This window comes from Paraburkholderia antibiotica (genome assembly GCF_012927125.1).
Lineage (GTDB): Bacteria > Pseudomonadota > Gammaproteobacteria > Burkholderiales > Burkholderiaceae > Paraburkholderia > Paraburkholderia antibiotica.
In genome coordinates this window covers 1-93,051 of record NZ_JABBFZ010000024.1, presented here as the reverse complement: position 1 = coordinate 93,051, position 93,051 = coordinate 1, and the positions used below count along the sequence as shown (strand labels likewise).

Annotated in this window: 83 protein-coding genes and 3 pseudogenes; 38 read left to right on the top strand and 48 right to left on the bottom strand. The window is 62.8% G+C overall.

The window, feature by feature from the left end; genetic code table 11:
• Window positions 1–180: 180 nt before the first annotated feature.
• The 3 genes from HHL14_RS28400 to HHL14_RS28390 form a co-directional block, all read right to left on the bottom strand.
• Window positions 181–852, bottom strand: coding sequence for a hypothetical protein (locus tag HHL14_RS28400; RefSeq protein WP_169500925.1), 672 nt, complete (start codon window positions 850–852; stop codon window positions 181–183).
• Window positions 853–992: 140 nt separating this feature from the next.
• Window positions 993–2,477, bottom strand: a complete 1,485-nt coding sequence (locus HHL14_RS28395; RefSeq protein WP_169500919.1) for a cytochrome-c peroxidase — start codon at window positions 2,475–2,477, stop codon at window positions 993–995.
• 235 nt (window positions 2,478–2,712) lie between these two features.
• Window positions 2,713–5,067, bottom strand: a complete 2,355-nt coding sequence (locus tag HHL14_RS28390; protein WP_169500918.1) for an alkaline phosphatase family protein — start codon at window positions 5,065–5,067, stop codon at window positions 2,713–2,715.
• A 386-nt stretch (window positions 5,068–5,453) separates the two neighbouring features.
• Here HHL14_RS28390 and HHL14_RS28385 point away from each other — a divergent pair, with 386 nt between their 5' ends.
• On the top strand, window positions 5,454–5,861 hold the full coding sequence (locus HHL14_RS28385; protein ID WP_169500917.1) for a GFA family protein: 408 nt from the start codon (window positions 5,454–5,456) through the stop codon (window positions 5,859–5,861).
• A gap of 16 nt (window positions 5,862–5,877) precedes the next feature.
• Here the strand turns inward: HHL14_RS28385 and HHL14_RS28380 are convergent, their stop codons facing one another.
• Window positions 5,878–6,288, bottom strand: a complete 411-nt coding sequence (locus tag HHL14_RS28380) for a GFA family protein (protein ID WP_169500916.1) — start codon at window positions 6,286–6,288, stop codon at window positions 5,878–5,880.
• Between the two features lie 256 nt (window positions 6,289–6,544).
• On the opposite strand from HHL14_RS28380, the gene HHL14_RS28375 reads away from it, so the two are divergent.
• Window positions 6,545–7,537: a TRAP transporter substrate-binding protein gene (locus HHL14_RS28375; RefSeq protein ID WP_169500924.1), complete on the top strand. Its 993-nt coding sequence runs from the start codon at window positions 6,545–6,547 to the stop codon at window positions 7,535–7,537.
• A gap of 165 nt (window positions 7,538–7,702) precedes the next feature.
• On the opposite strand, the pseudogene HHL14_RS28370 reads toward HHL14_RS28375, so the two are convergent.
• The 6 genes and pseudogenes from HHL14_RS28370 to HHL14_RS28345 form a co-directional block, all read right to left on the bottom strand.
• Window positions 7,703–7,879: pseudogene (locus HHL14_RS28370) on the bottom strand (DUF2000 family protein); the annotation flags it as partial.
• A pseudogene (locus HHL14_RS28365) lies at window positions 7,857–7,994 on the bottom strand (AraC family transcriptional regulator); the annotation flags it as partial. The pseudogenes HHL14_RS28365 and HHL14_RS28370, both read right to left, overlap by 23 nt.
• A 220-nt stretch (window positions 7,995–8,214) precedes the next feature.
• Window positions 8,215–9,216, bottom strand: a complete 1,002-nt coding sequence (locus HHL14_RS28360) for a response regulator (RefSeq protein ID WP_169500915.1) — start codon at window positions 9,214–9,216, stop codon at window positions 8,215–8,217.
• Complete coding sequence (locus tag HHL14_RS28355) at window positions 9,216–10,337, bottom strand: hybrid sensor histidine kinase/response regulator (protein WP_169500914.1); 1,122 nt, start codon at window positions 10,335–10,337, stop codon at window positions 9,216–9,218. The genes HHL14_RS28360 and HHL14_RS28355 overlap by 1 nt, the downstream gene beginning before the upstream one ends.
• 7 nt (window positions 10,338–10,344) lie before the next feature.
• Complete coding sequence (locus HHL14_RS28350; protein ID WP_169500913.1) at window positions 10,345–11,700, bottom strand: sensor histidine kinase; 1,356 nt, start codon at window positions 11,698–11,700, stop codon at window positions 10,345–10,347.
• 22 nt (window positions 11,701–11,722) lie between these two features.
• On the bottom strand, window positions 11,723–13,111 hold the full coding sequence (locus HHL14_RS28345; protein ID WP_169500912.1) for a class I SAM-dependent methyltransferase: 1,389 nt from the start codon (window positions 13,109–13,111) through the stop codon (window positions 11,723–11,725).
• 1,106 nt (window positions 13,112–14,217) lie between these two features.
• On the opposite strand from HHL14_RS28345, the gene HHL14_RS28340 reads away from it, so the two are divergent.
• Entirely contained in the window at window positions 14,218–15,162 is a 945-nt protein-coding gene (locus tag HHL14_RS28340; RefSeq protein WP_407945315.1) for a DMT family transporter, read from the top strand.
• Window positions 15,163–15,275: 113 nt separating this feature from the next.
• Entirely contained in the window at window positions 15,276–16,046 is a 771-nt protein-coding gene (locus tag HHL14_RS28335; protein ID WP_169500910.1) for an AAA family ATPase, read from the top strand.
• Between the two features lie 99 nt (window positions 16,047–16,145).
• Here the strand turns inward: HHL14_RS28335 and HHL14_RS28330 are convergent, their stop codons facing one another.
• From HHL14_RS28330 to pobA, 3 genes are all read right to left on the bottom strand, one after another.
• Window positions 16,146–17,213, bottom strand: coding sequence for an MBL fold metallo-hydrolase (locus HHL14_RS28330; RefSeq protein ID WP_169500909.1), 1,068 nt, complete (start codon window positions 17,211–17,213; stop codon window positions 16,146–16,148).
• 74 nt (window positions 17,214–17,287) lie between these two features.
• Window positions 17,288–17,944, bottom strand: a complete 657-nt coding sequence (locus tag HHL14_RS28325; RefSeq protein ID WP_169500908.1) for a peroxiredoxin — start codon at window positions 17,942–17,944, stop codon at window positions 17,288–17,290.
• 490 nt (window positions 17,945–18,434) lie between these two features.
• A complete protein-coding gene (gene pobA, locus HHL14_RS28320) occupies window positions 18,435–19,619 on the bottom strand; it encodes a 4-hydroxybenzoate 3-monooxygenase (protein WP_169500907.1) in 1,185 nt (394 codons plus the stop codon).
• A gap of 183 nt (window positions 19,620–19,802) precedes the next feature.
• On the opposite strand from pobA, the gene HHL14_RS28315 reads away from it, so the two are divergent.
• Window positions 19,803–20,675, top strand: a complete 873-nt coding sequence (locus HHL14_RS28315; RefSeq protein WP_169500906.1) for a helix-turn-helix domain-containing protein — start codon at window positions 19,803–19,805, stop codon at window positions 20,673–20,675.
• 95 nt (window positions 20,676–20,770) lie between these two features.
• On the opposite strand, the gene HHL14_RS28310 is transcribed toward HHL14_RS28315, so the two are convergent.
• Entirely contained in the window at window positions 20,771–21,595 is an 825-nt protein-coding gene (locus tag HHL14_RS28310; protein WP_169500905.1) for a CPBP family intramembrane glutamic endopeptidase, read from the bottom strand.
• A gap of 466 nt (window positions 21,596–22,061) precedes the next feature.
• Between HHL14_RS28310 and HHL14_RS28305 the strand changes: the two genes are divergently transcribed.
• The 11 genes from HHL14_RS28305 to HHL14_RS28255 all read left to right on the top strand — a co-directional run bounded on the left by HHL14_RS28305 (window position 22,062) and on the right by HHL14_RS28255 (window position 34,099).
• Window positions 22,062–24,446 carry a bifunctional salicylyl-CoA 5-hydroxylase/oxidoreductase gene (locus HHL14_RS28305; protein WP_169500904.1) on the top strand — a complete coding sequence of 795 codons (2,385 nt, stop codon included), beginning with the start codon at window positions 22,062–22,064 and terminating at the stop codon, window positions 24,444–24,446.
• The gene (locus tag HHL14_RS28300; protein ID WP_169500903.1) at window positions 24,443–25,219 is read left to right on the top strand and encodes an SDR family NAD(P)-dependent oxidoreductase; all 777 of its coding nucleotides are present in this window, start codon (window positions 24,443–24,445) and stop codon (window positions 25,217–25,219) included. Before HHL14_RS28305 ends, HHL14_RS28300 begins: the two co-directional genes overlap by 4 nt.
• Window positions 25,220–25,233: 14 nt before the next feature.
• Window positions 25,234–25,776: a MarR family winged helix-turn-helix transcriptional regulator gene (locus tag HHL14_RS28295; RefSeq protein ID WP_329601744.1), complete on the top strand. Its 543-nt coding sequence runs from the start codon at window positions 25,234–25,236 to the stop codon at window positions 25,774–25,776.
• A gap of 48 nt (window positions 25,777–25,824) precedes the next feature.
• Complete coding sequence (locus HHL14_RS28290; protein ID WP_169500901.1) at window positions 25,825–26,676, top strand: enoyl-CoA hydratase family protein; 852 nt, start codon at window positions 25,825–25,827, stop codon at window positions 26,674–26,676.
• A 28-nt stretch (window positions 26,677–26,704) separates the two neighbouring features.
• Window positions 26,705–27,889 carry an acyl-CoA dehydrogenase family protein gene (locus tag HHL14_RS28285; RefSeq protein ID WP_407945316.1) on the top strand — a complete coding sequence of 395 codons (1,185 nt, stop codon included), beginning with the start codon at window positions 26,705–26,707 and terminating at the stop codon, window positions 27,887–27,889.
• Window positions 27,886–28,329: an acyl-CoA thioesterase gene (locus HHL14_RS28280; protein ID WP_169500899.1), complete on the top strand. Its 444-nt coding sequence runs from the start codon at window positions 27,886–27,888 to the stop codon at window positions 28,327–28,329. The genes HHL14_RS28285 and HHL14_RS28280 overlap by 4 nt, the downstream gene beginning before the upstream one ends.
• Window positions 28,326–28,721, top strand: a complete 396-nt coding sequence (locus tag HHL14_RS28275) for a RidA family protein (RefSeq protein ID WP_169500898.1) — start codon at window positions 28,326–28,328, stop codon at window positions 28,719–28,721. The genes HHL14_RS28280 and HHL14_RS28275 overlap by 4 nt, the downstream gene beginning before the upstream one ends.
• 118 nt (window positions 28,722–28,839) lie before the next feature.
• Complete coding sequence (locus HHL14_RS28270) at window positions 28,840–30,480, top strand: AMP-binding protein (RefSeq protein ID WP_169500923.1); 1,641 nt, start codon at window positions 28,840–28,842, stop codon at window positions 30,478–30,480.
• 38 nt (window positions 30,481–30,518) lie between these two features.
• Window positions 30,519–31,742, top strand: a complete 1,224-nt coding sequence (locus HHL14_RS28265; protein ID WP_169500897.1) for a dienelactone hydrolase family protein — start codon at window positions 30,519–30,521, stop codon at window positions 31,740–31,742.
• 2 nt (window positions 31,743–31,744) lie between these two features.
• Window positions 31,745–32,428: a glutathione S-transferase gene (locus tag HHL14_RS28260; RefSeq protein ID WP_169500896.1), complete on the top strand. Its 684-nt coding sequence runs from the start codon at window positions 31,745–31,747 to the stop codon at window positions 32,426–32,428.
• A 180-nt stretch (window positions 32,429–32,608) separates the two neighbouring features.
• On the top strand, window positions 32,609–34,099 hold the full coding sequence (locus HHL14_RS28255) for an MFS transporter (RefSeq protein ID WP_169500895.1): 1,491 nt from the start codon (window positions 32,609–32,611) through the stop codon (window positions 34,097–34,099).
• A gap of 80 nt (window positions 34,100–34,179) precedes the next feature.
• Here HHL14_RS28255 and HHL14_RS28250 read toward each other — a convergent pair whose 3' ends face one another.
• The 4 genes from HHL14_RS28250 to HHL14_RS28235 form a co-directional block, all read right to left on the bottom strand.
• On the bottom strand, window positions 34,180–35,088 hold the full coding sequence (locus HHL14_RS28250) for a hypothetical protein (RefSeq protein ID WP_169500894.1): 909 nt from the start codon (window positions 35,086–35,088) through the stop codon (window positions 34,180–34,182).
• An 18-nt stretch (window positions 35,089–35,106) separates the two neighbouring features.
• Window positions 35,107–35,523, bottom strand: a complete 417-nt coding sequence (locus HHL14_RS28245) for a hypothetical protein (protein WP_206002562.1) — start codon at window positions 35,521–35,523, stop codon at window positions 35,107–35,109.
• Between the two features lie 247 nt (window positions 35,524–35,770).
• Window positions 35,771–36,172 (bottom strand): hypothetical protein, encoded by a 402-nt coding sequence (locus HHL14_RS28240; RefSeq protein WP_169500893.1) that lies wholly within the window; start codon window positions 36,170–36,172, stop codon window positions 35,771–35,773.
• Window positions 36,173–36,374: 202 nt separating this feature from the next.
• Window positions 36,375–37,247: an AraC family transcriptional regulator gene (locus HHL14_RS28235; RefSeq protein WP_169500892.1), complete on the bottom strand. Its 873-nt coding sequence runs from the start codon at window positions 37,245–37,247 to the stop codon at window positions 36,375–36,377.
• Between the two features lie 153 nt (window positions 37,248–37,400).
• On the opposite strand from HHL14_RS28235, the gene HHL14_RS28230 reads away from it, so the two are divergent.
• Window positions 37,401–37,784, top strand: coding sequence for a hypothetical protein (locus HHL14_RS28230; protein WP_169500891.1), 384 nt, complete (start codon window positions 37,401–37,403; stop codon window positions 37,782–37,784).
• 109 nt (window positions 37,785–37,893) lie between these two features.
• On the opposite strand, the gene HHL14_RS28225 is transcribed toward HHL14_RS28230, so the two are convergent.
• Window positions 37,894–40,338: a glucose/quinate/shikimate family membrane-bound PQQ-dependent dehydrogenase gene (locus HHL14_RS28225; protein WP_169500890.1), complete on the bottom strand. Its 2,445-nt coding sequence runs from the start codon at window positions 40,336–40,338 to the stop codon at window positions 37,894–37,896.
• A gap of 608 nt (window positions 40,339–40,946) precedes the next feature.
• On the opposite strand from HHL14_RS28225, the gene HHL14_RS28220 reads away from it, so the two are divergent.
• The gene (locus HHL14_RS28220; protein WP_169500889.1) at window positions 40,947–42,197 is read left to right on the top strand and encodes an IS256 family transposase; all 1,251 of its coding nucleotides are present in this window, start codon (window positions 40,947–40,949) and stop codon (window positions 42,195–42,197) included.
• Between the two features lie 42 nt (window positions 42,198–42,239).
• On the opposite strand, the pseudogene HHL14_RS28215 reads toward HHL14_RS28220, so the two are convergent.
• From HHL14_RS28215 to HHL14_RS28195, 6 genes and pseudogenes are all read right to left on the bottom strand, one after another.
• Window positions 42,240–42,424: pseudogene (locus tag HHL14_RS28215) on the bottom strand (IS256 family transposase); the annotation flags it as partial.
• A gap of 92 nt (window positions 42,425–42,516) precedes the next feature.
• Window positions 42,517–43,719 (bottom strand): threonine--tRNA ligase, encoded by a 1,203-nt coding sequence (gene thrS / locus HHL14_RS28210; RefSeq protein WP_169500888.1) that lies wholly within the window; start codon window positions 43,717–43,719, stop codon window positions 42,517–42,519.
• Between the two features lie 310 nt (window positions 43,720–44,029).
• A complete protein-coding gene (locus HHL14_RS28205; protein WP_329601742.1) occupies window positions 44,030–44,533 on the bottom strand; it encodes an RcnB family protein in 504 nt (167 codons plus the stop codon).
• Window positions 44,534–44,950: 417 nt separating this feature from the next.
• A complete protein-coding gene (locus tag HHL14_RS28200; RefSeq protein ID WP_169500887.1) occupies window positions 44,951–45,253 on the bottom strand; it encodes a contact-dependent growth inhibition system immunity protein in 303 nt (100 codons plus the stop codon).
• Window positions 45,254–45,260: 7 nt separating this feature from the next.
• Window positions 45,261–45,608 carry an RNase A-like domain-containing protein gene (locus HHL14_RS33865; RefSeq protein WP_329601743.1) on the bottom strand — a complete coding sequence of 116 codons (348 nt, stop codon included), beginning with the start codon at window positions 45,606–45,608 and terminating at the stop codon, window positions 45,261–45,263.
• A complete protein-coding gene (locus tag HHL14_RS28195; RefSeq protein WP_329601745.1) occupies window positions 45,514–46,095 on the bottom strand; it encodes a hypothetical protein in 582 nt (193 codons plus the stop codon). The genes HHL14_RS33865 and HHL14_RS28195 overlap by 95 nt, the downstream gene beginning before the upstream one ends.
• 259 nt (window positions 46,096–46,354) lie before the next feature.
• On the opposite strand from HHL14_RS28195, the gene HHL14_RS28190 reads away from it, so the two are divergent.
• Both HHL14_RS28190 and HHL14_RS28185 read left to right on the top strand, forming a co-directional pair.
• Window positions 46,355–46,864 (top strand): GNAT family N-acetyltransferase, encoded by a 510-nt coding sequence (locus HHL14_RS28190; protein ID WP_169500886.1) that lies wholly within the window; start codon window positions 46,355–46,357, stop codon window positions 46,862–46,864.
• Between the two features lie 43 nt (window positions 46,865–46,907).
• On the top strand, window positions 46,908–47,234 hold the full coding sequence (locus tag HHL14_RS28185) for a low molecular weight protein tyrosine phosphatase family protein (protein WP_169500885.1): 327 nt from the start codon (window positions 46,908–46,910) through the stop codon (window positions 47,232–47,234).
• A gap of 61 nt (window positions 47,235–47,295) precedes the next feature.
• On the opposite strand, the gene HHL14_RS28180 is transcribed toward HHL14_RS28185, so the two are convergent.
• The 3 genes from HHL14_RS28180 to pdxR all read right to left on the bottom strand — a co-directional run bounded on the left by HHL14_RS28180 (window position 47,296) and on the right by pdxR (window position 50,233).
• Window positions 47,296–47,886, bottom strand: a complete 591-nt coding sequence (locus HHL14_RS28180) for a flavin reductase family protein (protein ID WP_169500884.1) — start codon at window positions 47,884–47,886, stop codon at window positions 47,296–47,298.
• A gap of 209 nt (window positions 47,887–48,095) precedes the next feature.
• On the bottom strand, window positions 48,096–48,428 hold the full coding sequence (locus HHL14_RS28175) for a hypothetical protein (protein WP_169500883.1): 333 nt from the start codon (window positions 48,426–48,428) through the stop codon (window positions 48,096–48,098).
• Between the two features lie 230 nt (window positions 48,429–48,658).
• Window positions 48,659–50,233: a MocR-like pyridoxine biosynthesis transcription factor PdxR gene (pdxR, locus tag HHL14_RS28170; RefSeq protein ID WP_169500882.1), complete on the bottom strand. Its 1,575-nt coding sequence runs from the start codon at window positions 50,231–50,233 to the stop codon at window positions 48,659–48,661.
• Window positions 50,234–50,350: 117 nt separating this feature from the next.
• On the opposite strand from pdxR, the gene HHL14_RS28165 reads away from it, so the two are divergent.
• The 3 genes from HHL14_RS28165 (at window position 50,351) to HHL14_RS28155 (ending at window position 54,320) form a co-directional block, all read left to right on the top strand.
• Complete coding sequence (locus HHL14_RS28165) at window positions 50,351–51,076, top strand: GNAT family N-acetyltransferase (RefSeq protein WP_169500881.1); 726 nt, start codon at window positions 50,351–50,353, stop codon at window positions 51,074–51,076.
• A 651-nt stretch (window positions 51,077–51,727) separates the two neighbouring features.
• The gene (locus HHL14_RS28160; RefSeq protein WP_169500880.1) at window positions 51,728–53,917 is read left to right on the top strand and encodes a GNAT family N-acetyltransferase; all 2,190 of its coding nucleotides are present in this window, start codon (window positions 51,728–51,730) and stop codon (window positions 53,915–53,917) included.
• Entirely contained in the window at window positions 53,883–54,320 is a 438-nt protein-coding gene (locus HHL14_RS28155; protein WP_169500879.1) for a transcriptional regulator, read from the top strand. The genes HHL14_RS28160 and HHL14_RS28155 overlap by 35 nt, the downstream gene beginning before the upstream one ends.
• 21 nt (window positions 54,321–54,341) lie before the next feature.
• Here HHL14_RS28155 and HHL14_RS28150 read toward each other — a convergent pair whose 3' ends face one another.
• Window positions 54,342–55,208 (bottom strand): LysR family transcriptional regulator, encoded by an 867-nt coding sequence (locus tag HHL14_RS28150; RefSeq protein ID WP_169500878.1) that lies wholly within the window; start codon window positions 55,206–55,208, stop codon window positions 54,342–54,344.
• 142 nt (window positions 55,209–55,350) lie between these two features.
• On the opposite strand from HHL14_RS28150, the gene HHL14_RS28145 reads away from it, so the two are divergent.
• From HHL14_RS28145 to HHL14_RS28130, 4 genes are all read left to right on the top strand, one after another.
• Entirely contained in the window at window positions 55,351–56,340 is a 990-nt protein-coding gene (locus HHL14_RS28145) for an AEC family transporter (protein ID WP_169500877.1), read from the top strand.
• Between the two features lie 88 nt (window positions 56,341–56,428).
• A complete protein-coding gene (locus HHL14_RS28140; RefSeq protein WP_169500876.1) occupies window positions 56,429–57,397 on the top strand; it encodes a quinone oxidoreductase family protein in 969 nt (322 codons plus the stop codon).
• 68 nt (window positions 57,398–57,465) lie between these two features.
• Complete coding sequence (locus tag HHL14_RS28135) at window positions 57,466–58,053, top strand: DUF4337 domain-containing protein (protein ID WP_169500875.1); 588 nt, start codon at window positions 57,466–57,468, stop codon at window positions 58,051–58,053.
• 79 nt (window positions 58,054–58,132) lie between these two features.
• Window positions 58,133–58,750, top strand: a complete 618-nt coding sequence (locus tag HHL14_RS28130) for a LysE family translocator (RefSeq protein WP_169500874.1) — start codon at window positions 58,133–58,135, stop codon at window positions 58,748–58,750.
• Window positions 58,751–58,782: 32 nt separating this feature from the next.
• Here the strand turns inward: HHL14_RS28130 and HHL14_RS28125 are convergent, their stop codons facing one another.
• The 4 genes from HHL14_RS28125 to HHL14_RS28110 form a co-directional block, all read right to left on the bottom strand.
• Entirely contained in the window at window positions 58,783–60,057 is a 1,275-nt protein-coding gene (locus tag HHL14_RS28125) for an RNA polymerase sigma factor (protein WP_169500873.1), read from the bottom strand.
• Window positions 60,058–60,061: 4 nt separating this feature from the next.
• Window positions 60,062–60,475: a VOC family protein gene (locus HHL14_RS28120; RefSeq protein WP_169500872.1), complete on the bottom strand. Its 414-nt coding sequence runs from the start codon at window positions 60,473–60,475 to the stop codon at window positions 60,062–60,064.
• Between the two features lie 52 nt (window positions 60,476–60,527).
• Window positions 60,528–60,941, bottom strand: a complete 414-nt coding sequence (locus HHL14_RS28115; protein ID WP_169500871.1) for a YciI family protein — start codon at window positions 60,939–60,941, stop codon at window positions 60,528–60,530.
• A gap of 216 nt (window positions 60,942–61,157) precedes the next feature.
• Complete coding sequence (locus HHL14_RS28110; RefSeq protein WP_169500870.1) at window positions 61,158–61,511, bottom strand: YciI family protein; 354 nt, start codon at window positions 61,509–61,511, stop codon at window positions 61,158–61,160.
• A 321-nt stretch (window positions 61,512–61,832) separates the two neighbouring features.
• On the opposite strand from HHL14_RS28110, the gene HHL14_RS28105 reads away from it, so the two are divergent.
• Window positions 61,833–63,803, top strand: coding sequence for a carboxypeptidase-like regulatory domain-containing protein (locus HHL14_RS28105; protein ID WP_169500869.1), 1,971 nt, complete (start codon window positions 61,833–61,835; stop codon window positions 63,801–63,803).
• Between the two features lie 158 nt (window positions 63,804–63,961).
• Here HHL14_RS28105 and HHL14_RS28100 read toward each other — a convergent pair whose 3' ends face one another.
• On the bottom strand, window positions 63,962–64,435 hold the full coding sequence (locus tag HHL14_RS28100) for a hypothetical protein (RefSeq protein WP_169500868.1): 474 nt from the start codon (window positions 64,433–64,435) through the stop codon (window positions 63,962–63,964).
• Window positions 64,436–65,547: 1,112 nt separating this feature from the next.
• A complete protein-coding gene (locus HHL14_RS28095) occupies window positions 65,548–65,820 on the bottom strand; it encodes a DUF1488 family protein (protein ID WP_169500867.1) in 273 nt (90 codons plus the stop codon).
• Between the two features lie 1,020 nt (window positions 65,821–66,840).
• Between HHL14_RS28095 and HHL14_RS28090 the strand changes: the two genes are divergently transcribed.
• Both HHL14_RS28090 and HHL14_RS28085 read left to right on the top strand, forming a co-directional pair.
• Complete coding sequence (locus tag HHL14_RS28090) at window positions 66,841–67,344, top strand: GNAT family N-acetyltransferase (RefSeq protein ID WP_169500866.1); 504 nt, start codon at window positions 66,841–66,843, stop codon at window positions 67,342–67,344.
• Between the two features lie 29 nt (window positions 67,345–67,373).
• Window positions 67,374–67,724, top strand: a complete 351-nt coding sequence (locus tag HHL14_RS28085; protein WP_169500921.1) for a DOPA 4,5-dioxygenase family protein — start codon at window positions 67,374–67,376, stop codon at window positions 67,722–67,724.
• 140 nt (window positions 67,725–67,864) lie between these two features.
• Here the strand turns inward: HHL14_RS28085 and HHL14_RS28080 are convergent, their stop codons facing one another.
• From HHL14_RS28080 to HHL14_RS28060, 5 genes are all read right to left on the bottom strand, one after another.
• Entirely contained in the window at window positions 67,865–68,179 is a 315-nt protein-coding gene (locus tag HHL14_RS28080; protein ID WP_169500865.1) for a high-potential iron-sulfur protein, read from the bottom strand.
• Between the two features lie 35 nt (window positions 68,180–68,214).
• Window positions 68,215–68,922, bottom strand: coding sequence for a nitroreductase (locus tag HHL14_RS28075; RefSeq protein ID WP_169500864.1), 708 nt, complete (start codon window positions 68,920–68,922; stop codon window positions 68,215–68,217).
• Between the two features lie 208 nt (window positions 68,923–69,130).
• Window positions 69,131–69,868 (bottom strand): PepSY-associated TM helix domain-containing protein, encoded by a 738-nt coding sequence (locus HHL14_RS28070; RefSeq protein ID WP_169500863.1) that lies wholly within the window; start codon window positions 69,866–69,868, stop codon window positions 69,131–69,133.
• Window positions 69,865–70,548 (bottom strand): Fe2+-dependent dioxygenase, encoded by a 684-nt coding sequence (locus HHL14_RS28065; protein WP_169500862.1) that lies wholly within the window; start codon window positions 70,546–70,548, stop codon window positions 69,865–69,867. Before HHL14_RS28065 ends, HHL14_RS28070 begins: the two co-directional genes overlap by 4 nt.
• An 80-nt stretch (window positions 70,549–70,628) precedes the next feature.
• A complete protein-coding gene (locus HHL14_RS28060) occupies window positions 70,629–72,890 on the bottom strand; it encodes a TonB-dependent receptor (RefSeq protein WP_169500861.1) in 2,262 nt (753 codons plus the stop codon).
• 469 nt (window positions 72,891–73,359) lie between these two features.
• On the opposite strand from HHL14_RS28060, the gene HHL14_RS28055 reads away from it, so the two are divergent.
• Window positions 73,360–74,355, top strand: a complete 996-nt coding sequence (locus tag HHL14_RS28055) for an aldo/keto reductase (RefSeq protein ID WP_169500860.1) — start codon at window positions 73,360–73,362, stop codon at window positions 74,353–74,355.
• Window positions 74,356–74,460: 105 nt separating this feature from the next.
• Here the strand turns inward: HHL14_RS28055 and HHL14_RS28050 are convergent, their stop codons facing one another.
• Entirely contained in the window at window positions 74,461–75,027 is a 567-nt protein-coding gene (locus tag HHL14_RS28050) for a YbhB/YbcL family Raf kinase inhibitor-like protein (RefSeq protein ID WP_169500859.1), read from the bottom strand.
• Window positions 75,028–75,297: 270 nt separating this feature from the next.
• Here HHL14_RS28050 and HHL14_RS34120 point away from each other — a divergent pair, with 270 nt between their 5' ends.
• Window positions 75,298–75,684 carry an aggregation-promoting factor C-terminal-like domain-containing protein gene (locus HHL14_RS34120; protein ID WP_456238715.1) on the top strand — a complete coding sequence of 129 codons (387 nt, stop codon included), beginning with the start codon at window positions 75,298–75,300 and terminating at the stop codon, window positions 75,682–75,684.
• Entirely contained in the window at window positions 75,584–76,168 is a 585-nt protein-coding gene (locus HHL14_RS28045) for a hypothetical protein (RefSeq protein ID WP_169500858.1), read from the top strand. The genes HHL14_RS34120 and HHL14_RS28045 overlap by 101 nt, the downstream gene beginning before the upstream one ends.
• Window positions 76,169–76,251: 83 nt before the next feature.
• Here HHL14_RS28045 and HHL14_RS28040 read toward each other — a convergent pair whose 3' ends face one another.
• The 4 genes from HHL14_RS28040 to HHL14_RS28025 all read right to left on the bottom strand — a co-directional run bounded on the left by HHL14_RS28040 (window position 76,252) and on the right by HHL14_RS28025 (window position 83,819).
• Window positions 76,252–77,016 carry an ROK family protein gene (locus HHL14_RS28040; protein WP_169500920.1) on the bottom strand — a complete coding sequence of 255 codons (765 nt, stop codon included), beginning with the start codon at window positions 77,014–77,016 and terminating at the stop codon, window positions 76,252–76,254.
• Between the two features lie 176 nt (window positions 77,017–77,192).
• Window positions 77,193–78,812 carry a glucose-6-phosphate dehydrogenase gene (zwf, locus tag HHL14_RS28035; RefSeq protein WP_169500857.1) on the bottom strand — a complete coding sequence of 540 codons (1,620 nt, stop codon included), beginning with the start codon at window positions 78,810–78,812 and terminating at the stop codon, window positions 77,193–77,195.
• Between the two features lie 123 nt (window positions 78,813–78,935).
• Entirely contained in the window at window positions 78,936–81,773 is a 2,838-nt protein-coding gene (locus tag HHL14_RS28030) for an MGH1-like glycoside hydrolase domain-containing protein (protein WP_169500856.1), read from the bottom strand.
• A gap of 51 nt (window positions 81,774–81,824) precedes the next feature.
• Window positions 81,825–83,819, bottom strand: a complete 1,995-nt coding sequence (locus tag HHL14_RS28025; RefSeq protein ID WP_169500855.1) for an amylo-alpha-1,6-glucosidase — start codon at window positions 83,817–83,819, stop codon at window positions 81,825–81,827.
• Between the two features lie 202 nt (window positions 83,820–84,021).
• On the opposite strand from HHL14_RS28025, the gene HHL14_RS28020 reads away from it, so the two are divergent.
• Together HHL14_RS28020 and HHL14_RS28015 are read left to right on the top strand one after the other, a co-directional pair.
• On the top strand, window positions 84,022–84,363 hold the full coding sequence (locus HHL14_RS28020; RefSeq protein ID WP_169500854.1) for a hypothetical protein: 342 nt from the start codon (window positions 84,022–84,024) through the stop codon (window positions 84,361–84,363).
• A gap of 79 nt (window positions 84,364–84,442) precedes the next feature.
• Window positions 84,443–86,611, top strand: a complete 2,169-nt coding sequence (locus tag HHL14_RS28015) for a phosphocholine-specific phospholipase C (RefSeq protein WP_169500853.1) — start codon at window positions 84,443–84,445, stop codon at window positions 86,609–86,611.
• 81 nt (window positions 86,612–86,692) lie between these two features.
• On the opposite strand, the gene HHL14_RS28010 is transcribed toward HHL14_RS28015, so the two are convergent.
• From HHL14_RS28010 to HHL14_RS28000, 3 genes are all read right to left on the bottom strand, one after another.
• Window positions 86,693–87,640, bottom strand: coding sequence for a dihydrodipicolinate synthase family protein (locus HHL14_RS28010; protein WP_169500852.1), 948 nt, complete (start codon window positions 87,638–87,640; stop codon window positions 86,693–86,695).
• A 298-nt stretch (window positions 87,641–87,938) separates the two neighbouring features.
• Complete coding sequence (locus HHL14_RS28005; protein WP_169500851.1) at window positions 87,939–89,063, bottom strand: succinylglutamate desuccinylase/aspartoacylase family protein; 1,125 nt, start codon at window positions 89,061–89,063, stop codon at window positions 87,939–87,941.
• A 62-nt stretch (window positions 89,064–89,125) separates the two neighbouring features.
• Entirely contained in the window at window positions 89,126–89,893 is a 768-nt protein-coding gene (locus HHL14_RS28000) for a transporter substrate-binding domain-containing protein (protein WP_169500850.1), read from the bottom strand.
• Between the two features lie 114 nt (window positions 89,894–90,007).
• Here HHL14_RS28000 and HHL14_RS27995 point away from each other — a divergent pair, with 114 nt between their 5' ends.
• The 3 genes from HHL14_RS27995 (at window position 90,008) to HHL14_RS27985 (ending at window position 92,880) form a co-directional block, all read left to right on the top strand.
• Window positions 90,008–90,928, top strand: a complete 921-nt coding sequence (locus tag HHL14_RS27995; RefSeq protein ID WP_169500849.1) for a LysR substrate-binding domain-containing protein — start codon at window positions 90,008–90,010, stop codon at window positions 90,926–90,928.
• Between the two features lie 225 nt (window positions 90,929–91,153).
• On the top strand, window positions 91,154–92,257 hold the full coding sequence (locus HHL14_RS27990) for an AI-2E family transporter (protein ID WP_169500848.1): 1,104 nt from the start codon (window positions 91,154–91,156) through the stop codon (window positions 92,255–92,257).
• Complete coding sequence (locus HHL14_RS27985) at window positions 92,254–92,880, top strand: hypothetical protein (protein ID WP_169500847.1); 627 nt, start codon at window positions 92,254–92,256, stop codon at window positions 92,878–92,880. The genes HHL14_RS27990 and HHL14_RS27985 overlap by 4 nt, the downstream gene beginning before the upstream one ends.
• Window positions 92,881–93,051: the final 171 nt, after the last annotated feature.

Here is a 93,051-nt window from a genome sequence, read left to right as displayed (position 1 = left end):
GCAGGCAGCGGCCCGCGGGCCGCTGCCTGAGACGCGATTGTGCGACGTTTCGGCTTCTTCTCCATCGGCATATCCATGGTGTTTTACCTCATGATATGCCTCGCCCACGAAATGACGGATAGGTTCGCAATGCCAGGCACAACGATAAAAAAGGCCCCCATCCAACGGGCCTTTCAAATATCACCGCTGAAAAACCTCATCCGCTACCCACCCCTCCGACGTCAGATGCACCCCCTCCCGCAACTGCATCGTCCCCTGCCCTTCGATCACCCGCTTGACCATCGGAAACACCCGCTGCGCGTCGGCATCCGTCGCCCACGGCGCCGGCTCGATCCTGTACGTATACACCACCGACGTCACCGTCTTGCCGTCCATCTGCATAGGTCGCTCCCACCCGACGACCTTATCGAGCTTCAGCGTCGCCGCACAAAAATCCGCCTGGTGCGTGACCCGCGACGTCGCAGTCGCCACCACTTCCGGAACGTGCAGGTAGTACTTCTTGCCTTCGTCGGTCAATTGATATTGCCGCGCCGACGCGACGATCTTCTTGCCCTCGCCGTCGACCCGCTCCACCATCATGTCCTTGCCCGTCACCAGACCCAGCTTCTCGAGCACCGGCATCTGGATCGCGTCGCGCGTGTGGTTCGCCTGGTCGTCGGTGGTCGTATAGATCGGCCAGTCGTATTTGGCGAGGCACAGATGGCCGCGCTTGTTCAGGTAGTCGTTGATGGTGGCCGTGAAGTTTTCCTGATTGGCGTCCTGGCTCTTGTCGTGGCAGCCGGCTGCCAGCGTCAGCGCAAACAGGGAAAGCGTGCCGCCTGCAAGGCGGGCGGCGGTGGAGCGTCGCATCATGGTGTTGTTGCTCTGGTTGAATGACTCGGTTTTCAAATGATCGTGTGTCCGGTGCCGCACCCAGGTGCGGCGAAACCGGGCGACGCGCGGTCCGTCGTGTTTGCGGCCGCGCATCGTCGCTTCAATAGCTTCAGCTCGACTCAGTTCACGCAGGCACCGCTCGTCGGTTGCGTCGCCGGCGGTTGATAGCCGTCCGTCAGCGTGTTCAGGAAGCAGACCAGATCCGCGATGTTCTGCTGCGTCAGCTGCGGCGTCGAATGGAACGCGCGCGGCTGTGCACCGTCCGCCGCGGTCGTGCCGCCCGCATCGGTTTGACCCTGACCCATCGGCAGTTCTTCGTCGATGTTGCCCTGGTACGCCGCCGGCAGATCGTTGAACGTCGTGACCGTCGCGCCCGATGCATACGTCGGGAACAACGCGTACGACGGGTTCTGCGTCGTCTGGCTGCTATTGCCACCGCTGCTCGGATACCAGTACTCCGGATTGGTATCGCGGGTGTTGTAGAAATTCAGCACCTGCGTAAGCGAGTGGAACACACCGTTGTGGAAGAACGCGGTACGCGTCGACACGTTGCGCAGCGTCGGCACCTTGAAGCGGCCGCAATACGGATCGGGCACGTTCACGCCGGTGAACGAATCCGGACCGCCGCCGCTCTTCGCGGTGCCCGGAGGGTGGATCGTGTTCAACGGACCGCACAGCCCCATGTCGTAGTACGCGGCATTCGTATTGCTCGGGATCGGGTCCGGGTTGTCCGGAATCGACGTGTCGTTGCGCGGCACGCCGATCGCCTGATACGTGAAGTCGGTCATCAGGCCCACCGAGCCGTTGAAGTTCGCACCCGCGTAGTGGCAGGCCACGCAGCCAGCGCCCTTGTCGGTGTCGTTGAAGAGTTCGAGACCGCGCAACTCCGCCGCCGTCAGCGTGCCGCCTACCTTGTTGGACTCGTACAGGTCGAACTTGCTCGAATACGGCGCGAAGCTCGGGTCTTCGGTCTGGTACGCCTGCAGCGCGAGGCCGATGTCGGTGAACACGGTGTCGCTATTCGAGAACACGCCCGAGCCGAACGCCTGCTGGAACAGCGACGCATACGACGCGCCCTGCACCACCTTCACGACGTCAGCCGCCGACGCGTTGTTCATTTCGAGCGGATTGAGCAGCGGCATCGACGCTTGCGTCGCGAGCGTGGTCGCGCGGCCGTCCCACATGAAGCCGCCGCCGGGCGCGTTCTGCGTGATGCCGTCGGGGTTATCGGCGATATCGTTGTACGCCGGCGTCATCGACTTGTAGCGCAGCGACGGCACCGCGCGCTGACCCGCCAGCGAAGGATCGGAGCCGAGCTGCACGGCGAGGCTGTTGGGCGGTCCGTAAGCGTATTGCGGGTTGTGGCAGGTCGCGCACGCCATGTTCTTGTTGCCCGACAGGTTCTGGTCGAAGAACAGCTGCTTGCCGACCTGCGCCGCCGCGCTCAGCGTGACTGTCGCGGGCGGCGCGACGCTGCTGGTCGTGCCGCTGCTGCCCGACGACGAGGTCTGGCTCGAACCGCTGCCGCCATCGCTGCCACCGCCGCCGCAGGCGGTCAATATCAGGGAGAGCGCGCACAGCACGCCGAGGGAAAGTGTTCGCATGTCGATCTGTGTTGCTGAGTCCGATTGCCGGGCGGTCCTGGCTGAGCCCTCGCGGGCCTGGCTAACGACGCATACGGCTAAGGCCGCGCGGCAATGGGACGAATGGAATGGAAAACTGCCAGACCACACGACAGGCGGTCCGGCAGCGAGCGCTCAAAGCTTCGGCACCCGTTAGCACCCGATCCGATCGTGGGCTACGCGGCGAACCGCGTGGCCCACATGTCGTTCGGCCTGCTTACTTCGCCGACTTCAGCGACCAGATGTTGGTCTGGGTCGCGTCCGGGCCAGCAGCACGCGAAGCCAGCGACGTACCCGTCACGTCGACCGTGTTCAGCTTCTGCGTGTAGGTTGCCGGCGTGATATACGCGTGGTTCATCGGACGCACCGAGTCGAAGTGCGTATCCGCGCTGCCCGCGAGTTCCGGCAGGTTCGCGATGTTGCTGGCGACGAACGACTCGCTGTACTTCGCACGCGCGAGGTAGGTGTACGGCTGGGCCGGATCGGCGACCTGGAACATGTCCTGCAGCGTGCGCACGAACGAGAAGTGGCTGTACTCGTCGCTATCCACGACGTTCGGGTTCGCCTGGTTCGTCGCGACGCCGAACACCGAGTTGCCGTGACCATGGTTGCCCTGGTTGTAGAGCACCGTCGTCGTCGGCGAGTACTTACCGCTCGCGTACGTCAGCGGAGCCTGGTTCACGTTCGACGTAACCGGGTTCCAGCCGCAGCACGAGGTCGAGCTGCCCTCGCCTTCGTCGAACATCACGACGATCGCGACCTTGCGGTTCGGGTTGGTCCAGATCGGCGATGCCTGGATCTTCGCCACCACCTGACGCACGTAGTCGTCGCCACGCTGCACGATGGCCGTGCTGCCGCCCGAGCACGACGGATCCGAGCCGGTGCCGTGCATGTCGTCGCACTGGTCGGGCATGATGAAGTTCAGGTTGCCCACGTCGCCGGTCGCGAGGTCGGTGCTGAACTGGTCGTAGTTGTAGTTCGTCGGGATCGTATAGTCCTTCGACTGCGCCAGTTGCGTCGCGCCGTACTGCGTGCCGAAGATCGTGCGGTTGTTGGCGAAGAACTCCGGCAGATTACGCGCCGTCTGATACGGCATCGCCGGGCTGTGCTTGGTCTTGTACAGCGCGCCCGGCAGCGGGTAGGCCGTGCCGTTCGAACCCGGACCCGTGTAGGCAGCCGAGATCGTCGTTTCCGCGATGCTGTCGGCACGCGGGTCCTGACCCGGGTTCATCGACTCGCTATAGGTCCGCCACGTCATGCCGGCTTGCGACAGCAGCGTGAACAGGTTCGGCGCCTGGATGTTGTGGTTCGCGATCGAGCCGGTCGACGAGCACGAGGCGCTGGTGTAACCGGTCAGGTGCGAGGTGTCCGTCGGCGGCAGTGCGCCGGTCGCGACGAGCGGCTGGCCGTCCGAAGCGGTGCCGCCGGCGAAGGCCTTGTCGGTCGGTGCGTTCGCGCCGGTCGTGCCCGCGCCGCAGCCCCACCAGTTGTCGTCGACGATACCCCAGTCGTCCGCGCCGCCGAGTGCCGTGTAGTTCGGCTCGCTCGGGTTGCCGGTCGAGTAGTAGGTCGTGAACTGCGCGTTGCTGGTCAGGAACGTGTTGATGTACGGCGCGTTCGTCGAGCCGAGAATACCCGGCGTGCCCGGAACCGGACCCACGCTGTGGTTCTCCAGCATGATGATGAACACGTTGTCGTAGCGCGGAATGCCTTCGACGTTGAACGCGGCCTGCTGCGCCTGTGCGTACGTGATCGGCGCCTGGGTCTGCGTCGACTTCACGGCCGTCAGCGCGGTCACGCCCGATGCGCCGACGATCGACGGATCGCCGCCCGTCATCGCGAGGTTGTCCGGGTACATGTCGCCGCGATCGAACTTGGTCGTCGCGTACGTGTAGCGGTTCGTCAGCTGGTTGTCTTCGAACAGCAGCGATTGCTGCTCGATGCCCGACAGCTTGTTCACGTCGCCGAGCGCGTCAGCCGCGCTGACCGTCACCGACGATGCGCCCAGCGCCGCGACGCTCATGCGCGAGGCGAGGTTGGCCTTTTCGGTTGCGTAGTCGGTGCCGTTCGCTTCGACGAGACGCTGCACTTCGCTCGACATCGGGCTGATCACGATGTTCGTCGCGCCCTGGTCGGCGATCTGTGCCGTCGAAGCGCGCAGGATCATGTGGTTTGCGACAGCCGCGCCGTTCGCGGTGTTGGTCGCCTTGGTGCTGACGTCGGCGATCAGTTGGCCGCTCGCGCTCGATTGCAGCGAGAAGTGACCCTTGCTGTCGGTCGTCGCGCTCGGCTCGCCCGAATCGCACTTGCCGTTGCCGTTGACGTCGAGGCAGACCGTCGCGCCCGAGTAGTAGCCGGCTGCGATCGTCGGATTGCCGGACGCGTTGCCTGCCGTGAACGCCGACGCGGTGACGACGCCCGAGTAGGTCGTCGGCTGCGTCGTGTTACCGCTACCGTTGCTGGCCGAAGAACTGGAGTTGTGATCGCTACCGCCACCGCACGCCGCGAGAACGCAGGCGGCCGCAATCGAGGTAAGAAGTAGAGTGGTGCGTGGTGCTGGACTGACCGACATTGTGGGACCCCTGTTGGTTTGGATGTACGACTTTTTTCCGCCCGAGTGGAAACAAATCCATGTTTTTTACGCAGCGGGATTATCGGGTCCCTATGTTCCTGTTTTGTGACATCAAACCTTTATTGAAAGGTTTTCTTGGCGTTTGTTTACAGAGTTTTACCGAATGCGCGTAAAAGCGCTTTATCCTGGAATTACGCGTCGCTTTAGCCCGAATTTCGGCGCGCATTTCATTGAATTGCAACGCTGATCGGTTATTCGCGCGAGCTGGAATGGGAGATAATGAGATTGATTCGCTATTTCGCGAATTATTACTTATTGCTTTCCATATTCTTTCATATATCGCACATCGACGTCGGGCAATTAATCAACTCAAATCGGAGAGTCCAATGCTGCGCACCTATCGTGGAAGCTGTCATTGCCAACTCGTGCAATTCGAAGCGCGAATTGATTTCAGCCGCGGCACGTCGAAATGCAATTGCAGTTTCTGTAGCCGGTTGCGCTTCTGGAACGTGAAGGTACGGCCGGAAGCATTCCGCCTTCTCTCCGACGCCGCCGCATTGAGCGACTATCAGGGCAACAATCCGGTCGCGCATCACCCGTTCTGCAAGCGCTGCGGCGTCCACGTATTCGATCGTATCGAGATGCCGAACGGCACCGGCTATCCGTATATCAACGTGAACATCCTGTGCCTCGAAGAACTCGATCTCGACGAAGCATTGAATGCGCCGATCAGCTATCACGACGGCTTGCACGACAATTGGGGCAATGCGCCGGCGCAAACCCGGCATCTTTGATCGACGATCGACGCGCTCAGGGCGCTCTGCCCGCATGTTGGGGAATGGCTGCGTCGTGCGCATCCAGTCGATGGCGCTCGCCGGTGAATTGAACGAACTCGGCCTCGAACCGCGCGGGGTCGTCGAGCGTGCCCGCATAAATGGTCACGATGTGCGGCGCGTGATGCGGCGTGCCGAATAGCAGACTGCCGCACTCGGGGCAGAAATGGCGCGTCGTGGGCATGCCGCTGCCGCCGGTCTTCGTATAGGCCTTGATGGCGCCGTCGAACGAAAAGTCCGCGGCATTCACCACCACGACCGGCACGCCTGCCGCCCCGGACGCACGCTGACAATCCCGGCAATGACAGACGAGTTGCGCGAGCACGGCGCCGCGTGCTGCGTAGTGCACCGCGCCGCACAGGCAGCGGCCTAGCCAGGCTTCCGACATGAAGTTTCTCCTGTTGAGTTTCGTTGTCTGAGCGTCTTCCTGCTGCTGTCTGAGCGCTTCAACTTATCAGACAACATTCATCTTCGACGCTCTCAGCCAAAGTTGCGCCGACCCTTTCGACACTTTTCACGGGTAAACACCGTATGTACAACGTCAGCCACGCTTTATAGAATCGTAAGTCATCGTACAACTTGTCGAGTCTTCGCGAGCGAGCGCGCTCCTCGCATCAGCCGATCCTATTGAAAAAGATCCCATGATGAAAATGAAATTTGCTTCCGTGCGTATTCCAGCGATTCTCGCGGCCTCCCTGCTCGCGTTCGGCGCCGGCTCGGCGCAAGCGCGCGTGTTCCGCGTCGCCGACGTGCACGGCGACACGTACCCGACCAACATGGCCGTGAAGTTCATGGGCGAGGAAATCAACAAGGCGACCAACGGCAAGGACTCCGTGAAGGTGTTCGGCAACAGCGCACTTGGTTCGGAGAACGATACGATCGACCAGGTCCGCATCGGCGCGCTCGACATGACGCGCGCAAACGGCGCGGCATTCAACGAGATCGTGCCGGAATCGATGATCCCGTCGCTGCCGTTCCTGTTCCGCGACATCGATCATTTCCGCAAGGTGATGTACGGCCCGGAAGGCCAGAAGATTCTCGACGCGTTCAGCGCGAAGGGCATGATCGCGCTGACGTTCTATGAAAGCGGCGCACGCTCGATGTACGCGAAGAAGGCGATCAAGTCGCCGGCCGACATGAAAGGCCTGAAGGTGCGCGTGCAGCCGTCGGACCTGATGGTCGACGAAATCCGCGCAATGGGCGGCATCCCGACGCCGATGCCGACCGCCGAGGTATATACGGGGCTGAAGACCGGCATCGTCGACGGTGCGGAAAACAATCTGCCGACCTATGAAGAAGGTAAGCACTTCGAAGTGGCGCAGGTCTACTCCGAAACCCAGCATTCAATGACGCCGGAAGTGCTGGTGTTCTCGAAGAAGGTGTGGGACACGCTGTCGCCGCAGGAACAGCAGATCATCAAGAAGGCCGCGGCCGACTCGGTGCCGTACTACCAGAAACTGTGGACCGCGCGCGAGGCCGATGCGCTGAAGACGGTGACGAAGGGCGGCGTGACGGTCGTCACGGCGACGCAGATCGATCGTCCGGCATTCGTGAAGGCGATGCAGCCGGTGTGGGCGAAGTACGAAAAGACCCCGCAAATGAAGCAGCTCGCCGACGAAATCCAGGCGGTCAAGTAAGTCTCGGCATCTTTGTCGCGGTGGCAGGTGTGGGGCGGGTAGAACGCGCCCGCGCCTGTCGCCGCCATCGCGGCTTTTAATCCAGTCGTCATTGCGACTGCCCACGCGGGCATGCGTTCGCTATCGCCCACTCACGCGCCGCGCCTCCCCGCCTCCCTCACTCACTCACTCGTGCAAAGCGATGCCTTTCACGGCCTTGTCGACGGCCTTTTTAGGCCCGTGCAACGCCAGTCCCACCAGATCGAGATTCGCCGCATCGTCGGCGCGGAACACCTCGCGATTGGCCGCATCGTGTCCGGTCGAAAACATCGCGTGCACATAAGGCACGATCGTGATCGTGCGGATCGTAGGCGTGACCGCTGAAATGCGCGCGCAGACTTTCGATGCCGGTTTCCGGGTCGCGTCGCGCGACGAGCCAGTGGTCGGGCTGGTCGCTGCGCGCGGGCGTGCTGGTCATGGGTTGGGGTGGCGGGTAAGCGCCGGGGATGGTGTGACTAGCGACTAGTGTACGGCAGCGCGGAACGGGTGGTGAGTGCGGTGACGGCAATGGGGCACGCTCATGACAAAGCGGCCACGGCCGACATGGGCACCGGGGCGGCACTCACCCGGAGATCCCACATCGGCCGTGGCCGCTTTGGTTTTTGCTGCTTTCGGTCCTCGCGGCTCGTGCCGCGCGCTCAGAACTGCTCGATCCAGGTCGCGAGACGATCGGCGGGGAAGTCGCCCTTTGGCTCGGCGGAGCGGAACGCAATCGCATTGCCTTCGCGCGTCGGCTCGAGCGCGACGCCGTTGCCGTCCAGCCAGAGCAGGCCCGCCAACCACAGCGCGTGCTGGCTCGACACCGCCTGAGTGCCGGCTTCCGCGAGGAACTCGGCGAGCGCCGCCGGCTCGTCCCAGAGAAAGCTCCCGCCTTCACGCCGCACCTTCAGGCCCGCTTCCGCGAGTGCTGCGGCCAGCGTCGCGACCGCGTCGCCCGCTGCAGCACCGACGTGCCGGCTACGCAGCGCCGCCAGGCTGCTCGCGACCGTATGGCCGAAGGTGCCGCTGCGCACGCTCTCGGCACCGACCAGATCGGAGTAGTCCTGCAGCAGCCAGTCCGGCTCGGAATTCTGCGCATCGGCGAGCACCGCCGCGGCCAGATAGGTTTCCACCGGCTGGAAGCGCTCGGGCCCAATCAGCGTCGCGGACAGCGTGCGCACCAGACCGATCCGCGTCGCGACCGTCTGCTTCTGCAGCACGCCGAGCTTTTCACGCAGCAGCTGGTCGCGCTCCTTGCGCAGGTCGGCCAGCTCGAGCGCCTGCTTCAGCTCCATGCGCAACGCGGTGATGTCCCACGGCTTCTTGATGTAGCGGTGGATATGACCGAGGTTGACGGCAGCGACCGTCTGGTCGATTTCCGAATAGGCGGTGGTCAGAATCCGCACGATGTGCGGATAGCGCTCGCTCGCGTAGCGCAGCAGCTCGTTGCCGAATTCGCCCGGCATGCGCTGGTCGGAGACAAGGACCCCCACCCTGTCGCCATGCGCGTCCAGCAGCGCCTTGCCTTCTTCCACCGAGCCGCCCGTCAGGACCGGCGCCAGGCTTCCGATGGCACGCTGGAAGTACTTAACGGCCGTGGCTTCGTCGTCGACGAAGATGATCGCCGGTGTCGAATCCTGGGTGGCATTTGCTTCGTTCATCAACAACTCCTGTGCGTTTGACCTTTGATAAGGGGGAATTCCAGCACGACGGTGGTGCCTCCCCCAGGCGTGGACTCGATCCTGAGCCCGCCGCCACAGGACTGCATGACGCGGTTACATAGAATCAGGCCCAAACCGTTACCACCGGATTTCGCGTGCGTTGTAATAGGGTCCGTCAACAGGCGGGCCTTGATCTCGGGCGGAATACCCGGGCCGTTGTCGCAGATGGCGATGCTGGGCGCCGGCCCCGCCGTCACGGTAAAGCGCACCGACGGCGCAGCCACCGCCGCGAGCGCGCGCAACGCATTCGACAGCAGCGACGACAGCACCAGCGCCACGCAATTGGGCTGCGTCACCACAGCAAAATCGCCGACCACCTCGACCTGCACCCACGAGCGTTGCGCCGGCGTCAGCGGATAGGTATCGAGCAACGCGGAGATCAGCCCGTGCGCGGTGGCCTCGCTGCGCGCGTCGTCGTCCTCCTGCTGCCGGCGGCCGTTGTGAACCGAGCGCCAGAACGACGACACCACCGCCATGCAGTACTGCGCGCTGTCGCGCATCGACTTCGCCGCGCCGAGAATTTCCCCTTCCGCGTCGAGCTGCACGTTGGTGCGATCTTCGATACTGTGCGCGTTCAACGCAATCGCCGCGAGCGGCGTGTTCAGTTCGTGCGCGATGAACGCCAGCGTCTCGTCGATCGCGATCAGGCGCTGGTTCTGCATTGCCCGTTCGTGGTGTCGCTCGAACGCCAGTTGCAGCGTGTCGCGCACGGCATCCGGGCGGAGCGGCTTTTCGAGGATGCGGAACACCTCGCCGGTGTTGACCGTCTGCAGCAGCATCTCGACGTCCGCGTAAGCAGTGACCAGAATGCGCACGATGTGCGGATACTCCTGCGCGACCTGGCGCAGCAGCTCGCCGCCATCGCGGCCCGGCATGCGGAAATCCGTGACCAGCACCGCAATGCGCGCATTGTCCTGACGCAGGATCGCGATAGCCTCGTCGCTGCTCTTCGCGAGCAGAACTTCGTAATCCGCACTAACCGTGCGGGCAAAATATTTGCATGCCAACTCTTCGTCGTCGACGTAGAGAAGAGTGAGCTGTGTCTGTCTGATGTCGTTCATGGTGTTCTCAGGGTGCCGGCGACAGATCGAAGCTGAACGACGCCCAGCTTCCCAACTCGCTCTCGGCGAACAGCAGGCCGCCATGACGTTCGATCACCGCATAGCTGATCGACAGCCCCAGGCCGAGGCCCTGTCCTACTTCACGGGTGGTAAAGAACGGCTCGAAGACCCGCGCGAGATTCTCCGGCGCGATGCCCGGGCCGTTGTCCTTCACCGTCACATGCAGGCGATCTTCGGTCCACCTCACGTTGATGTGAATCGACGGCCCCGGCGTGGCCGCCTTGCGCATCGCCAGCACCGCGTTGGACAGCAGGTTGATCAGCACGCCGATGATCGCCGCTTCGTCGCCCTGCACCAGCGTATCCGCGGGCAGGTCGCGCGTCACGGTGACACCGCGCAATTCGTGGCCGACGAGACGGATCGCCGAATCGAGCGCCTTTTCGAACAGGAACGGCGTGCCCAGTTCGGCCTCCGCGCCCGGCTTGCGGTACGCGAACGTCTTCAGGTCCGACACGATGTGCTGAATCCGCTGCATCCCCTGACGCGCGTCGACCAGACACTCGTTCAGCGTCGGCTCCGTTCTGGAAATGGGCTCTTCCAGCGCGACCTCGATCGCCATCAGGCAGAAATTCACCGGATTGTTGACTTCGTGCAGCAAGCCCGCCGCCAACGTACCGATCGCCGCCATTTTTTCCTGCTGCAGCAATTGCCCCTTGATATCGAGCAACTGGCGGTTGATCACTTCGAGCTCGGCATTCTTGGCCGACACCTCGGCGTTTTTCGCGGATACCTCCGCTTTCAGGCGAAATAGCATGAAGCGCACCCGCTCGTTGAAGAACGTATAGACCGCGCTGGCGGCAGCGGCGAACAGCAGCAACATCACGTTCACGCTCATCGTGCCGAGCGGCACGCCGCCATGCGGAGGCAGCAGACAGGCGAGCAGGTACAGCACACACGACAGCACGCCGAACACGAGGTTTTGCCACAAGCCGAACGGCAACGCAATGCCGGAGGCGAAGATCGCGAGATTCAGCCCCATGTAGTAGGGCGACAGCACGCCGTCGGTGCGCCAGATCATCCACGAGATCATGATCTGCGGCAGCAATAGCCACGACAGCGTCAACCACGACGTCATGCGCCGACCCATGTCGGTGTCCAGCAACGCGACAATGCCGCCGATCAGCAGCGACACGAACAGCCGCGCCACCGCGAACGGCATCTGCAGCTCCGGATACTGCGCGAAATCCAGCCCCACGCCGAGTAGGACCAGCGCGATGGCGGTAAGCGCGCCGCCGCGGCTGAAATTGACGCGGAAGTCGGCGAGCTCGGATTGATAGCCTGCGTGCAGTTGACTGGTAGTCATCGATGGGGTGTCTTCTGACGTTTCAGAGGATCGTGGCTTCCGCGAACACATTCACCCCCGTCTCGTCGACATAGAGCTTCGGGTCGGCGGAATTCGGCGGCAACAGCGAACTCATGCCGCTCTCGTTCCGATAGATCAGATACCACTCCAACAGATGCTCCATGCCGTACTTCTCGGGATTCGCCGAGTGGACGTTGGTGACCAGCAACTGACCGCCCGGCCGCGTGCGCGCGGCGAAGTAATTCAACAGGCGCGCGCAGACCTTGTCCGACAGATAGTCGAACAGACCCGCGCAATACACCGCGTCGAATTCGCGCGCGGACGGGTCTGCCGAGATCTTGCGCTTGAGCAGATCGTGCACCGATTGATGCACCATTTCCACCGATACCTTGTGCCCGGCACCGCGCGCCGAGCTTTCGATCGCGTCTTTGGTAAACGCCAGCGTTTCCTCGCTGAAGTCGACCAGCTGGAACGACAGCCACTCGGGCTGCGCATATTCGCGTACGAAGCGTTGAATCTCGAACGCCGGTCCGCAACCCACATTGAGAATGCGGAACGGCCGGCCGGCCGCGCGCGCCTTGTCGGCCACGCGCGTCAGGAAATCGATCAGCAACGTGATGCGGTTGCGGTGCGCGGTCGCGACCGCGGCCTGCAGGAACGCAGTATTGACGATCTGGAAGTAAGTGGTCGGCCCCTGCTGCGGATCGCTGAGGATCTGGTTGACCATTTCGTAGTCGCCCGCATAGCCGAGCGGCTTGGTAAACGTGCGATAGACGAAAGGCGCGCGCAACAGCAACGGATGCAGTGCCGATTGCGCATAAGTACGATGCACGGGCGCGATTTCCGCGTCGACACGCTGCGCTTCTTCCTCGAGCCGGTCGAGATAGAACTTCATCTTGAGCATGATCGGCGTGGCGAGTTCGTAGAACAGATCCTCGCGCAGCCTGCCTTCGTTCTTCGGCAGGCTTTCGGTCAGATCGACCTGCTCGACCCAGCGCGATACTTCCGATAGAAACGCGCGCATTTCGTTGACGACGATCTGATAGTCGCGCCGGATATTGAAGCGCGCGTCCCAATCGGTAATGAAGAGTTCGGCTTCGCGCCCAACCGATTTCGCTTCATTGGGCAGCACGCTCAGTTCGCGCCATTCGTCGATCAATGCGAGCGACACCACCGCGGTGAGCCCGGTATTCACCAGGCTGACGACCACCGCCTTGCCGAGATAGGCGTTCTTGCTGCCCATCCTCACACTGAGTTCGCTTAACACCTCGCTGACCTGCACGATGGAGTACGGGTTATAGACCTCCATCACCAGCGACTTTCTCTGGAGGTTGATGATAGTCCCGCGCACATGCTCGCGCTGCGAGTTGCGGAAGCTGACCACCGGGTCGATTTGCGTCTGAGAGTACACGGTATAAGTACCTGAGGAATCCGGGAAACGCAGTGGAGTGTGGGATGAAATTCAGTGAATGGCTGCCGCACGAACGACCTCGAAATACGAGTCGTGAACGTGGTTCAAACCAGTGTTGCACTGGAAACACCCAAACCCTTTTTTTGCCGAAGTGATTCCGGCGGGTTGCAGTGTAACATCAACACTGTCAATCCTGCGTTACGCCAAATTCAGGATAAAGCATGTTCACAAGTCCACGCTGCGAGTAGCGATACGCAATGGAAAGTGCGTTTTGGGATGAACTGATTTTTTGACGTTTTTACGCGGCGCCAATGCATAGCACAGGAAAGCACTGCGATAAGTGGGATCGGACACGCAATTCAATTCGCATTGAATAAGATTAAGACTGCTTTTGACGTCGTTCAATATGGAGACAACCATCTATTCGATTAATCTGTCTGCCGGCACGCGTTTATGCGCAGCGATTTGATCGTGCCCACCGATCCACCGGGCTCGTTGGGCAGTCACGCAGATTCGTAGAACTTCGCCGCGCATTTTCCAGAGACATCACACACGCTCCGGTCATCACACGCGAGGTTCGCGCGATTGCGGCACAATTGTTAGACCCACGGGTGCCTGCAACGCAGGTGTGAAGGTCCTCATCACTCGCCAGCGTACGGTCGGAAAAATCGCCCGACCCAGTAGTGCGGACATAGCAGCCGGCGTAACGTCCGGTCGCCCGTGGCAACCCATTGCGGCAATCGCCGCAAACGCGCGCCGCGCCGCCTGACTTTACATTTACATTGATATATAATTTCGCGCGCCCTTCAGGTCATCGCCATAAGCTATTCCCCGAAAAGCACGCCATTTACCGTCGGCGAATCCCGCCCATGCGGAAAGCGGGTGAACACTTCGCGGCAATGTCGAATCCGCAATGAACGGATCCCAATGCGGCCATCACGGGCGTCCGCTCATCAAGCATAAAAATAAAGCAATAAGACAAAGCACTGCCGCGGTCAATCCACGCTGTGCGCAACGACAAGCTCATTCGAAACATGACAGCATCCGCCAACACGACCGGAGCACGCGATTCCACGCGGCTTTTCACTCAACCCAAGGTGCTCGTCATGCTGGCGACGCTATGCTGCCTGCTGTGGGGAAGTTCATATCCGGCCATCAAGATCGGCTATGCCATGCTGGGCATTACGCAGAACGACATTCCTTCGAAGCTCGTCTTCGCCGGCTACCGCTTCGTTCTCGCGGGTGTCATTCTGCTGGTCCTCGCTGCCTTGTCGAACAAGCCGATTTTCCGGCTGAATCGACGCCATGCCGGACAACTGATGCTATTGGGCTTCACGCAAACGGCCATTCAATATGTGTTCTTTTATATTGGCCTCGCCTATACCACCGGCGTGCGCGGCTCGATCCTGAATTCGACGACGACCTTCTTCAGCGTATTGCTCGCGCATTTCATTTACCGCAACGATAAAGTCTCGCCGCGCAAAGCACTGGGATGTCTGCTGGGATTCATCGGCGTCATGGTCGTCAATTTCGGCGATGGCACACTCGAATTCGCTTTTACGCTGCGCGGCGAAGGTTTTATCGTGATTGCCGCATTCGTGCTTTCGGCCGCGTCGATTTACGGCAAGCGCATTTCGCAAGGTATGGACGTGATGGTCATGACTGGCTATCAACTCGGCTTCGGCGGCATCGTGCTGGTGGCAGCAGGTTATGCATCCGGTGGTGCGTTGCATGAATTCACGTCGGGATCGATGGCCCTGCTCGGTTATCTGGCGCTGCTGTCGTCGGTCGCTTTTACGTTGTGGAGTCTGCTGCTCAAATACAACCCGGTCGGCAAGGTCACCGTCTTCAATTTCCTCGTGCCGGTATTCGGCACCGTGCTCTCCGCGATCTGCCTGAACGAGAACATCATGGAATTGAAGAATCTCGTCGCGCTCGTGCTGGTATGCGGCGGCATCTGGTTGGTGACGCGCGCACCGCAGCGCGCGGCTTATGCGAAGCCGGACCCGGCAATCGCGAATGCGCGCGACTGCCGGCAAAGCCCGAGCTGAGCGAACGGCATGTCACGACTGGCCGCCGATCGGCCAGCCGGTTACCAGGATTCGACATCGGCCGCCGGATTGGCGACAATCGGCCGATAGCGGCATCCCGGTCACCACTCATCATGATCATCTCCTCGCAGTTCGTCTCGCGCATCGATCTGAAACCGGACGCCGGCGCCAACGCCAACGTTTCGCAATACCCGTTCAATCTCCCCGCCATCCGCTCGCTCGGCACGCTGGAACTGCATCCGAAAGTCACCTACTTCGTCGGCGAAAACGGTTCCGGCAAATCGACGCTGCTCGAAGCGCTAGCCGTCTCAATGGGCTACAACGCCGAAGGCGGCAGCCGCGATCTGCGCTTCCAGACGCGCGACACCCACTCCGGGCTGCATGACCGGCTACGCGTGTCGAAAGGATTCCGGCGCCCACGTACAGGCTATTTCCTGCGCGCGGAGAGTTTCTACAACGTCGCGAGTTCGCTCGATCAGATCGAGGAAGATCCGCTCACGGCCGGCGTGCTGGCGTCGTATGGCGGCCGCTCGCTGCACGCGCAGTCTCACGGCGAATCGTTTCTCTCGCTGGTGATGAACCGCTTCGGTCCCGAAGGGCTGTATCTGCTCGACGAACCCGAGGCTGCGTTATCGCCGCAACGGCAGCTCGTGATGCTCGCCCGGCTGCATCAGCTGGTCCGGCAGCAGTCGCAGTTCGTGATCGCGACTCACTCGCCGATTCTGATGGCCTATCCGGATGCATGGATCTATCAATTCGGCGCCGACGGCATCCAGCGCATCGATTACGAAGACACCGAGCACTATCGGATCACGCGCGACTTTCTCGCCAATCCGCAACGGATGTTGAACGTGTTGCTGGAAGAAACCGACGAGGACGAATAGCGGCGAGCGTTGCGCGCCGGCGCGGTTTCATGAGCCGCTTTATGAGCGCCCTTTGCAGGCGGCTTTAAGAGCGCTGTTGCGCGCCCTCACGCCTCACGGTCAAACGGCATCCAACGCCACCGGCAATCCTTCGGTGCGCCAGCGCAGCATCCCGCCGGCCAGATTCGCGACCTGGCCGAAGCCCGCCTTCGTCAGCAGCACGCTGGCCTGCGCCGAACGCACGCCGGAGCGACACACGGCCACCACCGGCCGCTCGCGATCCAGTTCGTCGAGCCGCCCGGTCAGCTGCGACAGCGGCACCAGCTTCGCCCCCGGCAGATGGCCCAGACGGTCGATGAATTCCGGCGCCTCGCGCACGTCGACGATCTGGAACGTCGCGCCATGTTCGAGCAGCGCCATCGGCTCGATCTCCCACACGCCGCTGAAGCGCAGCGTCAGCGGCGCCCAATCGGGCGTTTCCGTCGCCAGCGCGGCGCCGCCCTCCGGCTGTCCGCAGCGCAGATTGGCCGGTACGGCGACCGCCATCAGCTTCGGATGCGGAAGATTCAGGTTGTTCATATGCCCGGTGAAATCGCCGATATCGACATCGCCGCCCAGACGCGGATTGAAGCGCCGCTCTTCGGCCACGCTCGTGACGGTAATGCCGCGATAGTCGTGCGCCGGATAAAGCAGGCAGTGGGCGGGCAGCGTCAGGATCTGCTCGTGCACCGACGCGAACAGCTGCTGCGGACTGCCTTCCTGGAAATCGGTGCGGCCGCAGCCGCGGATCAGCAGGCTGTCGCCGGTAAAGGCCATGCTCTCGTCGTCGAGCACGTAGGTCAGGCAGCCGCTGGTGTGGCCGGGTGTCGCGCGCACGTTCAGGTGACGCGTGCCGAAGTCGATGCGATCGCCGTGCCGCAGCGGCCGCGTCACGCCCTCGGCATCGACCGCCGCCGCCAGCGCGATCTGGCTACCGCAACGCTGCCGCAAACGCCAGGCGCCGGTCACGTGGTCGGCGTGCACGTGGGTGTCGAGCGTGGTCAGCAGCCAGAGGCCCAGCTCCTGCAGCAGCGCCTGGTCGCGCGGCACCTGCTCGTAGACCGGGTCGATCAGCAGCGCTTCACCGCTGTCGCCCAGCAGGTAGGTATAGGTCGACGAAACGGGATCGAACAACTGGCGAAAAATCATTGCGAATCCCCGAAGAAGAACGGGCATGAAGGCCTGGGGCGCTCGCCCCGGGCCTTCGCCGCGAGTTCGCGAGATCAGCCCGGTTGCTTGGTGGTGCGCAGATACGGCTTGATCGTCTTGAAGCCCGGGAAAAGCTTCGCCGCCTCGTCGTTGCTGACCGCGCCGGTGATGATCACGTCGTCGCCCTGCTTCCAGTTGACCGGCGTAGCCACCTTGTGTTTCGCGGTCAGTTGCATCGAATCGAGCACGCGCAGGATTTCGTCGAAGTTGCGGCCGGTGGTCATCGGGTAGGTCAGCATCAGCTTGATCTGCTTGTCCGGGCCGATGATGAACACCGAGCGCACGGTCGCGTTGGTCGCGGCGGTACGTCCTTCGCAGCTGTCGCCAGCCTCGGCCGGCAGCATGTTGTACAGCTTCGCGACCGTGAGGTCCGTGTCGCCGATCATCGGATACTTGACGGCGGCGCCTTGCGTTTCCTCGATGTCGGCCGCCCATTTGTCATGCTCTTCGACCGGGTCGACCGACAGGCCGATCAGTTTCGCATTGCGCTTCGTGAACTCCGGCTCGATCTTCGCCATGTAGCCGAGTTCGGTCGTGCAAACCGGCGTGAAATCCTTCGGATGGGAGAACAGGATCGCCCATTGATCGCCGATCCAGCTGTGGAAATCGATGGTGCCCTGCGTGGTGCGCGCGGTGAAGTTGGGCGCGACGTCATTGATACGAAGAGACATATTGCCGTCCTGTGAAGTAGTGGTTAAGCGGAAGACCCTGGCGAAGCGTGTCCGACGCCGCGCCGTATGCGACGCGTTGCCGAGGGTTCACTGCCGTGCGGAAGTTTCAGCCCTCGTGTGCCGGGCGGCAACAACATTGCGCGGCCGGCGGTGAGAATTCAAATATAGCGCGTTACGGCGCGACGTATGTGGATGCTAGCCCTAAATGGGCCGGACGCGAGGGTCATGGTACGGCTTCCCGGCCGGCGGACAGTCGGCAGCAAAAAGGCGGTAAAACATGGAGGTCCGCTGTCGCGGTGGGTGTGGATGGCGTACGGCGCGGCGGAGTGCGTTGCGCGTCGGCGCGGCGAGCCGCAGAAAACCTGCATGGGAGGTTTGTGTGCGGGAAGAGGAAGAGAGAGGGAGAGGATGTTTCGGGGTGCGTGGCAGCACCCCGAAAAAGAGTCCTTGCAGGAAGCGAGGACGTCTTGACCCGGCGTAACCGGCCTTTTTATTCGATCGGATCGTACGGCAAACCGACGTAGTTTTCCGCGATCGTTTTGAGCCCGGCTTCGGAGTTCGTGTAGTAGTCGTAGTCGGTACGCTGCATGCGCTTGTCGAACGCGTCGCGCTCCGAGAACTCGTGCAACAGGTTCGTCATGAACCACGAGAACCGTTCCGCCTTCCACACGCGGCGCAGCGCGATCTGCGAATACTTCTCGACCAGATCGGTACGGCCCTCGCGGTAGACGCGGGTCAGAATCCGGTACAGCGTGCTCACGTCGCTCGCGGCCAGATTCAGGCCCTTCGCGCCGGTCGGCGGCACGATGTGCGCGGCGTCGCCGACGAGGAACAGCTTGCCGTACTGCATTGGCTCCACCACGTAGCTGCGCAGCGGCGCGATGCTCTTTTCGAGCGCCGGACCGGTAACGACCTTGTCGGCAACGTCCTTCGGCAGGCGTGTCTTCAGTTCTTCCCAGAAGCGCTCGTCGGGCCAGTCCTCGACCTTCTCGGTCAACGGTACTTGCAGGTAGTAGCGGCTGCGGGTCGTGGAACGCTGGCTGCACAGCACAAAACCGCGTTCGTGATGCGCATAGATCAGTTCGTGATTGACCGGCGGCGTGTCGGACAGCATGCCGAGCCAGCCGAACGGGTAGACGCGCTCGTAGTGGGTGAGCACTTCCTCGGGGATAGTCTTGCGCGACACGCCGTGAAAGCCGTCGCAGCCGGCAATGTAATCGCAATCCAGATGGTGGGTCTCGCCGTCCTTTTCGTAGGTGACGTACGGCGCTTCGCCCTTCACGTCGTGCAGACGGACGTTGGCTGCTTCGTAGATCGTCGTCGCGCCACTCGCCGCGCGCGCGGCCATCAGATCGCGCGTCATCTCGGTCTGGCCGTACACCAGCACCGACGAACCGCCCGTCAGCTTCTTCAGATCGATGCGGTCACGCCGGCCGCCGAACACCAGCTCGATACCGTCGTGAACGAGGCCTTCCGCGTCCATGCGCTCGCTGACGCCCGCTTCGCGCATCAGGTCGACCGTGCCCTGTTCGAGCACGCCGGCGCGAATGCGGCCGAGCACGTATTCGCCGCTCTGGCGCTCGATGATTACGTTGTCGATACCCGCCTTGTGCAGCAACTGCCCCAGCAGCAGCCCGGACGGTCCGGCGCCGATGATCGCGATGGTGGTTTTCATGATCGATGTCTCCTGTGTTCATTTACACCGTGAACTGCCGCTCTGTGGTGCGGGCTCCGATATCTGCCGCCACGGTCGAAATTGCATTTTTCTAGAAACACGCGACACTGATAAGGCATTTTTTCGGATTAAAATTGGACTTTTAGAAAGTATCGGGCGGATCGACTTACCGCCGACGAACCCATGAAGCAGCCGTCACAGCACGACATCCCCGTCTTCAATTTATACGGTGAAGGGCGCGACTGGAGCACGCTCGATTTGCTGCACTGCGAGTCGATCCCCGAGCGCAGCAGCCTGCATGACTGGGAAATCCGCCGCCATCGGCACGCGGACCTCGCGCAGATCCTTTACGTGCAGAAGGGCACCGCGGAACTCGAAATCGAAGGAGAGACAACCCGCATCGACATGCCATCGGTGCAGATCGTCCCGCCGATGTGCGTGCACGGCTTCCAGTTCTCGCCGGAGGTGGACGGCTACGTGATCACGATCGCCGCGCCGCTGATGAACTGGCTGCAGCAGCAGATGGACGCGCCGCGCCGGGTTTTCGAACATCCGGGTTGCCATGCGGTCGGCGACGATCGCGCGTATCTGGACACGCTGTGCGGAAAGCTGAACGAGGAGTATGGGCTGCCTGCGCCGTCGCGCGATCTGCTGCTGCGCTCGCTGGTCAGCGCGCTCGTGGTGTGGGTCAGCCGGCAGGCCCAGCAGGGCGAGGAACGCAGCGAACGGCGGGATCGCGGGCACGCTCATCTGAAGGCGTTTTACAGCCTGGTCGAAAAACACTACCGCGAGCATCTCGCGATCAGCCATTACGCCGATCAGTTGGGGGTGACGCCGGTTTATCTGAATATGGTTTGTCAGCGGCTCGCGGGTAAAAGCGCGCTCGCCCTCGTGCATCAGCGATTGATGCTCGAAGCAAAACGCAGCCTGACTTATACCGCGCTGAGCATCGCGCAGATTTCGGATTTTCTCGGTTTCACCGAGCCGGCTTATTTCACGCGGTTTTTCAAGCGGTTTACCGGGGTCACGCCGAATGCGTTTCGGAAGCCGGATTGAAATGGTTTCGGGTCATACGTCACGCAATGTAGTTCTCCGTACCGGCGCGCTTTCCACGGTCTGCCTGCCATCACATTCGGTCGATACATCCCGTCTCAACTGCGCAGACTCGTCGGCACCTTGATACCAAGCAACCTGAACAGCAGCCACGCGCCAGGCACACCGATCGCCAGCGCCGTCGGATACCACATGAAAGGCATCCCCCATTCGCCGCAGACGGCCCTCACATCGGGGCCGCAGCGCAGCGCGGTCAGCGTAACCGCCGTGTTGTAAAAAGCGTGCAAGAGCATGCCGGGGATCAACGAACGCGTGCGCTCATACATCCAGCCGATTAGTAGCCCCACCACAAACGCGACCACGAACTGATAAACGTTCATATGCGCCAGTCCGAATATCAGAGCGGAATAGACGATCGCGCGCGACGACGAATACTGCCGCAAAAAGCTGCGAAGAAAAATGCCACGAAAAAGCAACTCCTCCACAACCGGCGCAATCACGCATACAAGGAAAACGGAACTCAGACCATCGGTTATAAAGTAGTAGCCGGCCTCGCGTCGGGCGTCGCTCAGCGGAAACCACTGAACCGTTACCCACTGCAACAGATTCTCGACGACCAGTAATCCTGGAGTTATCAGCAGCACAGGCAGCAGGAAAAGTCCGAGCGTCGAACGCCATGAAAAGCGATCACCCTCGACCAGTCCGCGATAAGTCAAACCGTTCTGGTCGAGCAGCACCGCGAATCCCACCCCGTAGGCAAGCACACGAGCAATATCCGCAATCGCCATTTTCTTGAGTCCGGCTGCGGTGCCGAGGCCCGCAATCAACGCCCCCGTCAGATACTCCAGAAAGAAAAGCGCAATGACAATGAAAAGCGCCTCCACGAAGTTCGGGAAGCAATAGGTTCTACGATTCGAATTCATACTAAAATTTTTTAATCCGTCCGGCCGCCACCGCATTCAGATATGTGCGTCATCCGACTCACGGAATTTTTCGATTTCCCGAATCTAACGGAGCTACGACGAAAGATGAATGGGATTCGTCCAGAGATTCATCTTAATTGACGAAAATTTACGATAACTCCGACACGACGCAGATCGACGAAAGCTATCCGCGAGTAATGCAGATGTTCAGTTTGGTTTAAAGGTATGTGTGCCTTTGGCAATTTCATTCAACTTGCATCAGATCAGCTGCTTTTTTAGAACACATCAGAGCCTGAAATTGGCGCGCTGCCAACGACGGCGGACTTCAAGCGGTGCATCGGCGCCGCCCCCGCAAACGCTCGAACTCCCTGGGAAAACCCTGGCCACCAGCTTCATCCATTTACTTGACATTTAAATTATCCAGACCTAAATTAACCTCACAGCAGAGTCCATTTGGGGAACCAGCATGCGCATAGTCTGTATCGGTGGCGGTCCAGCGGGCCTGTACTTCAGTCTGTTGATGAAGCAACGCAACCCCGGCTACGACGTCACGGTGGTCGAGCGCAACCGTCCGTACGACACCTTCGGCTGGGGCGTGGTGTTCTCCGACCAGACGCTCGGCAATCTGCGCGCCGCCGACGCCCCGAGCGCCGACGCAATTCTCGATGCGTTCAATCACTGGGACGACATCGAAATCCACTTCCGCGGCCGCAGCGTGCGCTCGTCGGGCCATGGCTTCTGCGGCATCGGCCGCAAACGTCTGCTGAATATCCTGCAGGCGCGCTGCGAAGAGCTGGGTGTGAAGCTCGTGTTCGAAACCCAGGTCGTCGACGACAGCACGTACGACGCGGACCTGATCATCGCGAGCGACGGCCTGAACAGCATGGTCCGGCAAAAATACGCGGACACCTACCAACCCGACATCGACGTGCGCGACTGCCGCTTCGTGTGGCTCGGCACGAAGAAGCTGTTCGACGCATTCACCTTCGCGTTCGAAGAAACCGAATTCGGCTGGTTTCAGGCGCACGCGTACCGCTTCGACGACCAGACCTCCACCTTCATCGTCGAAACGCCGGAGCGCGTATGGCGCGCCGCCGGCCTCGACGAAATGAGCAAGGAAGACAGCATCGCGTTCTGCGAAAAGCTGTTCGCGAAGTACCTCGACGGTAATCCGCTGATGTCGAACGCGTCGCATCTGCGCGGCTCGTCGCAATGGATCCGCTTTCCGCGTGTCGTCAACAAGGAGTGGGTACACTGGCGCACCAACGCGAACGGCACGCGTACGCCGATCGTGCTGATGGGCGATGCCGCGCACACCGCGCACTTCTCGATCGGCTCGGGCACCAAGCTCGCGCTCGAAGACGCGATCGAACTCGCGAACAGCATGAGCGCGCATCCGGGTTCGCATCCGAACGATCTGGCCGCGGCCTTGCAGCACTACACCGAGGTACGCAGCGTCGACGTGCTGCGCATCCAGAACGCCGCGCGCAATTCGACCGAATGGTTCGAGCACGTCGACCGCTATACGTCGTTCGAGCCCGAGCAGTTCGCGTATTCGCTGCTCACGCGCTCGCAGCGCATCTCGCACGAAAACCTGCGCGAGCGCGATTCGCGCTATCTGTCCGGCTTCGAAGACTGGCTCGCGAAGCGCGCGGGCATCGAGCGTGCGGTGGATAAGCATTCGATTCCGCCGATGTTCACGCCCTTCACCGTGCGCGGCGTCACGCTGAAAAATCGCGTGATGGTGTCGCCGATGGCGCAATACCTGGCCGTCGACGGCATCCCCGGCGACTATCACCTGATGCACCTCGGCGCGCGCGCGATGGGCGGCGCCGCGCTCGTGATGACGGAGATGACCTGCGTGTCGCCCGAAGCGCGCATCACGCCCGGATGTCCCGGCATGTACACGCCCGAACAACTGGCCGCATGGAAACGCATCGTCGATCTGGTGCATCTGCAATCGGACGCGAAGATCGGCATCCAGCTCGGCCACTCCGGCGCGAAAGGCTCGACGCGCGTCGCATGGGAAGGCATCGACCAGCCGCTGACCGAAGGCAACTGGCCGCTGATTTCAGCGTCGCCGCAGCAGTATCTGCGCGGCATCAGCCAGCATTCGCGCGAAGCCACCCACGAAGAGATGCGCGAGATCGAGCAGCAGTTCGTCGACGCGACGCGCATGTCGATCGAAGCGGGCTTCGACTGGCTCGAATTGCACTGCGCGCACGGCTATTTCCTGTCGAGCTTCCTGTCGCCGCTCACGAATCGACGCACCGACGAATACGGCGGCTCGCTCGAAAATCGTCTGCGCTATCCGCTGCGGGTGTTCAACGCGATCCGCGCGGTATGGCCGCAAGACAAGCCGATCTCGGTGCGGATTTCCGCGCACGACTGGGTCGAAGGCGGCAACACGCCCGACGACGCGGTGAAGATCGCGCAAGCGTTCAAGGCGGCCGGCGCGGACATGATCGACGTGTCGTCGGGTCAGGTCAGCAAGGAAGAGAAGCCCGTGTTCGGCCGCATGTTCCAGACGCCGTTCGCCGATCGCGTGCGCAACGAAGCCGGTATCGCAACGATCGCGGTCGGCGCGATCTCGGAGGCGGACCACGTGAACAGCATCATCGCGGCAGGCCGTGCGGATCTGTGCGCGATCGCGCGTCCGCATCTGGCGAATCCGTCGTGGACGTTGAACGAGGCCGCGAAGATCGGCTACCTCGACGTCGCGTGGCCGAAACCCTACACCGCCGCGAAGATGCAGCTCGAACGCAACCTCGAACGCGAACGCGCGCAGGCGATCGCGAACGCCGGCCTGACGGCGCAACAACGCGCGCAACGCGCCGAAGGAACCGTGTGAACACGTCGTCGGATACCTCACTGGCCGGGCAGCACGCGGTCGTCACCGGCGGCGGCAGCGGCATCGGCGCGGCCATTGCGCAAGCGCTGCTGCAAGCGGGCGCGCGCGTCACGCTGATGGGCCGCAACGCGCAACGGCTCGAAGCACAACGCGAACACTGCGCGGCGCTTGGCGACGTTGCGTGCATCAGCATGGACGTCACGCAGGAAGACTCGGTGGCACGCGCGTTCGAACAGGCAGGCGCCGTCGATATTCTCGTCAACAACGCGGGCCAGGCGCAGGCCGCGCCGTTTTCGCACACCGACATGGCGCTCTGGCAGCGCATGCTCGACGTGAACCTGACCGGCGTCTTTCTCGGCACGCGCGCGGTGCTGCCGGGCATGCTGGAGCGCGGCCATGGGCGCATCGTCAACGTTGCGAGCACGGCCGGTCAGATCGGCTATGCGTACGTCGCTGCGTATTGCGCGGCGAAGCACGGCGTGATCGGTCTGACGCGCTCGCTCGCACTCGAAACCGCGACGCGCGGCATCACGGTCAACGCGGTGTGCCCCGGCTACACCGAAACCGAGCTGCTGCATGCGTCGCTCGAACAGATCACCAGCAAGACCTCGCGCACCGAAGCGCAGGCGCGCGAAACGCTGTTGCGCTCGAATCCGCAGCGCCGCTTCGTCAGCCCCGCACAGGTCGCCAACGCGGTGCTGTGGTTGTGCAGTCCCGGCGCGGAAGCGATCACCGGACAATCCATTTCCATTTCCGGCGGAGAAGTGATGTGAACAAGCCGACCCGCATCCGCAAATCGACGGCGACGGCCGAATCGAAACCGCCTCGCCCCAGCAGCGGCCGAACCGCGGAGAACGTCGTGGACCTCGAAATGAGTACCGGCGCGGACAGTCACATGGGTCTGCGTCTGTGGCTGCGCATGCTGACCACGACGAACCTCGTGCAGGCCGAATTGCGCAAACGTCTGCGCATCGAATTCGACACCACGTTGCCGCGTTTCGATCTGATGGCGCAACTCGAACGTCATCCCGAAGGACTGAAGATGACCGAGCTGTCGCGCCGCATGATGGTGACGGGCGGCAACGTCACCGGCATCACGGATCAGCTGGAAAAAGAAGGGCTCGTCGCGCGCGACACCGATCCGAACGATCGCCGCTCGATCAGCGTGTGCCTCACACCGTCCGGCCGCGAAGCGTTCGACAAGATGGCGGTCGCGCACGAGCAATGGGTCGTCGAGATGTTCGGCGGCCTGAGCCTCGACGAAAAAATGCACACGCATCAGGACCTCGGCAAGCTCAAGCAGCATCTGCTCGACAGCCTGAAGGGCTGACGCGCGCCGAAACCAATCTGAACCGTTCAGAACCGCTGGAGACACGCAATGACACGATCCAACGCCGACGCGCTGCTGGCCGGCAACCGCCTGACGCTCGCAGGCTACGAGGCGAAGCACTTCGGCTGGTCGATGACCGGCAAGGTCGCGACGATCACGCTGAACCGCCCCGAGCGCAAGAACCCGCTGACCTTCGAATCGTATGCGGAGCTACGCGACCTGTTCCGCAACCTCGTCTATGCGACCGACGTGAAGGCCGTGGTGCTGCACGGCGCCGGCGAAAACTTCTGCTCCGGCGGCGACGTGCACGACATCATCGCGCCGCTGATCGATCTGCCGATGCCCGAACTGCTGCTGTTCACGCGCATGACCGGCGACCTCGTCAAGGCGATGCGCCACTGCCCGCAGCCGATCATCGCAGCCGTCGACGGTGTCTGCGCGGGCGCCGGTGCAATCCTCGCGATGGCCTCCGATCTGCGCATCGCCACCGCGCGCAGCAAGCTCGCATTCCTGTTCACGCGCGTCGGTCTCGCCGGCTGCGATATGGGCGCCTGCGCGATGCTGCCGCGCATCATCGGTCAGGGACGCGCCGCCGAGCTGCTGTTCACCGGCCGCTCGGCGAGCGGCGACGAAGGCCACGCGTGGGGCTTCTACAACCGCCTGTGCGAGCCGGCCGCGTTGCTCGAGGAAGCCCACAAGCTCGCCGCCGATCTCGCGTCCGGCCCGACCTTCGCGCACGGCATGACGAAGAAGATGCTGCACCAGGAATGGAGCATGAGCATCGACGAAGCGATCGAATCCGAAGCCCAGGCGCAGGCGATCTGCATGGGCACGCGCGACTTCGAGCGCGCGTACAACGCGTTCGCGGCAAAGACGCGTCCCGTGTTCGAAGGAGACTGAGTTGAGCGCCGACCGTCAGAACGATCAGATGGACCTGCACAGCCCGCTTGCGTGGCCGTTTTTCGAGCCGCGCCATCGCGAACTCGCGAAGGGCATCGACCAATGGTGCCGCGCGCAACTCGGCCACGAAGAGCACGGCGACACCGATGCGACCTGCCGTCTGCTGGTGCGCGAACTCGGCGCGGCGGGCTGGTTGAAATACGGCGTCGGCGGTGTCGCGTACGGCGGCCACGGCGACACGATCGACACGCGCGCGGTCTGCCTGCTGCGCGAAACGCTCGCGCGCTATTCGGGCCTCGCCGATTTCGCGCTGGCGATGCAAGGGCTCGGCTCGGGCGCGATCTCGCTCGCCGGCACGCATGATCAGAAATCGCGCTATCTGCCGCGCGTCGCAAGCGGCATGGCGATCGCCGCATTCGCGCTGTCGGAACCGCAAGCGGGTTCGGACGTCGCGGCGATGTCGCTCGCGGCACGCGACGAAGGCGACCACTACGCGCTCGACGGCGAGAAGACGTGGATTTCGAACGGCGGCATCGCGGACTTCTACGTGGTGTTCGCACGCACCGGCGAAGCGCCGGGCGCGCGCGGCATCAGCGCGTTCATCGTGGACGCCGATACGCCGGGCTTCGACATCGCCGAGCGCATCGACGTGATCGCACCGCATCCGCTCGCGCGTTTGCGCTTCACGAACGCGCGCGTGCCGAAGAGCCAGATGCTCGGCGCGCCCGGTGAAGGCTTCAAGATCGCAATGCGCACGCTCGATATTTTCCGCACGTCGGTCGCGGCGGCATCGCTCGGCTTTGCGCGTCACGCGATGGCCGAGGGCCTGGAGCGTGCGGCGTCGCGCAAGATGTTCGGCCAGACGCTCGGCGACTTCCAGCTGACGCAGGCGAAGCTCGCGCAGATGGCGCTGACCATCGACAGCAGCGCGCTGCTCGTCTATCGCGCGGCATGGCTGCGCGACCAGGGCGAAAACGTCACACGCGAAGCGGCGATGGCGAAATGGCACGCGAGCGAAGGCGCGCAGCAGGTGATCGACGCGGCCGTGCAGCTCTACGGCGGCATGGGCGTGCAAAGCGGCAACGCGGTCGAGCTGCTGTACCGCGAGATTCGCGCGCTGCGCATCTACGAGGGCGCGACCGAAGTGCAGCAGTTGATCGTCGGGCGCGATCTGTTGAAGGCGTATGCCGCCGCGAACGGGAACGCGCAATGAGCACGTCGTTCGAGCGACCCGTACGCATCCGCTTCTCGCACTGCGATCCGGCGGGCATCGTGTACTTCCCGCAGTACCTCGTGATGACCAACGTGCTGGTCGAAGACTGGTTTTACGAGGGCCTGCGCATCGACTACGCGCAGATGATCGGCGCGCGCCGCACCGGCCTGCCGATCGTCAAGCTCGACTGCGAATTCGCGCGACCGAGCCGGCTCGGCGAAACGATCCTGCTCACGCTCGACGTCGAGCGCATCGGCCGCAGTTCGATCGACATCGAGATTCACGGTCACTGCGACGGCGAAACGCGGTTTCGCGCGAAACAGGTGCTCGTGTTCATGTCGTTCGACAGCGGCAAATCGATCGATATTCCCAGCGACATCGCGAGCGCGCTCGCGGCGTACGCTCCATCGTCCCCCTCCATCGAGGCGCATCGCTCATGAAAAAAGCTCTCCTTCCGGCCAGCTGGATCAAACCGCGCGGCTATGCGAACGGCGTCGCGGCAACCGGCACCCAGGTGTTCATCGCCGGTCAGATCGGCTGGGACGAACAGGCGCAATTCCATACCGACGACTTCGCGCAGCAGTCCGAGCAGGCGCTGAAAAATCTGCTCGCCGTGCTGCGCGAGGCGGGCGGCAAGCCCGAGCATCTGGTGCGGCTCACGTGGTACGTGACCGACAAGCGCGAGTACCTCGCGTCGCTGAAGGACATCGGCCGCGCGTTTCGCGAGCTGATCGGCGACTACGACATCGCGATGAGCGCGGTGCAGGTCGTCGCACTGATGGAAGACCGCGCGAAGGTCGAGATCGAAGCGACCGCGGTGATTCCGCACTGAATGCCGTAGCGCGCCACGCACCTTGCACTGAACGTTTCAGGCCTCACCAAGACACACACGCACACACCCTTACACCGAAGCAGGCGCAATTCCGGCTCAACGCCCCCGGGAGACCATGATGGAACCGTCAGCACACGTCGATACCTTCGCGCGCGACAACCTGCCGCCGCAGGATCAATGGCCCGTCTTTCTGCTCGACAATCCGGATGTCGCGTATCCGCCGCGGCTGAATTGCGCCACCGAACTGCTGGAGCGGACCATCGAGGCCGGACATCGCGACCGGCCCGCGATCTGGTCCGACGTGGACGGCAAGCTGCAAGCCACCACATACGGCGAGCTGCTCGCGCTAGTCAACCGTAGCGCACACGTGCTCGTCGACGAAATGGGTTTGCGGCCCGGCAATCGCGTGTTGCTGCGCGGACCGAACACATTGCAGATGGCCGTGACGATGCTCGCGGCGCTGAAAGCCGGCCTCGTGGTCGTGCCGACGATGCCGCTGCTGCGCGCGAAGGAGCTGAAGCAGATCGTCGAGAAGGCGCAGATCAGCGCCGCGCTATGCGACGCGCGCCTGCTCGACGAACTGGCGCGCTGCACCGATCCGCAGGACGAGTTCTACTGCGCGCGGCTGCAGCAAACGCTGCGCTTTCACGACGATGCGGCCGATTCGCTCGACACGCTCGCCGTCAACAAGCCGGACCATTTCACCGCGTGCGATACCGCCGCCGACGACGTCTGCCTGATCGCCTTCACGAGCGGTACGACCGGCGCGCCGAAGGGCTGCATGCATTTCCATCGCGACGTGATCGCGATGTGCGACCTGTTCCCGCGCCACGTGCTGAAGCCCTCCGCGGACGATGTGTTTTGCGGCACGCCGCCGCTCGCGTTCACGTTCGGGCTCGGCGGCATGCTGTGCTTTCCGCTGCGCGTCGGCGCGTCGACGGTGCTGATCGAAAGGCTCACGCCGAAAAGCCTGCTCGAAGTGATCGAGCGGTTTCACGTGAGCATCGTATTCACCGCGCCGACTTTCTATCGGCAGATGGCGCCGCTCATCGCGCAGCACGACGTGTCGTCGCTGAAGAAAAGCGTGTCGGCCGGCGAGGCGTTGCCCGATTCGACGCGACGCCTATGGCGCGACGCGAGCGGCATCGACATGATCGACGGCATCGGTGGCACCGAACTGATCCACATCTTCATTTCGTCGCAAGGCGCGGAGATTCGCCAGAACGCGATCGGCCGCGCGGTACCCGGCTACGAGGTACAGGCGGTCGACGACGACATGCGGCCAGTGCCGCCCGGCACGATCGGCAAGCTCGCGGTGCGCGGCCCGACCGGCTGCCGCTATCTGGCTGACGAGCGTCAACTGCGCTTCGTGCGCGACGGCTGGAATCTGCCGGGCGACTCGGTCTATCTCGACGCCGACGGCTACGTGTTCTACCAGGCGCGCGCCGACGACATGATCGTCTCGGCCGGCTACAACATCTCCGGCCCTGAAGTGGAAAGCGTGCTGTTACAACACGAGGCGGTGGCCGAATGCGGCGTGATCGGCGTACCCGACGAAACGCGCGGACAGATCGTGCGGGCCTTCGTCGTGGTGAATCCCGGCTACACCGCCGACGACAAACTGGTCGCGCAACTCCAGGATTTCGTGAAGAATAACGTGGCGCCTTATAAATATCCCCGCGTCATCACCTTCGTCGGCGCGTTGCCGCGCACCGAAACCGGCAAGCTCAAACGTTTCGAGTTGCGCATGATGACGTAACGCACTTCGCAGCGCTGAGGCTGCATGGAGACAACTGCATGGCCGGCTCTTTCATCGAAGTCGTCGCCCAGGATGGCGGCCGTTTCAACGCTTACGTCGCACGTCCCGCGCAAGGCTCGGGCCCCGGGCTCGTGCTGCTGCAGGAAATCTTCGGCGTCAACGACTCGATGAAGGCGACCGCCGAGCGCTACGCCGAAGAAGGCTACGTGGTGCTCGTGCCCGACCTGTTCTGGCGCATCAAGCCCGGCATCGAGCTCGGCTACGGCGAGGCCGATATGCAGCAGGCGCTCGGCTATCTGAACCAGTTCGACGCCGATCTCGCGGTCCAGGACATCGCCGCCACCATCGCGACGCTGCGCGCGATGCCCGAACAGGCCGGCAAGGTCGGCACCGTCGGCTATTGCCTCGGCGGCAAGCTCGCGTTTCTGAGCGCGGCGCGCACCGATGTCGATTGCGCGGTCAGCTACTACGGCGTGGGCCTCGAAGCGCTGCTCGACGAAGTGCGCTCGATTCGCTGCCCGATGGTGTTCCACTTCCCCGAGAACGACGCGCACTGCCCACCGGAAACGCGCGAGCGCATCGGCGCCGCGTTGCGCATGCGCCCGCAGATCGAGCAATACGTGTACCCCGGCTGCGATCACGCGTTCGCCGCGCCGCAACGCAAGCAGTACGACAAGCCCGCCGCGATGATGGCGTACTCGCGCACGCTCGCGCTGCTGCGCAAGGTGCTCGGACCGGTCTACGATCTGAACGCGCTGTGGGAAGCGCACTGCTATCACGAGTTCGCGACGCGCGACGTCGACGCGGTCATGCCAACGATGGTCGCCGAGCCCTACGTCAACCACGTGCCGACAATGACGGGCGGCGTCGGCCACGACCGCCTCAAGCGCTTCTACACGCATCACTTCGTCCATTCGAATCCGCCGGACACGAAGCTGATTCCGATCTCGCGCACAATCGGCTCGGATCGCGTCGTCGACGAATTCATTTTCGGCTGCACGCATAGCTGCGAAATCGACTGGCTGCTGCCGGGCGTCGCACCGACCGGCAAGTATTTCGAAGTGCCGATGCTTGCGGTGGTGTGCTTTCGCGGCGACAAGCTCTACAACGAGCACATCTATTGGGATCAGGCGTCGGTGCTCGTGCAGGTCGGGCTGCTCGATCCCAAGGGCCTGCCGGTTGCGGGGATCGAAAGCGCGCGCAAGCTGCTCGACGAGACCTTGCCGTCGAATACGCTGATGGGCAGTAAATCGAAGGTCTGAGCATGCTCACCGTCCATCATCTGAACAACTCGCGCTCGCAGCGCGTGCTGTGGCTGCTCGAAGAACTCGGCGTACCGTACGAGATCCAGCGCTACGAACGCGACCCGAAGACGATGCTCGCGCCGCCCGAGTTGCGCGCCGTGCATCCGCTCGGCAAGTCCCCCGTCATCACCGACGACGGGCTGACGATCGCCGAGTCCGGCGCGATCGTCGAATACCTGGTCGAGCGCTACGGCGCCGGACGTTTCGCGCCGCCGCCGGGCACGCCGGAGCGTCTGCGCTACACGTACTGGCTGCATTACGCGGAAGGCTCGGCGATGCCGCCGCTGCTGCTGAAGCTGGTTGCACAGCGAATCGGCAGCGCGCCGATGCCGTTCTTCGCGAAGCCGATCGCGCGCAAAATCGCCTCGACGCTGCAGGCGAGTTTCGTCGATCCGCAATTGCGGCTGCATTTCGGCTACATCGACAAGGAACTCGGCAAGACCGGCTGGTTCGCCGGCAACGACTTCACCGCCGCCGACGTGCAGATGAGTTTTCCGCTCGAAGCGGCCAGCGCGCGCGGCAGTAGCGACGCGCAATCGCAATGGCCGGCGATCGCGGCGTTTCTGCAGCGCATTCACGCGCGGCCCGCCTATCAGCGCGCGCTCGAACGCGGCGGCAAGTACGAGATTCTCGGCGGCGATTGATCGAGATTGACGCACAGCGGCGCGTTGCATTGCAGCGCGCCGCCCGCCCTGGATTTCGTAGTTGGACCCGAAATACGCGGGTGCTAGACTCGAAAGCCGATCGTCGGTCATGGCCGGAATGTGCCGAATTGCCTGTTCCGGCCGCCCCGATCCGACGCCTCGCGGCACAGGAGCGCCCGCATGACCCATTCCCTTCACGGCAAGCAGCGCTGGCTCGCGCTGATCGTGCTATGTCTCGGTGTACTGATGATCGTGCTCGACACGACGATCGTCAACGTCGCGCTGCCGTCGATCGCCGCCGATCTCGGCTTCAGCGAAACCTCGCTCGTGTGGGTCGTCAACGCGTACATGCTGACGTTCGGCGGTTGCCTGCTGCTCGGCGGCAGGCTCGGCGACCTGTATGGCCATCGACGCCTGTTTCTCGGCGGCATCACGTTGTTCACGCTGGCGTCGCTGGCCTGCGGACTCGCGAACACGCAGATCCTGCTGATCGCCGCGCGCGCGGTGCAGGGACTCGGCGGCGCGATCGTCTCGGCGGTGTCGCTATCGCTGATCATGAATCTGTTCACCGAACCGGGCGAGCGCGCGAAGGCAATGGGCGTGTACGGCTTCGTATGCGCGGGCGGCGGCAGCATCGGCGTACTGCTCGGCGGACTGCTGACGAACCTGCTCAGCTGGCACTGGATCTTCCTCGTCAACCTGCCGATCGGTATCGCCGTGTACGCACTCTGTCTCGCGTTGCTGCCGGCCGCGCGCGGACACGCGCACGGCGAACGGCTCGACGTGGCCGGCGCGCTCAGCGTGACCGCGTCGTTGATGCTCGCGGTCTATGCGGTCGTCAACGGCAACGAGGCGGGTTGGACCTCGCTGCAGACGCTCGGCCTGCTCGCCGCGGCGCTCGGGTTGCTCGCGCTGTTCCTGCTGATCGAGGCACGCGTCGCGCATCCGCTGATGCCGCTCGGACTCCTGCGTCTGCGCAATGTCGCGACGGCGAACGTGGTCGGCGTGTTGTGGGCAGCCGCGATGTTCGCGTGGTTTTTCATTTCGGCGCTGTATCTGCAGCGTGTGCTCGGCTATCGGCCCTTGCAGGTCGGGCTCGCGTTCCTGCCCGCGAATCTGATCATGGCCTTCTTTTCGCTGGGGCTATCGGCGCGCGTGGTGATGCGTTTCGGACTGCGTCGACCGCTCGCGGCGGGTCTGCTGCTGGCGGCGTGCGGACTTGCGCTGTTCGCGCGTGCGCCCGTCGACGGCAGCTTCGTCGCCGACGTGCTGCCAGGCATGATCCTGCTCGGGTGTGGTGCGGGCATCGCGTTCAATCCGCTGCTGCTGGCCGCGATGAGCGACGTCGATCCGGGCGATTCGGGCCTTGCATCGGGGATCGTCAACACCTCGTTCATGATGGGCGGCGCGCTGGGGCTCGCGGTGCTCGCGAGTCTGGCGGCCGCGCGTAGCGAAGCGATGGCGGCCACGACGGATGCGGTGGCGGCGCTCAATAGCGGATATCACGTCGCGTTTCTGTTCGGGGCGATTTTTGCGGTGGTGGCCGGCGTGCTGGGTGGGTTGATGTTGCGGCCGGGGGTGGCGGGGGGTGCGATGAGCGCGCGCGAGGAAACGTCGGATGCGGTGGAATCGGGTTCGACTTCGAATTCTTCGGCGACTGAGAACTACTGAGTCAGTCGCCGTCATTCGACGTTGGCTTCTTTCGCGATTGCCGACGAATGAGCGGGAGCGGCCAACGGCCGCTCATAGATTTATTGCAGAAATGAATTGTCGCAAAGTCGCTCGCCGAGTCGCCTCATTTCTTCTATTTGCGCTTTTGCCTTGCTTGCATAAACGAGCGTCGCGCCACGACAAAAGGTAAATGGCCAATCATCCGGATGTCGTGCCTCGGAACCTATACCGCACACGCTGTTTTCGAACAGGATGCCCCATTGCCCTTTGGCAAACTGACTCGTCAGGAATGCGTTGTTGTCTTTAATGAACCGACTCAACGACTCATTGCAGATCGCCTGAAAATCATCGACACGCGGACCGATCTGTAGCTCGCCAGCCGGATTGAGCGCGTCCGTCACTTTGATCGCGGCAAGGCCTTTACTCCGGGAAGAGCCGTCGGCCTGAAGTCTGCGGTCCAGTTGTTTGCAGGCCTCGCGGGTTCGGGTAAGAAGCTTTTCCTTCGATTTGACCCGTTTGCACTCGACATAGATCTTCCGGTTTTCGAAGTGAGCGACCAGATCCGCTATGCCCGTCAGATCCACATGACATCCCGCGTGGAGGAATCGTGCAGCGACGGACAGCTCGAAGACGAAATCTCGCGATGGGTCGTTTGCGACATTCCACTGGTAAGCCTGTCCGCCCGCGGCCTTTTTCAACTGCGCGAGAAAGTCTTCCGAATCCGTGTCTCGCAGAGCAGCCTTGATGCGAATCAGGTCCCCCGCTTCCCGCAATGCGTGGACTAATTCATGCAGCGCCTTTTCCTCGTCTGGCGTCTTATTGGACTCGAGATACTTGCCAATAGTGTTGGCGTAGGATGCAAACCGGTTTCCGGGCAAGAAGATTCCCAGGGACCTGAGCCATTCGCACGCATCGTCTAATTTTTGCGCGACCTCGTGGCTACTGCCTGCGACGATCTCGAACGGAAGGAGCTCCAGAGTTCCTGTCATGCCGCGGTGCTCGTCCACTTATTGGCTAGCGACGGCACCCGCCAGGTGTCCAATCCCGTCCGCCGTCTGTACGCCGACGTTCCTGGCCACCACCCCCAACCCGCCCACCACTGTCACGCCCGTATCCGCCACCTCGAACTCCGTTCCCGCGACGGTGACCGTCCCCTTGATATGGTCGCTGCCGGAGAGCGCGCCAAAGAGTATCCGGGCCGCGACAGGCCGCGTCTTGAACTCGGTGACGTGAAGCACGACGGGAGTACCCGACGCCGTGACCGGCACGCCGATCTTTGCCATCTCGGCATGAAAGGAACCGAGAAGATCCGACTTCGCTTCCGCGGAAATATCGAACGGTCCCGTATCGATCTGCAATTCGCTGACGCCGCCGCCAAGAGCCACGGTGGCATCGTGTGCACGCTCGGCGGGGAGAGGGTTCATGGTTGGCGAACCCGCGCACGCGGAGAGAAGGAAAGCGCAGAGAACTGAAAGCGATGCTAAACGCATTTTTTATTTTCCCGATCTGTTGGTTAGATAATTGTTAATCGATAGATGTGTTGTCAGCACGGGTTGCTATTTTTCTATCGCCCGCATTATCTGCTATCGGTCGCTTTGAAGCAGTTCTTTAATTTTTTCATGCCTCTGATTTTCATTGAAAATGCCATGCCTATGCATGGCATCTCACAAGTCATGGCACGTCACACTTCTGTTTTGAATCTATCGTCGACAACGGCCTGAAATGCTCGCCATCCTCATAATTGGTCGACACGTAGCCATCCCGCTTACGGATCTTCATGAAGAACAACGCAGGCGCCAAACCGGGATCGCCACCGCACTCAGGCGAATGCTTTTCGTGAACGCCAACCATGAAATAGCCTGGATGGTCCGATACGTCGAATAACAGGCATTTCGTTTTGTTAGTCGACAAGCGACACGTTCGGGTGATATCAGCGGCCCTATTCGCTGCTGCATCGATTGTCGAGATGGAATGGCCAGCGGCCCATGCACTGGTGCCGATCGACAGGAGGATTGCAGCCACAGCCGCAATTCGCGCTTTCATCCGTTGTCCATTAGCTTTATCGAATGTCATACCGGTCGAGCTCGTGTGCTTTGATGATGCTTTTCAGCGAAGCAAGACGAAAACTAGGATTGTCTTTTTGGCACGAATAGCTCCTTGTTCACCCTTGGCAAGTACGAACAAATTAGAGCCCTTCACAGCCGTTAGCTATAGGATCAGGATGAAACTCGTCGCGTAGATGGCAGCACATCCATCTACGTCACCACCCCATCACTCACACCAACGGAATAAAAATATCCGTCTGCCACTGCTCCAACGGCGTCTCCGGATAAACGCTCAGGTACTGGAAAAACAGCGGATGATCCCGCAATTCCTCGCCACTTGAAGGCAGCCAGTCGCGATAGATCGGATAGATCGTCTCGCCGATGTGGTCGGTCGATCCGGTGTGCCGAACCACCGCGCACCGACCGCCCGGAATCACGAGTTCGCGCACGCCGTCAGTATTCGGCGCGACCGCTTCGTCGATCTCTCCACAAATATCGAAGCGGAATTCCTCCGCCGGCAGCGTATCCGGATTACCGCGCGGGATACCGAAAGTTCTGCTCGACGACACCGGCGACTGTCCGCTTTGCATACGCCAGTCGATGAACTTGCGCACGCTTTCATTGACGAGTCCCGGCGCCCCACGGTGTTCGAGCGCGGCAACGCGCGTCTCAGCGAAATCGACGATTTGCACTTGCATGGTCAGTTTCCTCGAAAGATAGGGAACAACGAAATTCGCACTCCAGACATGCCACTTCGGATGCCGTCGAAACGCGCTCGGCGCCGCGCCGAATACTCGCTTGAACGCGCGACTGAACGCTTCGGGACTGTCGAAGCCCGCGTCGAACGCGGCGTCGAGCACCGAGCACGATGCCTGCGACGCCAGCCGACGGGCCGCGCGACGCAAACGCATCAGTTGCACGTAGCGCGCGACCGGCACGCCGACATAGCCGGCAAACTGTCGATGAAAATGAAACTTCGAGAAGTTTGCGATGCGGCTCAGCGCGTCGATCGACAGATCGCCCTCGAGATTCGCATCGATATAGGCGAGGACGGCATCGAAACGCTTCGCATAGGCGGTAATGGCGTCGGTATTGGCTTGCATGGTCTGGGCTGTGCGAGTTCCGCTATGGTCGCCGAAGTTGGGCCTATCGTACCTAGCCGCGCTTGCTCGATCACCGACCGACATAACCACCGGGTGCGGCGAATTTGCATAAACTTGTCGTCACTCCTGTTCGCCTCGTGAGATTTTCCGCCGATGCCCTCCTCGATCAGCAATTCCCTACTCTGGATCCTCGACGCGTTCGAACGCGATCCGACCTACGTGCGCCGACGGATGTTCGGTAGCGACGCCGCGTATATCGACGGCCTGTTGTGTCTGATTGCCGCCGATCGCGCGAAGCCGTGGAATGGACTGCTGGTGTGCACGTCGCGGGAGCAACACGCGGCGCTCATCGCCGATGTGCCGGCGTTACGGCCGCATCCGGTGCTGGGGAAATGGCTTTATGTGCCGCAGGAGGACCCTGCGTTCGAGGACACGGTCGAGAAAATGACAGCGCTTGTGCTGGCTCGCGATCCGCGAGTGGGTGTCGAGCCGAAGCCGCGCAAACGGCGGAGTAAATCGGTGTTGCCGGAGGATTGACGCGCGGGAGCGGCGCTGCTTCTTTGCCGACTCCCGACGCGGATTTTACGTTGCGATGCGAGGACGAAACAGCGTCGTCCTCGCATCGCAAGCATGCTTTACCGATGACTTATTGCGGCAACGCGTAAGCAATCACGTAGTCGCCGAGCTTCGTGCCGAACGAGCCGTGACCGCCGGCCGCAATCACCACGAACTGACGGCCGTTGACCGAATAGCTCATCGGCGTGGCCTGGCCGCCGGCGGGCAGACGTGCCTGCCACAGCAGTTGGCCGTTATTCACGTCGAAGCCGCGGATGTAGTTATCGGCAGTCGCGCCGATAAACGCCACGCCGCCGGCCGTAACGATCGGACCGCCGAGCATCGGCATCCCCATCCTGAACGGCAACGGAATCGGTGAGCTATCCCGCACTGTGCCGATGCGCTGCTTCCACACGATCTGATTGGTCTTCAGATCGATTGCCGAGATAAAGCCCCAGGCCGGTTGCTTGCACGGCAGACCGAACGGCGACAGGAACGGATTCAGCGTCACGCCGAACGGCACGCCGTATTGCGGCTGAATTCCGGTTTCCGTGCCCGAACCCTTCGCGCCTTCTTCCGGTTGAATCGGATTGCCCGGCCCGCGCGGAATCAGACGCGAAACGAACGGCAGCGCAATCGGATTGGCGATGGCAATCTGACGATCCGTATCGACCGCGATGCCGCCCCACTCGAACATGCCGAGGTTGCCCGGGAAGACCAGCGTGCCCTGCTCCGACGGCGGCGTGAACGTGCCTTCGTAGCGCAGCTTGTGGAACATGATCCGGCACACGAGCTGGTCGTACATCGTGGCGCCCCACATGTCGGCGTCGGTCAGGTCCTTCGACGGCCGGAACGTCAGCCCCGAGAACGGCTGGGTCGGAGAAACGTGATCGCCGGCCGCCGCACCCTGCGGCACCGGACGCTCAGGCGCCGGCACCACCGGTGCACCCGTGCGTCGATCGAGCACGAACAGGTTGCCGGTCTTGGCCGGTGCATACACGACCGGCACGGTATTGCCCTTGACGTCGGTGATGTCCGCGAGCGTCGGCTGCGCGGGCAGGTCCATGTCCCACAGATCGTGGTGGACCGTCTGATAGAACCACGCGAGCTTACCCGTCGATGCGTGCAGCGCCAGCAGGCCGCTCGCGAAACGCTCCTGTTCCGCCGTCCGGTTGCCGCCCCAGATGTCCGGCGTGGTCACGCCCATCGGCAGATAGACGAGGTCGAGCTTCGGATCGTAAGCGGCGGGCGCCCACGAGTTCGGCGACGCGATCGTGAAGTGACCACCAGCAGGCGGATACTGATTCGGATCCTTCGCGCCCGGGTCGAACACCCACTTCAGTTCGCCGGAGCGCACGTCGAAGCCACGAATCACGCCCGACGGTTCGCGCGTCGAGTAGTTGTCCTCGACCGCACCCGCGACGACGATCACGTCGTTCGTGATGATCGGCGGCGAGGTCGGCTCGTACATGCCCGGCGTCGTCACCGGCTGCTGATGCTGGAGGTCGAGGTCGCCTGCGTTGGCGAAGCCCTTGCACAGCTCGCCGGTTTCCGCGTCGAGCGCGTACAGATGGCCGTCGTTGACCGGCAGATAGATGCGGCGCATGCAGGCCCCGGCGGCCGCGGAAGTCAAAGCCGGCGCGGATGCGGGTTGCTGATCCGGCGCGGCAGCCGATGCGGCCGACGCGTTATCCGCCGTCGGCGCGGTAGCGGTAGCGCTCGCCGAAAGATCGACGTACGACACGCCGCGGCACGTCACGTGCTGGAACGACGGGTCCGGCTTCAGCTTCGGATCGAACTTCCACTTCAGCTTGCCGGTCTGCGCATCCAGCGCCCAGAGGATCTGGTGCGGCGAGCACAGGAACAGCGTCTCGCCGATCTTGATCGGCGTAACTTCGTTCGTAATTTCGACGGGATCGTTCGGGCCTTTGTTGTCGCCGGTGCGGAAGGTCCATGCGACCTGCAGATCCTTGACGTTGGCCGTCGTGATCTGGGTCAGCGGCGCATAGCGGGTGCCGGCCTGGGTACGCGCGTAGGCCGGCCAGTCGGCGGCGCTATCGCCGGTTTCCGCGGGGCCTGCCGTCGCGGCGGCAAAGCTGCCGTTGACCGTTTGCGGGTCATGGAAGTGTGCGTAGGTCAGCACGCCCGCCCAGACCGCCAATGCAACGACGAGCGAACCCATACCGAGCTTGCGTGCGCCTTCCATCCGCCAACTGACGAACAGCAAAAGCCACACGCCGAAGATAACCAGCACGCCGGAGCGCGGCGCGAGCGCCCAGAAGTCGGAACCCGACTCCCACAGCGCCCACGCTGCGGTCGCCACCATCACGAGTGCATAAAGCACGAGCGCAGCGGACTTGCGACGATAAAGCAGCCATGTCACTACCGCGAGCACGAGGCCCGTAATCAGGTAGTACCACGACCCGCCTATTGCAATCAGCCATGCTCCACCGATCACCAGATACAACGAGGTGAGCGCGAGAAACACGAGACTGATTGCGCCGATAACCGGGCACCAACCAGGTTGTCTCGACATAATGATCTTCCATCCTTGATAAAGAAACGCGCGTAGGTTAGCAGAACGTGGGCCAGGTCTGCCCTGAGCAATGCAGGCAGCGAATGCGGTGCTGCCGGTCGATGCCACTGGTTATTGCCGCTAGTTATTGCGTGTTGCTGCTGGTGAAGGAATTAGCGAGAAACTGTGGTTTTGCCGCGATACCCCGATGACAGGGCGGATGCGTTGCTGCGAGGGTGAATACGGTTGGCGGGCGAGTTTTTGCCCGTGGTCTGATTGTTTTATTCCGCGGGACTGCGTGTGTCAAGTTTGACCTGACACCGTTGTATGTGGGTCTTTGTTATGAACGGTGAATAAAGTTGTCGTGGGTGTTGAGGTTGACGTCGCTTTTTGTCGCTAGCTGGCTTTGCCCGACTCGCATTTCAAACTAATTCGATCTGCTTGCGTGGTGTGACCCGGTGAGCGGTAGTTGACGCCGCTGACGAGTTCGTCTTTTCTTCGTCGCGGATAGCGGCAGCATTACTACATATCAATGACACAAGTGTTATCACGATGTCGAGTTGAGCCACCTGGCGAGGGCCTGTCAGTAATTTCGTGTTCAAGGCATATGATGCTCTCCAGGAGAACATATGCCTCGCAAACCGAAGACCCCGCCGGCAGACCTGCCGGCGATTCCCGCCGAACTGCTTGAACAGTTCGGCAACGGCCCGATGACGGCCGAAGCCATCAATGCCGCGACGCCGGCGTTGAAGAAGGCCCTGATCGAGCAGGCGCTGGGTGGAGAGATGAACCATCATCTCGGCTACGCGCCCGGCGCTGTCAAGCCCGCCACCGTCACCAACCAGCGCAATGGCACGGGCGCCAAGACGGTCCTAACTGAAGACGGGCCGGTCCGCATCGAGGTGCCACGCGATCGCGACGGCAGCTTCGAACCGTTGCTCATCCCTAAACATGAGCGGCGCTTCACGGGCTTTGACGACAAGATCGTTGCCATGTACGCGCGGGGCATGACCGTACGCGAGATTCAGGGCTTCCTGCTGGAGCAATACGGCACCGAGGTCTCACCCGACTTCATCAGCTCGGTCACCGACGAGGTCATGGCCGAAGTGACCGCATGGCAGGCCCGGCCGCTTGAACCGATGTATCCGGTCGTGTTCTTCGATGCCTTGCGGGTCAAAATCCGCGAAGACGCCGTGGTGCGCAACAAGGCGATCTACCTTGCGCTGGGCATTCTGCCCGACGGCACACGCGATATTCTGGGGCTGTGGATCGAGAGCACCGAAGGCGCGAAGTTCTGGATGAAGGTGTTCAATGACCTCAGGACACGCGGCGTCAACGATATCCTGATCGCCGTAACCGATGGTCTCAAAGGCATGCCCGAGGCACTGTCGGCCGTGTTTCCGGCGACCACATTGCAGACCTGCATCGTTCACCTGATCCGCAACAGCCTGGACTACGCGAGCTGGAAAGACCGCAAGGGGCTGGCGGCAGCGATTCGCCCAATCTACTCCGCTGTCAGCGCTGAAGCGGCTCAGGCACAGCTCGATGAATTTGCCGACGGACCATGGGGACAGAAATTCCCACCGGTCAGCACGGCGTGGCGCAAAGCGTGGGATCGCGTGATTCCGTTCTTCGCCTTTCCGCCGGCAGTTCGCAAAGTTATATACACCACGAACGCCATTGAAAATATCAACTCGCAGCTGCGCAAGATCATCAAAACCCGAGGACACTTCCCAACCGACGAGGCGGCCACGAAACTCATCTGGCTGGCACTGCGCAATATCACAGCCGATTGGGGACGTGCCGCTCATGACTGGAAGGCGGCCATGAACCAGTTCGCCATCCTCTACGAAGACCGATTCACTCGATCAACCGTGTGAATCTCAACCCGCCTTGAACACGGAAATTCTGACACCCCCCTTCATCTCGGCGCCCATCGCGCGCTCGATGAGTCCTTGTTGAATGCCAGCATCAGGTCCTGGACCTCGGTGGGCGTCATCGGGCCTTTGACCAGGTCATCCAGCAGACCTTCCGGCAGGGCAGGCAGCGGCCCTCGGGCCGCTGCCTGAGAAGCGACAGTGCGTTTCTTCTTCATCGGCATATCCATGACTTTTACCTCTCATGATAGGCCTCGCCCACAAAATTACGGATAGGTCCTTCGTAATGGAGCAGAGCACCATCGCCGACGCTCTATCACTTCTACGATATCGGCGACAACGCCAACTTCTTCAAAGCTTCAATCCCCTCCCCCACCCCAACCACCGACCTCTCCCCATCCCTCCACCGAACACTAATCGTCCGATCCCGCTCATCGCGAGCCCCAACCACCACCAGAACCGGCACCCTCATCTCCCTCGCATCGACAATCTTCTTCTCCAACCGCTCCGGCCGCCCATCGAGCACCGCCCTCACCCCCGCATCGTCGAGCGCCCGCAGAACCTCCTCCGCATATCCCACACTCGCATCGCTGATCGAAGCGACGACCACCTGCTCCGGCGCCAGCCAAACCGGCAACCACCCTTCATGATGCTCGAGCAGCATCGCAATGAACCGCTCCATACTGCCGAGCACCGCGTGATGAATCATCACAGGCCGCTCGCGTTCATTACGTGCATTCACGAACTCCGCATCGAGCCGCTCAGGCAAGACGAAGTCGAGTTGGATCGTGCCGCACTGCCAGCTGCGCGCGCGACTATCCGTCAAATGGAATTCAAGTTTCGGGCCATAAAAAGCGCCCTCTCCCGCGAGTACATCGAACGTCAGTCCGGCAGCACGCGCGGCATTCGCCAATGCCTCTTCCGCACGATCCCACGTTTGATCGCTACCGGCACGCGACGCAGGCCGCGTCGCCAGCGCAACCTTGAACGCCGGAAAGCCGAGATCCGCGTACATGTCGCGCAATAGCGCACAGAAGCGCCCCACCTCCGCTTCGATATGCGCAGCCGCGCAAAACACATGCGCATCGTCCTGCACGAACGCGCGCGTGCGCTTCAAACCTTCGAGCGATCCCGACGGTTCATCGCGATGACACGCACCGAACTCGCTATAACGCACCGGCAACTCGCGATACGAACGCACGCGCTGATTGAACACCTGCACATGACACGGACAGCTCATCGGCTTCAGACACAGCACGCGCTCGTCTTCGGCATCGGCGAGCGAATACATCGCAGAACCAAACTTCTCCCAATGGCTGCTCTTTTCCCACAGCGAACGCGCCAGCAATTGCGGCGTGCGAATCTCGCGAAAGCCCGCGCGACGCATACGTGCCCGCACATAATCTTCGAGCACGCGATAAAGCGTCCAGCCGCGCGGGTGCCAGAAGACCATGCCGGCGCCTTCTTCCTGCTGATGGAAAAGATCGAGCTTATTAGCTAGTACACGATGGTCGATGTCGTTCACGGTCATGCTCCGTCGGTTCGAATGTCGCGATTACCACGATGAATGCCGCAAACGGAGAAGCCAGAAACGCCAAAGGCCCCGTCCGTTTCCGGCGGGGCCTTTGGGAGTTTGCCACTGCTGCTGATACTTCCTGCTAGCGCGTGCAATCTCCAGACGACCCGCCTGTGAAGGTGGTCGTCGTGGTGGTGACGGCAGCGAAGAAGAGAGAGTGGAAGTCCATGGAGCAAAATTAAACTATTTCGGCAGGGTGAGTCAATCGCTATCCCGCATCAGCAAACAAACCCTGCCAAACCAGTCCAGTCCGTGCGACTCAGTGACCCGAGAGCAGCACGCTTGCGATAACGCCGGTTGCGACGGCGGCGAGCACGTAATCGCCGTTCACGCCAACCCAGTGATAACCGCGCGGCGGCGCTTCGAGGCCATGGCCGCGCCAATCGTCGACGACGTAGCTTCGGTCGCGATATTCAGCCGGCAGGCGGTCGCCCTTGTGCCAGTCGGCGTGCGGCATCGGGCCGCCCGGACGACGCACGTCGGCGTCGTGCGGGCCTTGACCACGGCCTTGCGGTCCGGGATGTCCGTCGGGGCCCGGACGTTGCGGGCCGTGCGACGGGCGGTCATTGTGATGCTGATCGTCGTGAGGCTGAGCGAAAGCGGTGATCGAGGTGCCCAAAAGAGCAACGATTAGCAACTGCGCGATTGATTTTGATTTCATGGCTACATTTTGGAGAGGAGGGTTGGAAATGAAGCTTCTCTGTTCGATTAGCGCTATGTTCAAGGCATCCCGAAAGATGCCAGGGACAAGGAATGATTGCACGAAAACACCAGATGCGAAAGCGGAGCATGTTCAAGCTTACGACACAATCAGTCTTGAACGCGACAGGAGCTGTTTCATCACAATATGAAATTATCGCCCGCATCGATTTGTTAACCTACGCAAACGGGGCATAAGGTTTTATCCCAAAAAATCACCCCTGCAGAGCCGAGTCGCATTTGCAATGCACGACGAAATACTGATACACGATGGCCGCTGCAAACGCGCAGGCAAGAAACGCCAAAGGCCTCGATCACTTTTATCCGCGATCTTTTGGGATTTGTCACAACTGCTCTGCTTGCGTGCCTCCGGCCAGTACGCGCAAACGCCAGACGACCCACACATGAAGGTGGCCGTCATAGCGGTCAAGGCAGAATGAAGAAGATTGAGGCAGAAGGTGAACTATTTCGGTGGAGCGAATCATTCGCTCCTAATTTTTAGAATTCGCCTCAGTTCGTCGAGGAATGAAGTCGTCGTGTACCCCCACAACTCAGGACCAAACTGAGAGCCATACGCTTGTTCGAATGCTTCATCGAGATTGCCGGCGTGCTCTTTCTCGAAGTGCTCGATTTCAACAAGAATGTTCTTCACGCTCTCTCGCGAGCTGTCTTTCTTATAGCAGCTCACGATCGCTTCGATGGTGCTGCCCCAGTACGAACAATCCTCGTTGAGATATACACCAAAGAGTTGATTAAGTTCAGGATATAGCGGATTTTCGTCCATGCCCGCCTCACAAATCAATAAATGCTGTCAATATGTAATACGGCATACCATTGTATCTTTCGCCCCTAAGTATTACCAAAACCTTATTTCCTTCGACAAGCTCATCTGTTTTCCTCACCACCCCGTAGCCCACATCTCCAGACACATGCTTTGTTAAGCGTAACGGAACATTCATTGATGACGATCGTGCCCACGTTCGAACGCGGGCAGCCTCGGCAATCAAGACCTCCGAAATGGCGTTCTCGGCTGTCTTCTGGTCTTTAAATAACGTCGCAGCTCTTATCCATGGCTCGTCTTTCAGTCTTTGCCGCAACCAGGCCTCGTCTTTTCCTACATGCTTCAGAAGCGTGACCACCAATCCCGTGAAGCGTCTTCGCTTCATGCATGTTTAACTTGACCTCGCCGGCCGCGATACGAGACACGCGAGCGGCCTTGATCGATCCTGCGAACCCGAAGGGAACGGCAATATCGAGAGAAAGGCCGATATTGTTCGCCATCGCGGGACTGATTTTCATCGCCTCCGCTAGCTTCGTTGTCCCTTTCTGCGTCAGCGTAAAAGTATCGTGCCCAGTCCACATCTGCCGCAAGCCAGACCCAGCGGTGTCCGAACCATGTACTCCGAACAGGATACATCCGGCCTTGCTTGCCATTGTGGGATCCGGGAGCGCGCAAAGCGCGGCCGCCCCCACCATTTCCAGTACGCCACCGACGATTTGCAGTCCACCCCATAGACGGTTAGATAGCGTTTCGCTTTCACTGATCGATTGCCTTGAAAGCACTGCAGCCAGTTGGGCAGAACTTAGTACGACACGAACACCATCTTCATTATTAACTTGGGACATCCAGAAATCCTCATTGATCTTCTCGGGATTTCAGGCTATCAAGCACCTCCGACACCTAACATAGGCCGTGGCTGAATTCGCTAGACTTGTGCGCCGAGGGTTCGGCGTACGAATAGGTCACCGAGTGCGCATGTTCAACGATACGCGCCGACCGACGACCCCATACGCAGTCGCGCAATAAACGCTACGATGTACCTCTACCCCAAAGCCCGCGCCATCGCCGGCACGCACCGCAAACCGACTCATCGAGCATACGACCTTGACTCTCCACATCCGCCCCACCACCACCTCCGACGCCGCCCTGATCCTGCGCTTCATCACCGAACTCGCGGTCTATGAAAAAGCCGAGCACGAAGTCGTCGCCACCGTGAAAGACATCGAAAAAAGCCTGTTTTCCACGGGCTCGCCGACGAAGGCGCTGATCTGCGAAATGAACGACGAGCCCATCGGTTTCTGCGTCTATTTCTTTTCGTATTCGACGTGGCTCGGCAAGCAGGGGCTTTATCTGGAAGATCTGTACGTGTCGCCCGCCTCGCGCGGCAGCGGCGCGGGCAAACAGATGCTGCGCCGGCTCGCGCAGATCGCCTGCGAGACCGGCTGCGGCCGCTTCGAATGGAGCGTGCTCGACTGGAACGAGCCCGCCATCGGCTTCTACAAATCGCTCGGCGCGGAGCCGCAGAGCGAATGGGTGCGCTACCGTCTTGCGGGGGATGCGCTGACGGCATTCGCCGAGGGCAAAGCTGAAGGCAGCATCGAACGCAATCCCTAAGCCGCGTGCCCGGCATCGCTACTGACTGAACACCGGGTCCATCGTGATACGCGCGTTGTTTGTCTGCGGCAAGAACCGTCTGCGTAGTCCGACGGCAGAGCAGCTATTCGCCACGTGGCCCGGCGTCGAAACCGATTCGGCGGGTCTCTCCGTCGATGCCGACGTGCCGCTCTCGCCCGAACAGTTGCGCTGGGCCGACATCGTCTTCGTGATGGAAAAGGCGCATCCCGCGCGACTCGCCGCGAAATTTCGCGCGTGCCTGAACGGCAAGAAAGTGGTGTGCCTCGGCATCCCCGACAACTACGCGTTCATGCAGCCCGAACTCGTCGCGTTGCTCGAACAGAAGGCGGGGAAATTTCTGCGCTCGTAATAGGCCACCTACGCGGCTTAGGCGCCTTGGTCGACATCACATCGACGAACCGCCTGCCGGCTCACTCCGATTGCGCGGACGCGGCATTCGCCGCCGCCACCTCGAACGCATCGCCCGTCGCGAAGAAGGTGCCGCCCGCCACGTAGTGGCATGTCCGCAGGTCGGGATCGTCGCCGAAATGCCAGCGGTTGTGCGAATACACGCGACTGTCCGCATACGCGGCGACCACTTCGCCGATGATCAGATCGTGCCGCTGACTATCGTCCGGAATCACCTTGCATTCCATCCACGTGATGCAGCCGGCCAGCATCGGCACGTCGATTTTTTGCGCGCGGAAAGTCTCGAGATCGAACGCGGAGAACTTGTCGAGCTCGGTGCCCGCATGCGTGCCGACCGCGAGCGTTTGTGCGGCGAAACCACGGCTCGGCAGTTGCAGCCCGAACACGCCGCTCGCTTCGATCAGGCGACGCGTCAACGTGCGGCTGTCCACCACGACCACCACCTTCGGCGGATTGAAATCGAGCGGCATCGCCCACGAAGCGGCCATCACGTTCGAGCGGCCAGCGTGCGCGCTGGTGATGATCGTGACCGGCCCATGATTGAGCAATTGCGTCGCGCGCGACAGTTCGACGGGTTCTCGAATGACGTTCATAGCTGGGAGTTTCGCGTCGGAAGGGATGACGCGATTGTAGCGGGCGGGGAAAGAAAGGACGGCGGACGATGGGACTTGACTTGACTCGGCACGAGCGACGCACCGCACCGCGTAGCGACAGCGCGCAATTACCGCGGCCCGTCTCGCGCACTGCCGAGGATTTACGGGCGGCAACCCGCAAGCCGCCGCCCGTCGGCATCAGGCAACCGTCAGTGCGGCGCCTTGCCGTTCGGCAGCGCGTCGAGCGGTTTGTGCTGCTCTTCGCCGAGGCCCGGGAAGAACGCGTTCCACGCGGCGCGCACGCCTTCGGCCGCGGTGGCTTCGGCGCTGATCGATTCGGCCGCGCCGTCTTCGGCTTTCGATGGATCGGCGGACAGTCCGCGCCAGTGCGTGAAGATGAGCAGCGGTTTTTCGGTCCACACGCCATCGCCAAACTTCGCGAACGCCGTCTCCCCGCTCGCCAGTTGCACCTCGTACCAGCCTTCGCGCACGGGTGTGTGGATGGCAAGCTCAAACCACGGGGTCGGTTCGATTTCCTTCATGTCGTCTCCGGTCGAATAAATCGTCATCGATAATCGTATTCAAGGCATTCTTCGTGCCGACGCCGGCATCGCGCCAGCGACGCGGCGGCGCACCGTCTGTCGCGCGATCACACGGCGCGGCGAGCCGGCAACAGCAGCTTATGCGGGCAAAACGGGGGCTTCGTCCCTGCGAATTACCGCGCATAGGCGACACGATAGCGCGACACGAGCCACGCGGACAGTCGTAAAAATTACACGCTTGAAGTGGTAGGCGGGGAGGCTCGTCGGACGGGCTTTGCGGTGGACTTTTGGGTAGGCTGTTCACCCTCCATCTCCCGCACCAACTCCGCCAGCACCTCGACCGCCGGCCCCAGGCGCTCCGCAGCCGTATTGCCATACCCGATCACCAGCCCATTGAGCGCGTTCGACGCATCCATCGCGAACCCCGACAGCGCCCGCGGACTGAGCCCCCGCGTCTGCGCCCGCGCCGCGAGCTCGCGGTCGTCGATCGACGCCGGCAGCCGCACCGCCAGATGCATCCCACAATCGCCGCCCAGAATCGGCTCGGTCGCGAAATGCCGGGCCAGCGCATCGCGCAATGCCTGCTGGCGCTCGCGATAGAGACGCCGCATCCGCCCCAGATGCCGCCCAAACTCGCCGCTTTCGATGAAATGCGCGAGCGCCAGCTGCTCCAGCCGATGCCCGCCGCGCAGCATTTCCCGCAGCGCAGCCGCCGTCTGCGCGACGATGCTGCGCGGCAGCACGACGAAGCCGATACGCAGCGCCGGAAACATCGTCTTGCTGAACGAGCCGACGTACAGCACCGGCGCATCGTCGACGAGTCCCTGCATGCTCGCGATCGGCTCGCCGGTGTGGCGAACCTCGCCGTCGTAATCGTCCTCGATCAGCCATGCGCCGCAGCGTCGCGCGTGCGCAATCAGCGCGAGCCGGCGCGCGACCGACAACACCGCGCCGGTCGGATACTGATGCGCGGGCGACGTGTAGATCAGCTTCGGCGCATGCGTGCGCCACGCGTGGTCGGGCGCGGCCATGCCTTCGGCGTCGACCGGCACCGGCAGCGTGCGCAGGTCGCCCGCGTTGAACGCGGCCTTCGCGCCGCGATAGCCGGGGTCCTCGACCCACGCGATATCGCCCGGATTCGTGAAGAGCCGCACGCACAGATTCAGCGCCTCCTGCGCGCCCTCGGTGATCACGACCTGCGAGCCGTCGCAGCGCACGCCGCGCGCCATCCGCAGATGCGCGGCGATCGCGTCGCGCAGCGCCGCTTCGCCGGCCGGCGCGCCGTAGCCGAGCGCCTGCGGCAACGCGCGCTCCATCGCCCGTTCGAGTGCGCGCCGCCACGCGGCGAGCGGAAAACGGTCGAGCGCGGGCGTGCCGGGCGTCAGCGCGTGCGCATTGTCGGCGCCCTGGTGCGACGCGGCGAACTGGCCGACGCGCGCCGCGTAGGCCACCTCCGGCACGACGATCGATGCCACCGCCGGCTCGCCGCGCGCGGCCGGGCTCGACAGCGGGCTCACGCGCGTGCCTTTGCGGTCGGCGATCACGTAGCCGACCGCGGCCAGATGTTCGTACGCGATCACGACCGTGTTGCGCGACACGCCCATCTCCGTCGCGAGCAGCCGCGACGACGGCAGCAACGACCCGGCCGGCAGCCGTCCCGCGAGAATCGCCTGCTGCAGACGTTCGATCAGTTGCTTTTGCAGCGGCACGGGCCGCGCGGCGACGTTCGAAGCCGCAGCGGTCGTGGCGGTTGCAGCGGTTGCGGCAGCGTCCGCACGGACGAGCGGTCCAATGATCTCGATCATGGCGACTGGACCTATCGAATAGGCGTTTGATGGATCTTTTTAACATACCACGTTTGCCGTATCGTTCCAGTCAAGCTCGTAGCCTCATTGCCCGCATCGACCGACAGGAGAACAGACATGGAACCGAGACAAAACGCGTACGGCCAGCCGATCGGCGCGCCCGTGCCCGACTGGCACGGCGCGCAGGCGCCGGGCCGCGAACCCCTGACGGGCCGCTATTGCCGGCTTGAAGCGGTCGACGTCGAGCGCCACGCCGAGGCGTTGTTCGACGCGTACCGCTCGGCCGCCGATGCCCGCGACTGGACCTATCTGACGGTCGGACCGTTCGACAGCCTCGCCGCCTATCGCGAGCATCTGACGCGGATGGCGGCGTCGAAAGATCCGCTGCATCACACGGTGATCGACCTCGCGACCGGCAAGCCGGTCGGCACGCTCGCGCTGATGCGGATCGATCCGGCCAACGGTGTGATCGAAGTCGGCCACGTCACGTATTCGCCGCTGCTCAAGCGCACGCGCATCGCGACCGAGGCGATGTTCCTGCTGATGAGCGAAGTGTTCGACAAGCTCGGGTATCGGCGCTTCGAATGGAAATGCGATTCGCTAAACGAGCCGTCGCGGCGGGCCGCGTTGCGCTATGGCTTCACGTTCGAAGGAATCTTCCGGCAGGCGATCGTGTATCGCGAGCGTAATCGCGACACCGCGTGGTTTTCGATCATCGACGGCGAATGGCCGGCGCTGCGCGAGTGCTACGCGCAGTGGCTCGACGCGCGCAATTTCGATGCGCAAGGGCAGCAGGCGGAGCGGTTGGCCGATCTGATCGCGCGGCGCAGGGCACAGAGTTGACCGGGCGATAAGGGCGCGTGGATCGCGCTTCTTCAACGAGCGCGCCGCCGGTACTACAGACGCGGCGCGCTTTCAACAGACTGGGCTACCTTAATCAAACGTCATCCGCTATCAAAAAGCGTCAGCCGTCGCCGGTCATACGATCATTCGCTTACCGCTATGCGTTGTATGACGTTGCTCGCTGTATTCACGCGCCCACGGCGCGAAAAGGCTCCACACCATTTCTCGCGTGCGCATGGCCTGCCGTCGACATAACGGCTCCGCTCCAGGTCGAAATAACACGCCTGAGCTAGGCGGCTAAAGAGTCAGCCGATGGCTGACATGCGTTGGCGGCAACAGCACAAAAGAGTTCAATAACTCACGATCGCGAATTCGCTGGTTGTTGATTTTTTCTAATAGCCTATTTATCCAGAAAAAACGACGTGAAAATATCTCGATATGGATTATCGAATTAAAAAATTATCCATTTAGCATATACAGCGCGTCTTTCTTATTAAGACAGGTTAAACGATGTTATCTTTGGAGGAGTCCTTTAAACTCACAAGCGCTTCAAGAACTGCTCCGTCCAATCAGCATGCGACACTCATTTACTCGCCACTGAATGGTAACCGCAGCACGCTCGCGATGCCCGTCTGAAAACCAGGTATCAGAATGATCGCCAAAGATCCCGCTATTCATATTCTCGATCGGTATGCCGACGTTGCGCCATTTATTGCAACGGTCAGTCGAGCCGCAGACAGCGACAGGCACGCTCTCGGATTTCTTCCGTCGGGCATGCTCAAAAACTTCGCTCTAAAAGACCAACTTCTTGTTGCCGTTGAACGCAATGGTGACGATCTCTCATACGCCGGGCATCTATTATTCGAAGCAAGACACCCGAAGGGTCGCGTACTGCAGGTATTCGTTGATCCCTCGTTCAGAAAGCGACAAGTTGCGACCTTACTGCTAAATCATCTCAAACGATATCTGACAGACCACGCTTTCATCTCGATCTACGCGAGAGTTGCAGAAGATCTGATTGCAGCAAATCGATTCTGGGAGGCGCAGCAATTTTATATTCAAAGTATCACTCGAGGAGGCGACACAAAAAACCGAACAATTTTTATCCGTAGCCATGAACTTGATACGCCACAGCTATTTGCGACGAGCGGCTTCAATATCGCCGACCCACTCGGTTTGAATTCGAATTACTCATCCGAAATTCCACTATTTCTGCTGGATCTGAACGTATTGTTCGATCTCGGCCCGCGGAGGCGCCGAAACGAAGAAATTCTGGATCTTTTCAGAATGGAGAGAGCAGGCTCCTGTCGACTCGCGCTCAGTACAGAAATCACAGCGGAGCTCACCCGCACAGCAAGCGTCGGTGTGACCGACCCCATGCAAAGCTACGCACGTATTTTTCCTTCCTTCGCACCGATTGAAGCAGAATGGAAGGTACTAGCACCAGAGCTCGCGTCTATCGTATTTCCAGAACGACATCGAACCGGTACGCTCAGAAATAACGATGTATCCGACTTGCGGCATCTATCTACTGCCATTCAACATAGGCTGACTGGCCTGATCACGAACGACAGTTCGATACTTGATGCAGCAGCCAGACTCTACGAAAAATATGGCATCCATGCTATTTCGCCCCGTGCATTCAAAGACCTGAATACCGAAGTCGCTAAAGAAGAGGTATTCGAAACCGGTACGAACGATCCGCTTTCGATCATACCTGTCAGCCACGACGATGAGATCGAAGTCCGTAACCTTTTATCGCGCCTCGGCATTTCGGATGCCGCTATCGTCGCCGAATGGGCAGGTATTGATTCGAACGAACGCGTCTGCAATCGGTATAGCGTCTGGTCGCAAAACGTTCTGACCGGATACCTGGCCTGGCCCAAAACCATGCAGCCGAACAATCTTGTCGCACATGTGGCTGTAGATGAAAAACAACCCGGCTCAAGCAATGCGGTGCGCCTGCTGCTTGGCCACCTTATCGACCAAGCCGCAACAGGACATACCTCGCAGATCAGACTGGTTTTTCCGCCGGAACAAGCACTCATACGTGAACTCGCTTCAGCACTCGGCTTTGCTGGCCTTGAAGATCAGACGTCGCTCACCAAGCTGGCCTTGCGCGGCATCGTGACAGTATCGAACTGGGCTCAGCGCATGGACGAGATTTTTCTGGCTAGCCGGATGCGTCTTCCCGATATGCCTCCCGCGTACCTGAGCGTCGACCAGCAGATTCGCTTCATCAGACCTGACGGAAACGTAGGTCATATCTCGTTAATGTCGCTGGAAACTTCGCTTTCGCCGACACTCTTCTGCTTACCCGGCCGACCTGCAATCGTTACGCCTCTGCAACGTGTTTTCGCAGAGCATCTTTTAGCGCACTCACCACAAAAAAGCCTTTTACCTCACGCGCGAGCCAAACTTTACAAAGAGCGGCACTATCTCAGCAGCCCGAACACGCTCAAGCGATTTAGGCGTGGTAACCTCATTCTCTTTTACGAGTCTGAGAAAAATCGCGGTCAAGGTGCGATTGTCGCCATCGCACGCGTACAGCATGCGTACCTCAAATCTCAGGAAGCCATGGAGAATACCGATCTCGATCCATCGGTTTTAGACTCCGCTGGACTCGAGGCAATCGGCCGATCTCTCGTAAAAACCGTTGCGGCATTCGATAACATTGTTTATTTTGAACGCCCAGTGCCTCGCTCAACTCTCCAACGACTGGGTTGCGGCAGTCCGACCGACCTTCTCACAACCCGTGCAATTGATGACATACAGCTTCAAGGAATCCTCGCGGAGGGATTTACCGATGGAACATCCCGAACACGTGCTGATCTCACTTGAAGAACGGCACGCGGAAAACATACTTGCGGGCACCAAACACGTAGAACTTCGGCGGCGAGCCATGAACGTAAAAGCTGGAACTGTCGTCTGGATCTACGTCAAACTGCCCGTAGGTCAAGTGATTGGCTATGCACGAGTGAGTGAAGCGCATTCTCTTGCGCCTTCTACTTTATGGCGGCGGTTCGCTAACGTATGCGGTATTACGCGGCGAGAGTTCTTTCAATACTTCGATGGCGTAGCCAAGGGGTTTGCGTTGAGTCTGCACGAACCGCGACGCCTGGCGGGCTCGATTTCACTAACCGAGTTGCGGCAAGCATCTGCGGGTTTTCAGCCTCCGCAGTTTTTTACCCGGATTGCCCTAGGCAGCCCCCTGCTGCAGGCCATCGAAAGCAAGCGCGCGTAAACGAAAATCGTAAGATTTTCCTCACGCCAACTCCAGAAACCTCTGCAAACATGGGTTCCGGTTCGCCGCCGACCACGCGAGCACCTGCTCGATCGTCGGTGCGTCGGCGAGCGGCCGGAACACCACACCCGCCAGTTGCGCCTTGCGCATCGACGACGGCACCAGCGCCACCCCCACCCCTTCATCGACGAGACTCAGCACCGTCTGCTGCAACTGCACCTCGAAGCGGATGTCGGGCTCGAAGCCACCCGAGCGGCAATGTTCGAGGATCGTCGCGCGCAGGCTCGGCGCGACTTCCTCCGACGCCAGCACGAACGGCTCGCCCGCCAGTTGCGCGATCTTCAGGCGCCGCGCCCGCGCGCGCGGATGGCCGCGCGACAGCGCAACGCACAACGGCTCGCTCAACACCGTGCGCGTTTCGAGCCCTTTGTCGCGCACGTTCGGAAACATGATCGCCGCATCGATGTGGCCGGCCAGCACCTGCGCGGCCAGATCGTTCGACACCACCTCGCGCAACTTCAGCTCGACCTCCGGATAGGCCGCGCCGAACACGCGCGCGTAGCCAGGCACCACGCTGTACGCGGAGCACATCGTGAAGCCGATTTCGAGCTTGCCGGCCTCACCGTGCGCGGCCGCCCGCGCATTACTGACCGCCTGTTCGAGCGACGCCAGCAGCGCTTTCGCATCGGCATAGAAGCGCTCGCCCGCCGCGGTCAACGTCACGCTGCGCGGACTACGCTTGATCAACGTAACGCCGAGGCTCGCCTCCAGCGCCGCGAGCTGCCGGCTCAGCGGTGGCTGCGACAGATTCAGCCGTGCCGCCGCCCGGCCGAAATGGCGCGTTTCGGCAAGGGTCACGAAGTAGCGCAGCGGTTTCACATCGATCACGACGCCCTCCGGAATTGACGATGCAAAAAAGGTATTGTCGAACCCTCAAGACAGTATTGGATTGTATCAACGCAATTCGCTACGCTGGCGGGTCCCCGGCTCCGCCCCGTTCCTCGCGCGCCCGCGCCAGCTCTTTGTATCGATGTTAGCGACCCTCGAAATCCTGCTTCCCGTTTTCGGCCTCATTTTTGCGGGCTTCGCGTGCCGTCGGCGCGGTGTGCTCGGCCCGAACTCCGCCTCCGAACTGAACCGCTTCGTGGTCTGGCTCGCGTTGCCTGCGCTGCTGTTCGACACGATGGCGCACGCGACCTGGCATCAGCTCTATCAACCGGCCTTCGTCGCGACGTTTTCGATCGCCTGCATCGCGGTGTTCGCGCTGATCCTCGCGCTGCGTCTCGTCAACGGCCGGCATCTGGCCGACGCGAGCGTCGACGCGATCGCGGCGTCGTATCCGAACACCGGCTACATTGGCTTTCCGCTCGGCGTGATCGCGTTCGGTCAGGCGAGCCTCACCCCGACCACGATTGCGACGATCCTCGTCGCCTGCGTACTGTTCGCGGTCGCGATCGTGCTGATCGAGATCGGCCTGCAAACCGAACGCACGCCGCACAAGCTCGGCCTCAAGGTGCTGCGCTCGCTCGCGCGCAATCCGCTGATCGTGTCGCCGCTCGCGGGCGTCGCGGTCGCGAGTCTGCATGTCACGCTGCCCGCTAGCGCCGAGACGTTCCTGAAGCTGCTGGCCGGCGCGGCGAGCCCGTGCGCGCTGGTAAGCCTCGGCCTGTTCCTCGCCGAGAAGCGGCCGAGCAATGCCGATAAGAGTGACGTGAACGACGCAAGCAACACGAACGACGAGCGCGGCGCGGGCGGCATCGCATTGCTGCTCACCGGCGTCAAGCTGATCGTGCAGCCGGCGCTGACCTGGTGGCTCGCGTCGCGCGTATTCGGGCTCGCGCCGTCGCTGGTCGAAATGGCCGTGGTGCTCGCCGCGCTGCCGACCGGCACCGGTCCGTTCATGCTCGCGGAGTTCTACCGGCGCGAGGCACACGTCACGTCGCGCACGATTTTGCTGTCGACGGTGGGATCGATCGTGACGTTGTCGTTGCTGCTGATGTTGATGGGGCATCGCACGTAGTGCCGTAGTGCCAGTGCGTCGGCGTGCGCGCGTAGACTAGGGGCCTTCGCTGCGCGACGCGGCACGACATCAACGGGAACGACCCACGATGAAAGCGATCCAGTTCAAATCCTTCGGCGCCCCCACGGTCCTCGACTACGTCGATCTGCCGACGCCCCAAGCCGACGCCGACCACGCGGTCGTGCGCGTGATGGCCGCGTCGGTCAATCCGAGCGACGTCAAGAACGTGGCCGGCCATTTCGAGCACACGGTGCTGCCGCGCACGCCGGGTCGCGACTTCAGCGGCGTCGTCAGCGAAGGTCCGGCTGCCTGGCTCGGCGCCGAGGTCTGGGGCACCGGCGGCGACATCGGCTTCACGCGCGACGGCAGCCACGCCGAATTCATCCAGATTCCACTCGCAGCGCTGTCGCGCAAGCCCGCTGCGCTGAGCCACCTCGAGGCGGCGGCGATCGGCGTGAACTTCGTGGTCGCGTGGCTCGGCACCGTCGACTATGCGCAGTTGCGCGCCAGCGAAACAATCGCGGTGCTCGGCGCGGGCGGCGGTGTCGGTGGCGCGGTCGTGCAGATCGCCAAAGCACGCGGCGCGCGCGTGATCGCGGTGGACCGCCGCCCGCTCGATCCGGCGACGCCGGCCGGCCGCCTGATCGACGCCTACGTGCCGCTCGACGAACACGCCGCCGAGCGGCTGCGTGAGCTGACGCAAGGCGTGGGCGCGGAAGTCGTCTACGACACGGTCGGCGGCGTCGCATTCGAAACCGCGCTGGGTCTCGCGAAACGGCGCGGCCGCGTGCTCGAAATCAGCGCGACCGGCAAACGCCGCGTCGATTTCGATCTGATCGACTTCTATCACAACGAGACCCAATTGCTCGGCGTCGACAGCGCGAAGCTCGGCGTCGCGGAATCGGCACCGCTGATGAGCGCGCTCGTCGAAGGCTTCGACAGCGGCAAGCTGAGCGCACCGGCGATCGCGCAGGAATTCGCGCTCGCCGGCGCGCGCGAAGCGTATGAGGCGGTGGCCGCCGGCACACGCGGACGCGTGGTGATTCGCATGGAATAATCGAGGGCACCGGGCTCCTTCTCGCACCGCCCGGCAACGACAAGAAAAGCATCGCCCCGGAGAATCAGATGTCTGAAGAATACGAAGTGCATGGTCCACACGACCATGCGGTCGAGCATGCCGGCCACGCCGCGCATCACGACGCCGATCCGTTCGCGAGCCGCATGGCCGTGATGACCGCGATCCTCGCGACGATCGGCGCACTGTGCGCGTACCAGAGTGGCAACAGCGAAAATCTCGCGCTGTTCTACAAGAACGAGGCCGCGATCAAGAAGACCGAGGCGTCGAACCAGTGGTCCTACTACCAGGCGAAGGGCGAGAAGGAAAATCTCGCCGAACTCGGCGCGGCATTGTCGGCGCCGAACAGCGACGCGCACGCGAAATTCGTCGCCGACGTCGAGAAATACAAGCAGCAGAAAGAGCCGATCCGCGCGAACGCCGAAGCGATCGAAAAACAGGTCGTCGCCGCCGACACGCGCAGCGAAGCACTGCTGCACGGCCACCATCGCTGGGCCCAGGCGACGCTGCTGATCCAGGTCGCGATTGCGCTGTGTGCAATCACGCTGCTCACGCGCAAAAACTGGCTGCGCAACGTGTCGTTTTGCGTCGCAGCGGCAGGCGTGCTGACCGCGGGCGCGGCGTTTTTCGGGCTATAACGGCGGCGCGCACGTTTTCGCATCTGTCTTTCGAGGACCCCCTCGCGTGGTCCCGCTGTTCCAGTCAAGGAGTGTATTCATGGTCGACGGTGCCGCCGTTCTCGGCGTTCTCTCCGTGTATATCGCCGGCGTGGTGAGCCCCGGCCCGAACTTCGTCGCGGTCGCGCACAAGGCCGCGTCGGCGACGCGCATCGAGGCGCTCGCGATGGTCGCCGGCATCGTGCTCGTCAATCTGTTCTGGGCGAGCTGCGCGATTCTCGGCGTCGGCATCGTATTCGCCGCGTTTCCGTGGCTCGCGCTGGTGGTCAGGATCGTCGGTGCGTGTTATCTGCTGTGGTTCGGCGGGCGGCTGATCTTCAATGCGTCGGCGGCACGGCAGGCGGTGCTGAGCAAGGCACCGTCAGGCGGCTTTCGCCAGGCGTTCGCGCAGGGCTTCGCGACCAACATCGCGAATCCGAAATCGATGGCGTTCTTTGCCGCGGTGTTTTCGTCGGCGATGCCCGCGCATGTGAGCGCCGGCACGTTTGCGGCGATGCTCGGCATGGTGTTCGTCGTCGCGAGCAGTTGGTATGGGTTCGTCGCGCTGGCGTTGTCGCATGCGCGGATCGCGGCCGCGTATCGAGGCAGCAAGGCGTGGGTGGATCGCGTGTGCGGCGGCCTGATCGTGGCGCTGGGCGTGCGGCAGTTGATTCGCTGAGCGGCTGCGGGTTGCCGCGTGCGCGGCCAGCGTTAGTGCGCGAGCACGCGCGCACGCTCCAGCAACAACGCTTTCTCGCGCGCATTGCGCGTCATCGCCGCGGCGCGCTCGAATTCGGCGCGCGCTTCGTCGACGCGACCCAGCTTGACCAGCAGATCGCCGCGCACGCTCGGCAGCCAGTGATAATTCGCGAGCGCCGCATCGGCCGCGAGCGCATCGACGATCTCGAGCCCCGCCGCCGGTCCGAACGCCATCCCCACCGCCACCGCGCGATTCAACTCGACCACCGGCGACGGCGCGACCTGCGCCAACGCATCGTAGAGCGCGACGATCTGCGCCCAGTCGGTATCCTCGGCGCGGCGTGCGCGCGCATGGCACGCGGCGAGCGCCGCCTGCAACGCATACGGACCGCTCGCGCCGCCGAGCGCATGCGCGCTGTCCAGCGCCGCGAGGCCGCGACGAATCAGCAGCGGGTCCCAGCGACTGCGGTCCTGATCGAGCAGCAACACCGGACGCCCCTGCGCATCGACGCGCGCATGCGTACGCGACGCCTGAATCTCCATCAACGCGACGAGCCCATGCACCTCGCTTTCGTCGGGCACGAGTCCGCCGAGCACGCGCCCGAGCCGCAGCGCCTCTTCGCAGAGCGACGGCCGCATCCAGTCGTCGCCGGCCGTCGCCGAATAACCTTCGTTGAAAATCAGGTAGATCACCTGCAGCACCGACGCAAGCCGCGCCGCGCGCGCGTCCGCCTGCGGCACCTCGAACGGCACGCGCGCCGCCGACAGCGTGCGCTTCGCGCGCACGATCCGCTGCGCGATGGTCGGCTCGGGCACCAGAAACGCGCGGGCGATTTCGTCGGTGGTGAGGCCACCGAGCAGGCGCAACGTCAGCGCGACGCGCGCATCGGTCGAGAGCACCGGATGGCACGCGGTGAAGATCAGCCGCAGCAGATCGTCGCCGATGTCGTCGGCGCGCGCGGCATCGAGCGCATCGACGAAATCCGGCACCAGATGCGCCTCGATCGCGTCGAGATCGTGACCGAGTTCTTCGCGCTTGCGCGCATGCAACGCCTCCTGGCGCAGGCGATCGAGCGCGCGGTTTTTCGCGGTCGTCATCAGCCATGCTCCCGGATTGTCGGGCACGCCGGCCTCCGGCCAATGTTCGAGCGCGGCCACCAGCGCATCCTGCGCGAGCTCCTCGGCGAGCCCCACGTCGCGCACGACCCGCGCGACATGGGCGATGACCTTCGCGGCTTCGATCCGCCAGACAGCCTCGATCGCACGATGGGTGGCCTGCGTCGTCACGGCCTCAACCCGCGGCCGCCGGATTCGCGTTCGGATCCATATAGACGAGCTCCCAGATATGGCCGTCGAGATCCTCGAACGCGTGCCCGTACATGAAGCCGTGGTCCTGCGGCGCGCGCGGCGCGGCACCGCCGGCGGCGAGCGCTTTCGCGACCAGCGAGTCGACCTCCGCGCGGCTCTCGCACGACAGGCACACCAGCACTTCAGTGCTCTCCTTCGCGTTCGCGACCGGCTTCGCCGTGAAGGTCTGGAACATGTCCTTCACGAGCAGCATCGCGTAGATGTTCTCGCCGACGATCAGGCTCACCGCGCGGTCGTTGCTGAAACGCGGCTCGAAATCGAAGCCGAGCGCGCTAAAAAAAACCTTCGACCGCTCGACGTTCTCGACCGGCAGATTCACGTAGATCTGTTTATGCATGATGACGTCCGTTGTTCGTTAGTCGCTAGTCGTTGCGGGTTGCGCCGCAAGCTCAGCGGCGATCCTCGTCGATTTTGCGAAAGCGCTCGATCTCCGGCCCCGGCTCGAAGTCTTCGAGTTCGAATAGCTGGCGCACTTCGATTTCGCCGTCGGCGTTCTCGCCGAACGGCGCCGGGAAACGTCGCGCCCATTCCATCGCTTCGTCGCGCGAACGCACCTGAATCAGCGTGTAGCCGGCGATCAACTCCTTGGTTTCCGCGAACGGTCCGTCGATCACGCTGCGCTTGCCGCCGCTGTAGCGCACGCGCCAGCCTTTCGAGGTCGGTTGCAAGCCGGTCGCGTCGAGCAGCACGCCCGCCTTCGCCAGTTCTTCGTGGTACGCGCCCATCGCGGCCATCAATTCCGGCTCGGGCATCTGCCCGGATTCGCTCGCGGCGGTGGCCTTCACGATGATCATGAATCGCATGGTCGTAACTCCCTTTTTATCTTTTGAACTGAATGGATGAACACTGCGGGAATACGCGCTGACGGCGCGCTCCTTATTCACACGACGAGCGATGCGCGCGCGGATCGACACGCGCGTCGATTGCCGCGCCCCAGGGAAAACACTGAGTCGACGGTGTGGATCGTCGGTGACGGGTAGTGGGTATCGCGCGAGGCTGCCGTGTGCTTACCACGCGGGCTACATGAAGCACGGCCCGAGCTTGCGCACCTCGACCGTGCACCAAGCCGCCGCCGGGCAGGCCTGCGCGATCGCGACCGCTTCCTCGCGCGTGTCGCAGTCCAGCAGAAAGAAGCCGCCGATCATTTCCTTCGCCTCGGCGAACGGACCGTCGACGAGTTTCGGCTGACCGTCGCGAACCTGCACGCGCACCGCATCCTTCTGCGAAGTCAGCGACTCGACCGCGAGCAGCTTGCCGCGCGCTTTCAGGTCTTCGGCGAAATGCACCATCTGGCCGTAGAGATCGCGGCCGGCAACCTCGCCGCGCTCGCTGCGTTGTTCGGTGGGTTCGACGATCAACAGCATGTAGGACATGATGTCTCCGATGGTCTTCGATGAATTGCGCCGCCTGCGTCGGCATCCGCGGATGAGCGGCGCAGCCAGTCTAGCAAGCGGGGATGACAGCGGCAAACCCGCACGGGGCGATCCGCGCGTCTCTACGGACACTCGTATGCAGCAGCCTGCCGTGCCACCGCAGCGCCATTACAGTGTCAATCCACGACACGCGCGCACCGCTTTGAAGTATTCTCCGAAATCCATTCGGGTCCGCGCTAAAACGGCCGTTTCAACCGTTCGACCCCGACCGCCACCCTGGCCGTCACAGCAATTCGAATAATTCGAGCAGCGGGGAAATTCATGCATCGATCGATCGTGCGTACCGGCATCGCAGCCGCGATCGCCAGCGTCCTTTTACAACTCGGCGGTTGCGGCAGCGGCAGCGGCGATTCCGGCACCAGTTCGTCGAGCACGGCGCCCGCGACCACGACCTCGATAGGTGGCACCGTCGCGGCGGGCAGCGCGCTCGTCGGCGCAAGCGTCACGCTGATCGACGCGACCGGCGCGCAAGTCACCACCACGACCGGCGCGCAAGGTGCGTACAGCCTGTCGGTGAAGGGCCTGACCTTGCCGTTCTTCATCATCGCGCAGGACGCGGGCGGGCTGGCCGCGCCGCTGTCGTCAGTGGTCGCGCGGCTGCCCACCGGCAGCGCGCCGGCCGTCGCCAACGTGACCACGCTGACCACCGCGCTCGCGGCGACGCTGACCGCGTCGGGCAATCCGATCGAACTCGCATCGAACACCACGCTCGCGAAGGTCACGCTGCAATCGGTGCAGCTCGCGACCATCACGCTCGACACGATCATCACCAACCTGCTCACGCAGAACGGCCTCCAGACCGCCGGCTTCGATCCGATCGGCACCGCGTTCACGCCGGATCACACGGGCGCCGACGCGGTGATCGATTCGCTATCGCTCGTCACGGGCGCCAACGGCGGCCGCACGCTGGTCTCGAACGCGGCGCCGGGCACGACCGTCGCGCTGAACAACACGACCGCGCAGGGCGTCGCGCTCGCCGCGTCGCCGACCGCCGCGAACTATCTGGAACCGCTCGCCGCGCTGCTCACCGCGTGCGCGGCGAACGGCGCGTTGAATAGCGCCGCGTGCGCGCCGGCCATCGATGCATCGTTCAAGGAAAGCGGTTCGACCGATCTCGCGACCGCGCATGGTCTGAGCGAAACGACGATGACCGGCGCGGTGTTCGGCTCGCCGAAAACGCTCGCGTTCTTCACGCGCAACGGCAAGCAGCTCGCGCTCGTGCAGTTGCCGTTCACGCTCGCGAGCGGCGTCCCCGGTGTGTTGTACAGCATCGCGCAACCGCTCGCGACGCCGGTCACGCTCGCCGGCGGCACGCAGCTCGGCTGGGATCTGATCGGCGATCAATCGTCGTTCGCGGTCGCCATCCGCTCGCACCTGCAGCGCCGCACTTACCTCGATACGCGCCTGAACGACGTGAACCGCTATGAGGCCGGGCTCGACATCACGATCCCGACCGCATCGAATCCGAACGTGTATTCGGCCTCGGTGACGGGGCCGGGCCTCGCCGCGCCGGTGTGGCTGATGCCGCGCGCGGCGTCGGGCAACAGCACGCTCGGTCTCGCCGACAGCGCGTTGAGCGCACCGCCGCTGACGCCCGCGACGACCGCCAGCAATACGGCGCTGTATCGCTGGTCGTGGCAGTCGCGCTCGTCGACGGCGAGCTTCACGCCGCCCACCTCGACAGGTTTCTACGCGGCGCAGGCGCTCGACGCGAGCACGGTGCCGCTCTACTCGACCTACATGGTTACGTTCTACGACAAGAACGGCGCGCAGCTCGGGCAGTCGTCGGTGATCAATCCGGGCAGTCCGCTGAACGCGGCCGCGGGCGATTCGATCCCGTGGCCGACGCTGCTGATGAACGACGCGACCACGCAGTTTCTGACGCCGGGCACCACGCTCGCCGACGCGCAATATGCGCTGAGCGTGACGTGGTCCGGTCTCGTGAACGACGGGCTGAATCTCGCGTATCCGGTCACGTCGCCCGGAATTGCGGCCACGGCGAGCGCGTCGGGCAGCGTCACGCAGGTCAATGGCTTCGCGGTCGGCGCCGCCAACAACCCGACGGCCGGCCAATATCAGGCGACGATCAGCGCGGGCGTCGATTCGGCGGGCGTGCAGACTTGCACCAATTGTCCGTTCCCCGCTTTGACGAGCGGCGGCTCGCGGTTGATTCAACTGGGCGGCGCAAGAGACGGGACCGCGTACATCGATATCACGCAGTACAACGACTGAGCGAAGTTCGCGGCGCGCGCGTTGGAACATGCGCCACGCACGCCGCCAGATGCGAAAAACGCCCCGGATGGGGCGTTTTTTTATGCTGCATTCGTTTTTATGCTGTATTCGTTGCGCATTGCCGACTCGGGCTTATGCACGGACGCATACGCGATGCATCAAACCGTCGTGTCCGCCAGCGCGTGCAGGCGCGCGGAGCGCATCAGGCCTTCGATCATCCGCGCTTGCGCGCTCGCCAGTTCGCTCAGCGATGCGACCGCCAGCTGTCCGTCGAAAATCGCGAGCGCCGCGCACAGACTCGCGTAGTCCTCGTCTTCCAGCGACCAGCGGCCGGTTTCGCGTTCGCGGCGATCGATTCGCACCAGCGCCGCATGCGCGCGTTCGATCTCCGCCAGCGCGGCGTCGCCGAGCCCGGCGCGCGCAAGCTCCTGCGCTACCAGCAGATGCCGGCTCAGTGTGGTGTGCAGCGGACGCGCGCCGTGGCCGCGACTGAACGCATCGAGCACGGCATAGGCTTGCAGCGACATAGTTTGCGTGACCGGTTCGTGAGCGCTGCGGCTCGTGGTCAACGCGCGCAATAACGGCGACATGGCCGACTGGCCCTGTTTGCGGACTCGCGATTTACTGGACATCGATTCAACCTCCTTCTCACTGCTGCGCGCCCCGACCCGGGCACGCGACAACGGCACGCGCCGCGCTCAATCATCGGACGCATATCGCGCCCAACAAGTTCACGGCTTTATTCCATGAGTTCCGCCGCGAATTCCGTTCGGGACCCACGTGCCAGCTCACAGACCGTAGCGTACAACGTAATGCGCGCATATCGGTTCGAACCCGCCAGATGCAAGGGCGCGCGGTCGCGACAGCGAAAAAAAACCCTGTTCCGCGAGGAACAGGGCTGACAGGATGGAACAGTCGAACATGCGCGTGGAGCCTGCCGACCTATAACCACCAAACCTGCAAGGCTGTTGCTACTGAAATGCACCTGCTGTTACTGCAACTGCAACGTCTACTGCAACTTCTACTACCTGACACCTGACGGCTATTCAAACTTCCGCTTCAAAACACGACTTCAATTTCACCTGCTGCTGCGGATTCGATTACGACTGCAATTTCTACTAAATCGACTTCGAACACCTAAGCGGCGATCGTGTCGTCTACTGCATGCGGTCCGGTCCCTCGTTATTGACTACACCTGGCCGCTCCCCCCTGCTGCGCGCTCGCCCCTTACGAGGTTGCACGCCTGTATTGCCTGCACTGCACATTGCCTCTACTGCTTGCCTCTACTGCGGACTGCCAACTACTGACAGCTCACTTCGTGCTACGAACGGCTACTGCCAATTGCCTGCCGCCATCAACGGTACGGTTCAAAACACGATGCGGGGGAATCGCATCGATGGGCTCGGTGATTTGTCGCTCCATGGAAAACAGTGTAGCCAGACACGCGCGAATGCAATTGCGCGAAGCGAGGGGCATAGGCGGGTTAATTTGACGAATCGGTGTAACAGCGGGAATTGATCGGATGGATGCACGATGAACGCGCCATGAAGCACGCGAATGTCGAAGCGGGCTCGTTTACCCTGCATCGCATGGATGCGATCGCGGCATGCGGATGCGGCACCGGGCAGCGACCGAACCCGGTAACGACAACGCGCCCGCCATCGCATGTGTCGTTCATGCATCGATGACGGGCGCGCCGCGAATTTCAGCTACGAATTTCAAACACGGATTTCAACCGCGACGCTTAACCTCGTGTCGAGAAATCGTCGATGGTCAATAGCACCCTCTCGCCCGGACGCGCGAGCATTTTCCGCTCGGCCATCGCCGTGATGCGTTGACGTCCATCCGCGAACGTCTTCAGAATGCGCGCCTCGCCCGCGCCGCGTTGCAGCCAGAAGTGCTGTTCGAGCGCCTCGCGCGTGACCGCGCATTCAAGGTCGCGTCCGCGCGACGAAAGCTGGAAAATCACCGCGCGTCCATCCGCCGAGACGCTGGGTACCGCCTCGATCATCGTCATAGCCCACCTCACACCGTTGATGATAACGCTCGCCTACGACGCGAACGTCATCGGGAAACTCCTATGCAACTTGCGGCCGCCGCTTACGTCATGGGTGCCACGTACGCGATGCGATCACGCTGCCGCTTCGTCTGTCTGTCATCGCGCGCACAGTTACGCGGCGTTGCTCGCAGTGAACGGCGCATCGGCCGGCGCGTGAAGCCGACGCCCGCGTGGTTCGCGCAAACAGACATTGGCCGCTCTTCCGGATAACGCATCGGCCGCGAGATCCGCCGACACGCGCAGCGGCGCGTCGAGCCGGTGCGGCCGTTTCGTGCGGGAGTCATGCAGCCGCACGTCTGACGTGTCGGCTCGCGCTTGCGTGTCGCGACGCAGGCCGCACGCCGCTCGACACGGCCGCGATCGCGCACCACGCATGCGGCAGCCCCGCTTCGTGGCGAACGCGGCGTACGTCTGCACAACGCAAACAGCCGGAGCCAGGGTAAGCCATGAGCATGACAGCGAGACCAGCCGCATCGCACGTGACGGTATGAGATTCCACGTTCGATATCGTGTGCGTAATGCGTGCGGTTCGCTTCGTGATGCCCCGAGGCTCGCGCCGTTCGCCATCGACGTCGCTTCGCGTGTTCAGCGGAGCGGATACGTATGACGCAAACGACGCGCATCCAGCGCGTGCGTCCAGATAAGCGAAGCAAGCTTGAGCAAGCCGTATGCCAATGAAGGTGAACGAAGCCATGCCGAGAGTCGAACGACATTCACGGGCGGGATGCATGGGGCGCCGCGCGAATGTCGCCAGCCCGACATCGACCGCGAGCCCCTGAAAATCGGCAAACCAGCGCGTCGTCACGAACCGATATGCGATCGCGCGCATGCAGGCTCGCTGCATCGAGCGCGCGCACCGCATCGCAAAGTGACAAGGCCGCAACATAAGCGCGTGGTAAAAAAGCGCAGCCGGCGCGACAATCGACGACAATTCTTATTCGCGCTCCACGCCACCACCGAGCACCGCAAGCCTGCGACATGTCCGCCCAACCGCCAGCCCCACCATCCGACTTGACCCTGCGTCCCGCGCAAGCCGACGACGCCGACTTCCTGCTCGAATTGCGCCGCGCGACGATGACCGAACATCTGCTGCGCGCCGGCGAGCCGACCGACGAAGACGCGCATCGCGCGCGCCTTCTGCATCGCTATGACGCGGCCCAGGTGATCTGCATCGACGGCGCGCCCGCCGGTCTGCTGAAAGCGCATCGCAGCGACGCAGAATGGTTCGTCGAGCAGGTACAGATTGCGCCGGCGCTGCAAGGACGCGGCATCGGCGAACAGGTGTTGCGGGCGCTGCTGCGCACCGCCGCGGCCGAAGCGCTGCCGGTTGCTTTGCACGTGCTCAAAGGCAATCCGGCGAAACGGCTGTACGATCGTCTCGGCTTCGAGGTCGTCGGCGAAGATGACAGACAGTTTCACATGCGCATCGCACCGCGCGCGCCGGCGGAGACCGAAGCAGAACGAATGTCGGATAAAGACTGATACGGAAAAACCTGGCGATGAACTCTGATATGACCTTTCGCGATGCATCAGCTATCGAAAGCTGGCATGCACACGTTTATTTCGATGCGGCGAGCCGCGATGCCGCGTGGGCGTTGCGCGAACAGATCGCCGCGCATTGGGGCGAGCAATTGCAGATCGGCCGCTTCCACGAACGGCCGGTCGGCCCGCATCCGCAGTGGTCGTATCAGCTCGCGTTCACGCAGGCGCAGTTCGCCGACATGGTCGGCTGGCTGACGCTCAATCACGGCGCGCTCGACGTGTTTCTGCATCCGAATACCGGCGATGCATTGCGCGATCATCGCGACGCCGCCGTGTGGATCGGCCATTCGCACGAACTGCTGCTGAAGGCGTTGATGTAATCGAAGAGGGGGGCGTTGCGGCGGCACGTAGCGGCGCAACTCGCCGCGCTACTCGCCGCGCTACTCACCGCATTACGCGCCCCGCGCTTCACGTTGCGATGCGCGCGCAGTTCGCTCACCAGTTCGCTCAACCACTCGGCTCACATATTCGAATACGCGCTGCACCAACCCCGCGCCGCGACCTGCTTGTCGCCGAACAGCGTGCAACCGCCATACGCATCCGACGCCTTGCCCTGAAACAGCGAACAGTTCGCGCACGATTGCCCGGCCGCGAAGTTCGGGAATTTCGCCTTGTCGACCTTCGACGCATCTTCGGTATAGCCAACCGCCTGCGCCTGCGGATCGCCTGGGCTGAGCATCGTGGGGCCGCCCGCGGCCAGTGCCATGCGGGACCATGCGAGCGACGAACCCACGCCCGCGCTCAACAACAGAAAGTGACGGCGCGATGTTTTCATTTTCGTTTAGCTCCGGTGGGGACTGACGGATACGCTCAATCGAGAAAGCGGGCGAAGCGCTCGACGGGTTCGCGCTCGGTGCGCAGCGCATTGACGGGCGCGCTTTCGTCGGCGAAACCGAGCGACATCCCGCAGACGAACTGCTCGTTTTCGGGCAAACCGAGATGCTCGGCAATCAACCGATGAAATTGCGTGAACGCGGCCTGCGGACAGGTATCGAGCCCACGTCCGCGCGCGGCCGTCATGATCGCCTGCAGGAACATGCCGTAGTCAAGCCAGCTGCCGCGCTCAAGACTGCGGTCGATGGTAAACAGCAGGCCAACCGGCGCGTCGAAGAAACGGAAGTTGCGCGCATGCTGTTCGTGCATGCGCGCCTTGTCGCCCTTGTCGATGCCGAGCAAGCCATACATGTCCCAGCCGATCTTGCGGCGCCGGTCGATGAACGGCGACAGCCACTGCTGCGGATAGTACGGATATTCCTCGTGATAAAGCGCGTCGCGACCTGGATCGTCATACGCGGCGAGCAGTTCGCGCGACAGACGCGCGAGCGCGTCGCCGCTCAGCACGTAGACCTTCCACGGCTGCGTGTTGGTGCCGGATGGCGCACGGCTGGCGGCTTCGAGAATTGCTTCGATGTCGGCGCGCGGCACCGGCGTCGGCAGAAAGGCACGGATGGAACGGCGCGTCGTCAGTGCGGCATCGACGACATGAGCGGCGCTGGCGGCGGAATCGGGAGAGGTCATCGGCGGGGGCGGCAGAGCCGGCGAATGGGTCTGCGTCGATTCTAGCGCGGGACGGCGCAAGCCTGCGCGCGAGTGCGCGAGCCTCGGGCCCGTTGCAATCCGCAATCCGTAATCAGCGCGTGGCGCGATGCGCGCTCGGTATCTACAACCGCGTCGCCCTCGCCGCTGCGACGCTACCGCGTTGCGTCCACTCAGGGACGCAGCATCGTCACATCGTCCCCAACACCACCGCGGCGGCGATCGATCCGACCACCAGCACCAGTCCCACGGTCTTGCGCCGGTTCAGTTCGGTCCACAGCAACACACCGGTCAACGACAGCAGGATCAGGCTGCCCGCGAGCGTATCGATCAGCAGCACCCAGCCGACGCTCAGACCCACACCCTTGTGCAGATTCGTCAGCATCGCGAGGAAGGTGTTCTCGCTGCGCTTGACCGTCACGTAGTTGTTGCCGACCCAGTACTCGGCCGACGTGTTTTCCTTCGGCGACACGAAGCTCAGTTGCCAATGCTCGGGCTGCACGACGCGGCGATCGCCCCACGCCACCGGATGCTCGGGCTCGTTCTGCATGCGCCCCGGATTGCCGACGATCTTCAGCTCGTGCTTGAGCCACTTCGCGAGTTCGGGCGGCGTCTGCGGCGCCGGTTGCGGCAGCGGCACCTGCATCACCGACACCTGCGGCGCGCCGGTCGATACCTTGAGCGGGCCGCCGCGATGATTCAGGAAGAAGCCGGTCGTGCCGAACAGCAGCCCGAGCGCCGCGCCCCACAAACCGACCCAGCCGTGCACCTTGCGCAGCCATTTGATGAAGGTCGCGCGACGCGAACGCTGCTGACGCGCTTTCAGTTCGTCGCCCTCGAACCGGCGCGGTTCGTGGGTTCCGCGCTCGCGCGTCTCGCGCTTTCCAACGGCAGGGGGATGAATGTCGACGAGGTCCGACTCGCTCATGTTTCGCTCCAGCTACGCAGCAGATTGTGATAACAGCCGACGAGACTGCGGCGCGCGGTGTCGTCGGCATTCGTGGCATTGAGCCGTTGAATCGCGGTGTCCATGTCGAACAGCAGCGCGCGCTGCGTGTCGCTGCGCACGAGGCTCTGCACCCAGAAGAAACTGGCGACGCGCGCGCCGCGCGTGACCGGCGTCACCTGATGCAGACTGGTCGCCGGATAGACGATCATGTCGCCGGCCGGCAGCTTCACCTGCTGCACGCCGTAGGTGTCTTCGATCACGAGTTCGCCGCCGTCGTATTCGTCGGGCGCGCTCAGAAACAGCGTCACCGATACGTCGGTGCGCAGCTTCACGCCGTTCGGCAGCACCCGCACCGCACCGTCGACGTGACTGCCGAACGTCATGCCGCCCTCGTAGCGATTGAACAGCGGCGGATACACCTGGTTCGGCAGCACCGCGCTGATGAACAGAGGATTGCGCTCGATCGCCGCGACGATCACCTCGCCGAGTTCGCGCGCGATCGGCGTGTGCTCGGCGATCTGCTGGTTGCGCTTGACCGGCGCGCCCTGATAGCCGGCGGTCGCGCGACCGTCGACCCAGGCATCGCCCGCCTGATCGAGCCGCTCGCGCATGAAGCGCAATTGCGCGGCGTCCAATACGTTCGGAATGTGCAGCAACATGGTAAGTCCTTCGCGTCGGCTTGCCGTTTGCAAAAACGGCAAGCCTAACGCATCCGCTCAGTACATGACAAAAACGCGTGTCAGAAGCGGTAGTCGAAAGTGGCGAGCAGCGTGCGACCGATGCCCGGCACCGAACGGCCACCGTCCGACGGAATCAGCGCATCGTAGTAGTACTTGTTGGTCAGGTTCAGCAGGTTCAGACGCACGTCGTACTTCTTCGCGTGATACGCGGCGGTCGCGTCCCAGCGCGTATAGCCCGGCACTCTCACGTAGTTCGTGTTCGACGCGTAACGTGCCGACATGTAGATCGGACCGCCGCCGATCTCCCAGTGCGGCGTGATCGCATACGTGGTCCAGAACGTCAGCGTGTTGCGCGGTGTGTTGGCCGGCGTGTGGCCCATGGTGCCGTCGGCCGCCTTCAGGATCGTCGCGTCCATGTACGTATAGCCGCCGAAGACCTGCCACTTGTCTGTGATGTGGCCGGTCACGCTCGTCTGGAAGCCGTCCACGCGGATGTCGCCGGCCAGCTCGTACTCGGTCGGCGACACCTGAGTGCGCGCGTTGTCCTTTTCCTCGCGGAAGATCGCCGAGGTGACCGAGATGTTGCCGCCGAACAGATCCCACTTGCCGCCGACTTCATACGACTTCGTCGATTCCGGTGCGAGATTCTGCGTGAGGTTGGTGACCGTCAGGTTTTCGAGCGACGGGTTGAACGACGTGCCGTACGACACGTAGTACGACTGCCAGTCGGTCGGCTGATAGATCACGCCGGTGCGCACGCTCGTGAAGTAATTCGTCTGGCTCGCGTAACGCGGCGCGCTGATCGAGTTGCTGATCTCCGCCGAGAAGCGATCCCAGCGCAGCCCGCCGATGATCTTCCAGTGCGGCGTCAGCGTGATCGTGTCGTTCAGGTACGCGGCGATTTCGTTCGCGCTCGAATCGGCGTAGTTGCCGACCGTGGTCGTCACGTTCGACGGCGTACCCATGATCGGCGGATTGAGCATCGGCACGATCGGCAGGTTGTTGCGCGTGTACGCCTGGTTCGTATAGGTATCGCGACCCACTTCGACACCGGCGATCAGGTCGTGCCTGATCGGCCCGGTGTTGAATTTGTATTCGACCATCGTGTCGTTATAGATCGCGTGATTCTCGATCACGCGGTCGTGACTCTGCAGCTTGATGTAGAGCTGCGACGGCGACAGCGTCGTGAAGTTGCCGTTGGTCAGCGCCGTGCTCGACGACAGCGGCCCGGTCAGCACCGACTGCGGCGCGGTTTCGCGCGCGTCGGTCATCGAGTGCGAGATCTGCGTCTGGTTGGTCAGCGTCAGGTCGTCGGAGAACTTGTGCTTGATCGCGGCGGTGAAGATCTGCACGTCCTGGATCGTGCGGTCGCTGGTGAGGCCGTAGAAGGTGTTCTTCGGCACCGGCGACGGCCGGCCGTTCAACGCCTGAATGCCGTAGTCGGGCATGTCGTTGTTACGCTGGATCAGCGCCGACAGCGTGATCTCGGTCGGCGTGCCGATGCCGAAGCGCAGTTCCGGCGCGACGCCGAAATCCTTGTTCTTCATCACGTCGCGCGTCGAACCGAGGCTCTGGCCGAATGCGTTCAGACGGATCGCCGAGGTGTCGGTGAGCTTGTGGTTCACGTCGACGGTCGAGCGGTAGCGGTCGTCGGTGCCGATCATGCCGGAGACTTCCGCCGAGTCCTTCAGGTTCGCCTTCTTGCTGACCTGGTTGATCACGCCGCCGGTCGAGCCGCGGCCGAACAGCATCGACGACGGACCGTACAGCACTTCGAGCGATTCGAGGTCGAAGGTATCGCGGTAGTACTGATTGCGGTCGCGAAAGCCGTCCAGATAGATGTCGTTCTGTGCGGTGAAGCCGCGCAGGTTGATGTTGTTGCCGATCTGGCCGCCTTCGGCCGCGCCGATCGTCACGCCGGGCGCGTTGCGCAGTGCGTCGGTGAACGACGTCGCGCCTTGCGATGCGAGCAGGTCGCGGTTGATCACGGTAACGGTCTGCGGAATGTCGCGCAGCGCGGTCGGCGTCTTCGCGCCGACGCTCGAGCGCTCCGCCTGGAAGTCCTGCTGCACGGCTTGCGCCTGCACGCCGATGGTCGGCAGGGTCTGCGCGTCGGCGGCTGGCGCGTTGCTTTGGGCGCCGCTTCTAGTGCCGTTTTGAGCGCTAGCCGGCGCGTTGTTCTGCGTGTCGTTCTGGGCGATCGTGATCGCACCGTTCGACGTCTGCGTCTGCATCGGCGCGGTCTGCGCGACCACCGGAGTCGCGAACGGAACGGTCAAAGCTAGCGCGAGCGCTGTCGCCAGCGGCGTGTGATTGAGCATGGAAATCCCGTCAGAAATGCGCTTGCCGAATCCGCATATCTGACACGGAATTCATGACTAAGCCGCAAGTGGCTGGCTGCCGCTCTCCTTTGTCGACACGGAGATGACGGGATGGCTGGCTAGGTTTAAATGAGAATCGCTATCATTCCACACGCATAAAGGGGTATCAATCGCGGCGTGCATTACGTGGCGTAATGGATTTATTTCGGCATTTTACTAACGTAGGCAATATGTAATTTAAATCTGCTTATTTTCATCAGATCATTACAGATTGAAATACGTAATCTTTATAAGCCGAATGACAGCAAGACGTTTATTTAGTCGATCATTACGGAAAATCTTTCAATTAAATAACAAACATTAAAAACACCTGCGCACACGGAATCAGAACTCCGTTTATCCTTTTTACAACACTGTCGCCGCGACCTCTTCGAGCAAGCGCGTTCTCCCATCCTTCTGGAGTCGATTCATGCAATACCGCCAATTCGGCCGTACCGGCCTGACTGTTTCTCGCCTGTGTCTCGGCACCATGACCTTCGGCCTGCAAACCGAGGAAGCCGCCTCGCAGCGCATTCTCGACACGGCCGCGGACGCGGGCGTCAACTTCATCGATACCGCCAACGTCTATCCGCTCGGCGGCGGCGAGGATCTGGCGGGACGCACGGAAGAAATCGTCGGACGCTGGTTGAAGGGCAAGCGCGAGCGCTTTATCGTCGCGACCAAGGCGGTCGGCAAGATGGGGCCCACGGCATGGGACCAGGGCGCATCGCGCAAACATCTGCTCGACGCGATCGATGCATCGCTGCGCCGCCTCGGCACCGATTACGTCGATCTGTACCAGCTGCATTCCGACGACGCGAAGACGCCGCTCGACGAAACGCTCGAAGCGCTCGACGTGATCGTGCGCTCAGGCAAGGCGCGCTATATCGGCGTGTCGAACTTTCTCGCCTACCGGCTCGCGCGGGCGCTGGGACGCGCGGACGTGCTGCGCGTCGCGCGCTTCGTGTCGGTTCAGCCGCGCTACAACCTGCTGTTCCGGCAGATCGAGCGCGAACTGCTGCCGCTCGCCGCCGAGGAACAGTTGGCGGTGATGCCGTATAACCCGCTCGCGGGCGGCCTGCTGACCGGCAAGCACCAACACGATGCGAAGCCCGCCGACGGACGTTTCACCGCGAGCGTCGGCAAGGCGGGAGAGATGTATCAGCAGCGCTACTGGCACGAGCGCGAGTTCGAAACGATCGGGCAGTTGAAGGAGATCGTCGCGCCGACCGGCGAGTCGCTGACGAAAGTGTCGCTCGCGTGGGTGCTCGCGAATCCGCTGATCACGTCGGCGATCATCGGCGCGAGCCGCGCCGAGCAATTGAGCGACACGCTCGCGGCCGCCGACTACACGCTCGACGACACACTGAAGGCGAAGCTCGACGATGCGAGCGTGCAGTATCGTTGGGGCGATGCGGCGCGCTGAGTGAGGTGTGAGCTGCGAGCCGCGTCATTGACGCGGCTGCGGCGCTAACGAGGGGCTTGCAGCGCGTTACTGGTTACTCGTTACGTCAACCGCGCGCAGCAATCTTCAACGCCCGTATCGCAACACCGTGCTCGTCGCCGCGAGCACATGACCCTTGACCGCGGAGAAGAACGCGTCGCGTGTCAGGCCGGCCGGCAACGCGTCGGGCGGCAGATCGAGCGCATAGACCTGCACCACGTAGTGATGCGGTACTTCACCGACCGGCGGACACGGCCCGTGATAACCGGTGCCGCCGGTACTGTTCGTGCCCGCGACGCTGCCCGCCGGCGCGGCCTCGCCCGCCGCGAGTCCGGACGCCGTCGGCGCGATGCCGTAGACGATCCAGTGCACGACGCCGAGGCCCTTCGCGCCATCGGGATCGGTGATCACCACCGCGAAACTCTTCGTGCCGGCCGGCACGTTATGCCACTGCAACGCCGGCGACACGTCGCCGCCACCGCAATTATTGGCGCTCGCCGCATGGCTCGAATCGAGCGTGCCGCCGTCGGCAAGGCCTGTGGCAGTCACGGTGAACGCCTGCACCGCGTACGCGTACGCGCTCGCGTACGCGAGCAGCGCGCAGGTGACGACGGAGAGCAGGCGCCGGGCGAGGTTCAGGTTGAGGTTGGGCATGGTTGGTCTCCGGGCCGGGAGGGCCTGTTGAAAGAAACGTCACAGCAGCATTTATTAGTATGTGGCCTAAAAAACGTCGGCCGTAAGCCAAGTCCTAGTGATTAGTGCACCTTATTGCAGCACATACCGTAACCATCACGGCAGCATTGTTTTGAGACGGAATAGACGGCATATTTCACATGGAGCTATTCGGTACAAACAACTAGCTCTCCTACACGATTGACTGTTTCCTCTCGTACACCCCGTCTCTACAAACTCAGGATCATTTGCATGCCTACAAATCATGCTCACTCGCACCGTCCTACGAAACCTGCGCCGCAACGATGGAACGAGAAATCGACGAGCATTGTGCCCCGTACGGTTCAGAACGCGCTGAGAGACGCCATGCGCATCGAACGTGTTCCAGACTCAGATCTCAACGACCTACTATGGATCATGGCTCAGGAGTCCAGTGGTATCGTCGATGCCCGCAATGGAAGTTCGACCGCACGCGGCCTGTTTCAATTGCTACGCGCGCAATACAGCTTGAACCCCCGAGGAGAGGCATCGTTCGGTAATGCGAAGGAAGAATGCCAAGGCGGTATACATTACATTTACGGTCGTTACCACTCCGCACATATGGCCAGAGCATTCTGGCAGCAACACCACTGGTATTAAAACAATGCGAGTTTCATCCTGGCTCTTTTCCACATTAATGCTCGGGGCTGCATCCAGTTTGGCCTATGCGAAATCGCTCCCCAAATTTGAAGATTGCTCCGTCGCTGTTGAATCGATGCACGCTGCTGTGCCGCGCCTGACTTTCACGGATGCGAAAGCACGAAAATACGCCGCTACTATTTTTGATTCGGCAAAGGGACCTGTCAACTTCGCAGGTCACTACGTTCTCGCTACCTGGGGTTGTGGCGCCGGATGCGTGATGGCTGCAGCTATCGATGCGAACTCAGGCCGCGTCATATCCTTGCCGTTTTCGGTTTCCGATTGGCCGATAAATATTACCGAGCCTCTGGCGTATCGAGCCGACAGTTGCTTGCTTATCGTACATGGCAGCCGCAACGAAAGTAACGAACACGGAACCCACTATTACGTGTTCGACGGCAAGACGTTCCGCCTGCAAGCGAATACGACCGAGGCCGGCCATTAGACCGGGCGCGAAAGTAATGGGCGAAGAGGATGGCCTCGCCCAGAAGCCACACCTAAATTAGTCACCGCGCGCAATCAGCCCCCTCACTTCACCTTAAACCGCCCCGTCTTCTCCATCGCCTCCGGAAACTGCCGCGTCTCGCGCACCGACAGCGGATGCCACAGACGCGCGCCGCCCTCGATCCCTGCATCGTTCGACACGGTCGCGACGTGCGGCGGCAGCTCGAACTTCAGACGCGCCGCGTTGCCGCCGCCGATCCACAGCTTGTCGTAGTTGACGAGCGAATCCAGAATGCCGATCACCTTCTCGACGCGCCGGTTCCAGCGCTTGTTGCCGATCTTCTCGCGCGCGGCATCGCCGATGTATTCGTCGTACGCGACGCCCTTCTTGCTGACCGGATGATGCGCGAGTTCGAGATGCGGCATCAACTCGCCGTCGCGGAACATCGCGGTGCCCGCGCCCGTGCCGAGCGTCAGCACGAATTCGAGGCCATGTCCTTCGATCGCCGCGAAGCCCTGCATCTCCGCATCGTTGATCATGCGCACCGGCAGGCCGCCGAGGCGCTGCGCGAGCGTGTCCGCGAGCGGAATGTCGTGCCAGCCTTCGACGCCGAAATGCGGCGCGGTCAGGATGCGGTTGTCGCGCACCACGCCCGGAAAGCCGATCGACATCAGCGTCGGCCGCGCCTGCTCGACGAGCGGCGCAACCAGCGTCGCCAGCGCATCCACCAGTTGATCCGGCGTGCACGGATGCGGCGTCGCCACGCGTACGCGTTCGGTCTTCATGTTGCCGTCGGCGTCGATGATCGCGGCCTTCAGGCCGGTGCCGCCGACGTCGATCGCGAGAATGTGTTCGGCGCTGCTGCGCGCTGCGCTCCGCTTTGCCGCGGCCGGTTTTGCTGCTCCCGGTTTTGCTGCGCCCGGCTTGCCGGTCTTGCGCGGTACTGCGCTCGTCTTGCGTGTGGCCACGGTGTCCCCTGAATGTGTGCGAATGCGGTTGCGTGAATGTGATTGCGTAGGTGTTGCTATGCCTTGCTGCGCGGCGCGGCCTGTTGCAGCGGCCGCCATGCGTGTCCGTCGCGCGCGAGCAGCGCATCGGCTTCGGCCGGCCCTTCGCTGCCCGCCGCATAACCGTGCACCGCGACTGCGCCGCCGCCCTTCGGATGCAGCACGTCGTCGACCGCGCGCCAGCTCGTCTCGATGCTGTCGGCGCGCTGGAACAACGTTTCGTCGCCGAGCATGCAGTCGTACAGCAGCGTCTCGTAGCCGACGTTCGCGTGCTCCGCGAAGAAGTCGTTGTAATCGAACGACGACTTCACCGCGCCGATCTGCATCACCGGCCCCGGCGTCTTCACGTTGAAGTCGAAGCTCGTGCCGTGCGCGGGATCGATGCGCAAGGTCAGCACATTCGGCGTCAACGCATCGACCGGCGTGTCGCGGAACAGGCGAAACGGCACCGGCTTCAGCTGCACCGAAATTTCGGTGCGGCGCGCGGCGAGCCGCTTGCCGGTGCGCAGATAAAACGGCACGCCGGCCCAGCGCCAGTTCTCGACGAACACGCGCGCCGCCGCATAGGTTTCCGTTGCGCTATCCACCGCGACGTCCGGCTCCTCGCGATAGCCGATGCCGGCCGGACCCTTTTCGTACTGGCCGAACACGACGTCCTCAGGCGTGAGCGGCTGGATCGCGTCGAACAGGTCGGCCTTCTTGTCGCGCACGGCTTCGGCGTCGAACGAATTCGGCGGCTCCATCGCGACCATGCCGAGCAGCTGGAACAGATGGTTCGGCACCATGTCGCGAAACGCGCCGGTCTGCTCGTAAAACCGGCCGCGCCCTTCAACGCCGATCGTCTCCGCCGCCGTGATCTGCACGCTGTCGATGTACTCGCGCCGCCAGATCGGCTCGAACAGCGCATTCGCGAAGCGCACCGCGAGGATGCTCTGCACGGTGTCCTTGCCGAGAAAATGATCGATGCGATAGATCTGCGATTCGCTCGCGTACTGCAGGATATGCGCGTTCAGATCGCGCGCCGACGCGAGATCGGTGCCGAACGGCTTCTCGATCACGAGACGGCGAAAACCGCCCTTGCCGTCATCGCTTTCCTTCAGCAAACCGGCCTTGCCGAGACGTTCGGAGATCGGTTTGAAAAAGCGCGCGCCGACCGCGAGATAGAAGATCACATTGCCGCCCGGCTGCCGATCGAGCTTCTGCTTGAGCTTCGCGAACGTGTCGTCGGTTTCGAATTCGCCGGCCATGTATTCGAGCCGCTGCGCGACCCAGTTCCACGCGTTGTCGTCGAGCTTGCCGGCGTGGAAGGTGCTGGCCTTGTCGGCGGCGAACTGTTGCAGCGCGGTATGCAGATCGTCGACCCACTGGCTGGTTTCGCGCTCGCCGTGATTGACGCCGACAATCTTCATGCCGTCGTCGAGCAGGCCGTCGACCGCGAGGTTGTAGAGCGCCGGCATCAGCAGACGTTTGGTCAGGTCGCCGCCCGCGCCGAAGATCACCAGCGTGCACGGCGGCGCCGGCTTTTTGCCGGCCGGCGACGGCAACGCATCGTGCGGACTTGCGCTGACCTTGCAACTCGGTGCGGGCGTGGCGCCGGTCTGGGCGGAAGAAGCGGGGGGATTCGGTGTAGTCGACATAGGATTCACTTGGACCTTGGCAAGCCACGGGAATGGCGTGGCGATACGTGAAAGACCGCGCGCGGCGCCACACAGTTCAATCGCGTTCGCGTGCGTCACTTCGCGCGAGCGCATGAGCGTGTGCTATTTCGTCGTCGTGGCCGCGAGCGACGCGGCAGCCGGCTCATTCACCGACGCCGTCACCGCCACCGATGCAGGTGCTGCCGCCGCAGCGGAAGTGGTCGCAGCAGCGCCGGTCGGAATCGGCGCCTGCGCCTGTGCTTCACCCGCCAGCGGCACGTTCCCCGACGCTGCCATCGCACGCGGCTGCAGCAGCAACGCAACGAGCCCGGTCCAGCCGGTCTGGTGCGATGCGCCGACCCCGCGCCCGTTATCGCCATGAAAGTATTCGTGGAACAGGATCAGGTCCCGCGAGAGCGGGTCCGCCTGCAACAGCGGATATGCGCCCATCACCGGCCGCTCGCCGTCGCCGTTCTTCAGGAACAGCGTGGTCGCGCGGCGCGCGAGTTTGTCGGCGATTTCGCTGAGCGAGAACTGCTGGCCCGAGCCGGTCGGATACTCGACGCGAAAATCGTCGCCGTAATAGCGATGAAATTCATACAGCGATTCGATCAGCAGATAGTTGACCGGCATCCACACTGGCCCACGCCAGTTCGAATTGCCGCCGAACACCCGCGTGTCGGATTCGGCCGGCAGGTACTTCACGCAGAAGCTGTTGCCGTTGTGCTCGAACACGAACGGATGATCGCGATGGCAACGCGACAACGCGCGCACGCCGTGATCGGAAAGAAATTCGCTTTCGTCGAGCGCACGCCGTAACAATGCCTTCATTCGATGCCCGCGCAGCAGCGACAGCAGCAACGCGTTGCCCTTGCCGGGCTCGTTCCAGCGCGACACCAGCTTCGCGAGATCGGGCCGATGTTCGAGAAACCACACGAGCCGCTCGCGCAGTCCGGGCAAGCCGCCATGCAGACGCTCTTCGAGCACGTGCACCGCGAACAGCGGAATCAGCCCGACGATCGAGCGCACGCGCATCGGCACATTGCCGCCGTCGGGCAGACGCAGCTTGTCGTAGAAGAATTCGTCCTGGCTGTCCCACAGGCCGGTGTCGCAGCCGTCGTCGCAACTCACCGCTTCCGCGATGTACAGGAAGTGCTCGAAGAACTTCACGCCGATATCGACGAACACATGGTTCGCGTACGCGAGTTCGAGCGCGATGCGCATCAGGTCGAGCGCGTACGCGGCCATCCACGCGGTGCCGTCGGCCTGATCGATGTGGCCGCCGGTCGGCAGCGGCGACGAGCGATCGAAGATGCCGACGTTGTCGAGGCCGAGAAAACCGCCCTGAAAAATATTGTGGCCGTCGGCGTCCTTGCGGTTCACCCACCACGAAAAATTCAGCAGCAGCTTGTGAAAAACGAGTTCGAGGAAATCGCGGTCGGCCTTGCCGGTCAACGCGCGATCGATCTCGTACACGCGCCACGCGGCCCATGCATGCACCGGCGGATTGGCATCGCCGAGCGCCCATTCGTACGCGGGCAGCTGGCCGTTCGGATGCTGATAGCGGTCTTTCACGAGCAGCAGCAGTTGCTTCTTCGCGAACGCCGGATCGATCAGCGCAAACGCGGCCGCATGAAACGCGAGGTCCCACGACGCGTACCACGGGTACTCCCACTTGTCCGGCATCGACACGATGTCGGCGTTGCACAGATGCCGCCAGTCCGCGTTGCGGCCCTGCCTGCGCTCAGCGGGTGGGCTCGGCTGCAGCGGATCGCCGTCGAGCCAGCGCTGCACGTCGTACTGGTAGTACTGCTTCGACCACAGCATGCCGGCGAGCGCCTGACGCTGCACGAGACGCGCATCGGGATCGGGCATTTCGTGCTGCAACGCGCGATAGAACTCGTCGGCTTCGGCGAGACGGCGCGCGATCACCGCGTCGGCGTCGAATGGCGTTTCGTCGGTGGCCGCTTGCGGATGCCAGCGCAGATAGACGACCGCGCGCGCGTGCGGGCCGAGTTCGAGCGCTGCGTGCGCGCCGGCCTTGGTGCCCGCGTCGTGGCGAATCGCGTTCGCGTCGCCCTGCGCGAGGTAATCGTTGAAGCCGTCCTTGAACGGTCCCGCGCCGTCCGTGCCGAACAGCCGCTTCACGTTGGTGTCGTTCTCGCAGAACAGCCACGCGAGTTGCGGCGCATCGGGCGACCATGCGGTCACGACGATCGGTTCGTGCACATGGTGATGACCAAGCAGCCGCACCACGCCGTCATGATCGGTGCCCGCGACGAGCCTCGGCTTGTCCTTATTCTCCTTCCACGACCACGAATTGCGCGCCCAGATTTGCGGCAACACGTCGAGCGACGCCGCCTGGTCCGCGCGATTCTCGATCGTCACGCGCATCACGATGTCGTCGGGCGTGTGCTTCGCGTATTCGACCAGCACGTCGAAATAGCGCGCATCGTCGAACACGCCGGTATCGAGAATTTCGTACTCCGGCATATCGCCGCCGCGCCGCGCGTTTTCGTCGATCAGGTCCTGATACGGATAGGCCGCGTGCGGGTACTTGTACAGCATTCGCATATACGAATGCGTCGGCGTGCCGTCGAGATAGAAGTACAGCTCCTTCACGTCCTCGCCGTGATTGCCCTGCGAGTTCGTCAGGCCGAACAGCCGCTCCTTGATGATCGGGTCGTGGCGGTTCCACAGCGCGAGCGACACGCACCAGCTCAGGCGGTCGTCGCCGAAACCGGCGATGCCGTCCTCGCCCCAGCGATAAGCGCGGCTGCGCGCGTGGTCGTGCGGAAACGAGTCCCACGCGGTGCCGTGCGCGCTGTAGTCCTCGCGCACGGTGCCCCACTGGCGTTCGCTCAGATACGGTCCCCAGCGCTGCCAGTGGCCGCAGTCGGCCGAATGCAGCCGGGTCCCTTCGATGGTGGCAAGCAGGTTGGCAGCGCGCAGCGGTGGCATGAGGACGTCCTTGCAGCAGGCCTGGCGGTGGGACCCACATCGTAGCGCGGTTTACGCGCCGCCGTGCTCGACGCGCGCCAGCAGACTCTCGACGCGCAGCAATTCGCCAAGCGACCACGCCTGGAACGGTGTGCCGGCGGGCGCATGCGGCGCGTCGCCGTCGGCGATCTCGGACAGATGATCGAGGCCCGCGCGATCGAGATGCGCGTAGAGCGGCGCGAGAAAACGCGCACGCGCCTGCGCGACGTTTTCGCTAGTGGCACCATTGACCCGCAGCCATGCTTCGACGAACGGGCCGATCAGCCACAACCACACGGTGCCCTGATGATAGGCGCCATCGCGTTCGAGCGGCGCGCCGCCGTAGTGTCCTCGATACGCGGAATCGGACGGCGCGAGCGAGCGCAAGCCGAGCGGCGTCAGCAGTTGCGCTTCGACCTGGCTCACCACCGCGCGCGCCGCCGCGCCTTCGAGCAGTGGAAAAGGCAGTCCGCCGACCGCGAAGATCTGGTTCGGCCGAACCGCGCGATCCACCCGGCCCGCCACGTGATCGACGTCGACGTTGTCGAACAGCGCCTGGGTATCGACATCGACGAAGCGCTGGCGGAACGCGAGCGTCGCGCGTTCGGCCGGCTCGCGCCACTGCGGGTTCCATGCCGACGCGATGCGCAGCGCGTTGATCCACAGCGCCTGCACCTCGACCGGTTTGCCGATGCGCGGCGTGACGACCCAGTCGCCGACCTTCGCGTCCATCCACGTCAGTTGCACGCCGGGGATGCCGGCGCGCAGCAGGCCGTCGTCGGTGCAGACGCCGATGCCGAAGCGCGTGCCGTTGGTGTAGCCGGTGAGGATCGCTTCGGCGGCCTGCTGCAGATGCGCGCGGGTCGCGTCGCTCGCATGGCGCGTCGCCAGATAGTCGTGAACCGCGACGACGAACCACAACGATGCGTCGACCGAGTTGTATTCGGGCGCGTCGCCATAGTCGGGGAAGCGGTTCGGCAACATGCCGTCGGACAGCGTGCCCGACCATTCGAGCAGGATCGCTTCGGCGTCGTCGAGGCGATTCGACGCGATCAGCAAGCCGCGCATCGCGATGAAGGTGTCGCGGCCCCAGTCGGTGAACCACGGAAAGCCCGCGAGGATCGTGCGGCCTTCGTTGCGGGTGACCACGTAGGCATCGGCGGAACGTTGCAGGCGCGAGCCGAGCGCGGCGCGGCGCTCACGTTCCGTGGTGGCGAGGTCAGTGGCGCGGGCGGCGGTTTGAGCGGCGGTTCGGGTCGTGTCGCTGACACCTGCCGTGGCCGGCGTGCCTGACGTGACCGACGCGCTGAGAATCATCACCGCTTCGCCTCGCGCGAAATCGAAGCTGAATACGCCGGGCGTGGCAAGATCTTCATCGCAGTCGAGGCCGCGCTCCTGCTCGCGCACGTAGCGGAAGTGGCGATACCAGTCCGGCGCATGCGTGTAGCCGCCGGTAGTCGCCGCCTGCACGACCGGCAGCCCGCGATACGGTTGCCAGCTCGCGCACGAACGGTCGACGCTGACCTGCGCGGTGAAGTCGAACGCGGGGTTCTCATGGTGCAGCGCATGATAATCGCGGCCCGACAGTAGCGGCCTGACCTTCAGCATCGGCGCGTCAAGACCATTGCCGCCTTCGAGCCGCCAGCGCAACACCGTTTCGCCCGTCGTCTTGCCGACGAACACGTCGGCGATCACCGTCGCTTGCGAATCGAGCCGGATGCGCCACGTCGGCCACGGTGTCGTGTCGAAACTCACGAGACTGCCGCGCAAGTCCGGATAGATCACCTCGGGCGCGTAGCGTTGCATCGTCAGCGGATAGCGCTGCCCGCCCGCCTCGACCCACGCCTCGATGCCGTTGACCAGCACCATGCGGCCGCCCGGCGCGCGCGTCGCCGCAAGCAGCAACGCGTGATAGCGCCGCGTGCGCAACATGCCGACCGTGCCCGACGCAAAGCCGCCGAAGCCGTCCGCTTCGAACCATTCGTCTTCGAGTCGGGCGAGGTCGAGCGGTGATTCGATACATGTCATCTGAACGTACTCGTGCGAAATCGTCATGCGCAAACCATAGCGTAAATGGCATTGCGATGAACATTGACCTTCCCATTACTTTCCATTTTCTTTCGGCTAACTGACGAATTATCGAAAGTTATGCCGCTCGCAAACGTTTCACAATTATTTCTTGAAAGGAATGGAGACTGCACCCGCTTTCACCGAACCGGATGCAGAAGACATGAGAACAACCAGGTGCATCGCGAGCGCGGCCTTGCTCGCGCTTGCCACGATAACGTTGAACGGTTGCGGCGCGGACGACACGCCTCCCGCGAGCAACGCATCGACCACGGCCCCTGCCGCGAACGACGCGGCGCAACCACCGGCAACCGCAGCAGCAGCGATTCTCGATGCCTCCGCGCCGACAATCGGCAACGCCAGCAGCGTCGGCAACAACAGCGCCAACCCCGCGCTCGCGGCGTCCGATCCGATCGCGCAGAACATGCAGGCCAATCTCGCGGCCGACAGCCAGCAGATCGCCCCGGTGATGCGCTACGCGCCCGGCGACAGCGCGAATAACTAGTCAGCAATCCATAACGGAATCGCTCCCTCCCCGCGCGTCGACACGCGCTATTCTTCCCTTACGCAGAAGGTGATATTCAATGACCTCAACTAGCCGTCGCCGTTTCCTGCAAACCGTGGCTTCATCCGCGGGCGCCGCCGCCGCGATGACCGCATTGCCCGAATCGATCCGCAATGCGCTGGCCGTCCCGGCGTTCTCGCGCACCGGCACGATCAACGATGTCGAGCACATCGTCGTGTTCATGCAGGAGAACCGCTCGTTCGACCACTACTTCGGCCATATGCGCGGCGTGCGCGGCTACAACGACCGCTTCCCGATTCCGCTGCCGAGCGGTCTGCCGGTGTGGAATCAGCCGTCGAAGGAAGACCCGACGAAGCCGGTGTTGCCGTTTCATCTGAACACCGCGACGACCAGCGCGCAATGCGTCGGCGATCTCGATCACTCGTGGTACAAGACCCAGTATGCGATCGACGGCGGCCGCTACGACCAGTGGCCCGCCAACAAGACCGACATGACGATGGGCTACCACCTGCGTAGCGACATCCCGTTCCATTACGCGCTCGCCGATGCGTTCACGATTTGCGATGCGTACTTCTGCTCGCTGCCGGGACCGACGCACCCGAACCGCTCGTATCTGATGACCGGCACGGTCGACCCGACCGGCAACTTCGGCGGCCCGCTGCTCGACAACAACGACTGGGTCGACGGCGACGGTCCGCCGAACTATCAGCTGCTGTCGTGGACCACGTATCCGGAGCGTCTGCAGGCCGCGGGCATTTCGTGGCAGATCTATCAGCAGGGCCTGACCGGCGCCGATCCGCTGAACGGCAACTACGGCACCAACATCCTGCAGAACTTCACGAACTTCATCAACGCGCAGCCGGGCTCGCCGCTCTACGAGCGCGCGCAGACCGTGCGCACGATCGACGATCTGAAGGCCGACGTGCTCGCGAACAGGCTGCCGCAGGTGTCGTGGCTGTGCCCGCCGGCCGCATACTCGGAGCATCCGCAATACACGCCCGCGTACGGCGCCGAATACACGTCGCAGATTCTCGATGCGCTGACCTCGAACCCCGAGGTGTGGAGCAAGACCGTGCTCTTCATCATGTATGACGAGAACGACGGCTTCTTCGATCACATGGTGCCGCCGCAACCGCCGACCACGGCCGCGCAAGGCAAGTCGACGGTGACGACCGACGGCGAGATTCACAACGTCGTCAACCCGCAGCGCGGCGGCAGCTATACCGCCGACGGCTATCCGTACGGCCTCGGCCCGCGCGTGCCGATGACGATCGTGTCGCCGTGGACCAAGGGCGGCTTCGTGTGCTCGCAGGTGTTCGATCACACGTCGGTGATCCGCTTCATCGAGACGCGTTTCGGCGTGCATGAGCCGAACATCACCTCATGGCGTCGCGCGGTGTGCGGCGACCTGACCACGGCCTTCGACTTCCGCACGCCGGACTCGAAGATGCCCGCGCTGCCCGACACCAGCAACTACAAGAGCATCGCCGACAATCAATGCGCGACGCAGCCGAAGCCGACCGTGCCCGCCACGCCGACTCCGGTCGATGCGCAGGAAGCCGGCATCCGTTTCGCGCGCGCGTTGCCGTACGAGGTGCACGTGAACGGCGCGGCGGACGTGCACAAGAACACGTTCACGATCTCGATCGGCAATACCGGCCATCAGGGCGCGCACTTCTACGTGTACGCGACGAACCGCACCGATGGCCCGTGGCGCTACACCGTCGAAGCCGGCAAGTCGCTCAGCGACAGCTTCGATCTGAGCACGACGAACGGCGTGTACGCGTTCGAAGTGTTCGGCCCGAACGGCTTCGTGCGTAAATTCGCGGGCAACACCCAGGCGAATACGCAGGCGAATACGCAAGGCACGCAGAACGGTCACGTGATGGGCCACGGTCACGGCACGCCGGCGCAGCCGGAAGTGACCGCGCAATACGACGTCGCGAACGGCAACGTGTTCCTGAAGTTCACCAACAGCGGCGGCAACGTCGCGCGTCTGAGCGTGACCGACAACGCGTACGGCGCGCATCCACGCAGCGTGCTGGTGCCGGCCAACGCGCATCTCGAGGAAGGCTGGGTGCTCGCGTCGAGCCATCACTGGTACGACCTGACGGTGACGAGCAGCGACGACGCGAGCTTCTCGCGCCGCTTCGCCGGTCACGTCGAGAACGGCCGGCCGAGCATCAGCGATCCGGCGGCGGTTGCGCCGGTGCTGACGGCGAGCTGAGCGACGCGCGGGCGTTAGAGAAAGCGAGCCTCGTCTGTTTCGGCAGACGAGGCTCGTTGCAGCAACATCAAGGTCCGGTGCTCAAAGACCGACGTCGGGCAGCACCGGCCGCGTGGCGAGCGCCTTCGCCACGATGTCCTTCACTTCCGCGAGCGTGTCGACTTGCAGCGCGAGACGCGGCGGCCGCGTAACCGCGCTGCCGCGCCCGAGCATTTCCTCGCACAGCTTGATGCATTGCACGAGATCGGGCCGCGCGTCGAGATGCAGCAGCGGCATGAACCAGCGGTATAGCGACAACGCTTCGTCGAAGCGCTTTTGCGTGGCGAGGCGAAACAGCGTCTCGCCTTCTTTCGGGAACGCGTTCGACATGCCCGACACCCAACCCTGCGCGCCGACCGCGATGCTCTCGACCACCACGTCGTCGAGGCCCGCGAACAGCACGAAGCGATCGCCCACCGCGTTGCGCAGATCGATGAAGCGCCGCGTATCGCCCGACGAATCCTTGAAGCAGACGATGTTCTCGCAGTCCTGCAACGCGATCAGCACGTCCGGCGTGACGTCATTCTTGTAGATCGGCGGGTTGTTGTAGACCATCACCGGCAGATCGGTGCTGGTCGCGACCGCGCGAAAATGCGCGGCGGTTTCGTGCGGCTTCGCGGAATAGACGAGCGCCGGCATCACCATCACGCCGTCGACGCCGACGCGCGCCGCTTCGCGTACCGTCTGCCGCGCGAACTCGGTCGTGAACTCGGCGACGCCCGCGATCACCGGCACCTTGCCGCGTGCCGCATCGCGCGCGGCCTCGATCACCGCGAGCTTTTCCGGCGTGCTCAGCGAGGTGTTCTCGCCGACCGTGCCGCACACCACCAGCCCCGACACGCCGTCCTCCACGAGGTTGCTGATCACGCGATGCGTCGCGTCGATGTCGAGCGAAAAGTCCGGCTTGAACTGCGTGCTGACGGCGGGAAACACCCCGCTCCACTGGATCGCCTTGCTCACTTTGTCCGTCTCCTTCAAAAAGCCGGCCATGCCGACACGCGTTGAGTATGACGACGAGTATCGACTTTCAGGCACGCGCGGGCTTGGGCTTTTTCGTAATCGAAAGAGATTAAATCTGCACAATTGATGGCGCGCGAGGTGGCTCGCGGTGACGCGGCAGGAGTAAGGGCAGCGGGGTGAAGACGGTGCGCGCGAACAACGTACGACGAGGCTTTAACGGAATTGCCATGCTGAGTCCGGCACAACGGCGGCACCGTCGCGGCACGGCGCGTGCCGGCCACGCTCGCGGCGGCCTGGCTTACGCCACGCTGCCGCTGCTTCGCTTCGCTCAAGCCCCGAGCAACACGCCGGTCCTGACCGGCCGCGTGCCGGTCACACGACCGAGCGGCGCGCCGGCCGTCACGAAGCGGATCGCGCGCCGCATGTACAGCACGCCTTCGGTCTGGCTCGCGATCGTCGTGGTTTCGTCGGTCAACGGATCGACGATATCGAACAGCGGCTGACCGACCCGGATCGTGTCGCCGATCTTCGCGCGATGCACCAGAATTCCGCTCACTGGCGCATAGAACTGCTCGCTGCCCGCGAGCGGCGTGGCCGGCGACAACAGCGGCGGCAACGGTTTTGCATCGCCGCGAATCGCGTTGCGCCACACCAGATAATCGATGAGCGCGTCCGCATCCTGCTGCGCGATTTCGTACGACACGTCGCGCTGGCCGCGGCATTCCACCGTCACCGCGATCGAGCCGGTCGGCACCGGCTGGCTCGCCGGCATCTGCTGCTGCAAGGTCCACCACAGCAGGCTATGAGTTTCGTCGAACGCGCCCGCGCCGGAGTCCGTCGCGAGCAACGACGCCTCGGCGCCAAGGTAGCGCGACAGCGGCTCGAACTCGGACCACGCGGCCTCGCTCGTGTACACATGCATCGCCGCTTCGAGCGAGCAGTGCAGATCGATCACCACGTCGGCGTCGCACGACAGCTTCAGCAGCGCCAGTTGCAGCGATTCGAATTCGGTCAGCGGCTTTTGCCGCGCGAGTTCGGCCGCGAGCAGCTCGCGCACGATGCGTTTGTTGTCGTTCGCGTCGGCACCGAGCGCGTCTTTCGCCTGCGCGACCAGCTTCGAGAACTGCACGAAGTGGCGATTGAAATTCTTGCCGCTACCCAGATCGAAACGGCCGACGAACTGCCCCAGCACGAACTGCCCGAGCCCGACCGGATTCGCGACCGGCACCAGCACGATCTGCGCGTTCAGCGCGCCGGCCTGTTCGAGTTCGAGCAGACGGCGCTTGAGCAGCACGGTGGTCAGCATCGCCGGCGTTTCATCGGCGTGCAGCGACGCCTGGATATAGATCTTTTGCGCGCCGCCGATGGAGTCGGTCGGGCCGAAATGAAACGACACCAGCTCGCGATGCGTGCCGATAGCCGGCGACAGAAGCGGGATCGATTGCCTGTTCATGAACGGAGAGTCTGAGGAATAAGGTTAGGAATCTGAATCGAACGACGGGTCTGGCCGACAGCTCAGTTGCCGTACGGATCGAAGTCGAAGTACTTCTTCGCGATCTGCGCATACGTGCCGTCCTTCAGCATCGACGCGATCGCCGCGTTGATCGACGCCTGCGCGGCGGTCTCGTCCTTGCGCAAACCGATGCCGACGCCGCGATCGCCCATCGAAAGCGGCTCGCCGACGAACGCGAAGCCCTTGCCCGCCGGCGTGCGCAGGAAGCCGTAGTCAGCCTCGACGGTGCCGAGCAGCGCGCCGTCGAGCCGGCCGTTCTGCAGATCGGCGAACACTTCGTCCTGGCTCTTGTACGCGGTCACGTGCGCGCCGAGCGGCGTCCAGTTCTTCAGCGCATAGCTTTCGAACTGCGTGCCCGACTGCACACCGATCTGCTTGCCGGCGAGCCCGGCGGCGCTCGGCGCGAGCGTCGAGCCCTGGCGCGCGATCAGCCGCGACTTGAACTGGAACAGCTTCGACGAAAACAGGATCTGCTGCTCGCGCTTCTCGGTGATCGCCATCGACGACAACACCGCGTCGATCTTGCGCGCCTGCAGCGCCGGAATCATGCCGGAGAACTCCAGCTCGACCCACTGGCAATGCGCGTGGATGCGTCGGCAGATTTCGTTGCCGAGATCGACGTCGAAGCCCTTGAGGCTGCCGTCGGGCGCCTTCGAGTCCATCGGCGGATAGGTCGGGTCGATGCCGAGGCGCAGCGTGTTCGGGTCGGCGGCCAACGCGCCGCCGCTGAACGTCAGCGCGGCGCAGAGAATCATCAGCGGAGTTTTCATGGGAGGCGAGGTGGGAGCGGATTGGGACAGCGAGATCGTAGGCTGCCGCAGCGCCTCGAAGAAGTCCCATTCGGACTATCATGATCACTTTTACCGATCACCAGTCCCGACCTCATGGCGTTGACGATTTCCCAGTTGCGCGCGTTCACCGCGGTCGCCGAGCATGGCAGCATCCGCGCGGCGTCGCGCGCGCTCGGCATCGCGCAGAGCGGCATCACGCAGCAGTTGCAGAACCTCGAGGCGATGCTCGGCGCGACGCTGTTCACGCGCACCAATCGCGGCATCGCGCTGACCGCGCTCGGCCAGCGGCTGCTGCAGCGGGCCGGCGCGATTCTCGGCGAATGCGAGCGCGCCGAAGAGGACGTGCGGCAGCTGCGCGGCGACTACGCGGGCGAGGTTACGTTCGGCATGACGACCGAGCCGCTCGTCGACGCGTTCGCGCCGGTGCTGATGGAGTTTCGCGCGCGCTTCGAGCGCGTCGCCGTGCATCTGCGCACCGGCACGTCGCGGATGATGATTTCGTGGATCCGCGAAGGCACGCTCGATTTCGCGGTTGGGCTAGTCTCGAAGCAGACCGATACCGCCGATCTGTCAGTCACGCCGCTCTATCCGTCCGATCCGGTGATCGTGTGCCGCAAAGGACATCCGCGGGCGCGCGCGAAGTCGCTGGCCGAACTGGTCGATTGTCCGTGGGTGACGACGCGCTCGCCAAATCTGACCGAAGCGCCTCACGTGAACCGGCTCAGCCAGCTATTCGAACACCACGGCTTGCCGCCGCCGAAGATCGTCGCGACGGTCGAGGGTCTGTACGAAACGCTACATCTGGTCGGCGCGACCGATTGCCTGTCGCTCGAAGCGTCGGTCGTCGCGCAACGCGGACCGTTCGCGGACCTGCTGACCACGATTGCCGTGCGCGAGCGCGCGATCGAGCAGAACGTCTGCCTGCTGCAGCGCGCGGCGATTCCGCTGACGCCCGCCGCGCAGGAGTTCGCGACGATGATCGCGTCGTACGCGAGGACGGTGCGGGCGCGCTGAGCGCGTTGCGAGCACGCCACCCCCACGACAGCACGGCGCGCGACATAAGACCTTGGTCCAATTGGCCGCACCGGCCGCGCGCTCCTACTATGTCCGATAGCGGCGCCAGACGGTCGAGCGGCGGAGCCTGGTGGCCGGCGTGAGCGACAGGCCCGCCCAGCCTCCCGGCAAACCACGCGCGTCGTCCGGCGGGCACCCCTTGCGGTGACTGCGAGGAGAACATCGATGCTGCCCACGCACACTGCCCGAAGAGGATTGTCCAGAGAGTTGCTCGACGTCCTGATTCGCGCCGGACTCGTGGCGGTTCTGGCGATTTTCTGCTTCCGGGTTTTCGTCCCGTTCCTGAATCTGATGATCTGGGCGCTGATCCTCGCGATTACGCTCTATCCGCTGCAGGTCCGACTACGAGGACCGCTGGCCGGAAAAGACGGCCTGATCGCCACGCTGATCATCCTCGTCGCGTTCGCGGTCATTCTCGTGCCGACCTACGCGCTGGGCGTCGCGGTCGCCAATTCGATCGAGCGCGCAATCGACATCTTCCGCAGCGGCAACTTCCGGATTCCACCGCCGGCCGAATCGGTGGCCGCGTGGCCGCTGGTGGGTCAGCGGCTCTACGACGCGTGGGCGCAGGCGTCGACCGATCTGACCGGCCTCGTGCACCGATTCGCGCCCCACCTGAAGGAAGCGGCGCTGGCGCTGCTCGGCACCGTGACCGGGCTGGGCGCGGGACTGGTGGTGTTTTTTCTCGCGCTGATCGTCGCCGGAATTTTCATGGCGCACGGCGAGAAGGGACATCGCAGCGCCGTGCTGATTGCCTCGCGCATTTCCGGACCCGAGAACGGTCCGCAGATCGCCGACCTGTGCACGGCCACCATCCGCGCGGTCGCGCAGGGCGTGGTCGGCATCGCGTTCATCCAGATGCTGCTGATCGGCGTCGCGTTCGTCGTGATGGGCATTCCGGGCGCGGGCCTGCTCGCGCTTGTCGTGCTGCTGATCGGCATCATGCAACTGCCCGCGACCTTGATCACGATCCCCGTCATCGTGTTCGTGATCGTCACCGAAGGGGTCAGCACCGCGACGATCGTCTTCTCGGTCTACGTGTTCGTCGCGGGTCTCGCGGACAACGTGCTCAAGCCGCTGCTGCTTGGGCGCGGCGTCGCCGTACCGATGCCGGTGGTGCTGATCGGCGCGCTCGGCGGCATGGTGACGGGCGGCGTGATCGGCCTGTTCATCGGCCCCGTGATGCTCGCGGTCGGCTTCCAGCTGTTCTGGCGCTGGGTCAAGGACCAGCCGGAACCCGAGCCGTGCGAGACACATCGTGAGCCTTGAGATGCCGTCAGGCGAAGCCGCCGCACTCCCGCTACAATCGAAACGTCACACCCCGGAAAACGACGGACCAGGATAGCGAACCGCAGCGGAAATGGTCCTCGCCATTCGAGCCGTTCACGCAATCGCAGCAATCGCAGCAATCGCAGCAATCACAGCAGTCGCGGCAGTCGCAATACTCACAGCAGTCATCGCAGTCACGGCGGTCACCCCTCTTCATCGCCCGGCGAAGCCGCGCAAAACCCGGCGCGCTCGCCCAGGCCACGGGCCGCGGTTCAACCGTCCGCCACGCCGTAGCCGGCACGTTTCAAGCTGACATCACCCGTATCCCGATTGCCGACGCGCCGCGCGTTCGCGCCGCATCAGCGTCCTTTGACGTCGTCCACCATCAACAGGAGTTTCCCAAATCCGGAGCGTCCCTCATGCGCTTCGGATTTATCGTCGGGCCAACGGTCGGGGGCGTGGTCGCCTTGATCGCCATCCCTTTCATGCCAGCATCGATTGAGGGATATACAAACCTCTTTCTATGCATTCAGCATATTCAAATCGGCAAACTTGAATTATTAAATATAGATAAATTCACGATGAATCGGATTTGTCTAATGGTCGTCATCGATTTATCTTGATATTTTGCATCCTAAATAATCGGAATTAATCCGAGAAACTATGCCCCACGGTCATCGGGGACTGAAGTTGTTGAAACGTATTGGAAGCGACGAGTCGTTGCATAGAGCTTCATCCAGCATCACGGGTAAAATAAAAAATGAATAATCGTTGTTTCCGGCTTGTGTTCAGCA

Bases quoted from the DNA above. Each gene is read 5' to 3' on its own strand.
- HHL14_RS28400 (WP_169500925.1), bottom strand. From the start codon at position 852: ATGATGCGACGCTCCACCGCCGCCCGCCTTGCAGGCGGCACGCTTTCC.
- HHL14_RS28395 (WP_169500919.1), bottom strand. From the start codon at position 2,477: ATGCGAACACTTTCCCTCGGCGTGCTGTGCGCGCTCTCCCTGATATTG.
- HHL14_RS28390 (WP_169500918.1), bottom strand. From the start codon at position 5,067: ATGTCGGTCAGTCCAGCACCACGCACCACTCTACTTCTTACCTCGATT.
- HHL14_RS28385 (WP_169500917.1), top strand. From the start codon at position 5,454: ATGCTGCGCACCTATCGTGGAAGCTGTCATTGCCAACTCGTGCAATTC.
- HHL14_RS28380 (WP_169500916.1), bottom strand. From the start codon at position 6,288: ATGTCGGAAGCCTGGCTAGGCCGCTGCCTGTGCGGCGCGGTGCACTAC.
- HHL14_RS28375 (WP_169500924.1), top strand. From the start codon at position 6,545: ATGAAAATGAAATTTGCTTCCGTGCGTATTCCAGCGATTCTCGCGGCC.
- HHL14_RS28360 (WP_169500915.1), bottom strand. From the start codon at position 9,216: ATGAACGAAGCAAATGCCACCCAGGATTCGACACCGGCGATCATCTTC.
- HHL14_RS28355 (WP_169500914.1), bottom strand. From the start codon at position 10,337: ATGAACGACATCAGACAGACACAGCTCACTCTTCTCTACGTCGACGAC.
- HHL14_RS28350 (WP_169500913.1), bottom strand. From the start codon at position 11,700: ATGACTACCAGTCAACTGCACGCAGGCTATCAATCCGAGCTCGCCGAC.
- HHL14_RS28340 (WP_407945315.1), top strand. From the start codon at position 14,218: ATGCTGGCGACGCTATGCTGCCTGCTGTGGGGAAGTTCATATCCGGCC.
- HHL14_RS28335 (WP_169500910.1), top strand. From the start codon at position 15,276: ATGATCATCTCCTCGCAGTTCGTCTCGCGCATCGATCTGAAACCGGAC.
- HHL14_RS28330 (WP_169500909.1), bottom strand. From the start codon at position 17,213: ATGATTTTTCGCCAGTTGTTCGATCCCGTTTCGTCGACCTATACCTAC.
- HHL14_RS28325 (WP_169500908.1), bottom strand. From the start codon at position 17,944: ATGTCTCTTCGTATCAATGACGTCGCGCCCAACTTCACCGCGCGCACC.
- pobA (WP_169500907.1), bottom strand. From the start codon at position 19,619: ATGAAAACCACCATCGCGATCATCGGCGCCGGACCGTCCGGGCTGCTG.
- HHL14_RS28315 (WP_169500906.1), top strand. From the start codon at position 19,803: ATGAAGCAGCCGTCACAGCACGACATCCCCGTCTTCAATTTATACGGT.
- HHL14_RS28310 (WP_169500905.1), bottom strand. From the start codon at position 21,595: ATGAATTCGAATCGTAGAACCTATTGCTTCCCGAACTTCGTGGAGGCG.
- HHL14_RS28305 (WP_169500904.1), top strand. From the start codon at position 22,062: ATGCGCATAGTCTGTATCGGTGGCGGTCCAGCGGGCCTGTACTTCAGT.
- HHL14_RS28290 (WP_169500901.1), top strand. From the start codon at position 25,825: ATGACACGATCCAACGCCGACGCGCTGCTGGCCGGCAACCGCCTGACG.
- HHL14_RS28285 (WP_407945316.1), top strand. From the start codon at position 26,705: ATGGACCTGCACAGCCCGCTTGCGTGGCCGTTTTTCGAGCCGCGCCAT.
- HHL14_RS28280 (WP_169500899.1), top strand. From the start codon at position 27,886: ATGAGCACGTCGTTCGAGCGACCCGTACGCATCCGCTTCTCGCACTGC.
- HHL14_RS28275 (WP_169500898.1), top strand. From the start codon at position 28,326: ATGAAAAAAGCTCTCCTTCCGGCCAGCTGGATCAAACCGCGCGGCTAT.
- HHL14_RS28270 (WP_169500923.1), top strand. From the start codon at position 28,840: ATGGAACCGTCAGCACACGTCGATACCTTCGCGCGCGACAACCTGCCG.
- HHL14_RS28265 (WP_169500897.1), top strand. From the start codon at position 30,519: ATGGCCGGCTCTTTCATCGAAGTCGTCGCCCAGGATGGCGGCCGTTTC.
- HHL14_RS28260 (WP_169500896.1), top strand. From the start codon at position 31,745: ATGCTCACCGTCCATCATCTGAACAACTCGCGCTCGCAGCGCGTGCTG.
- HHL14_RS28255 (WP_169500895.1), top strand. From the start codon at position 32,609: ATGACCCATTCCCTTCACGGCAAGCAGCGCTGGCTCGCGCTGATCGTG.
- HHL14_RS28250 (WP_169500894.1), bottom strand. From the start codon at position 35,088: ATGACAGGAACTCTGGAGCTCCTTCCGTTCGAGATCGTCGCAGGCAGT.
- HHL14_RS28245 (WP_206002562.1), bottom strand. From the start codon at position 35,523: ATGAACCCTCTCCCCGCCGAGCGTGCACACGATGCCACCGTGGCTCTT.
- HHL14_RS28240 (WP_169500893.1), bottom strand. From the start codon at position 36,172: ATGACATTCGATAAAGCTAATGGACAACGGATGAAAGCGCGAATTGCG.
- HHL14_RS28235 (WP_169500892.1), bottom strand. From the start codon at position 37,247: ATGCAAGCCAATACCGACGCCATTACCGCCTATGCGAAGCGTTTCGAT.
- HHL14_RS28230 (WP_169500891.1), top strand. From the start codon at position 37,401: ATGCCCTCCTCGATCAGCAATTCCCTACTCTGGATCCTCGACGCGTTC.
- HHL14_RS28225 (WP_169500890.1), bottom strand. From the start codon at position 40,338: ATGTCGAGACAACCTGGTTGGTGCCCGGTTATCGGCGCAATCAGTCTC.
- HHL14_RS28220 (WP_169500889.1), top strand. From the start codon at position 40,947: ATGCCTCGCAAACCGAAGACCCCGCCGGCAGACCTGCCGGCGATTCCC.
- HHL14_RS28200 (WP_169500887.1), bottom strand. From the start codon at position 45,253: ATGGACGAAAATCCGCTATATCCTGAACTTAATCAACTCTTTGGTGTA.
- HHL14_RS28195 (WP_329601745.1), bottom strand. From the start codon at position 46,095: ATGTCCCAAGTTAATAATGAAGATGGTGTTCGTGTCGTACTAAGTTCT.
- HHL14_RS28180 (WP_169500884.1), bottom strand. From the start codon at position 47,886: ATGAACGTCATTCGAGAACCCGTCGAACTGTCGCGCGCGACGCAATTG.
- HHL14_RS28175 (WP_169500883.1), bottom strand. From the start codon at position 48,428: ATGAAGGAAATCGAACCGACCCCGTGGTTTGAGCTTGCCATCCACACA.
- pdxR (WP_169500882.1), bottom strand. From the start codon at position 50,233: ATGATCGAGATCATTGGACCGCTCGTCCGTGCGGACGCTGCCGCAACC.
- HHL14_RS28165 (WP_169500881.1), top strand. From the start codon at position 50,351: ATGGAACCGAGACAAAACGCGTACGGCCAGCCGATCGGCGCGCCCGTG.
- HHL14_RS28160 (WP_169500880.1), top strand. From the start codon at position 51,728: ATGATCGCCAAAGATCCCGCTATTCATATTCTCGATCGGTATGCCGAC.
- HHL14_RS28155 (WP_169500879.1), top strand. From the start codon at position 53,883: ATGGAACATCCCGAACACGTGCTGATCTCACTTGAAGAACGGCACGCG.
- HHL14_RS28145 (WP_169500877.1), top strand. From the start codon at position 55,351: ATGTTAGCGACCCTCGAAATCCTGCTTCCCGTTTTCGGCCTCATTTTT.
- HHL14_RS28140 (WP_169500876.1), top strand. From the start codon at position 56,429: ATGAAAGCGATCCAGTTCAAATCCTTCGGCGCCCCCACGGTCCTCGAC.
- HHL14_RS28135 (WP_169500875.1), top strand. From the start codon at position 57,466: ATGTCTGAAGAATACGAAGTGCATGGTCCACACGACCATGCGGTCGAG.
- HHL14_RS28130 (WP_169500874.1), top strand. From the start codon at position 58,133: ATGGTCGACGGTGCCGCCGTTCTCGGCGTTCTCTCCGTGTATATCGCC.
- HHL14_RS28120 (WP_169500872.1), bottom strand. From the start codon at position 60,475: ATGCATAAACAGATCTACGTGAATCTGCCGGTCGAGAACGTCGAGCGG.
- HHL14_RS28115 (WP_169500871.1), bottom strand. From the start codon at position 60,941: ATGCGATTCATGATCATCGTGAAGGCCACCGCCGCGAGCGAATCCGGG.
- HHL14_RS28110 (WP_169500870.1), bottom strand. From the start codon at position 61,511: ATGTCCTACATGCTGTTGATCGTCGAACCCACCGAACAACGCAGCGAG.
- HHL14_RS28105 (WP_169500869.1), top strand. From the start codon at position 61,833: ATGCATCGATCGATCGTGCGTACCGGCATCGCAGCCGCGATCGCCAGC.
- HHL14_RS28100 (WP_169500868.1), bottom strand. From the start codon at position 64,435: ATGTCCAGTAAATCGCGAGTCCGCAAACAGGGCCAGTCGGCCATGTCG.
- HHL14_RS28095 (WP_169500867.1), bottom strand. From the start codon at position 65,820: ATGACGATGATCGAGGCGGTACCCAGCGTCTCGGCGGATGGACGCGCG.
- HHL14_RS28090 (WP_169500866.1), top strand. From the start codon at position 66,841: ATGTCCGCCCAACCGCCAGCCCCACCATCCGACTTGACCCTGCGTCCC.
- HHL14_RS28085 (WP_169500921.1), top strand. From the start codon at position 67,374: ATGACCTTTCGCGATGCATCAGCTATCGAAAGCTGGCATGCACACGTT.
- HHL14_RS28080 (WP_169500865.1), bottom strand. From the start codon at position 68,179: ATGAAAACATCGCGCCGTCACTTTCTGTTGTTGAGCGCGGGCGTGGGT.
- HHL14_RS28075 (WP_169500864.1), bottom strand. From the start codon at position 68,922: ATGACCTCTCCCGATTCCGCCGCCAGCGCCGCTCATGTCGTCGATGCC.
- HHL14_RS28070 (WP_169500863.1), bottom strand. From the start codon at position 69,868: ATGAGCGAGTCGGACCTCGTCGACATTCATCCCCCTGCCGTTGGAAAG.
- HHL14_RS28065 (WP_169500862.1), bottom strand. From the start codon at position 70,548: ATGTTGCTGCACATTCCGAACGTATTGGACGCCGCGCAATTGCGCTTC.
- HHL14_RS28060 (WP_169500861.1), bottom strand. From the start codon at position 72,890: ATGCTCAATCACACGCCGCTGGCGACAGCGCTCGCGCTAGCTTTGACC.
- HHL14_RS28055 (WP_169500860.1), top strand. From the start codon at position 73,360: ATGCAATACCGCCAATTCGGCCGTACCGGCCTGACTGTTTCTCGCCTG.
- HHL14_RS28050 (WP_169500859.1), bottom strand. From the start codon at position 75,027: ATGCCCAACCTCAACCTGAACCTCGCCCGGCGCCTGCTCTCCGTCGTC.
- HHL14_RS34120 (WP_456238715.1), top strand. From the start codon at position 75,298: ATGCCTACAAATCATGCTCACTCGCACCGTCCTACGAAACCTGCGCCG.
- HHL14_RS28045 (WP_169500858.1), top strand. From the start codon at position 75,584: ATGCGAAGGAAGAATGCCAAGGCGGTATACATTACATTTACGGTCGTT.
- zwf (WP_169500857.1), bottom strand. From the start codon at position 78,812: ATGTCGACTACACCGAATCCCCCCGCTTCTTCCGCCCAGACCGGCGCC.
- HHL14_RS28030 (WP_169500856.1), bottom strand. From the start codon at position 81,773: ATGCCACCGCTGCGCGCTGCCAACCTGCTTGCCACCATCGAAGGGACC.
- HHL14_RS28025 (WP_169500855.1), bottom strand. From the start codon at position 83,819: ATGACATGTATCGAATCACCGCTCGACCTCGCCCGACTCGAAGACGAA.
- HHL14_RS28020 (WP_169500854.1), top strand. From the start codon at position 84,022: ATGAGAACAACCAGGTGCATCGCGAGCGCGGCCTTGCTCGCGCTTGCC.
- HHL14_RS28015 (WP_169500853.1), top strand. From the start codon at position 84,443: ATGACCTCAACTAGCCGTCGCCGTTTCCTGCAAACCGTGGCTTCATCC.
- HHL14_RS28010 (WP_169500852.1), bottom strand. From the start codon at position 87,640: ATGGCCGGCTTTTTGAAGGAGACGGACAAAGTGAGCAAGGCGATCCAG.
- HHL14_RS28005 (WP_169500851.1), bottom strand. From the start codon at position 89,063: ATGAACAGGCAATCGATCCCGCTTCTGTCGCCGGCTATCGGCACGCAT.
- HHL14_RS28000 (WP_169500850.1), bottom strand. From the start codon at position 89,893: ATGAAAACTCCGCTGATGATTCTCTGCGCCGCGCTGACGTTCAGCGGC.
- HHL14_RS27995 (WP_169500849.1), top strand. From the start codon at position 90,008: ATGGCGTTGACGATTTCCCAGTTGCGCGCGTTCACCGCGGTCGCCGAG.
- HHL14_RS27990 (WP_169500848.1), top strand. From the start codon at position 91,154: ATGCTGCCCACGCACACTGCCCGAAGAGGATTGTCCAGAGAGTTGCTC.